The sequence below is a fragment of the Pedobacter sp. GW456-11-11-14-TSB4 genome (genome assembly GCF_059424425.1).
This window is the reverse complement of record NZ_JBWKZK010000001.1, coordinates 403699-519041: the sequence shown is the minus strand read 5'-3', so window position 1 is coordinate 519041 and position 115343 is coordinate 403699. Positions and strand designations below refer to the sequence as shown.

At 35.0% G+C, this 115343-nt stretch carries 104 protein-coding genes and 1 tRNA gene (2 of these 105 only partly in view); 49 read left to right on the top strand and 56 right to left on the bottom strand.

The window, feature by feature from the left end; all coding sequences use genetic code 11:
• The 6 genes from AC07XU_RS02430 to AC07XU_RS02405 all read left to right on the top strand — a co-directional run.
• Positions 1-50, top strand: partial view of a HEAT repeat domain-containing protein gene (locus AC07XU_RS02430; RefSeq protein WP_494942029.1) — the 3' end only. The gene continues 1084 nt to the left of window position 1, outside the view; the window shows 50 of its 1134 coding nt (coding positions 1085-1134); its start codon lies beyond the left edge, outside the window; the stop codon is at positions 48-50.
• Complete coding sequence (locus tag AC07XU_RS02425; RefSeq protein WP_494942028.1) at positions 50-1513, top strand: glycosyltransferase family 2 protein; 1464 nt, start codon at positions 50-52, stop codon at positions 1511-1513. Before AC07XU_RS02430 ends, AC07XU_RS02425 begins: the two co-directional genes overlap by 1 nt.
• Before the next feature lie 31 nt (positions 1514-1544).
• Entirely contained in the window at positions 1545-2552 is a 1008-nt protein-coding gene (locus AC07XU_RS02420; protein ID WP_494942027.1) for a YaiO family outer membrane beta-barrel protein, read from the top strand.
• Positions 2553-2560: 8 nt separating this feature from the next.
• Positions 2561-4813: a glycoside hydrolase family 20 protein gene (locus AC07XU_RS02415; protein ID WP_494942026.1), complete on the top strand. Its 2253-nt coding sequence runs from the start codon at positions 2561-2563 to the stop codon at positions 4811-4813.
• A 10-nt stretch (positions 4814-4823) separates the two neighbouring features.
• Positions 4824-6746 carry an LTA synthase family protein gene (locus AC07XU_RS02410; RefSeq protein ID WP_494942025.1) on the top strand — a complete coding sequence of 641 codons (1923 nt, stop codon included), beginning with the start codon at positions 4824-4826 and terminating at the stop codon, positions 6744-6746.
• Positions 6747-6840: 94 nt separating this feature from the next.
• Positions 6841-7065 carry a CDGSH iron-sulfur domain-containing protein gene (locus AC07XU_RS02405; protein WP_494942024.1) on the top strand — a complete coding sequence of 75 codons (225 nt, stop codon included), beginning with the start codon at positions 6841-6843 and terminating at the stop codon, positions 7063-7065.
• 33 nt (positions 7066-7098) lie between these two features.
• On the opposite strand, the gene AC07XU_RS02400 is transcribed toward AC07XU_RS02405, so the two are convergent.
• Positions 7099-7473, bottom strand: a complete 375-nt coding sequence (locus AC07XU_RS02400; RefSeq protein WP_494942023.1) for a hypothetical protein — start codon at positions 7471-7473, stop codon at positions 7099-7101.
• Between the two features lie 205 nt (positions 7474-7678).
• Between AC07XU_RS02400 and AC07XU_RS02395 the strand changes: the two genes are divergently transcribed.
• The 3 genes from AC07XU_RS02395 (at position 7679) to AC07XU_RS02385 (ending at position 12313) form a co-directional block, all read left to right on the top strand.
• Positions 7679-8980 (top strand): peptidoglycan DD-metalloendopeptidase family protein, encoded by a 1302-nt coding sequence (locus tag AC07XU_RS02395; RefSeq protein ID WP_494942022.1) that lies wholly within the window; start codon positions 7679-7681, stop codon positions 8978-8980.
• A gap of 92 nt (positions 8981-9072) precedes the next feature.
• Positions 9073-11034 carry a DUF1800 domain-containing protein gene (locus AC07XU_RS02390; protein ID WP_494942021.1) on the top strand — a complete coding sequence of 654 codons (1962 nt, stop codon included), beginning with the start codon at positions 9073-9075 and terminating at the stop codon, positions 11032-11034.
• Positions 11035-11041: 7 nt separating this feature from the next.
• The gene (locus AC07XU_RS02385; RefSeq protein WP_494942020.1) at positions 11042-12313 is read left to right on the top strand and encodes a DUF1501 domain-containing protein; all 1272 of its coding nucleotides are present in this window, start codon (positions 11042-11044) and stop codon (positions 12311-12313) included.
• Positions 12314-12560: 247 nt separating this feature from the next.
• Here the strand turns inward: AC07XU_RS02385 and AC07XU_RS02380 are convergent, their stop codons facing one another.
• From AC07XU_RS02380 to AC07XU_RS02340, 9 genes are all read right to left on the bottom strand, one after another.
• Positions 12561-13010 carry a GNAT family N-acetyltransferase gene (locus AC07XU_RS02380; protein ID WP_494942019.1) on the bottom strand — a complete coding sequence of 150 codons (450 nt, stop codon included), beginning with the start codon at positions 13008-13010 and terminating at the stop codon, positions 12561-12563.
• A 28-nt stretch (positions 13011-13038) separates the two neighbouring features.
• Entirely contained in the window at positions 13039-13467 is a 429-nt protein-coding gene (locus AC07XU_RS02375; protein WP_494942018.1) for a VOC family protein, read from the bottom strand.
• A gap of 199 nt (positions 13468-13666) precedes the next feature.
• On the bottom strand, positions 13667-14227 hold the full coding sequence (locus AC07XU_RS02370) for a hypothetical protein (protein ID WP_494942017.1): 561 nt from the start codon (positions 14225-14227) through the stop codon (positions 13667-13669).
• Between the two features lie 168 nt (positions 14228-14395).
• Positions 14396-14905, bottom strand: coding sequence for a hypothetical protein (locus tag AC07XU_RS02365; protein WP_494942016.1), 510 nt, complete (start codon positions 14903-14905; stop codon positions 14396-14398).
• Positions 14906-15064: 159 nt separating this feature from the next.
• Positions 15065-15400 (bottom strand): hypothetical protein, encoded by a 336-nt coding sequence (locus AC07XU_RS02360; RefSeq protein WP_494942015.1) that lies wholly within the window; start codon positions 15398-15400, stop codon positions 15065-15067.
• Between the two features lie 12 nt (positions 15401-15412).
• A complete protein-coding gene (locus tag AC07XU_RS02355; RefSeq protein ID WP_494942014.1) occupies positions 15413-15817 on the bottom strand; it encodes a hypothetical protein in 405 nt (134 codons plus the stop codon).
• A gap of 246 nt (positions 15818-16063) precedes the next feature.
• The gene (locus tag AC07XU_RS02350) at positions 16064-17026 is read right to left on the bottom strand and encodes an AAA family ATPase (RefSeq protein WP_494942013.1); all 963 of its coding nucleotides are present in this window, start codon (positions 17024-17026) and stop codon (positions 16064-16066) included.
• Positions 17027-18391: a peptidylprolyl isomerase gene (locus AC07XU_RS02345; RefSeq protein ID WP_494942012.1), complete on the bottom strand. Its 1365-nt coding sequence runs from the start codon at positions 18389-18391 to the stop codon at positions 17027-17029.
• A gap of 60 nt (positions 18392-18451) precedes the next feature.
• Positions 18452-18937, bottom strand: a complete 486-nt coding sequence (locus AC07XU_RS02340) for a hypothetical protein (protein ID WP_494942011.1) — start codon at positions 18935-18937, stop codon at positions 18452-18454.
• A 209-nt stretch (positions 18938-19146) separates the two neighbouring features.
• On the opposite strand from AC07XU_RS02340, the gene AC07XU_RS02335 reads away from it, so the two are divergent.
• Entirely contained in the window at positions 19147-19758 is a 612-nt protein-coding gene (locus AC07XU_RS02335) for a hypothetical protein (RefSeq protein ID WP_494942010.1), read from the top strand.
• Positions 19758-20336, top strand: a complete 579-nt coding sequence (gene rdgB / locus AC07XU_RS02330) for an RdgB/HAM1 family non-canonical purine NTP pyrophosphatase (RefSeq protein WP_494942009.1) — start codon at positions 19758-19760, stop codon at positions 20334-20336. The genes AC07XU_RS02335 and rdgB overlap by 1 nt, the downstream gene beginning before the upstream one ends.
• On the opposite strand, the gene AC07XU_RS02325 is transcribed toward rdgB, so the two are convergent.
• Positions 20333-22588, bottom strand: coding sequence for an OstA-like protein (locus tag AC07XU_RS02325; protein ID WP_494942008.1), 2256 nt, complete (start codon positions 22586-22588; stop codon positions 20333-20335). The two genes, rdgB and AC07XU_RS02325, sit on opposite strands and share 4 nt — an antisense overlap.
• Positions 22589-22639: 51 nt before the next feature.
• Here AC07XU_RS02325 and tilS point away from each other — a divergent pair, with 51 nt between their 5' ends.
• The 4 genes from tilS (at position 22640) to bshA (ending at position 26332) form a co-directional block, all read left to right on the top strand.
• Entirely contained in the window at positions 22640-23974 is a 1335-nt protein-coding gene (gene tilS, locus AC07XU_RS02320) for a tRNA lysidine(34) synthetase TilS (protein ID WP_494942007.1), read from the top strand.
• Positions 23974-24456: a hypothetical protein gene (locus AC07XU_RS02315; RefSeq protein ID WP_494942006.1), complete on the top strand. Its 483-nt coding sequence runs from the start codon at positions 23974-23976 to the stop codon at positions 24454-24456. Before tilS ends, AC07XU_RS02315 begins: the two co-directional genes overlap by 1 nt.
• Positions 24457-24594: 138 nt before the next feature.
• Positions 24595-25071, top strand: a complete 477-nt coding sequence (locus tag AC07XU_RS02310) for a hypothetical protein (RefSeq protein WP_494942005.1) — start codon at positions 24595-24597, stop codon at positions 25069-25071.
• Positions 25072-25192: 121 nt separating this feature from the next.
• Complete coding sequence (gene bshA / locus AC07XU_RS02305; protein WP_494942004.1) at positions 25193-26332, top strand: N-acetyl-alpha-D-glucosaminyl L-malate synthase BshA; 1140 nt, start codon at positions 25193-25195, stop codon at positions 26330-26332.
• Positions 26333-26685: 353 nt separating this feature from the next.
• Here bshA and AC07XU_RS02300 read toward each other — a convergent pair whose 3' ends face one another.
• The 3 genes from AC07XU_RS02300 to AC07XU_RS02290 all read right to left on the bottom strand — a co-directional run bounded on the left by AC07XU_RS02300 (position 26686) and on the right by AC07XU_RS02290 (position 30622).
• On the bottom strand, positions 26686-27780 hold the full coding sequence (locus tag AC07XU_RS02300; protein ID WP_494942003.1) for a lactonase family protein: 1095 nt from the start codon (positions 27778-27780) through the stop codon (positions 26686-26688).
• A 199-nt stretch (positions 27781-27979) separates the two neighbouring features.
• Entirely contained in the window at positions 27980-29077 is a 1098-nt protein-coding gene (locus AC07XU_RS02295) for a lactonase family protein (RefSeq protein WP_494942002.1), read from the bottom strand.
• Positions 29078-29182: 105 nt separating this feature from the next.
• Positions 29183-30622 carry a pseudouridine synthase gene (locus tag AC07XU_RS02290; protein WP_494942001.1) on the bottom strand — a complete coding sequence of 480 codons (1440 nt, stop codon included), beginning with the start codon at positions 30620-30622 and terminating at the stop codon, positions 29183-29185.
• Positions 30623-30841: 219 nt separating this feature from the next.
• Here AC07XU_RS02290 and AC07XU_RS02285 point away from each other — a divergent pair, with 219 nt between their 5' ends.
• Entirely contained in the window at positions 30842-31627 is a 786-nt protein-coding gene (locus AC07XU_RS02285; RefSeq protein WP_494942000.1) for a lytic transglycosylase domain-containing protein, read from the top strand.
• Between the two features lie 188 nt (positions 31628-31815).
• Positions 31816-32868 carry a 2Fe-2S iron-sulfur cluster-binding protein gene (locus tag AC07XU_RS02280; protein WP_494941999.1) on the top strand — a complete coding sequence of 351 codons (1053 nt, stop codon included), beginning with the start codon at positions 31816-31818 and terminating at the stop codon, positions 32866-32868.
• 347 nt (positions 32869-33215) lie between these two features.
• On the opposite strand, the gene AC07XU_RS02275 is transcribed toward AC07XU_RS02280, so the two are convergent.
• Positions 33216-34094 (bottom strand): pirin family protein, encoded by an 879-nt coding sequence (locus tag AC07XU_RS02275; protein WP_494941998.1) that lies wholly within the window; start codon positions 34092-34094, stop codon positions 33216-33218.
• 77 nt (positions 34095-34171) lie between these two features.
• Between AC07XU_RS02275 and AC07XU_RS02270 the strand changes: the two genes are divergently transcribed.
• From AC07XU_RS02270 to AC07XU_RS02250, 5 genes are all read left to right on the top strand, one after another.
• The gene (locus tag AC07XU_RS02270; protein ID WP_494941997.1) at positions 34172-34504 is read left to right on the top strand and encodes an ArsR/SmtB family transcription factor; all 333 of its coding nucleotides are present in this window, start codon (positions 34172-34174) and stop codon (positions 34502-34504) included.
• 17 nt (positions 34505-34521) lie between these two features.
• The gene (locus AC07XU_RS02265; RefSeq protein ID WP_494941996.1) at positions 34522-34989 is read left to right on the top strand and encodes a DUF6428 family protein; all 468 of its coding nucleotides are present in this window, start codon (positions 34522-34524) and stop codon (positions 34987-34989) included.
• A gap of 94 nt (positions 34990-35083) precedes the next feature.
• Complete coding sequence (locus AC07XU_RS02260; RefSeq protein ID WP_494941995.1) at positions 35084-35503, top strand: arsenate reductase ArsC; 420 nt, start codon at positions 35084-35086, stop codon at positions 35501-35503.
• A 1-nt stretch (position 35504) separates the two neighbouring features.
• Positions 35505-36575 (top strand): ACR3 family arsenite efflux transporter, encoded by a 1071-nt coding sequence (arsB, locus tag AC07XU_RS02255; protein WP_494941994.1) that lies wholly within the window; start codon positions 35505-35507, stop codon positions 36573-36575.
• 179 nt (positions 36576-36754) lie between these two features.
• Positions 36755-38287 (top strand): SulP family inorganic anion transporter, encoded by a 1533-nt coding sequence (locus AC07XU_RS02250; RefSeq protein WP_494941993.1) that lies wholly within the window; start codon positions 36755-36757, stop codon positions 38285-38287.
• 105 nt (positions 38288-38392) lie between these two features.
• On the opposite strand, the gene fabV is transcribed toward AC07XU_RS02250, so the two are convergent.
• Complete coding sequence (gene fabV / locus AC07XU_RS02245; RefSeq protein ID WP_494941992.1) at positions 38393-39595, bottom strand: enoyl-ACP reductase FabV; 1203 nt, start codon at positions 39593-39595, stop codon at positions 38393-38395.
• 945 nt (positions 39596-40540) lie between these two features.
• On the opposite strand from fabV, the gene uvrA reads away from it, so the two are divergent.
• Entirely contained in the window at positions 40541-43387 is a 2847-nt protein-coding gene (gene uvrA, locus AC07XU_RS02240) for an excinuclease ABC subunit UvrA (RefSeq protein WP_494941991.1), read from the top strand.
• A gap of 571 nt (positions 43388-43958) precedes the next feature.
• Here the strand turns inward: uvrA and AC07XU_RS02235 are convergent.
• From AC07XU_RS02235 to yiaA, 9 genes are all read right to left on the bottom strand, one after another.
• On the bottom strand, positions 43959-44405 hold the full coding sequence (locus AC07XU_RS02235) for a hypothetical protein (RefSeq protein ID WP_494941990.1): 447 nt from the start codon (positions 44403-44405) through the stop codon (positions 43959-43961).
• Positions 44406-44612: 207 nt separating this feature from the next.
• The gene (locus AC07XU_RS02230) at positions 44613-45167 is read right to left on the bottom strand and encodes a 4'-phosphopantetheinyl transferase family protein (RefSeq protein WP_494941989.1); all 555 of its coding nucleotides are present in this window, start codon (positions 45165-45167) and stop codon (positions 44613-44615) included.
• A complete protein-coding gene (locus AC07XU_RS02225; protein ID WP_494941988.1) occupies positions 45157-45417 on the bottom strand; it encodes an acyl carrier protein in 261 nt (86 codons plus the stop codon). Before AC07XU_RS02225 ends, AC07XU_RS02230 begins: the two co-directional genes overlap by 11 nt.
• Entirely contained in the window at positions 45410-46687 is a 1278-nt protein-coding gene (locus tag AC07XU_RS02220; protein ID WP_494941987.1) for a beta-ketoacyl-[acyl-carrier-protein] synthase family protein, read from the bottom strand. The genes AC07XU_RS02225 and AC07XU_RS02220 overlap by 8 nt, the downstream gene beginning before the upstream one ends.
• Positions 46677-47126 (bottom strand): 3-hydroxyacyl-ACP dehydratase FabZ family protein, encoded by a 450-nt coding sequence (locus tag AC07XU_RS02215; RefSeq protein WP_494941986.1) that lies wholly within the window; start codon positions 47124-47126, stop codon positions 46677-46679. The genes AC07XU_RS02220 and AC07XU_RS02215 overlap by 11 nt, the downstream gene beginning before the upstream one ends.
• Positions 47120-48172, bottom strand: a complete 1053-nt coding sequence (locus AC07XU_RS02210; RefSeq protein WP_494941985.1) for a type III polyketide synthase — start codon at positions 48170-48172, stop codon at positions 47120-47122. The genes AC07XU_RS02215 and AC07XU_RS02210 overlap by 7 nt, the downstream gene beginning before the upstream one ends.
• Positions 48169-48876 (bottom strand): methyltransferase domain-containing protein, encoded by a 708-nt coding sequence (locus AC07XU_RS02205; protein ID WP_494941984.1) that lies wholly within the window; start codon positions 48874-48876, stop codon positions 48169-48171. Before AC07XU_RS02205 ends, AC07XU_RS02210 begins: the two co-directional genes overlap by 4 nt.
• Positions 48877-50007 carry an NAD(P)/FAD-dependent oxidoreductase gene (locus AC07XU_RS02200; RefSeq protein WP_494941983.1) on the bottom strand — a complete coding sequence of 377 codons (1131 nt, stop codon included), beginning with the start codon at positions 50005-50007 and terminating at the stop codon, positions 48877-48879.
• A gap of 122 nt (positions 50008-50129) precedes the next feature.
• Positions 50130-50537, bottom strand: coding sequence for an inner membrane protein YiaA (gene yiaA / locus AC07XU_RS02195; protein WP_494941982.1), 408 nt, complete (start codon positions 50535-50537; stop codon positions 50130-50132).
• 147 nt (positions 50538-50684) lie between these two features.
• On the opposite strand from yiaA, the gene AC07XU_RS02190 reads away from it, so the two are divergent.
• Positions 50685-52178 (top strand): NAD(P)H-hydrate dehydratase, encoded by a 1494-nt coding sequence (locus AC07XU_RS02190; RefSeq protein WP_494941981.1) that lies wholly within the window; start codon positions 50685-50687, stop codon positions 52176-52178.
• Positions 52179-52357: 179 nt separating this feature from the next.
• Here the strand turns inward: AC07XU_RS02190 and AC07XU_RS02185 are convergent, their stop codons facing one another.
• The 4 genes from AC07XU_RS02185 to AC07XU_RS02170 form a co-directional block, all read right to left on the bottom strand.
• Positions 52358-53182: an anti-sigma factor gene (locus AC07XU_RS02185; protein WP_494941980.1), complete on the bottom strand. Its 825-nt coding sequence runs from the start codon at positions 53180-53182 to the stop codon at positions 52358-52360.
• Position 53183: 1 nt separating this feature from the next.
• A complete protein-coding gene (locus AC07XU_RS02180) occupies positions 53184-53735 on the bottom strand; it encodes an RNA polymerase sigma factor (RefSeq protein WP_494941979.1) in 552 nt (183 codons plus the stop codon).
• A 62-nt stretch (positions 53736-53797) separates the two neighbouring features.
• Positions 53798-54679 carry a lipoyl synthase gene (gene lipA, locus AC07XU_RS02175; RefSeq protein WP_494941978.1) on the bottom strand — a complete coding sequence of 294 codons (882 nt, stop codon included), beginning with the start codon at positions 54677-54679 and terminating at the stop codon, positions 53798-53800.
• Positions 54680-55000: 321 nt separating this feature from the next.
• Positions 55001-56305: a hypothetical protein gene (locus AC07XU_RS02170; RefSeq protein WP_494941977.1), complete on the bottom strand. Its 1305-nt coding sequence runs from the start codon at positions 56303-56305 to the stop codon at positions 55001-55003.
• Between the two features lie 144 nt (positions 56306-56449).
• Between AC07XU_RS02170 and AC07XU_RS02165 the strand changes: the two genes are divergently transcribed.
• Together AC07XU_RS02165 and AC07XU_RS02160 are read left to right on the top strand one after the other, a co-directional pair.
• Positions 56450-57739: a DUF389 domain-containing protein gene (locus tag AC07XU_RS02165; RefSeq protein ID WP_494941976.1), complete on the top strand. Its 1290-nt coding sequence runs from the start codon at positions 56450-56452 to the stop codon at positions 57737-57739.
• A gap of 132 nt (positions 57740-57871) precedes the next feature.
• Positions 57872-59389, top strand: coding sequence for a malate:quinone oxidoreductase (locus AC07XU_RS02160; RefSeq protein WP_494941975.1), 1518 nt, complete (start codon positions 57872-57874; stop codon positions 59387-59389).
• 358 nt (positions 59390-59747) lie between these two features.
• On the opposite strand, the gene AC07XU_RS02155 is transcribed toward AC07XU_RS02160, so the two are convergent.
• The 5 genes from AC07XU_RS02155 to AC07XU_RS02135 all read right to left on the bottom strand — a co-directional run bounded on the left by AC07XU_RS02155 (position 59748) and on the right by AC07XU_RS02135 (position 65422).
• Positions 59748-60485: a head GIN domain-containing protein gene (locus tag AC07XU_RS02155; RefSeq protein ID WP_494941974.1), complete on the bottom strand. Its 738-nt coding sequence runs from the start codon at positions 60483-60485 to the stop codon at positions 59748-59750.
• A gap of 59 nt (positions 60486-60544) precedes the next feature.
• Positions 60545-61390 (bottom strand): HAEPLYID family protein, encoded by an 846-nt coding sequence (locus tag AC07XU_RS02150; protein WP_494941973.1) that lies wholly within the window; start codon positions 61388-61390, stop codon positions 60545-60547.
• Positions 61391-61457: 67 nt separating this feature from the next.
• Complete coding sequence (locus AC07XU_RS02145; protein ID WP_494941972.1) at positions 61458-61850, bottom strand: hypothetical protein; 393 nt, start codon at positions 61848-61850, stop codon at positions 61458-61460.
• A 32-nt stretch (positions 61851-61882) separates the two neighbouring features.
• Positions 61883-63541 (bottom strand): M1 family metallopeptidase, encoded by a 1659-nt coding sequence (locus AC07XU_RS02140; protein ID WP_494941971.1) that lies wholly within the window; start codon positions 63539-63541, stop codon positions 61883-61885.
• A gap of 6 nt (positions 63542-63547) precedes the next feature.
• A complete protein-coding gene (locus AC07XU_RS02135; protein ID WP_494941970.1) occupies positions 63548-65422 on the bottom strand; it encodes a CocE/NonD family hydrolase in 1875 nt (624 codons plus the stop codon).
• Positions 65423-65950: 528 nt separating this feature from the next.
• Between AC07XU_RS02135 and lpdA the strand changes: the two genes are divergently transcribed.
• The 3 genes from lpdA (at position 65951) to AC07XU_RS02120 (ending at position 70203) form a co-directional block, all read left to right on the top strand.
• A complete protein-coding gene (gene lpdA, locus AC07XU_RS02130; protein ID WP_494941969.1) occupies positions 65951-67357 on the top strand; it encodes a dihydrolipoyl dehydrogenase in 1407 nt (468 codons plus the stop codon).
• Positions 67358-67768: 411 nt separating this feature from the next.
• Positions 67769-68956: a serine hydrolase domain-containing protein gene (locus AC07XU_RS02125; protein ID WP_494941968.1), complete on the top strand. Its 1188-nt coding sequence runs from the start codon at positions 67769-67771 to the stop codon at positions 68954-68956.
• 62 nt (positions 68957-69018) lie between these two features.
• On the top strand, positions 69019-70203 hold the full coding sequence (locus AC07XU_RS02120) for an MFS transporter (protein ID WP_494941967.1): 1185 nt from the start codon (positions 69019-69021) through the stop codon (positions 70201-70203).
• A gap of 284 nt (positions 70204-70487) precedes the next feature.
• Here the strand turns inward: AC07XU_RS02120 and AC07XU_RS02115 are convergent, their stop codons facing one another.
• The 7 genes from AC07XU_RS02115 to AC07XU_RS02085 form a co-directional block, all read right to left on the bottom strand.
• Positions 70488-71036, bottom strand: coding sequence for a hypothetical protein (locus AC07XU_RS02115; protein ID WP_494941966.1), 549 nt, complete (start codon positions 71034-71036; stop codon positions 70488-70490).
• Positions 71026-71505: an RNA polymerase sigma factor gene (locus tag AC07XU_RS02110; RefSeq protein ID WP_494941965.1), complete on the bottom strand. Its 480-nt coding sequence runs from the start codon at positions 71503-71505 to the stop codon at positions 71026-71028. Before AC07XU_RS02110 ends, AC07XU_RS02115 begins: the two co-directional genes overlap by 11 nt.
• Positions 71505-71717, bottom strand: coding sequence for a hypothetical protein (locus AC07XU_RS02105; protein WP_494941964.1), 213 nt, complete (start codon positions 71715-71717; stop codon positions 71505-71507). Before AC07XU_RS02105 ends, AC07XU_RS02110 begins: the two co-directional genes overlap by 1 nt.
• Before the next feature lie 402 nt (positions 71718-72119).
• Positions 72120-75545, bottom strand: coding sequence for an efflux RND transporter permease subunit (locus AC07XU_RS02100; RefSeq protein ID WP_494941963.1), 3426 nt, complete (start codon positions 75543-75545; stop codon positions 72120-72122).
• 38 nt (positions 75546-75583) lie between these two features.
• Positions 75584-76675, bottom strand: a complete 1092-nt coding sequence (locus AC07XU_RS02095) for an efflux RND transporter periplasmic adaptor subunit (protein WP_494941962.1) — start codon at positions 76673-76675, stop codon at positions 75584-75586.
• 20 nt (positions 76676-76695) lie between these two features.
• Complete coding sequence (locus AC07XU_RS02090; protein WP_494941961.1) at positions 76696-78033, bottom strand: TolC family protein; 1338 nt, start codon at positions 78031-78033, stop codon at positions 76696-76698.
• Between the two features lie 3 nt (positions 78034-78036).
• A complete protein-coding gene (locus AC07XU_RS02085; protein ID WP_494941960.1) occupies positions 78037-78657 on the bottom strand; it encodes a TetR/AcrR family transcriptional regulator in 621 nt (206 codons plus the stop codon).
• A 398-nt stretch (positions 78658-79055) separates the two neighbouring features.
• Here AC07XU_RS02085 and murB point away from each other — a divergent pair, with 398 nt between their 5' ends.
• The 4 genes from murB to AC07XU_RS02065 all read left to right on the top strand — a co-directional run bounded on the left by murB (position 79056) and on the right by AC07XU_RS02065 (position 81784).
• Entirely contained in the window at positions 79056-80072 is a 1017-nt protein-coding gene (murB, locus tag AC07XU_RS02080; protein WP_494941959.1) for a UDP-N-acetylmuramate dehydrogenase, read from the top strand.
• Between the two features lie 156 nt (positions 80073-80228).
• Positions 80229-80756: an RNA polymerase sigma factor gene (locus tag AC07XU_RS02075; protein WP_494941958.1), complete on the top strand. Its 528-nt coding sequence runs from the start codon at positions 80229-80231 to the stop codon at positions 80754-80756.
• Between the two features lie 105 nt (positions 80757-80861).
• Entirely contained in the window at positions 80862-81539 is a 678-nt protein-coding gene (locus AC07XU_RS02070; protein WP_494941957.1) for a lycopene cyclase domain-containing protein, read from the top strand.
• A complete protein-coding gene (locus AC07XU_RS02065) occupies positions 81539-81784 on the top strand; it encodes a cytochrome b5 domain-containing protein (protein WP_494941956.1) in 246 nt (81 codons plus the stop codon). Before AC07XU_RS02070 ends, AC07XU_RS02065 begins: the two co-directional genes overlap by 1 nt.
• Before the next feature lie 229 nt (positions 81785-82013).
• Here AC07XU_RS02065 and AC07XU_RS02060 read toward each other — a convergent pair whose 3' ends face one another.
• Positions 82014-82934 carry a PfkB family carbohydrate kinase gene (locus AC07XU_RS02060; protein ID WP_494941955.1) on the bottom strand — a complete coding sequence of 307 codons (921 nt, stop codon included), beginning with the start codon at positions 82932-82934 and terminating at the stop codon, positions 82014-82016.
• Between the two features lie 144 nt (positions 82935-83078).
• Here AC07XU_RS02060 and AC07XU_RS02055 point away from each other — a divergent pair.
• Positions 83079-83155 (top strand) — tRNA-Asn (locus tag AC07XU_RS02055).
• 141 nt (positions 83156-83296) lie between these two features.
• Positions 83297-83950 (top strand): GDSL-type esterase/lipase family protein, encoded by a 654-nt coding sequence (locus AC07XU_RS02050; RefSeq protein WP_494941954.1) that lies wholly within the window; start codon positions 83297-83299, stop codon positions 83948-83950.
• 26 nt (positions 83951-83976) lie between these two features.
• Here AC07XU_RS02050 and AC07XU_RS02045 read toward each other — a convergent pair whose 3' ends face one another.
• From AC07XU_RS02045 to AC07XU_RS02030, 4 genes are all read right to left on the bottom strand, one after another.
• Positions 83977-84723: a LytR/AlgR family response regulator transcription factor gene (locus AC07XU_RS02045; protein WP_494941953.1), complete on the bottom strand. Its 747-nt coding sequence runs from the start codon at positions 84721-84723 to the stop codon at positions 83977-83979.
• A 6-nt stretch (positions 84724-84729) separates the two neighbouring features.
• Entirely contained in the window at positions 84730-85794 is a 1065-nt protein-coding gene (locus AC07XU_RS02040; protein WP_494941952.1) for a sensor histidine kinase, read from the bottom strand.
• Between the two features lie 48 nt (positions 85795-85842).
• Complete coding sequence (locus tag AC07XU_RS02035; RefSeq protein ID WP_494941951.1) at positions 85843-86469, bottom strand: tetratricopeptide repeat protein; 627 nt, start codon at positions 86467-86469, stop codon at positions 85843-85845.
• A gap of 155 nt (positions 86470-86624) precedes the next feature.
• Positions 86625-87779, bottom strand: coding sequence for a fatty acid desaturase family protein (locus tag AC07XU_RS02030; protein ID WP_494941950.1), 1155 nt, complete (start codon positions 87777-87779; stop codon positions 86625-86627).
• A gap of 249 nt (positions 87780-88028) precedes the next feature.
• On the opposite strand from AC07XU_RS02030, the gene AC07XU_RS02025 reads away from it, so the two are divergent.
• The 6 genes from AC07XU_RS02025 (at position 88029) to AC07XU_RS02000 (ending at position 95793) form a co-directional block, all read left to right on the top strand.
• On the top strand, positions 88029-89936 hold the full coding sequence (locus tag AC07XU_RS02025) for an alpha-amylase family glycosyl hydrolase (protein WP_494941949.1): 1908 nt from the start codon (positions 88029-88031) through the stop codon (positions 89934-89936).
• A gap of 4 nt (positions 89937-89940) precedes the next feature.
• Positions 89941-91197 (top strand): alkaline phosphatase family protein, encoded by a 1257-nt coding sequence (locus AC07XU_RS02020; RefSeq protein WP_494941948.1) that lies wholly within the window; start codon positions 89941-89943, stop codon positions 91195-91197.
• A 206-nt stretch (positions 91198-91403) separates the two neighbouring features.
• Complete coding sequence (locus tag AC07XU_RS02015; RefSeq protein WP_494941947.1) at positions 91404-92984, top strand: S10 family peptidase; 1581 nt, start codon at positions 91404-91406, stop codon at positions 92982-92984.
• Between the two features lie 438 nt (positions 92985-93422).
• Positions 93423-93596, top strand: a complete 174-nt coding sequence (locus AC07XU_RS02010) for a hypothetical protein (protein ID WP_494941946.1) — start codon at positions 93423-93425, stop codon at positions 93594-93596.
• 5 nt (positions 93597-93601) lie between these two features.
• Complete coding sequence (locus AC07XU_RS02005; protein ID WP_494941945.1) at positions 93602-94465, top strand: SPFH domain-containing protein; 864 nt, start codon at positions 93602-93604, stop codon at positions 94463-94465.
• Between the two features lie 362 nt (positions 94466-94827).
• On the top strand, positions 94828-95793 hold the full coding sequence (locus AC07XU_RS02000) for an acetyl-CoA carboxylase carboxyltransferase subunit alpha (protein WP_494941944.1): 966 nt from the start codon (positions 94828-94830) through the stop codon (positions 95791-95793).
• Positions 95794-96113: 320 nt separating this feature from the next.
• Here the strand turns inward: AC07XU_RS02000 and AC07XU_RS01995 are convergent, their stop codons facing one another.
• Positions 96114-99206, bottom strand: a complete 3093-nt coding sequence (locus tag AC07XU_RS01995; RefSeq protein ID WP_494941943.1) for a glycosyltransferase family 117 protein — start codon at positions 99204-99206, stop codon at positions 96114-96116.
• Between the two features lie 373 nt (positions 99207-99579).
• Between AC07XU_RS01995 and AC07XU_RS01990 the strand changes: the two genes are divergently transcribed.
• The gene (locus AC07XU_RS01990; RefSeq protein ID WP_494941942.1) at positions 99580-100521 is read left to right on the top strand and encodes a ribose-phosphate pyrophosphokinase; all 942 of its coding nucleotides are present in this window, start codon (positions 99580-99582) and stop codon (positions 100519-100521) included.
• A gap of 100 nt (positions 100522-100621) precedes the next feature.
• The gene (locus tag AC07XU_RS01985; RefSeq protein WP_494941941.1) at positions 100622-101203 is read left to right on the top strand and encodes a 50S ribosomal protein L25/general stress protein Ctc; all 582 of its coding nucleotides are present in this window, start codon (positions 100622-100624) and stop codon (positions 101201-101203) included.
• 99 nt (positions 101204-101302) lie between these two features.
• Here the strand turns inward: AC07XU_RS01985 and AC07XU_RS01980 are convergent, their stop codons facing one another.
• From AC07XU_RS01980 to AC07XU_RS01970, 3 genes are read right to left on the bottom strand one after another with little or no spacing between them, the layout of a single operon-like run.
• Positions 101303-101737 (bottom strand): DUF1573 domain-containing protein, encoded by a 435-nt coding sequence (locus AC07XU_RS01980; RefSeq protein ID WP_494941940.1) that lies wholly within the window; start codon positions 101735-101737, stop codon positions 101303-101305.
• Between the two features lies 1 nt (position 101738).
• Positions 101739-102605, bottom strand: a complete 867-nt coding sequence (locus AC07XU_RS01975) for a hypothetical protein (RefSeq protein WP_494941939.1) — start codon at positions 102603-102605, stop codon at positions 101739-101741.
• Positions 102605-102925 (bottom strand): hypothetical protein, encoded by a 321-nt coding sequence (locus AC07XU_RS01970; RefSeq protein WP_494941938.1) that lies wholly within the window; start codon positions 102923-102925, stop codon positions 102605-102607. Before AC07XU_RS01970 ends, AC07XU_RS01975 begins: the two co-directional genes overlap by 1 nt.
• Positions 102926-103003: 78 nt before the next feature.
• On the opposite strand from AC07XU_RS01970, the gene pth reads away from it, so the two are divergent.
• The gene (gene pth / locus AC07XU_RS01965) at positions 103004-103564 is read left to right on the top strand and encodes an aminoacyl-tRNA hydrolase (RefSeq protein ID WP_494941937.1); all 561 of its coding nucleotides are present in this window, start codon (positions 103004-103006) and stop codon (positions 103562-103564) included.
• Between the two features lie 2 nt (positions 103565-103566).
• Here the strand turns inward: pth and AC07XU_RS01960 are convergent, their stop codons facing one another.
• Together AC07XU_RS01960 and AC07XU_RS01955 are read right to left on the bottom strand one after the other, a co-directional pair.
• Positions 103567-104262 (bottom strand): LytR/AlgR family response regulator transcription factor, encoded by a 696-nt coding sequence (locus AC07XU_RS01960; RefSeq protein WP_494941936.1) that lies wholly within the window; start codon positions 104260-104262, stop codon positions 103567-103569.
• A 32-nt stretch (positions 104263-104294) separates the two neighbouring features.
• A complete protein-coding gene (locus AC07XU_RS01955) occupies positions 104295-105797 on the bottom strand; it encodes a sensor histidine kinase (protein WP_494941935.1) in 1503 nt (500 codons plus the stop codon).
• A 204-nt stretch (positions 105798-106001) separates the two neighbouring features.
• Here AC07XU_RS01955 and AC07XU_RS01950 point away from each other — a divergent pair, with 204 nt between their 5' ends.
• The 3 genes from AC07XU_RS01950 (at position 106002) to AC07XU_RS01940 (ending at position 108126) form a co-directional block, all read left to right on the top strand.
• Positions 106002-106349: a Spx/MgsR family RNA polymerase-binding regulatory protein gene (locus tag AC07XU_RS01950; RefSeq protein ID WP_494941934.1), complete on the top strand. Its 348-nt coding sequence runs from the start codon at positions 106002-106004 to the stop codon at positions 106347-106349.
• Between the two features lie 69 nt (positions 106350-106418).
• Complete coding sequence (locus tag AC07XU_RS01945) at positions 106419-107576, top strand: zinc-dependent alcohol dehydrogenase (RefSeq protein ID WP_494941933.1); 1158 nt, start codon at positions 106419-106421, stop codon at positions 107574-107576.
• A gap of 79 nt (positions 107577-107655) precedes the next feature.
• Complete coding sequence (locus AC07XU_RS01940) at positions 107656-108126, top strand: ankyrin repeat domain-containing protein (protein ID WP_494941932.1); 471 nt, start codon at positions 107656-107658, stop codon at positions 108124-108126.
• Between the two features lie 98 nt (positions 108127-108224).
• Here AC07XU_RS01940 and AC07XU_RS01935 read toward each other — a convergent pair whose 3' ends face one another.
• Positions 108225-110387 carry a catalase gene (locus AC07XU_RS01935; RefSeq protein ID WP_494941931.1) on the bottom strand — a complete coding sequence of 721 codons (2163 nt, stop codon included), beginning with the start codon at positions 110385-110387 and terminating at the stop codon, positions 108225-108227.
• A 170-nt stretch (positions 110388-110557) separates the two neighbouring features.
• Here AC07XU_RS01935 and AC07XU_RS01930 point away from each other — a divergent pair, with 170 nt between their 5' ends.
• Both AC07XU_RS01930 and AC07XU_RS01925 read left to right on the top strand, forming a co-directional pair.
• Entirely contained in the window at positions 110558-111289 is a 732-nt protein-coding gene (locus AC07XU_RS01930; protein WP_494941930.1) for a hypothetical protein, read from the top strand.
• 105 nt (positions 111290-111394) lie between these two features.
• Positions 111395-113374, top strand: coding sequence for a M1 family metallopeptidase (locus AC07XU_RS01925; RefSeq protein WP_494941929.1), 1980 nt, complete (start codon positions 111395-111397; stop codon positions 113372-113374).
• 75 nt (positions 113375-113449) lie between these two features.
• On the opposite strand, the gene AC07XU_RS01920 is transcribed toward AC07XU_RS01925, so the two are convergent.
• The 3 genes in view from AC07XU_RS01920 to AC07XU_RS01910 are tightly spaced (at most 14 nt apart) and all read right to left on the bottom strand, a layout consistent with a single transcriptional unit that may run on beyond the window.
• Positions 113450-114043, bottom strand: a complete 594-nt coding sequence (locus AC07XU_RS01920; RefSeq protein WP_494941928.1) for a biliverdin-producing heme oxygenase — start codon at positions 114041-114043, stop codon at positions 113450-113452.
• 14 nt (positions 114044-114057) lie between these two features.
• The gene (locus tag AC07XU_RS01915; RefSeq protein ID WP_494941927.1) at positions 114058-114477 is read right to left on the bottom strand and encodes a response regulator; all 420 of its coding nucleotides are present in this window, start codon (positions 114475-114477) and stop codon (positions 114058-114060) included.
• A gap of 2 nt (positions 114478-114479) precedes the next feature.
• Positions 114480-115343 carry the 3' end of an ATP-binding protein gene (locus tag AC07XU_RS01910; RefSeq protein WP_494941926.1) on the bottom strand. The gene runs 1344 nt beyond the window's last position, so the window shows 864 of its 2208 coding nt (coding positions 1345-2208); its start codon lies off the right edge, out of view; it ends in the stop codon at positions 114480-114482.

The window sequence follows — 115343 nt, the reverse complement described above, 5'->3', positions numbered from 1 at the left end:
ATCAGGTTACTATTATGAACCACTGTACAAACGTATTAATTAGAAATTAATGTTCAACAAATTTTTCGATTACCTTACACAGTTCTATGAGGTTTTCATGTTTGATTATGCGACTGTACTCATGTTTTCTTATGCGCTTTTAGTTATCCTTTCGCTTATTGAAATAAGAATATACCTCAAAAGAAAAAGTTATATCGATTTAAGATCACTTTTAACTTCACCATATGCTCCTGGTATTACTGTTGTTGCCCCAGCATATAACGAAGGTCTTACCATCATCAACAGTGTTCACTCTTTGCTATCACTAAATTACCCAAAATTTGAAGTGGTGATTATTAATGATGGCAGTACCGATCATACCCTACAAAAAATGATTGATGAGTTTAAGCTGGTTGCTATAGATTATGCTTACAATGAGCAAATTATTACACAGCCAGTTAAGCAAATTTATCGTTCAGAAAATCCGGCATTCTTTAATCTTTTAGTAGTAGATAAAGTTAATGGAAAGAGCAAAGCCGATGCATCTAATGCCGGGATCAATGTATCTTCTTATCCATATTTTTTGTGCACAGATGTAGATTGCATTATCCATAAAGACACGCTCCTTAAATTAATTAAGCCATTTGTAGAAGAAAAGACAAAAGTTATTGCAACTGGTGCAGCAATTCGTATTTCGAACTCATGCGAAATTAAAAATGGTTTTTTAGTTAAAGTTAAAGTGCCAAAAAAATACCTTCCCCTGTTTCAAGAGTTAGAATATATTAGGGCGTTTTTATTAGGTAGAATGGCTTGGAGCAAAATAAATGCACTGATGCTGGTTTCTGGAGGTTTAGGGATGTTTGATAAAGAAATAGCCATCAATGCAGGCGGTTACGATCCAAAATCTTTTGGTGAGGATATGGAACTCATTACCAGAATGCGCATGTACATGCATAACCTTAAGCAAAAATATCTGGTTAAGTATATACCCGAATCGCTATGCTGGACAGAAGTGCCATCAACATTAAAAGTTTACGGAAACCAACGTACCAGATGGGCTAGAGGTTTGGCGCAAAATTTATGGGTGCACAAACGCATTATCTTCAACCCAAAATATGGAATTTTTGGAATGGTTTCTTTCCCATATTGGCTGTTATTCGAGTGGCTAGCTCCAATTATAGAGGCAACTGGTGTGGTTTATTATATCTACATGATTATTACCGGCCAAATTAATTGGGAGTATGCAATCATTTTACTGATATACGTGTATACTTTTTCGGTAATGATAACCGTATTTGCAGTGTTATGGGATGAGATAACGCATAAGCAATACGAATCTAAAATGGAAGTGTTTAAGCTATGTGTTGCCGCTATGCTCGAGCCATTTTTTTATCATCCTTTGGTAGTTTTTTATGCCATTAAGGGTAATTTTTATTCCTTAACAGGAAAACCTATGGCTTGGGGCAATATGCAAAGAGCCGGATTTAAAAAGAAATTTTCTAAAAAAAAGGAGATCATTGAGAATGAAAATTAAGCATATCATATTAATTGTGCTGCTGAATTGTATGGCATTTAATTTACATGCACAAAAGGTTGATGTAGATAAACTTTTAAAACAAGCTTTACATGAAACCAACGTAACAAAGAATTACCCAAAAGCTAAAACGTTAGCAAAAAAAGGGCTTAAAATTAGTCCTAATTATACAGACATTAGACTTCTATTGGGCAGATTGTACAAATTAACTAATCAACCAGACAGCGCCAGATTAGAGTTTGCGAAAGTTTTAGCAAAAGAGCCAACAAATGCTGATGCCTTAAATTATCTTAAGGGTTTAGAAAATGCTCAAGAAGTAGCTGAAATTGCTTCTCTTAAAAATAGAGTAAGTGTTACCTATAATCCAACTTTTTTTGAAAGAGAAGGAAAAGATAATTGGAATTTATTAAATGTGTATTATGCTAGATTAACCAAATACGGAACCATTTTAGGAAGAATAAATTATGCCAATAGATCATATGCAGATGGTTTACAGTATGAATTGGAAGCTTATCCGAAACACAAAAAAGCATATTCATTTATAAATTTTGCTTATTCAAATGCTGATATTTTTCAAAAATATAGAGCGTCCTATTCTTATATTAGAAGCTTTGAAAAGGGTTGGGAAGGAGAATTAGGATTAAGATATCAATACAATACCGTTGGTTTAATGAGCTATGGCGGATCTGTTGGAAAATACATTGGAAGCTATTGGTTAAACGCAAGAGCTTTTCTTACTCCATTTGATGGTGTTATGGCACAATCATACGCACTAACAGCTCGTTACTATACAAATACTGCCGATGACTATTTTACGGCAATTATAGGAACAGGTATTTCTCCTGATGACCGAGCAAGGAATTTTGAGTTAGAAGAAAGATTAAATACGAATGCATTTAGATTAAGTTTAGGTTATCAGCAGCTGATTTGGAAAAGAAATGTGATCAGCATTTTGGGCACCTTTAACAGAGAAGAATATGTAATTGGCAGAAAGGAAAACGAATTTGACATTGCAATAAATTTTCAACATCGATTTTAATATAAATAATGAACAGTCTATTTAAATATGGATTTATTTTAAGCTTGATAATAGTAAATACACCTTCCTTGGCTTTAGATTCTTTGAAGTTAGTAGATCACTCGAAATCTAGTTTTACAATTATTATACCTAGTGCAGCGTCAAAAACTGAATTAGAAGCGAGCAAAACATTACAGCAATACATCGAACGCGTTACTAATTTAAAACTTAAAATCCACAGTGATACATCTCCAAAAACTAAATTTGAAATCCTTTTAGGTAAAACTAACCGTTATAAAAAAAGCGGTTCGGTTAAACCTGAAGCTGATTTTTATTTAATTACAAACGCCAACCAAATTGTAATTGATGGAAGAGGTAACAAGGGACTATTTTACGGTGTTTATTATTTTATAGAAAATTACTTGGGGTGTAAAATGTATACCGATCAATTTTCCGTTATACCTTCAAAAGCAAATTTAAATATTCCCAATAATCTTAATGTACAAGCTAAAGCCGATTTCGATTACAGAGAAGTATATTATCCTTATGCTAAAAATCAAACCTATCTCGATTGGCATAAGTTACAAAAGTTAGATGATCATTGGGGTTTGTGGGTGCATACCTTTGATAAGTTAGTGCCAGCAAAGCAGTATTTCAAAACCCATCCAAATTATTTTGCGCTAGTTGATGGCAAAAGAAAAGATAGTCAGCTTTGCTTAAGTAACCCTGATGTCTTTAATATTTTAACGAAAAATTTGCGTGAAAGAATATTAGATGAGCCAACCATGAAATATTGGTCGGTTAGTCAGAATGATGATTTGGGTTATTGCGAATGTAATTTATGTAAAGCTGTAGATGAAAAAGAAGGAGGGCCGCAAGGTTCGATTTTAAAATTTGTAAATAAAGTTGCTGCACAATTTCCAGATAAAATTATTTCTACGCTAGCTTATAGCTATTCTCAAAGGGCTCCTCGCACTTTAAAGCCTGCAAAAAATGTTCAAATTATGCTTTGCAGTATAGATTGTAATAGGAGCTTGCCTATAGCAACCGATCCTCGATCTGCTGGTTTTAGACGAGACCTTAAAAACTGGAGCCAAATCACATCAAACCTTTTTGTATGGGATTATAATGTACAGTTTACCAATTATGTAAGTCCTTTCCCAAATTTAAGGGTATTGCAAGCTAACCTGCAGTTTTTTAAAAACAACGATGTAAAAGGAGTTTTTTTACAGGGAAGTGGAGATACACCTGCAGAGTTTTCGGCATTAAGAGCCTATATTTTGGCCAAGCTTAGCTGGAATGTTAATGAAGATGTGGAGCAACTAACTCAAACTTTTTTAAAAGATTATTATGGTAATGCAGCCCCATTTATTCAAAAATACATCAATTTATTGCATGATAGTTCTGAGAAATCTGGCAAGATATTAGACATTTATGGAAGCCCAGTTACAGCGCATCGTACTTATTTAACCCCAGAATTAATTGAAAAATACGGTAATTTATTCGAAGAAGGTGAGCAAGCGGTAAGAGCTAATTCAACATTTTTAGCTCATGTTAAAGCAGCGAGATTACCAATTGAATATGCAGTTTTGCAGCAATCAAAATTTTATGGTATAGAGAAGCACGGAGCATTTATTAAACAAGACAAAGGCTGGATCACTAAACCTACAATAAAAACAAAAGTAAACTCCTTTGTTGCAATGGCTAAACTAGCCAGCATAACCGAATTAGCCGAAGGTGGATTTAATCCTGATGAATATGCTAGAGATTGGGAAACTGTAATGGCTGATGGACCGAAAGATCATTTGGGTTTAGGAGCAAAAGTAAACTCAATTATTCCTTTTAGCGAAGAATATATAAACAAAAGTGCCAGAACACTAACAGATGGCAGTAGGGGTTATTTAGATTATGATTACAACTGGTTAGGATGGTACGGAGATGATATGGAAGTGGTAATTGATTTGGGCAAAATCATCGAAATCAATTCAGTTAATGCTAGCTTTTTAGAAGATCAAAGGCATTGGGCTTTTCCGCCGGCAATGGTAAACTACAGCTTTTCTTTAGATGGAGAAAATTTTTCAGGATCATATGAATTAAAGTCAAAGCATGATTTGTATGAGGAGTATATTAAAAGTGTAGTAGATTATCCATATAATTTAGCTGAACCGCTAAAGGCAAGGTATGTAAAAGTTAAGGCTAAAAATTTAAAACAATTGCCACAGTGGCGTTACTATAAAAATAAAAAAGCTTGGCTCTTTGCCGATGAAATCATGATAAAATAGCAATCCTGCCATGCTGCTTAAAAGAAAATTAAATCAAATCATTTTATCGTTTCGGCCATTAATTTTACCATTATTTGCTGCTTTTCTATTAATGAGAATTATCGAAATCGCATGCTTAAAAAATGGATTAATTGAGAATGAATCGTTAACTAAAATATTTTTGCTCGCTTTAAAAGTAGATTTAATATTTTACATCAAATTTTTGCCATTTCTGTTTATTATCCACTTAATCATCAAGTGCCTATTTTCTTCAGTTAAATATGTTCACTTGATAACTATCGGTTTAATACTTATCATCAGCAACGCCGCATTAATTATTTACGACATCACTGCCTTAGTGCCCTTAGGAGCCGATATGCTTGGCTATTCGGTAAGTACAGCATTCGGCATTGTTAAAGATAGCCTACAATTTAATTTTCAAAATGTTATTTTACTTGTTGTACCTATCTTGCTCTTTTTGGCTTTATTTTTTTGGTTTAACAAATATTGCATCTCACAACTTTATCTGAAAATTACATTGGCTTTGGGCATATTTTTATTAGTTTTTCAGGTTTCGAGTTTGCAAAAAATGGCTCATTTTAAAACTGAATATGCATTTAATTTGGCACAAAATAAGATGGCTTTTTTTACAATTAAGCTGTCTGATTATTATTACCATGATGAAGATTTAAAACCAAATTTTATCGCCAAGCCAATTTATATTGATCAAAATTATCCATTTTTAAAAGTTGATGAGGCGAATGATGTTTTAGGTCCGCTTTTGAACCTCGACACACTTAAACTTCCGGATGTTGTAATTATACAAGTAGAAGGTTTGGGCAGGGCTTTCAGCGGTGCAAATGCTTATTTAGGAAGCTTTACCCCATTTATTGATAGTTTAGGAAAGGAAAGTATTTATTTTGCTAATTTTTTAGCTGCTCAAGGCAGAACATTTGCTGCATTGCCTAGTATTTTGGGTTCTTTACCTTTTGCAGAAACTGGATTTAATGACTTAGAAAATCAAATGCCTAAGTTCAACTCGATTTTAAATATTGCTAAAGCCAATGGCTATAAAAGTATCTACTTTGGCGGTTTTGAGATGGATTTTGATAACCAAGGTTTCTTTATGCAAAAAGCTGGAGTTGATGAGATCGTAAGTTCCTCAGATTTTGATAAAAGTTTAAGAATGGCTTCTCCAATTGGATACAGTGATGGAGATTTATTTAATCGGGTTTTAAATCATAAAAATGTAAATGCACCAACTATAAAGTACATTCAAACTATAAGTATGCATAATCCATTTACTGTTCCGAACCAACAAAAATATAAGTTGATGTTCGAAAACAGAATGGATGATTTGAAATTTAAAGCAAGTCAAAAATCTCAGCACAGAACTTATAGTAGCGTTTATGAAAGTATTTTGTATACAGATGAATCGCTTAGGTTATTTTTCAATTCCTACTCAAAATTGAATAAGTTTAACAACACCATCTTTATCATTACCGGAGATCATCGCTTACCAGAAATTCCCTTGTCAACAAAAATTGATAGATATCATGTACCACTAATTATTTATTCTCCAATGTTAAAACAGGGCAAAATTATTCAATCTATTTCTTCTCATTTAGATATAGCACCATCACTTAATGCATTGTTTAAACATTCTTATCAAATGAAAACACCTTCAAATGTTACTTGGCTTGGTGATGGTTTAGATGTTTATGCTGGGTTTAGAAATGTTCATCAATATCCTTTAAAACAAGGTAAAACAACTTTGCATAATTTCCTATCGGGAACATTTTTTGTTGATGAAGGCAGTTTATATAAAATAGATCATAAAATGGATTTATCAACTGCGAAGGATAACAAGCAACTCCAAATCATCAATCGGCAATTCGATTTGTATAAATTTAAAAACAATGTTTTTTTAAAAAGCAAAAAGTTAATGCCTTAAACAGAATAAAGTTTAAAAGCACAGAATGTTTCTAAACTAAAATGAAATTATACAGTCTCGGTTCAATCGGCTAGCTTTGTTCAAAATAAAAATTATGTCTAAAACTAAACTTACAATAAACAACAACGGTTCAGTAAAAATCGAGGGCGATTTTGAAATTGTTGATAGATGTGGTAATGCTTATGGCTTACAAGGAAGAACAGTAGTTTCGGTATGTCGCTGCGGTTTATCTAAAAACAAACCTTTTTGTGATGGATCACATAACGGCCATTTTGAGCATGATGCAATAGCATTTGATTTGCCTCCAAAAAAAGTATAAAAGATTTTAAATTGCTGGTTCTACCGGCATTTTTTATGCGTTTGTAATTTTCCTCTTTATCTCGAATTTATACGGGAGTTTAGTGATGAAAAACAAAGCAGTTACCGTCATTACAATTTGCATAACAATTATAGAGATTGCAACAATCTCAGTAAATGATCCGGTAGGCATTACAAAAAGCTTGTAAATGTTTCTGGCAATTAGAATAAGCAACAAATATTTGGCAAGAGAAAAACGGCGTTTAATGAGGATAACCGAAAAATAGCGGATCACTAAAATTAAAATTGCAATTGCTAAATCTTCTAATTTAGTTAGATTACGTAAAAATAGATTAATAAAACCAATTACAAGACTACATAATACTAGATTAGAAGCAATGCTGTAATAATCTATATATTTAACTTTCATGAGGCGATAAAAGATTTTTTTGTAAATATCTAAAAATTAAAAATATTTTACAACATTTAAGTGTATTTCATTATCTAATTATTCAGTAGTTTAATTGTGGAGTCAATTAACTTATGAAATTTTATCCAAAAGCCATAACAGAACTGAGAACGGGTATTCAAAACATAGATGTCGATTTATTGTTTTAAATCAACAATATCTATCTATGAAAAAGCTAAAAAGTATAATTTTTCTCTTACTCCCTTGTTTAATTTTATTTTCTTGTAAAAGTGGTCCGTTTAATTTACTCAAACCAGCTACACCACATCAAGCTTACGAGAGAAAACTCGTAAGTGCTGGTTTAGACAAAACGGCAATAGGCACAAAGTGGATAAATAATGCACAGCAAAGTTTGCAAAAAGCAGTTGCAATCAAACTTCCTTATCAAGAAACAGGCTACTTCTCTGCCGAAAAAAATGAAGCTATTGCTTTTAAATTCCAACTTTTAAAAGGTCAGAAGCTGCAGGTTAATTTAAATAGAAAGCCGATAGAAAACTTCATGATTTATTCAGATTTGTTTGAGCTTGATGGTACAAATTATAAATTTTTAGCTTCCGCAGATACTCTGGGTTTTAATATCCAGCTTGATGCTGACCGAAGTGGAACTTACATTTTAAGGCTACAACCAGAATTATTGGGCAGTGGCGAATTTACTTTGGCAATTACTGTAGGTGCATCTTTAAATTTTCCTCTAAAATCGGCTAACAGAAGCTCAATTAAAAGCCTTTGGGGTGTAGACAGAGATAAAGGAGCTCGTAGACATGAAGGTATTGATATTTTTGCGCCATTAAGAACACCAGTTTTGGCTGTTGCCGATGGTACAGTAACCAGAGTAAATACCAATAATTTAGGCGGAAAAGTAGTTTGGTTTAGACCACAGAACAAAAGTTACACACTTTATTATGCGCATTTAGATGAACAAACCGTAAACGATGGACAAGCTGTTGTTTTAGGCGATACTTTAGGTTTAATGGGAACTACTGGTAATGCTCAAGGCGGTTTGCCACATTTGCATTTGGGAATTTATACTAATGGAGGCGCAGTAGATCCGCTGCCATATGTAGACCCTACTGTGCAAACCGCACCAAAAATAATAAGTTCAACATCGGCGTTAAATACAACAATGCGAACTAACGCAGCCGTAAAACTCTTGGTAGATTCGCAGTTGGTTAGTCTAAAGTCGGGTACAATTGTAAGAATAAATGCTGCTAGTCAAAATAATTACAGGGTAGAATTGCCCGATGGAAAGTTTAGCTACATTGCCAATACTAAACTTAATGAAGCTAAAAAACCCCTTCGTACAATTAAAGTTAGTTTAGCAGAACAAGCGTTATTCGATAGACCAGAGCCAGCTGCCGCAGTAAAATCATTGCTTAAAAATGGCGATGTGGTAAGTGTTATTGGTGGTTTTGAAAATTACCAACTTGTTGTAAATGATGATAATATAGTAGGTTGGATGCTCAAATAATTCAAATTATTCCTAATTTGTTTATAAGATTTTGAATTTTGATTAATCCTTATTCCCGTTCTCTTGTCATACGTGTGTAATCGCAGATTGTTATGAAAAAAATTCACAGTTTTTACATCAGTATTATAGCCTTTAGTTTGGCTTTAGTGCTTTCATCGTTTGTAAGAAATTCAAATGGAAAAGAAAAATTTAATTTGCCTTATAAGCAAGCCGGATTAACACAGCAACAAGCAGTTGCGCATTTGTTAAGTAGGTTTACTTACGGTGCCAAACCCGGAGATGTTGATGCGGTTTTAAAAATTGGTATCGAAAAATGGTTAAATCAACAATTTGAAGGAAATTTAAATGACAATGAGCTAGATGCTAAATTAAAAGTTTTTGATGCGATTAACTTAAGTAATACAGAAGTAGAAAATTTATATCCTCGTAATGCGCAACTAGTTCGTTTTGCTGTAAGAGATGGCGCTGTACATAAAGACTCGGTAAATGGCAAAGAATACAGAAATTTGTTAACGGCATATATGAAAGAAAAAGGTTACAGACCTCAGCAAGAATTGTATCGCCAATTTATCAACCAAAAAATATTAAGAGCTAGTTATTCTAACAATCAGTTTAGAGAATTGATGACAGATTTTTGGTTCAATCACTTTAATGTGGCTTTAAGCAAAAATCAATGCGCTTCTTATGTACCTGCTTATGAGAGAGATGTTATTCGCCCAAATGTTTTTGGTAGTTTCGAAAATTTAGTTTTAAGTACAGCTAAATCTCCAGCAATGCTGATGTATTTAGACAATTTTACAAGTTCTGGCACCAATGATCCTGCAAATCAACCTGCTGATATGATGATGGGGGATCAAATAAATTCAGCAAATCCTCAACAAAAAAAGAGAGCTGCTGCATTACAAAAATTACAGGCCAACAAAAAGAAAGCTGCCAAATCTGGCCTAAATGAAAACTATGCTCGCGAGGTTATGGAATTGCATACTATGGGTGTAGATGGTGGTTATACACAGAACGATGTTACGCAAGCCGCTCGTATTTTAACAGGTTGGACTTTAGCACCAATGGGCGATAATGGTTATGGTGCGCCAATTAAAAAGATGATTGATAACATTGGTGAAGCAAACTTAGCCAAAAGAGGTTTTGTACGTGAAGGCGATTTTATGTTTGTGCCTAACAGACATGATAATGGTGAGAAAACTGTTTTAGGAAAGAAATTTCCGGCAGGTGGCGGTTATGAAGAAGGTGTAGAATTACTGAAAATGTTAGCTCACCACAAGGCAACTGCTCAATTTATTTCGGGCAAAATTGCTACTCGTTTTGTAAGTGATAATCCGCCAAAAAGCTTGGTAGACAAGATGGCGAAAACTTTTACCAGCAGCAAAGGCGATATTGCAGCCGTTTTAACTACCATGGTAAATTCACCAGAATTTTGGTCGGTAAGTGCCTTAAGAGAAAAAACAAAATCTCCTTTTGAATTGGCAATTAGTGCAGTAAGAAGTTTAGATGCAAAAATTAATCAGCCTTACCAATTGTATACCTGGATTAATAAAATGGGTCAACAAATGTATTATTACCAAGCGCCAACTGGTTTTCCAGACCGCGGCCAATATTGGATTAATACTGGTTCATTGTTAAATAGAATGAACTTCGGTTTAGCTTTAGCCTCACAAAAAATACCTGGCGTAACCTTTAATTTGGCGGCAATGAATAACAACCACGAGCCAGAAAGTGCAGAGGCTGCATTAAAAATTTACAGCAAGTTGTTAATGCCTGAGCGTAAGCTCGACGAAACCATTGCCAGGTTAAAACCAATGCTAAACGATCCGAATTTGGAAAATAAAGTGATGCAGGCTGCAGAAAAAACTGCGCCACCTATGCAAATGAATACCATGGCAAATGAAGATGCTAATTTGATGGATGATGGTGAAAAGATGAAGAAAGGGAAAAAAGCATTGGCCAACGCAAATCCAATACAAAAGGCTGGCTCAATAACTATGCTCTCGCAGGTTGTTGGCGTAATTATAGGTTCACCAGAGTTTCAACGTAAATAATCAGATCATGACATCAAGAAGAGGATTTTTAAAAGCAGGCGGCTTAGCCCTATTTGGTATTGGTTTAAGTGGTGGTATGCCAGGTTTTTTAGCTGATGCAGTTGCAGGCACTACCACACCAGGTTTGTTCAAGAAAAGAAAAATCATGGTTTGTATTTTTCAACGCGGAGCGATGGACGGATTGATGGCCGTAACACCATTTACAGATCAGAATTTAAGAGCAGCCAGACCAGGTTTGTTTATGAGCGCCGCACAGGGTGGAAAAAATAAACCGCTCATAGATTTAGATGGTAAGTTTGGTTTACATCCATCAATGAGTGCATTTGAGCCTATGTTTAAAGAAAAACGCATGGCAATTGTACACGGCATTGGCTCACCAAATAATACCCGTTCACATTTTGATGCGCAAGATTTCATGGAATCGGGTACGCCATTTAAAAAAGGTACTGCTAGCGGTTGGTTAAATCGTGCGGTTGGTTTATTAGGTCATGATGCGGCTACACCTTTTCAAGGGGTTAGTTTAACTACCTCGTTACCTAGGTCATTTTATGGGGATAATCCTGCAGTTGCCATTAACAATTTGGCCGATTTTAATATTCAGTTGAAAGGTAACCAAGCAGGAGCAAATCTGGCTTCTAAAAGTTTCGAAGATTTGTATGATCAAACTTCATCTGGCTTGTTAAAAAATACAGGTAAAGAAAGCTTTGATGCCATTAAAATGCTTCAAAAAACCGATACTAAAAATTACAAACCAGAATACAATGCGGTTTATCCAAACACTGCTTTAGGTAATTCGCTAAAACAAATTGCCCAATTAATTAAAATGGATGTAGGTATGGAAGTTGCTTTTACCGAATCTGGCGGTTGGGATACACACTTTAACCAAGGTACAGATACTGGTATTTTTGCCCGTAATGTAAACGATTTAAGCAATAGCATTATGGCATTTTGGACAGATATGGGTAAATATCAAGACGAAGTAACTGTAATGACCATGACTGAATTTGGAAGAACAGTTGCGCAAAATGGAACAGGTGGAACAGATCACGGTCGTGCGTCTTGTAATTTTATTTTAGGTAATTCGGTTAACGGTGGTTTAGTGCATGGTGTGGTTAATCCATTGGTGAAAGAAAACTTAGAAGATGGTAGAGATTTAGCCGTAACTACGGATTTTAGAGCTGTATTTAGCGAAGTAGCCGATAAACATTTGGGCATTAATAACGATCAAGTGCTTTTTCCAGATTGGCAAGGCAAGCAAATAGGAGTAATGAAGGGATAATCCTATCCCAGCCTCTTCAAAGGGGAGGAGTAATGCCAATCTACATGTTTTATTTTGAGTTTAGGATGAGTTTTGAAAGAGGTTGTCAGAATTATTTTAAGATTAATTGACTAAATAATATTTTGTGCGGTCGTCATTCCCGTGAAAACGGGAATCGTAATGCTATAAAATATTGATTGTCGATCCCCATAAAAAGCATTATCGTGACAGTAAGCAAATAAATGATATTGAAGATCAACTTTTTATATTATCGATGAAGTTTTAAGCGTTGCCAAGTTTCGTGTTTCATTTCGAATTTGGTTTCATTTGCGCCATGTTTTCCAATTACCGTCCAACCTGCTTTGTAGTAAAATTGTTCTGCTCTGGTATTAAAAGCTGTTCCGAGCCAAATACTTTTTTGGCTTTGTGTAAAATACCAGTCTAACATTTCATTGTGCAGCAATTGTCCGATCCCTTTTCTTTCGAAGTTAGGATCAATAAATAATGCCCATACATTATTATCCTGCAAATCAACAATTGCAAAACCTACAATTTGATGGTCTATTTCACATACCCAACCTTTTCCTCTTTTCGTAATGAAGTTAATGCAATCCTCATCTGTAACTAAACTAGGATGAGAGAGCGTGTTTTCTTTTACTGCATTTCTTACAATTTGAATTTGTTTTACATCATCAATTTGTGCTGTTCTGATTAGCATATGGTTTGTTAATTTGCTAAAACTTTTCTTATTTATCGTTTGGGTCGAAATTAATCATCCATTCAATTCCGTACTTGTCTCTAAACATTCCGAAATAGCTATCTGCGCCAATAGCATCAAAGGGCATTTCAATTGTACCACTAGCAGAAAGTCCGTTAAACAATTTTTCGGCTTCTTCTTTGCTTTCGGCGATTACAGAAATTTTACTTCTGTTTTCATTTTCGTTGGTTCGCCCCATAATCTCGGGAACATCATTAGCTAAAAGGAAGTTTTTACCAATGGGTAGAGCAATGTGCATTAGCTTATCAGCTTCATGTGCTGCTACCGGAAATTCATCACTAGCAATATCTTTGAAACGAATGATCTTGGTAAACTCTCCACCAAATACTGATTTATAAAAGTTAAATGCTTCTTCGGCATTGCCATTAAAGTTAATGTGTGGATTGATAAGTGCCATAGTTTGTTTTGGTTGATGTGGTTTTATTAAGGAATTTTAAAACTGAGGTGCATTTTTTTAAATTTTTAGCTATAGACTAAGAATAAAGTTTCGGCCGGTGAGGACACCAGTCGATAGGGCAAATTTTCAGCTAGCACTGCCCCCGCTTTCATAAATACCAAACGCTGGTTACCATTTGGGCTTTCGGTTCGTTGTTCTTTCATCTTAGTTTTATTCCTTGTATTTCAAGTTTTTCTGCGCCTGATAAAACTCCAAAACTTCCTATTTTTCTTGTCGCAAGTTTGTTATGGATCTGATATTTTAATTTTCTCGAAGTTATTTGAATTTCTTTCCAGTCCCAAGAACTAACAAGTCCATTTATATTATTAGTGCCTTCCCACTTTAGGGCTCCGCTTTCGTTAAAGTGTCCTATATGAGAATGTTTGAGTTCATTGTTTTTCAGTCCTCCGAAATATAATTGAATAAGTCCCCAACCTTCGGTCGCATAACGAAACGTATGTCCATTGCAGTGTTTTGGATCAAGGTCAACTTTTCTAAAAATTGGTTTACCTTTATGTCTTGGTGTCCAAAGTTGAAAAGTCGTTCCGAATTCGTCTATTCCAAGATCAAACTTCGAGGATATTTCGTCACTTAATTTGTATTGGCAAATCTCTTGTCCGTATTGTGAACCTAAGTCGTAAACGTGCAGGTCTGTTTCCTTGAAAATGAATTCAAGAATTTTCAATTTGTCTGCTTTGTCTGCGAAAAAGTCGTAATTCATTAGCTATGTTTTCTGGTGTTTAGGCTTGTTAGTAACGTTTAGCAGGTTTAAGTTGAGCCTTAATTATTTACACAATAGAACCTATAGCACTAATCTAAATAAAAAGCTTCAAATTTTCGTGTTAGCACTTCGCCAGAGGCTTAACTTAAACCTGTTGTTATACGTAGTTTATTTTTTAATTACCTCAAACATTTGAGGGTTTTCGGTCGAAACCAAGATGTTTAGTTTTTGATTGTACTTGTATATGCCATCAAAGTATTCCACTCGTTGTAAAATCTGTTGGCCTTTGCATTCATATCTTAACTGAGCATAACTTCTAGGCTTCCTTCCACTGTTATCTGTTTCAAAGCCAACTACGGTAGCGATTGTTCGCACACCATTTTGATTTAATTCTCTTGTCAAATAGTTTTGTCTTAAAACCATTGTCCCAATAATAATTGCTATTCCAATAATAACTAAGAAAGCAATTTGAAGTTTATTCGAAAATTTTGCCACATCTAACCACATCATTTGAATAGTTGCGATAGAAATAATCATCATTACACCTCCATATGTTTGATTTTTAGAACCATACTCGAATGAGTTATATACTGATAAGTAATAACCGATGAAAATTAATAATATTCCAATAATGGTAATTACTTTTTTCTTTTTGTTTGAGATGTCTATGAGTGTCATTTAGTTCTGTCTGAAATTACGTATAACGTTTTGGGGCTTTGCGTTCGGGCGGGAAATCGAAGCACAAAAGTTGATATTATTACTAAAGTTTATTTAAAAAACTACTGTTGAATTTTGCACTTCAGCCCGCCTGACGCAAAACCCTTGTTGGCGGTAGTTTTATATTTTGGTTACTTGCCCACTAAATGTTCCTAAACTTAAATCAATATCTTCCTTTACTCGGCGATTAAAAATAAAAGGCTGTTTTTGTTCTTCCGGTGTCCAACCATTTGCTAAACCTAATAAAATTATTTGTCTTACTACATAACCTGTAATTATAAGAAATCCTTGATTTTGAGTTAATATATTTATGCTAGCTGACAGTATTTGTCCTTTTCGTTCTGATAAGGATACCGTAACGTAAAAGTGTCCATCGTCTTTGTCCGATTTCTTAAGCCAAACGTATTGTTGGTTGTCGACCATTATTTTCTTTAGTCCTTTTTTGGGTATTGCCATTGTTTCTACTTGTTATAACATTTTACTAAACTCAGTCAATAACGTTTTAATTAAATTGTCATCGATAGTATGGATTGGAAGTTCAGCAATTAAATAAGTTTGGTAGCCAAATCCATTTTCATCTTTAACAATGTCAAGCATTTTTGTTGACCTATTTCTAAGTCGTAACAAAAAAATTTCGTCGTTATTACAACAATAAAAATCTAATTCGTTCTGTTCTGATAATGTCTTTGGTATTTGATGGATGTCTATAATTTTCCATTCATCAATTTCTCTGTCAAAACCTCCGTTTAAGTCAATACGATGATTAAATTCTTTTACTGTCATTCTTTCTGTTTCGTTTGGTCGAAAAATTACCGCCAACTTCTTTATTGGCGCAACTGCACCATAATTAAACGTGTATAAACGAATATACACGTTTAATTCCCGATTATTAAATTTTAAAGTGCTATGAAAGAGAAGTTTTTTGTACAAGCTTTTGTTAAATAAACCCTATAGCAGCGTATGCCGTGTGAGTTAAAATATACGGCAAATTTGTAGGTAAAAAGAAGATACACGGCAGCAGCGAATAGAGGGACTGTAGCTGAAATGAAATACTGCCACTGTTTTACTAATTATTAAGATAAATATTTGAGGATTTTAACCTTTCAGTAAGAAAAACGACTAAAACAAATCCTTAATGATTTGCTCGATGCTTAAACCTTCGGCTTCTGCCCGGTAATTGCGAACAATACGGTGGCGCAAAATAGGTTCAGCAACAGCTTGTACATCTTCAATATCTGGAGCGTATTTACCAGAAATGGCGGCGTGGCATTTGGCGCCTAAAACCAAAAACTGCGAAGCTCTTGGACCAGCACCCCATGAAACGTAATTGTTAATTGCTGTAGAAGCATGCTCGGTGTTTGGGCGGGTTTTAGAAGCTAGCTTTACTGCATATTCTAACACATGATCTGTTACTGGAATGTTTCTAATCAGCTTTTGAAAATATTGGATTTCATCTGCATTGATAATTTTCTGCAGATTTACTGCCACGTTACTTGTAGTGTTTTTTACAATGGTTAATTCATCGGCAAATGCCGGATAATTTAACTGAATATTGAACATGAAACGGTCTAATTGCGCTTCGGGCAAAGGATAAGTTCCTTCTTGCTCAATAGGGTTTTGGGTTGCCAATACAAAAAATGGCTGTGGCAATTGATGGGTGTAACCAGCTGCGGTAACCGCTTTTTCTTGCATAGCCTCTAACAAAGCGGCTTGCGTTTTTGGCGGTGTACGGTTAATCTCATCGGCCAAAATAATATTAGAAAAAATTGGGCCTTTGATGAATTTAAAGTGACGGTCTTCGCCTAAAATTTCGGCACCGATAATATCACTAGGCATTAAATCTGGTGTAAACTGTATGCGGTTAAAGTTTAAATCTAACACGTTTGCAACAGTTTGCACCAAAAGGGTTTTTGCCAAACCAGGTACGCCAACCAATAAACAATGCCCGTTGCTAAAAATAGCAATCAGTACAGATTTTATAATTTCATCCTGCCCAATAACCACTTTGCCTATTTCGGCTTTAATGTTTTTAAAAGATTGGTGCAGTGCGTTTACGGCTTCTACCTCGTTTGTAAATTGCATTTATTTTTTATTGTCTTTACTGGCCCAAAGTTTAAGCTCATCGCAAGTTAAAAATTCATCGTCAACTCTAATGTAAGTAGTTTCTTTACGTTTTTCAAACCACTCGCTAATTACTTTAGCTTCTTTTTCTTTTAAAGCTCTATCTTTAAATTTAGGATAATCTTGATCTAAATTACCTTTATGTGGCGGTATTTTAGATTTTAGTAAGAAAATCTTGTAACCTTCTTTACCATCTTGTTGGTTATTAAAAGCTACTGGTTTAGAAATATTACCAACTTTCATGGTATCGATAACCACAAATACTGATGGATCTAATTTCTCTACAGGAATGAAAGTCGTTCTGGCAGTTTGGTTATCTGCATACAACATCATGCCACCATTGTATTGGGTTTCTTTATTATCTGAATAGGTTGCGGCAGCAGTAAAAAATGGTAATTTTTTGCTTGCGATGTCATTATAAATACTATCTGCCTTTAGCTTAACTCTTTCTAAACTTGCAGGTGTAGTAACCGGCCTTACTAATATATGGCGGGCATGAACTTGCTCTCCACGGCGCTCAATTACTTGTAAAATATGGTAGCCGAAGTCTGTTTCGAATACTGGAGACATCTCGCCAGCTTTTAATTTAAATGCCCAAGCTGTAAATTCTTTTGCCATTTGTCCTCTATCGAAAAAGCCTAAATCGCCACCTTCTGAAGCAGAACCCGGATCTTCTGAATAAGTTTTGGCTAAAAACCCGAAGTCTTCACCACTTTTAACACGTAACCTAATGGCATCTAACTTATCGTAAAAACGTTGTTTTTCTGCTTTGGTAAGTTTTGGATATAAAGCAATTTCTCCAACTTCTACTTCTGTACCGATATCTGGTAAGCTATCTTTTTTATAAGTTTCGAAGTATTTTTTAACGTCTAATGGTGTAACACTAGTGTTCTCGTTAATTTTAGCCTGCATTTTTTGAGCAATTAAACCTTCTTTAATATCGGGTCTCATCTCATCTTTATATTGCAGTACAGATTTTTGCAAAAATTGCTCTAAACGTTCTTGTCCGCCCATACGCTGAATTTGATAACGCATTTTTTTATCCAATTCGTCGTCTACTTGGTTTTCTTCAACAACAATTGAATCGATTTCCGCTTGCTGTTTTAACAACTTCTGTATCAACATTTGTTGTAAAAAGTAGCATTTGGCATTCTCATCTGCCGGATTACCTTGGTTAAGGTAAATAGCATACTGCTGATTTAAATCTGATAACAATATGATGTTGCTACCTACAACGGCAACAACTTTATCTAGATTAGGTTTTTGTGCATTTACATTTACAAACAAGCAGATTAAAGCGCCTGTTAATAATAAAAATTTCTTCATTCTATTTTTGTTCAATTGTATTTCTATTGCAAAGTTAATATTATTCGCTTAACAAAACCTTTAGAGCTTTGCAAGCTTCTGTAGCTCGTCGGCATTTATTTTAACGTTGTATTTTGCTCTCAAAGTTTTAATCCATTCGGTTTCTAAGTATTGTTGATAATCATTAATTACCAAACCTCTTACTTCGTAAAAACTTTTCCCAGCGTAAACGGCTGCATTTTTATTGTAAAATTCTAACAGTTTAGCTTCGTCGTTTTGTACTTTACTCCAAATCTTTTTTTCAGAAATGTTAAACATCAAAACGCCTTCTCTGTACTCATTCATAATAAAATCGTACGCTTCGTTTTTAGGCGATTTCTTTTTCTGAACCTTTAAGGCGTTTTCGTAGCCATTAATTTCTTTTTTATAAGCCGTATCTGCATCTAAATTGCTTGCTTTTGCATCCAGAACTTTCAATTTAAAATTGATATACATTTCTAGGTAATCAGCAAGTTCTTGTTGGCTTGCATTGGTATTACCTGCATGGTTTTTTTTATAAACCCACATAAACTCTTTGCTGCTTATAGATTTGCCATTTACAGTGGCAACATTTTGCGCAAATGAGTTATAGTAAAAAAAACAAAAAGTAAAAATGCAACAGACTTTTCTCACAAAAGACAACAGCTATATAATTTTAAAGGATAAAAGTAACAATTTAAGGTGCTATAATAAGATATTTAACTAATTTTAACAGAAAATAATTTCAATAAAAATTTATGAGCAGCCAACTTACAAGTAACGCTAAAGCTTTACGTTTATTTTTTACCGATGATGTTTATTTGGTAAAAGGTGAAATGCAAAATACTTTTGCTGAGCTAGTTAAGTTAAGCGAGCCAATTGCACAACCACCGGTTGTTGTAAAGACAATGGTGGCAAATGAAACATCACAACCTGTAGTTTTACCAACAGTTGTAGATGAGCCTAAAACAGCATTTAAAAAAGCAATAGAATTTAAGTTTTTAGGTAAAAATGAAAAGCAGATTTTAATTTTGGTAAACGACCAACATAATGAAGTAAGTACCGAACAGGGTAGAGAATTGCTTCGCAAACTGGTAAACGCAATTGGTTTAACGGCTAAAGATTTCGCTTTGGTAAATTATGCCAACTATACTACCGCAACTTTTGATGATTTACATCAATTTTTTGCCTGCAAAATAGTGTTGTCTTTTGGTGTAATGCCAAATCATTTGGGATTAAGTGAACAGCCCTTTAACCAATTTGTGCCGCACCTAAATTCGAAATTAATTTTCACTAAAAATTTACACGATTTAGAAACCGACCAAGCCAGTAAAAAAGTGCTTTGGGCAAGCTTACAGCAAATTAAATAATGGAGAACCAATTAGTTTTTGCCACCAATAATGCTCATAAAACCCACGAAGTAAGTGAAATTTTAGCCCCTGAGTATAAAGTTTTAAATCTAAAAGATATTGGTTGCGATGTTGATATACCAGAAACTGGAAATACCTTTGCAGAAAACGCGACTTTAAAAAGCATTTATGTGGTTCAGCATTTTAATTTAGATTGTTTTGCTGATGACAGCGGTTTAGAAGTAGAAGCCTTAAACAACGAACCTGGTATTTATTCGGCAAGATATAGCGGCAAAAGGGGCGACGTAGAAAATATGCAATACCTGTTGCAAAAAATGGAAGGAATTACCAACAGAAATGCAAGGTTTAAAACGGTTATCTCATTAATTAAAGATGATGCCAACTACTTGTTTGAAGGTGTAATTTATGGCAAACTTAGAACAGAACCTACTGGCGACAAGGGTTTTGGATATGACCCGATATTTGAACCGATTGGATACGATATCACCTTCGCCCAGATGGACATGGAACTGAAAAATGAAATCAGTCATAGAGCATTAGCCATGCAAAAACTAATTGAGTTTTTAAAAACGACTTAATTTTTTGCGCCAGTTGTAACCTTCTTGGTGGTATCTGCATTTATTAAAATCGGATTTAATGATTTAGTATTCATAGTGGTAGTATCAGGTTTTTTAATAATCGAAGCTGGTTTTTTGCCCGGTAATACTGGTTTAATGCCACTTGGGTCGGTACCGACCGATTTTGGATTTAAAACTTTTGGTGTAGCTGTTTTACTTTTTGGCGCCACTTTTGGCTTTGCAGGTACACCTTTTATAATATCAGCTTTGCTGGTTGGCCTTAATTCGGGCTTCCAAATAAAACCAGTTAACAAAGTGTTTTTAGGTAGTTTTTCAACAGGATCTGTTCTGCCCTCAATTTCCCTAAACATGGTAACATTGGTTAACTCTTTATCCTTAAAGCTAAATTTTATTCGGCTACTTACCGTTTGGTTCATGTTTTTGAACACGTTTTTTTCGTCCTTATCAAAATAAATACTTTCGGCATTGCCGTCTATAAACATATTTTGTAATTCACCATCTTTAAAAAAACCAGTCGTTATTCTTCCTTTTGCTTGGTTAAATTTGGTAGTATCGGTTTCCATATTGGCCGCAAAAGAATTTTGTAAAACCTGAAAACTGTGAATTTTATCGCTCTTAAAAAATACGTGTATCGTATCTCCAGTCTGTTGCGAACCCTGCGACCACAAAATCGGGTTATTGTACCATCTTAGCGTAGAGTCTGCAGCAGTGTAAAAGAGCGAATCTGAAACTGCTTGCAAGTTAGATTTAAAAACCCTCACATTGTGAAAAGCCTTTATAACTCTTGTTCTTATCGTATCAGCAGGATTAAAAGCGGTGGTGTCTTTAGCTTTTGCACTTAAAGCTATTTTGGTTTTATTGCTAACAATTGCCTTTGGATCTTTGTTATTTACGATCGCTTTTGCTTTAGTATCAAGCTTTGTTGTGTCTTTTTTAGCAATGCTAATGTTTATTTTTTTTGCTAAATCGGTAGCTTTTTTAACACTATCCAATCGCAAACTGTCTGCTTTAACTTTTAAGTTTTCGGTAATAAGCTTTACACTATCTATTGCAACTTTTGGTGGCGGATTTTTCTTCAATTCAGCAGCCAAAGCATCAGCAGCTTTTTGCTCCTTTTTACTTAATTTTTTCTTCGGCTGTTGAGGTACAACCTGTTTTTTATCTAATAATGCATTAGCAGCGGCCTCTTTTCGTGCTTCTGCCTTTTCTTTTTCTTTAGCTTCCTTCTCTTTTTCGCTTTCGGCACCAATCTCACTATCTTTTAATACAACAGGCTTTTTAAGTAGTTTTAAATTCTTCTGTAAAGCCATTTGTGCTTCAAGGGTATCTGCACTTAACCATAATGAGTCTAATTTTTTGGTGCCGCCAACAGTAACAGTGTCTTTTGTGCCCATACCAAAATAGGCGTTTTTGGTTACTACAACTCGTTCATCAGCTTTATAGTACTCACCTAACTGCCCATATAAAACAGTTTTATCTGTAGTGTCTTTAAACACAATGTTTTTGATGGCTTTTCCATACCCTGTTTTGCCATTGTAAACCAAACTATCTCCTTTTAAAGATTTAGTGCCTTGGGTATACAAGTTCTTTTTACCGAAATAAGCATTCTCAGTTCTGGTATTGTATGAGCCATCTTCGGTATACAAATTATCGTCTTTACCTTTAATGTTTGTAGGGCCATAAAAGTAAGTCCAGTTGGTAAAAGTATTGTAGCGTAATGTATCTGATTTTATGGTAGTTTGAGGGGTTACTGCAACAACATTATATCTAAAATAAGCATCTTTAGAATTGGCAAAATAGTAACCTCTTTTACTGGTAAGTGTTACATCTTTGTTTACAATTTTTCCGCCATTTATATAAGTTCCAATTTTAAGGCCCATATCATAGTCAAGTACATTGGTTGTTAGCACAGAAGTACGATCTTCCATTCGTACATTTGTATTTAAATGCGCTAACTTTTTATTGCCATCGTAATTTAAAAAATCGCTGTAAATATTAACAGTATCACCTTGGTTAATGTGTACATTTTTATAGGCTTCAAAATAATTTCGTTCTTTGTAAAAAACAGCGCTATCACAAGTTAAAGTTGCATTATCTTGCCTAAATACCGGGTTTTTAACATAGTTGATATTAGTTTTGGTATCAACAGTTAATTTGGTAGATCGTTCCAAAATAATTTTTGTTCGCTGTTCTTGCGCAAACAAAATACTCGGAAACAGTAATAAAAGAAAGAAAAAGCGTAATTTCTGCACTTTACAAAGTTATGTTTTTGTGTAAGAATTTAAATTAAATATTTTTGATCCATGTTACCGCTACAGCAGTTTAAAGATTATATCAAAAAAAATGCCCTTTTTACACCGCAGCAAAAAATACTGTTGGCCGTAAGTGGAGGTAAAGATTCTGTATTAATGGCTCAGCTATTTAAACTCTGTAACTATAACTTTAGTATTGCGCACTGTAATTTTAATTTGCGTGCCGATGAAGCCCAACGTGATGAAAGTTTTGTTCGTTTGTTGGCTAATTCTTTAAACGTTCAATTTTACGTTACTCATTTTGATACAAAAGGTTACGCGGTTGAGCATCAGATTTCTACTCAAATGGCTGCCAGAGATTTGCGATACCAATGGTTTGAGCAAGTTAGGGTGCAGGGTAATTACGATTATACAGCAGTTGCCCATCATCAAAACGATTCGATAGAAACTTTGTTGCTTAACTTAACACGTGGTACCGGGATAAGTGGTATGCATGGCATTTTACCTAAAAGGGATAAAATTATCAGACCAATTTTATTTTTATCCAGGTTACAAATTGATGAATTGGTTGAACAAAATGACATCAACTTTGTTGAAGACAGCTCTAACGAAAGCAGCAAATATGCCCGTAATAAAATTAGGTTAAATGTAATTCCGCAACTGCGGGATATTAACCCTAATTTAGAAGAAACCTTTGCGCAAAATATCATCCGCTTTGCCGAAACAGAAGAGGTTGTAGCTGCTTTTATTGCGCAAAAGAGGTTAGAGGTACAAAATGAAATTAACGGCGACATTTGTTTAGAGATCAGTAAGATTAAAGAGCTTAAGCCACAAAAATTAATCGTTTTTGAGCTTTTAAAAACTTACCATTTTAGCAGTAAAGTTGTAGATGAATTGATAAATTCTTTAGATAAGCAAACAGGAACCTCATTTTATAGCAACACACATAGCGCAACAATCAATAGAGATCATGTCTTGATTTCCGCTTTGCGGGATAAAAATGAAAGCACAGTACAATTTTTGCACTCTAATGATGATTGCATACAGGTTGATGGGCTAAAGATTTCGCTGTTTTATTCAGAATCTATCTTGGTAGAAAATAATGCGACTAAAGCTTTTGTAGATTCAGACAAGTTGATATTTCCCTTAATTGTTCGTTTTTGGCAAGATGGAGATAAGTTTATGCCATTAGGTATGCGAAATTTTAAAAAGTTAAGTGATTTTTTTATCGACCAAAAAGTGCCTCTGCCACAAAAAGATAAAATTCCGCTCTTGGTTAATGGAAATGGCGAAATTATTTGGGTAGCAGGATTTAGAACAGACAATAGATACAAAGTAAATGCAACAACAAAAAAAGTTGCTATATTCGAACTGTCAAACTTATAATGGATCAGAAGCATACTTTTATCGAAAAACAGTACATCGGGCGAGATTATATCCGCATTGCGATTAGGCTAATTATGGCTGCATTCTGTTTTGCTGCCTATGTTTATGAGCGTGATAGAGATAATACGGTTGATTTATTTTTGGTTGTAGGTTTTGGCATCATCGGGGTTTCTATCATTTTATTGTTCTTAATCCAGTATAAAACCATTATTGAAAACAAAAAAGTAATTATCGATGGTTTATGGACAGCTAAAAAAGTGGTAATCGAATTAAAAGACATTGTTAAGGTTCGCAAAGCTACTTATAGCAATTACCTTTTTAATAACCCAGTTTACAATTTACATAAAAAAGGCAGCGTTCGTTTTTATTCTTCTGGTAAAGATGCCGTTGTTTTAACAGATAGAGATGGCTTAGAATATTTTATCGGTACGCAACGGCCAAATGAAATGTATCTGGTTATACAAGCCGAAATGAAAGGATAATTCCGCTATCAATTGGGATAAAATTCCCCAAAAATCAATAGCTTAATTTTTCGTAAAATTTAAAATCAGCCTCTAGGGCATTATTTTAAGTATCTCAGCTAAAGGCACCGAAATTGTTTTCATCATTGAAACAACATAATGATGAAATTTCAAGTCAAAATTTATTTTATTATAGCTGTGGCAAGCATATGTACTACGGCAGTTAAGGCGCAAACCTATTCGCCAAAAGTTTCAAAAGATTCTACAGCGATATTAAAAGCAAGATTAGAGTCTCTAAAAGCTAGCGCCAAAGTTCAGGAATTAAAAATTAAAGAGGCAGAAGAAGAAGAAGAGGTAGAAAAACTAAGAATAAAGCTTTTAGAAGCTAATGGTAACGCAAAGGCATCAGCATCTCAAAACAATGAGGTTTCAGAAAAAACTAAAACTGCAACAGTTGATGCAAAGGCATTAGACAAAGCAGCCAAAAAAGCTAAAAGTGATACTGCTGATGCTCAAAAAGCACTTGAGCGTTTTAATAAACAAATAGCAAAAGTAGAAGATATTAGAACCCAAATACAGGGTGAGGAGCGAAAGCTAACCTACAAGAAACCACTCATAATTTACGATTATAAATAGCAAAGCGGCCGTCTGAAAAGATGGCCGTTTTTGTTTTCATGAGCTATCAATTTTATTACCGAGAGATAACACAAAATACATCTAATATCGGTTAATTTGCTTTTATAAATAACAGTATTAAATGAAAATAGGAATTGTTTGTTATCCTACCTTTGGTGGTAGTGGTGTTGTGGCAACAGAATTGGGTAAAGCACTAGCCAACCAAGGTCATCAAGTTCATTTTATTACTTATAGTCAGCCAGCTCGTTTAGATTTTTTCTCGGCAAACCTGTTTTATCACGAAGTTTCGGTAAGAGATTATCCTTTATTTGATTATGCTCCATACGAATCTGCTCTTGCCAGTAAGCTGGTAGATGTTGTTCGTTTTGAGAAATTAGATATTTTGCATGTACATTACGCAATTCCGCATGCATCGGCAGCATTTATGGCCAAACAAATTTTGGCAACTTATGGTATTAATATTCCGTTTGTAACTACTTTGCACGGTACCGATATAACTTTGGTTGGTAAAGATGCAACTTACAAACCAGTAGTTACATTTTCAATCAATCAAAGCGATGGCATTACCACAGTGTCGCAAGATTTAAAAGAAGATACCTACAACCATTTCGAGATCACAAAAGAAATTAAGGTAATTCCAAATTTTATAGATTTTAATCGCTTTAGTTTACAACCTAAAGATCATTTTAAAAAGGCAATTGCACCCAATAACGAACGTATTTTAATCCATACCTCCAATTTTAGAAAGGTAAAACGTACGCATGATGTAATAGCAATGTTTGAGAAAGTGCAGGCTAAAATTCCATCTAAATTATTAATGGTTGGCGACGGACCAGAACGTAACGCCAACGAGCAATTGTGTAGGGAGCTTGGCATTAGTGAGCATGTTAGGTTTTTGGGCAAGCAAGATGCTGTAGAAGAAATTTTATCAGTTTCTGATTTGTTTATTATGCCATCAGAATCTGAAAGTTTTGGTTTAGCAGCACTTGAAGCTATGGCTTGTAAGGTTCCTGTTATTACCTCAAATGCTGGTGGTTTACCCGAGTTAAACATCGACGATTTTTGCGGATATATGTGCAACGTTGGCGATATTGAGGATATGGCGAATAAAGCAATCACCATTTTAAGCAACGAAGAAACTTTAAGTTACTTTAAAGAAAACGCTTTAAAAAGAGCCCAGGATTTCGATTTGAAAAAGATCTTACCGATGTATATCGATTATTACAAAGAGGTTTTAGAAAAGTCTAAAGCTAGGGTATAAATAGATTTGAAAAGCAAAAACAGTATTTCATTTTAATGCTCGTCCTGCTTTTTGTTCCAATACTTTTTTCAGGTAGTTCTATTCACGAATGTCATCCTGACCCTGTCGAAGGAATATTTTAGGAAAAGCGCTTCGACAAGCTCAGCGTGACAATAGAACAAAAAAGTATTTTCACTTCAATCAGGTTTAGATTACGCAGGTTTTTGCTACTATGAGAGGTTTAATAGCATAGCCCCAAGTTAACTCTCGGCAAACTCTAATCATTTCACTTAAATTGTACCTGAACATTAAAGAAGTATGTTGTATAAATAACTTTGTCAATCTGCGGAAGATTTACAAAGTAGGTAAAGACTTTACTTGGTAAAAACCAAACACACTGGCGTGCCAACATTAATGCGTTTACCACTATCGGTCAATTTTCCTGTTTTGTTATTTCTATTAAAAATCACCACATCATTCGTGTATTGATGTGCTACCAACACATATTTCCCGCTGGGGTCTATAGTAAAAAAACGTGGGCCTTTACCTAATGTACTTACTGTTTCAGTTAACTTTAAACTTCCGTTCTTAGCAATACTGAATATAGAAATCGTATTTGCATCTCCACGATTGGTTTGATAAAGAAACCTCCCATCGACAGAGATTTGAATAGCTGCGCCATCAATTTTGCCTTCAAAATTTGGTGCTGTAGTTGCTATTTGTTGCTGTAAAGTTAAATTTCCATCATGGTATTTAAATACGCTTATCTTGCCTGTAAATTCGTGCACCAAATACACATATTTGCCATTCGGGCTAAATGTTAGATGGCGTGGCCCTGAACCAGCATCTGTACTTAAACTGGTTTTAAACACTAATGGTTTTTCAGCGGTTGCATCATATTGGTAAGTGTAAATTTTATCTTCCCCTAAATCTACAGCCAAAATATTTTTTTTGTCTGGCGTAAACATCACTTGGTGCGCATGTGCACTTGCTTGTCGTGGGTCTGGTCCGCTGCCAGTATGTTGTATCAGTTGTTTTTCTGTACCAAAAGAACCATCAGTTTTGAGGCCGAAAATATTAATGCTACCGCCACCATAGTTAGCGGTAATTACATTTGTACCATCAGTAATAATATAACAAGGGTTTTGCCCTGCCGGCAATTGATTAAGCAATTTAGCTTCTGCAATATTATTTTTAAAAGCATAAGCGGTTACGGCACTCTTATCTTTCAACATGTATGTGCTGTAAATAAATTTATTATCGTTGCTTAATGCTAAATAACCTTGATCTGCTGGGCTTTTGATAATGTTTAAAGCTTTACTTTCACCATTTTTTGTGTTAAAATCGTAAATGTAAATGCCTTCGCTGTTGTTGGCTCTGGTAAAAGTGCCTACAATTAATTTGTGGGTTTGTGCAATTACATTAATGGTAAATAAAAGCGTTGTAAAGAAAAAGAAAAGCTTTTTCATAAGAAATTTTGTTAAGATAAAAACTGTCTTGTTAATATTAAGGTTTGGGTCGTGGAGACACGAACAAAGGCTGTATTTGCCTAATCTTTGCTATGAAAATCTTTTTTTAGACCCGATACTTTTCGGATGTCAAAGTGTGAAGTTGCTTATTTACTTTTTCAAACTTTGTCAATCTGTTGAAGATTTACAAAGTACTGGTCTACTTGCTAAAAACCAAACAAACTGGAGTGCCTACATTAATGCGTTTACCACTGTCGGTGAGTTTTCCTGTTTTGCCATCTCTATTAAAAATTACCACATCATTGGTATACTGGTGCGCCACCAATAAGTGTTTGCCACTTGGATCAATCGAAAAATTACGTGGGCCTTTTCCTAAAGTACTTATTGTCTCTACGTGTTTCAAAGTTCCGTTTGCTGCTATTGCAAACAAGGAAATCGTATTTAAGTCACCACGATTGGTTTGATATAAAAATTTGCCATTGGCAGATACATGAATATCTGCAGCATCAATTTTTCCTTTAAAATCTTTGGCAACGGTTTCAATTTGCTGTAGTTCTGCTAAGTTGCCATCAATGTATTTATAAGCAGTTACAGTTCCGGTAAATTCATGCGTTAAGTAAGCAAATTTTCCATTAGCACTAAAAGCTAAATGTCTAGGGCCAGAGCCTGGAGTAGTTTTAATTGCCGATTTTAAGGTCAATTCTTTTTTACCAGTTTTTGCGATTTGATAAATGTAAATCTTATCCTCGCCTAAATCATTTACAATTGCATATTTTTTATCTGGCGTAAGCAGTACTTGATGCACATGAGCACTTTGTTGCCTTGCTGCGTTAACACTTTTGCCTGTATGTTGTACAACTTGCTTATCAGCTGCAAATTTTCCATCAGGAGCGGTTGTAAATGAAACCACACTTCCGCCAGAATAATTAGCCACTAAAATTTGGTTTCCGTTAGTCGTAATAAAACATGGATCTGCACCTTCTGAAGATACTTTATCAATAAAGTTCAAACTTCCACTTTGTGTATTAAAACCGAACGAACTTACTGTACTGTTTTTACCATCCTCATTAACTGCGTAAATAAACTTTTGGTCTTTACTTACAGTCAAATAACTTGGGTTTGTACTCTTAGTACTGCTTTTTAATTGCGTTGCTGCGGTTTGGCTATCATAGTTGTACACATATATGCCCTCGCTATTGCCTTTATTGGTGTATGTGCCAATAATGAGGCTGTAATTTTGAGCTTCAGCTTGTAGCATTATAAATAGGGTAGTTAATAGCAAAAAGTATTTTTTCATCATCAATTTATTTAAGCGCAAAGTACGCAAAGAATGTTTCTGAAAGAAACTTAAGGCTTTAGAATCAAAAAAGTCGCTTTTTTATGAGCGACTTTCTTAATTTATTTATTTGATTAAATGCTTAATCTGGATCAGTTCATGTTCTTCCAAAAATCTCCATCTACCGCGTGGTAAATCTTTTTTGGTTAGGTTTCCATAAACAACTCTATCTAATTTAACCACATCGTAACCTAAATGCTCAAAAATTCTGCGTACAATTCTGTTTTTTCCACTGTGAATTTGTATGCCGATTTCTTTTTTACTTGCTCCAGCTACGTAAGAAATATTATCAGGTTTAATCAAGCCATCTTCTAATTCTAAACCAAACTGTATTTTGTTAAAATCACCCTGTGATAAATTTTTGTTTAACTCTACATGGTAAATTTTTGTAATGCCATTTTTTGGATGCGATAATTTATCGGCTAACTCACCATCATTAGTCATTAAAATTAAACCAGTTGTATTTCTATCTAAACGGCCAACAGGGTAAATGCGTTCGCGACTAGCTTTTTCTACCAATTGCATTACGGTTTTACGCTCCTGCGGATCATCAGTAGTAGTGATGTAATCTTTTGGTTTGTTCAATAAAACGTAAACTTTTTTCTCACGTTTTAACAACTCGCCATTGTAGCGTACTTCATCTTTGTAAGGATCTACTTTGTGACCCAATTCGGTAACAGGAACATTGTTTACAGAAACTACACCAGCTTCAATCAATTCATCCGCCTTGCGACGAGAACAAATACCCGAATTTGCGATGTAACGGTTTAAACGAATTAACCCATCATCTTTTGTTTCTGCAACTTTTCTTGATCTTGTAGCAGGTGAAACGCGTTCCCCACGATCTTCTTTTCCTTTATAGCCACCTTCTTCGCGTTTTCTGTATGGGCGACTATCTGTACTTCTAGAAGCGCCACCTTTTTTGTCAGCAAATTTAGATTTATCGCCGTCGGTAATGTAATTGTCTTTTTTAACGTAACTGCGTTTTTCTGAAGAATCGTCTCTTGAGCTACCTTCTTTAAATGCTCTTGGTTTGTAATCAGAATTACCGCTTTCTTTTTTCTCCCAAGGCTTAAAACCACCTTTGCTATCGGTTTTTGGCTTGTAAGTTCTTGGCTCATCGCCTTCGGTACGAGGTTTAAAATCTCTTGCACCTGCTGATTTAGCACCATATGGTTTGCTATCGCCGTCTCTTACTGTTCTTGGTTTGTAATCTCTTGATGAATTGTCTCTATCGGTGCGAGGTTTAAAATCTTTACCTGCTGACGTTCTTGGAGTGTATGGCTTAGAGTCGCCATCGCGAGTTGTTCTCGGTTTGTAAGCTGGTTTATCACCTGTTGCAAAACTTGTTTTGCGCTTATCTTTGTCATCTTTATCCGAAAAATCCTTTCCGTCTTTGTCACTATATCTTCCTTTGGGTTTATCGGTTCCTGCAGTTCTTCTGCTTTTGCCGTCGCCCGCCTTGGACTTGTCATCGCGACTGTTCCTGTTATTGTTTTTTATCATGATACGCTTTTACTCGCATAAAATATGCGGATGCAAATTTAGGTAAATTCTATCAATCTATTTAGTAAAATTTAGGCTAAAATGATGTTTTAAAAATCTTAGTTTAAAGTAGTTTAAACCTTGATTTTGCAACAAAATTTCGCAACTACTTGATAATTAGATAAATGAATTGTATCTTTGCCGCACCAAAAATATTTGTTCACAAAAAAAAGGAGGAAGATGCTAAAGAAACACATCATTCCATGCACAGTAATTTTATCATTACTGGTTATGGCGCAAGTGTTTGCTTACACACTACCAGAAGTAAAAAAAACAACAACAGCCCCTACAAAAAGTACCAATCCCACCCCTATAGTTACTAAAGCCGAAGAGCCGGAATTTACAATAGCTCAACTAGCGTTTGCAAATGAAACATTGCCAATAGGCGATGCCCGAGTAAGCACCAAAATGAAGCGAGTTTTAGCCTCATTTTCGTACCGGAATGTGCAAACCAATCGTTTACACCGTAAAGCGGCAGAATGGTTTCCTATTATAGAACCAATTTTGGCAGCTCATGGCATACCAAACGATTTTAAATACATGCCCTTAGTTGAGTCTGGATTAAGAGGCGGAACCTCACCAAAAGGTGCGGCTGGTTATTGGCAATTTATGCCAGGTACAGCTCGCATGTATGGTTTAAAGGTAAACAGCAAAGTAGATGAGCGTAAAAACTTAAGAAAATCTACCATCGCGGCAGCCAAATACATTAAAGAACTGTATAGTATTTTCGATAATTGGGCATTAGTTGCTGCAGCTTACAATGTTGGCGATGGCCACATGAAAAAGCAAATCAACAGACAAAATCAGGATAATTATTTCAAAATGAAATTGAACCGCGAAACAGGGGGATATGTTTACAAGCTCATTTCGATGAAAGAAATTATGGAAAATCCTGTGCGTAATGGTTATAAAACTCAGAAAGCGTTAATTGCTTATACTGAAAATCAGACCAGCACAGTAGAATAAAGTTGTTTTTAAATTAGTAAGCATAAGCCATTCGCATCTAGCGGATGGCTTTTTTTGTTGAGTCGTCATCCAGATCCGCCGTGGTGGAAAAGAATCCCTCTAAATAATCCTCTGTGAAAGATTCTTCGTTGGACTCAGAATGACAAATTTTAGTTAGGAATAATACTTCATTTCCTTATTTTAGCCAAATGTCATTGCAAAAACTAAAAGTAAAAGCGGTAATTAAGCAGCCGGCAGAAGTTATCAAAATTGAATTCGAAACCTTAAACGGTGCAAAATTTCATTATAAAGCTGGGCAGTTTATTACATTGGTATTTAAAGTAAATGATAAGGAATTGAGACGTTCTTACTCTTTTTGCAGTTCGCCACATGTTGATGAACCGATTGCTATTGCCGTTAAGCTGGTAGAAAATGGGGAAATATCTCGATTTATGCACCATCAGTTAGCTATTGGAGATATAGTTGAAATTGCAGAACCCAACGGCTTGTTTATCTATGATGATGAGCAGGAAATTGAAAGAACACTATTTCTTTTTGGCGCAGGAGTGGGTATTACCCCGCTATTTTCTATTTTAAAATCTGCTCTAGTATCAGAAGCAAATTCCAAAATTGTACTGATTTATAGCAGTCGCTCGGCTGATGATACTTTATTTTTAGCTGAAATTGCAGAATGGCAAACAACACATCCCGATAGGTTAAAAGTAATACACTTGTTTAGCAATTCTAAAAATTTAATGCGGGCTAGGTTAAATGGCTTTTTGATTAATCAATTAGTAAAAGAAAATTTGCAATTTGGTAAAGAAAAATCGCTTTTTTACATCTGTGGGCCATATGATTATATGGATGTATGTCGCATAACTTTATTAGGTGCAGGTTTTAAGCCAGATCAAGTTAAAAAAGAAGTTTTTGTTGCTGTAGAAGATGAAGTTGACGAAGATGATGCCACAGAAAAAGTAGTGGATAAAAATACCTACTCGGTTGTGTTGCATTTTAAAGGCAACGTACATCATTTATCTGTGCCTTGGCCTAAAAGGATTTTAGAGGTTGCTTTAGCTAATAAAATTGATTTGCCTTATAGTTGCAGTGGCGGCGTTTGCAGTACTTGTACAGCAACTTGCATTAGTGGTGGTGTGAGAATGGATTACAATGAAGTTTTAACTGATGACGAGGTTGCCAATGGTAGGGTTTTGGTTTGTACTGGGCATCCAACGGAGAATGGTACAACGATCACGTGGGGATAAATTTTGATTACTTCAAAGGTATAAATCATGCATGTCCCCCTTTGGAGGGGGTAAGGGGGAGGATTTCTAGGCCCCTAAGCTTCAGCCTAGCCTCGGCTCACCGCCGCCTAGGGGCTCTTACCTTTTTCTTGATAAAAAGGTAACCAAAAATCAAGGCTGCATCGAATTCGCTAAAAATCAAATCTCCGGATTGGAAATAAAAGAACTCGCTGCGCTCAAACAGCTTTTATTTCTAGCAATCCTACAAATTGATTTTTCACGCTAATTCAATGAGGCCAATTTCTGGATGCTTAACCTATAATGTTTTACAAAAATAATAGGCAATACTATGTGCCTATGTGGTAATACTAAATCCTTCTCTCCGGCAATGGCACAAAGTCGATTTCTCCTGGCACAGGTTTAAATTCTTGCTTTAACCATCTTTCTTTAGCTTCTTCAATTAATTCTTTGCTGCTGGCTACAAAATTCCAATAAATAAAACGCTCTTCTGGAAAAGCCTCGCCGCCAAAAATATAGATTGTGGTGTTTGCTTGCATGGTAAATTCACAAAGTGAACTGTCTTTTGCAACGAGTAGCTGTTTGGGCTCGAATGTATTTCCGTCGTTTTCAATAGCGCCTTCTAAAATATAAATGCCACTTTCTCCAAAAAGGTGTTCCCCAATTTTTACACTTGCTTGCGCTGTGCTTTTAAGTTCCAATAAATACATCGGACTGTAAACTGGAATTGGAGATTTTTTTCCAAAAGCTTCACCGGCTATTAATTTAAATTGTATTCCGTTTTCGTTCCAAATTGGTAAATCATCCGAATCTGCGTGATAAAATTCTGGTGCCATTTGCTCTAAATCTTTAGGCAAAGCAACCCAAATTTGTAAACCGTGTAACAACTTATTCGATTGCCTTAAATACTCAGGTGTTCGTTCTGAATGAACGATGCCACTTCCGGCTGTCATCCAATTTACTTGGCCGGGTTTAATTTCTATTTCTGTGCCCAAACTATCTTTGTGCATTATACTGCCCTCAAATAAATAGGTTAGGGTAGATAAGCCTATGTGTGGATGTGGAGGAACATCTAAATTCTCATGGTCGCTTAGCAAAGCTGGACCCATGTGATCAATAAAAGAAAACGGGCCAACCATTCTTTTTTCTCGGAATGGTAAGAGCCTGCCAACCATAAAATTGCCAATATTGCTTGGCCTTTCTTCAATAATGAGCTTAATATTCGACATCGGGATTTTTCTTTTAAAGATAATAATTTGATTTGTATAAATCTTTATCGTAATATTGCAATATTAAAATATACCAAATGGGAGCATCCAAAACTGAACATTTTACAACTAAGCAAAATGAAATTGCTGCAATTATGAAAGCCCTTGGTCATCCCGCTAGAATAGCCATAATTGATTACTTGTTAAAAGTAGACACTTGCATTTGTGGCGATATTGTAAATGAATTGCCATTGGCACAACCAACTGTATCACAACACTTAAAAGAACTTAAAAACGCTGGGTTAATTAAGGGAAATATAGAAGGCAATGCTATTTGTTATTGTATTAATGAAGAAACCTTCAACAAGTTTCAAAATTTCTTGTCAGATGTTTTTGGGAAAATAAACGCTCAAAAAAATAATTGTTGTTAAATCTAAACTATAAAGAAATGATTTTATCAGAAGTTAAAAACGTTTTAAACACAGTAGAAACTGTGAATTTTAAATTAGAAGATGGTACAATTGTGCCAGCACATTTTCATGTAACAGAAGTTGGCGCAGTGAGCAAACATTTTATTGATTGTGGTGGGGTAGAGCGAACAGAAAAAAGGGTGAACTTTCAATTATGGGATGCGAATGATTTTGAGCATCGTTTAAAGCCAACAAAGCTTTTAAATATTATTGCTTTATCAGAAAAGGTTTTAGGTTTAGAAGATTTAGAAATTGAAGTAGAATATCAAATTACAACAATAGGCAAATACAGTTTAAGTTTTGATGGCAAAGATTTCATTTTGGTAGATATGCAAACCGCTTGTTTAGCGACGGATTCTTGCGGTATTCCGCCAGAAAAACAAAAGATTAAATTGACCCAATTACCAACTGCAAATGCTTGCACTCCGGGCGGAGGTTGTTGTTAACAAGATATATCTAAAATTTATTTGTAATCTTTTATAGCATTACGATACCCAATCGAGTTGGGTATAACGAAAACTCCAAACAAAAAATATAACAATGAAAAAAGTATTGGTATTATGTACGGGCAACAGTTGCCGTAGTCAAATTGCAGAAGGTTATTTAAAACATTTTGCGAATGGAAATGCAGAAATTTATAGTGCAGGAATTGAAACGCATGGTGTAAATCCGAGAGCGATTGAAACCATGGCTGCTGATGGAATAGATATTTCAAATCATACCTCAAACAATATCGATGAATATACTGGTATCGATTTTGATTACGTAATCACAGTGTGCGACAATGCCAAAGAAAACTGTCCATATTTCCCTACCAGAGCAGTAAAACTACATTACAATTTCCCCGATCCTGCAAAAGCAAAAGGAACTGAAGAAGAGATTAAAGCAGAATTTGCCGAGGTAAGAAACATGATTAAAGCTTACACTTCTGATTTTGTAAATGAGTATTTAAATAAATAGCATGTCTGCAAATAATTGTGCTCCCGTAGTTGAACGAAAAAAACTTAGCTTTTTAGATCGATTTTTAACGCTATGGATTTTTTTAGCTATGGCAATTGGTGTTGGTATTGGTTTCATTTTTCCAGCATCGGCAGCATTTATCAATTCATTTTCTAGTGGTTCAACAAATATTCCATTAGCAATTGGTTTAATTTTGATGATGTATCCGCCTTTGGCAAAAGTGAAATACGAAAACTTAGGACAAGTATTTAAAGACACAAAAGTTTTAACCACTTCTTTAGTTGTAAATTGGATTATTGGCCCCACATTAATGTTCTTTTTGGCCATTTTTTTCTTGAAAGATTATCCAGAATACATGGTTGGTTTGATTTTAATAGGCTTAGCTCGTTGTATTGCAATGGTAGTAGTTTGGAACGAACTGGCAGAAGGAAACAGAGAATACGCAGCCGGCTTAATTGCCTTAAATAGTATTTTTCAAGTTTTATTTTACAGTGTGTTTGCCTATATTTTTATTACAATTTTACCGCCATTTTTTGGTTTAGAAGGATTAGCTGTAGACATTTCAATGGGTCAAATTGCAGAAAGTGTAGGCATTTATTTAGGTATACCTTTTGCCATGGGATTAGTTAGTCGTTTTGTGCTTATAAAATTAAAAGGCGAGGAGTGGTTTAACACTAAATTTGTGCCTCTTATTTCTCCAATTACCTTAATAGCTTTGCTTTTTACCATTGTAATTATGTTTAGTTTAAAAGGAGAGTTAATTGTTCAAATACCGATGGATGTGGTAAGAATTGCTATTCCTTTAGTCATATATTTCGCCATAATGTTCGTATTTAGCTTTTTCGCAGGGCGATATTTTGGCGCAGATTACTCAAAAAGTACGGCGATTGCATTTACTGCTACTGGTAATAATTTTGAATTGGCCATAGCAGTTGCCATTGGTGTGTTTGGTATTAACTCCGGACAAGCATTTGCTGGTGTAATTGGTCCTTTAGTAGAAGTACCGGCTTTAATTGCATTGGTAAATGTAGCTTTTTGGTTCAGAAAAAAATATTTTGAAGCAAAAAGTTAACCGCTCTCGTTAATAATTTTTTGTACTTTTGCCATGTAATGCAAATCATCAATTGTTCATCTTCTCCGGTTACACCACCTTGATTAAATTTTAAGGCATTTTTTAAAACCAATTTACTTGGTTAATTCTTAGTATAGCGATGTTTCGCTTTCATTCCTTAATTTTTTAATATTTAGAAGATGAAATTAACTTTCAACTTATTCGATTTTACTCAAAAAGTAGATTATAAAAAAGAGATTCTGGCTGGTTTAACTGTAGCCATGACCATGATTCCCGAATCACTATCGTTCGCAATTTTAGCCGGATTTTCTCCCTTAACTGGTTTATATGCCGCGTTTATTATGGGCTTGGTAACTGCCATATTAGGTGGCAGACCGGGTATGGTTTCTGGTGGTGCTGGTGCAACGGTGGTAGTTTTAATTGCCTTAATGCAATCAAACGGTATAGAATATGTTTTTGCCGCGGTAGCCTTGGCAGGCTTAATTCAAATATTGGTTGGTATTTTTAAGTTCGGTAAATTTATCCGGCTGGTGCCGCAACCTGTAATGTTTGGCTTTGTAAACGGGTTAGCGGTTATCATTTTCATGTCGCAGTTATCGCAGTTTAAAGTTCAGGGAACAGAAACTTGGCTCTCTGGCTCCCCATTGTACATCATGTTAGGTTTGGTTGCTTTAACCATTTTAATTGTTATTGGTTTCCCGAAAATTACAAAAGCAGTTCCTGCATCGTTGGTTGCCATTATTGTAGTTTTTGCTATTGTTGCAGGTTTTGGTATCCACACTAAAACAGTAAGTGATATTGCTTCAGTTGCCGGCGGATTTCCTCCTTTTCATGTACCAGATATACCCTTCACATTTAATGCTTTAAAAATTATTTTTCCTTATGCTCTAATTATGGCTTGCGTTGGTTTAACCGAAGGTTTACTTACCTTGAACTTGGTTGATGAAATTACAGCAACCAAAGGGAACGGCAATAGAGAATGTATTGCACAAGGTGGAGCCAATATTTTAAATGGTTTCTTTTTTGGTATGGGCGGTTGCCCGATGATTGCTCAAACTTTAGTTAATCTGTCAGCAGGTTCAAGAGCTCGTTTATCGGGTATTATTGCAGCATTAACCATATTGCTTATTATTTTGTACGGAGCACCAATTATTGGAAAGTTACCTATGGCGGCACTGGTAGGTGTTATGATGATGGTTGCCATCGGTACATTTGAATGGGCTAGTTTTAAAATCATCAACAAAATGCCAAAACACGATATTTTTGTTGGGATTTTAGTCGCCGTAATTACTGTTTTACTTCACAATTTAGCCTTGGCCGTCTTAATCGGAGTAATTGTCTCAGCATTGGTTTTTGCTTGGGAAAGTGCCAAAAGAATTCGTGCAAAAAAATACATTGATGAAAATGGCGTTAAACATTATAAAATTTTTGGTCCCTTATTTTTTGGTTCAACTACTGCTTTTGCAGAAAAGTTTGATGTGGTTAATGACCCTTCAGAAATTATAATCGACTTTAAAGAGAGTAGAATTAACGACATGAGTGCAATTGATGCGGTACATAAAATTACCGAGCGATATGCCAAAGTTGGTAAAACTGTACGTTTGCGTCACTTAAGCGCAGATTGCAAAGCGCTGTTAAAAAACGCCGAAGGAATTATTGAGGTGAATATTATTGATGATCCGACTTATAGGGTTGCAACTTCACCCCGTTAATATAACCGTCATTTCGAACGAGTTCTTCACGAGGAGAAATCTGTAAGTTCATAGCTATTAACAACAGATTTCTCCTTTTACGTCGTTCGAAATGACGGAAAAGAGTTAAGCCTTTGGCTCCACCAAACCAGGTACTTCAACCATTTCGTTTACATCTGCTTGGTAATCTACACCATCAACATCAAAACCAAATAAGTTTAAGAAATCTTTTTTGTAGCCAGCTAAATCGCCAGTTTCTGGTAAAGTTTCAGTTGTGGCGTTTTTCCAAAGTTCTGCAACTTTAGCTTGTACATCAGGTTTCATTTCCCAATCATCAATTCTAATTCTGCCTTTTTCATCAACAGGTACAACATCACTTACGTATAATCTATCGGCAAATAAACGTTGAATTTGCTCAATACAACCTTCATGTATGCCATCTTCTTTCATAATTTTGTATAAGAAAGAAATATATAATGGAATAACCGGAATTGCCGAACTTGCTTGCGTAACCAATGCTTTATTAACCGAAACATAAGCTTTACCATTTACTTCGGTTAATTTATCGGTAATGGTAAAAGCAGTGGCTTCTAAATGATCTTTTGCTCTGCCAATTGTACCTTTACGGTAAACAGCTTCTGTTACAGCAGGGCCGATATATGAATAAGCAACAGTAGTAAAACCATCTGCTAACAGATTTTCTGCTTTTAAAGCGTCAATCCACATTTCCCAATCTTCGCCACCCATTACGGCAACTGTATTTTCAATTTCTTCTTCGTTAGCAGGCTCAATAGATACTTCAGAAACAATTCCGGTATGAAAATCAACCGTTTTGTCGCTAAAAGAACCACCTATAGGTTTTAAAACTGAACGATGGGTTACGCCAGTTTTTGGGTTAGTTCTTACAGGAGATGCTAAACTGTAAATTACCAAATCAACCTGCCCTAAATCAGCTTTAATTAAATCGATAGTTTGTTGTTTTACTTCGTTAGAAAACGCATCGCCGTTAATACTTTTAGCATATAAACCGGCTTTTGTAGCTTCAGTTTCAAAAGCAGCGGTATTGTACCAACCCGGAGAAGCTGTTTTGCCTTCTTTTGGTGGTTTTTCGAAATAAACACCAATTGTTGCAGCTTCAGAACCAAACGCACTTGTAATTCTCGATGCCAAACCAAACCCAGTTGATGCACCAATTACTAAAACTTTCTTTGGTCCGTCAATTGGTCCTTTTGCCTGTATATAGTTAATTTGATTAATTATGTTTTGCTCACAACCTTTCGGATGCGACGTTAAACATATAAATCCTCTCATTCTAGGTTCAATAATCATAATACGCTTAAAGTAATTTAATTTATAACCTCAAAACTATTCTTAATTTCCTTGCATTCCAAATTTTGTTGGTTTATTGATGGCATTAGTTTCCCGATAAATCGGGATTTCGCTTCGCTCAACATTTGTATCATTAGTTCAGTTGTTCATTGGTATTTATCCAATCGGTTAGCGACTCACCGACAGACGATTTTAAGGTTAGAAAAGCAAAATCCGTTTTCATAGCAAATGGTAGTCCCGCCCTCGCTTCAATCTTTTTGTTTTAATAAAACTTACGAAGTCTCTTGAAAGCGCTTTAAAGACTTCGTAAGTTTAAAACAAAAAGTATATTCGCTAAGTCGGGTTTAGTTAACAAAAGCTTTTGCAACTATTTAAGGTTGCAGTTTGGCTGTGGATTGCAAATCCACCGATATTCATTCGAGATTACAAATCTCGAATAGCGGAATAGCAAAATAGCAAAGCAAAACAGCTAATTACAAATCTCGAATAGCAAAAATAGCAAACTCGAATACCAAATATGTAAGCTTGAAATCATTGCCGTTGGCTTTAGCCAACGGAATTAAAAGAAACAAAATCGGCTTTAGCCAAATAGCTTGTTGAAAGGTTTTTCCCAATTTGCAAATGCTTTGTATAATAAACCGGATGGAAGCGGAAATACTTTTACCAAGTCTCCGCCGAGGCGGAGACTTGGTAAAAGATTGGAGCAAACAGCCGGGCTGTATTTGCCGAAAAGCACTGAAGCACCTTTTCTTATCAAATAATTACACCCAAGCTTTGACAATTTTTGGCAACTTGTATAGAACTTTGTCAAAGCTTTAAACCATTTTTAAAGGTTGTTAAGAATGACAAGAAAACAACATTTTAACTATTGAACATCAATAGCTTTTGTGCTTTAAATTCGTTATTTTTGCAGGCTGTTTTTTAATACCGAGAACCCCGAAATTTATGAGCGAAAAGAACATTGACCTAGGCGAACAAAAAGATGTAGAAGTGTATGGTGCCAGGGTGCATAATCTTAAAAATATTGATGTTAGTTTCCCTCGAAACAAGCTTGTTGTTATAACGGGTTTAAGTGGCAGTGGCAAATCTTCTTTGGCTTTTGATACCATTTACGCCGAAGGGCAACGCCGTTACATGGAAACATTTAGCGCCTACTCTCGTCAATTTATGGGTGGTATGGAGCGTCCTGATGTGGATAAAGTTTCAGGGCTAAGTCCGGTAATTGCCATTGAGCAAAAAACTACCAGTAAAAACCCACGCTCAACGGTGGGTACCATTACCGAAATTTACGATTTTATGCGTTTGCTTTACGCACGTGTTGCCGATGCTTTCTCATACAATACGGGTGAGAAAATGGAGCGCATGAGCGAAGACCAAATCCTTAAAAACATTTACAATAAGTTTGATGCCATGCCGGTAAATATTTTGGCACCGGTTGTTAAAGGTAGAAAAGGACATTATCGAGAGTTGTTTGAACAGATCCGCAAGCAAGGTTATGTTAAGGTAAGGGTAGATGGAGAGATTAAAGATATTACTGCGAAAATGCAGGTCGATAGATACAAGATACATGATATAGAAATTGTTGTTGATCGTTTAATTATAGACGATAAAGACCATAAACGTTTATTAGACAGCATACAAACTGCCATGCGTTTGGGTAAAGGCATTATTAAAATTAGCGATAAGGATAATAATGTAGCTCACTTTAGCAAGTTTTTAATGTGCCCAACAACGGGTATTTCTTATGATGAACCACAGCCAAACAGTTTCTCGTTTAACTCGCCATATGGTGCTTGTGAGCGTTGCGATGGTTTGGGTTATATTTTTGTGGTTGATAAAGAATCGGTAATGCCGAATATGAAACTGAGCATTATTAACGGTGGTTTAGCGCCGCTTGGCGAGTACCGCGATGTTTGGATGTTTCAGGTGTTAAAAGCCTTGGCTAAAAAATATAATTTCTCGCTTTCTACACCGCTAGAAAAGTTGGGAGATGATAACATTAACATTATTTTAAATGGATCTGCAGAATTATTAAGTGTTGCAGTAGAATATAATAAGTGGAACGTTCAAAACTATCAAATTACTTTTGATGGTATTATTAAACTTCTAGAAGAGCAACAAGATAAAAGAAGCGATACAGAGAACGCCAATGACATGGATTCTTTCCGCAAGTTACACACTTGTCCGGTGTGCAATGGCGCTCGTTTAAAGAAAGAAAGTTTGCATTTTAAGGTTGATGGGAAAAATATTTTCGAATTGGCAGAAATGGATATTCTTTCGCTTAAAACTTGGTTTACCGATGTTGAGGAAAGATTAAATGAACGTCAAAATACCATTGCTAAAGAAATTTTAAAAGAGATTAGAGCTCGTATTGGGTTTTTAACCGATGTGGGTTTAACTTATTTGGCTTTAGACCGAACTGCTCGTACACTTTCTGGTGGCGAGGCACAACGTATTCGTTTGGCAACGCAAATTGGCTCGCAATTGATGAATGTAATGTACATTTTAGACGAGCCAAGTATCGGTTTGCACCAAAGGGATAATGAGCGATTAATTGGCGCTTTAAAAAATCTTCGCGATTTGGGTAACACCGTTTTAGTGGTAGAACACGATAAAGATATGATTTTAGAGGCCGACCACGTTATAGATGTTGGTCCGGCGGCGGGTGTACACGGCGGACAAATTGTTGCCCAAGGTACACCAGCAGAGATTTTAAAATCGGGTACTTTAACTGCATCTTACTTAAATGGAGTAAAAGGCATTGAAGTTCCGAAAAAACGCAGAAAAGGAAACGGGCATAAATTATCAATCATAAAGGCAACCGGACATAATTTAAAAGAGGTTTCGGTAGATTTCCCTTTAGGCAAATTTATTGCCGTAACGGGTGTTTCTGGTAGTGGCAAATCGAGTTTAATCACCGAAACTTTATATCCTATATTAAACCATCATTTTTTTAGAGCGAAAAAACATCCGCTTCCTTATGGTAAAATTAATGGATTAAAAGAAATTGATAAGGTAATTGAAATTGACCAAGCGCCAATTGGCAGAACGCCAAGGTCTAATCCTTCTACTTACACTGGTGTTTTTTCTGATATCAGAAACTTGTTTGTAATGTTACCAGAGGCGAAAATCAGAGGTTACAAACCTGGTCGTTTCTCATTTAACGTAAAAGGCGGTAGGTGCGAAACTTGCCAAGGTGCGGGTATGAAGGTAATTGAAATGAATTTCTTGCCAGATGTTTCGGTGCCATGCGAAGAATGTGGGGGTAGAAGATACAATCGTGAAACTTTAGAAGTTCGTTACCGCGGCAAATCTATTAGTGATGTTTTGGACATGAGCATTGAAGAAGCTTGTGCTTTTTTTGATCAAATGCCTGCAATTTACCGTAAAATTAAAACATTAAACGATGTTGGCTTAGGTTACATTCGTTTGGGGCAATCGTCTACCACTTTATCTGGAGGCGAAGCACAACGCGTAAAATTAGCCACCGAACTTAGTAAAAAAGATACTGGGAAAACCTTCTATATTTTAGATGAACCTACCACAGGTTTGCATTTTGAAGATATTAATGTGTTGTTAGGTGTATTAAACGAGTTGGTAGAAAAAGGAAATACCGTTTTGGTGATTGAGCATAACTTAGATGTGGTTAAAGTAGCCGACTGGGTAATTGATTTGGGCGAAGAAGGTGGCGCAGGTGGTGGTAGAATTATTTTCGAAGGTACACCAGAGGGATTAATCCAAAATCCGATTAGTTTAACAGGTAAGTTTTTGAAAAAGGAGATGGAGGGGTAGTTTATGTGCGTCATTGCGATCCGCCGCGGCGGAGAAGCAATCTTAAAGCGGTAGTCTGTAAATTAAATAAATATTAGAAAAGCAAACACAGAAGCCCGATTAATGTTAGTCGGGCTTTTTGCTACAATCTTTTTACCCTTAAATCCCTTAAAGGGGACTTGTAAAAAGGATTTTCGCGACAATCCCGTTTAAGTTAACTCAGTCTCGTGCTACTAACTTCCAAAAATCGCCTATGCTAATTTTGGATTAAGAATGCAATGATAATAATTTCGAGATTGCAAATCTCGAAGAGCAAAAGATGGAAGGATAGATCTTGTACGTTATTGCCAGCTAGACTGGAAATCGTAATGCATTTGTTTTACTTATAATTGGTACGAGTTAAAAACTCGAACCAGTTGGGTCGTATTTTCGCGTCATTGCCAGCTCAACTTGCAATCGTAATGCATTTTTGTATAGGTATGAGTCAAAAAACTCGCACCAGCAATGAGAATTGATAAAGTGGATTTGAAATCCACTATTATTTTAAGTCCGAGATACACTTCGCTTAACATCTCGAACAGCATTAATCTACTTAATTATCTTCTAATTTAAGAAAGTATAATTTGGCCGCTTCAGTAAGTTCATCATCTAAATTCGAGTCAATAGAGAAAGAATACAAAATCCATTTGCTATCTGGTTTATAAAACTTGAAGATAAATCTCATTGGCTGCCTGTCGTATTTCACCATATAAGAGTGTAGTACAAAACTTTCAGATAGTGTTTTTTTTGTTATGAGTTCATAACCATAATATTTTCCTACATAATCAACAGTATAACTACTCACTTCTTTTTTAATGTTTTCAATTCCATCTCTTATCCTTGTCGTCCAAGGGTTAGTGGCATAAAGGTCGTCTATTGCCTTGCCTGAGTTTTCGGTATAGCCTTTAAAAAAGGTCTTAACTAGTTCATCAGGGCTAGTTTGAGCGTAAGTGGTTACTGAAAAAACAGAAAATAAAAGGAGAAGTAAAAATTTGTTCATGTTTATTTTGATTTTTTAAATCTAATATATGATAATTTTATATTTTTCCTTTTAAAAATTGTATTACCAATTTTCGCTCTTCGAAATGTTCTGAAAGGCATCTCGAAGAATTGATAAAGTGGATTTGAAATCCACTATTATTTTAAGTTCGAGATGCGCTTCGCTTAACATCTCGAAAAGCATTAAGTAGAAAATTGCAGTCTCTACTTAAACTGGCTCAAATTGACTTGGATGTACAATTGAAACATACCTTCCGTGGTGGCTTACAGATGCTGGACAAAATTCCTCAGTAAGCAAATCTTGTACAGTTGGAAGATTAGCTTCATTTTTTAGGAGCATAAAATGATGTGAAAGTTTGTTGAAATCTTCGATATAAGCAGCAGAGCTATGAAATAGATATGACTCAATTTTGCGCTTGTGTTCAGATATTGCAGTTGTATTAATATAATCTTCAGTTATTTCGCTCACTGTTTCAACATTAAATTCTTCAAAAACAACTTTTCCTTTACACGAAGATTGTTGTAAATCAAATGAGCATTTAAAACTTTTAGGTCGGTAAAATCTTTCTCCAATCAGAGGGCTCACAACTTTATAAGCGGCCTCTTTCATGCTCCATAAAAGCCAAACCATTTGATCTTGGTTTGTAGCATTTAAAATTAGCTCTTGCTCCTGCGAAGTAAAGATTTTTTGCAAATACCCTTTCCTCCGCCAATTGCCTTGTTTGGCAGCTAATTGCAAATCAACAATGTCATTACCCAGCATTAGCAGCTAATTTTTCTTCAATAATGGCAATGGTGGCTTTAACATTGAGCATTTTAGCCATCGAATCGTTATCAATTTCAATGTTAAATTTTTCCTCAACGTCTAAAATAATATCAACCAAATTGGCAGAATTGATTTTCAGATCAACTAAAAAATCGGTATCCTCATTAATACTGGTTAGCGCATCTTTGTTTTCGGTATATGGCGTAATGATTTCTTTCAAATCATCGATCATTTGTTCCTTATTCATTATCGTATCTTTTTAAAATCACACAAGCATTTACATCACCAAAACCAAAATTTGCTTTCGCTACAACAGAAACGCGTTGATTGATCAATTGAGTTGGCACGCAACTTTTATCAATTATCTTTTCAATATCAGGATTTAAATCTTCACAATTTACATTCGGGAAGATAAAATTTTCATGTAATTGCATAACAGCAGCTACACATTCGATACTTCCAGCAGCGCTTAAAGTATGGCCGATCATTCCTTTTATACCATTGATATACGGAAATTCTTTACCATCACGATTTAAAGCTTTTGCCCAATTTTCAATTTCTAAAGCGTCCTTCGCAGTAGCAGTTAAATGGCCACTTATCAAATCAATTTCATTTGCGTTAATCTGAGCATTTTTAAGCGCATTTTTTATGCAATGTTGTACCGCAGTTGGGTTTGGAGCAGTCATGGTACCTAAACCGCGTTGGCCGCCAGAGTTTACATTGCCACCCAAAATTTCAGCATAAATTTTAGCGCCTCTTTTCAAAGCATGGCTTAATGATTCTACAACCAAAGCACCAGCGCCACTACTCGGTACAAAGCCGCTGGCATTGGCACTCAACGGCCTGCTACCTTTTTCTGGCTCGTTATTATGTTTGTAAGTACAAACTTTCATGGCATCAAAACCACCCCAAATATATGGCCCGCTATCGCTAGTACTACCAGCAAGCATACAAGTTGCCTGGCCTGATTTTATTCTTTCGTAAGCCATCAATAAACTTTCAGTTCCCGTAGCACAGGCCGATGAATTAGTGGTTACTTGATTACCCAAACCAATCTTTCCACTTAAATAAGCTGTAACTCCACTCGCCATAGTTTGCGAAACTACCGTGCTGCCTAATCTTTTAACTTGCAGTTCATCAATTTTGTAAATTGCTTTTCTAAATTTATCAATACCTGAGGTACCCGTGCCGAAAATAGCGCCATAATCGTAAAACGGTTCATCACTTTCATTTAAAGCTAGTTCGGCATCTTTCCAAGCATCCATGCCAGCAATTACGCCATACAAAATGCCTGTACTATCTAAATTTTTAAGTTCGAGTTCTGTAAAGTAGTTTTGAATTCTTTCTGCAGAAAGAACAGGTTTTCCAGAAATCTGGCAAGAGAAATTAAGCGCTGCCAGTTCTTCATCAAATTTAATACCTGATAAGCCGCTTTTTATGGCATTTGTAAAGTCGGGTAGGTTATTCCCATTGGGAGCAACTACACCTAAACCCGTAATTACAACTCTATTGTCCATTACTTTTTTCGATTATCATTCCTGCTATTTCGCCCTTGCAAACAATCTCTCCAGCTTCGTTTTCCATCCTCACTTCACATTTTAATTTATTGAATCTAAAATACTTTTTCTCGCTAAAAACAGTTACTTTTTCTGAAGGATAAACTGGTTTTAAAAATTCAATATTGGTTGAAGTCATGGCGATGGTTAAGTTTTTTACCATATCTCTTAAAAGAAAAATGCCTAAGCAAGCTAAACCTATTTGTGCCATGGTTTCGGTTAAAATCACCCCTGGTGTTACCGGAAAATCTTTAAAATGTCCTTTGTAAAAATCTAAATTTTTATCATATGTAAAGCAACCTATTGCTCCATTTTCATCAATTTCAATAATCTCATCTACAAAGAGAAATGGCTTTGTGTAGGGTAGGAGTGCTAATATTTCTGGATGATTTTTTACCATTTCAATAACACACGTTGAGCAGAAAACCCTGGTCCGAAACTCAGCATTAAACCATAATCGCCTTGCGTAATTGCTGTATCCATAAACCTTTCTAACACATACAAAACTGTGGCGCTAGACATGTTTCCATACAGCCTTAAAATCTCTTTGGTATCATTAATGTTTTTGCCCAAATCGCTAAACAGGCTTTCTACCAATTGCACAATTTTTTTTCCCCCTGGATGAAAAATAAGGTGATTAATATCTGCAATTGTTAAAGAGTTTTTTGCCAAAAATGGATGGATGATTGCTGGGAAATTATCAGAAATTGTTTCTGGTACAGCAACCTCTAAAACCATTTGCAAACCTGTGTTGGTCATTTTAAAACCCATCATCTGCTCTGCATCATAAAAGTGGTACATTTCTTCAGCTACAATTTCTGGGCCTTGTTCATCTTCATAAGAACTAAGCAAAACACAGGCGGCGCCATCTCCAAAAATGGCAGCACTCACAATGTTGGCCATGCTAAAATCATTCAATTGAAATGTTGCGGTTGGCGATTCTACAGCGATAACAGCAGCTCTTTTATTTGGATTAGCCTTCAAAAAATTCTTCGCATAAATAATTCCAGAAATACCTGCGGCACAGCCCATTTCGGTTACGGGTAAACGAACAACATCTTGTTTTAACTTGAGTTTGTTAATCAGGTAGGCATCTAATGAAGGGATCATGATACCGGTACAACTTACCGTGATGATGTAATCTAAATCAGTAGGTAACCAGTTCGCTTTTTCAAGAGCAGACCGCAATGCAGCTTCACCCAATTTTATGCCTTCCCTGATGTAAATATCATTTCGTTCTTCGAAACTTAAATCGCTAAAAACCTCTTCGGGCGACATGAAGGAGTAGCGTCTGTCTACCGATGCACCTTCGAAAATTTTCTTCACTTTTTTAATGAAACGCCCATCCTGATCTTTTAACCAAATATCTAAAAACGGCATAATTTCGGCAGTCGCTCTAGAATATTCTGGTAAGGCTTTGCTCACTGCTTTTATTTTTACACTCATTCGGTTTTAATTATCCATTGGTAACGAAATGCCCATTTCCATTTAATAGAACAGTTTTTTAGCTGCAGTTGTTTACTATATAATTGCAAATCGGCTTTTTTAAATCCCCTTAATATCGAAACTAAACCATCTTCTTTAGACATGTGGTTTAAACCGAAAACAAAACATAATCCGATAAATAAATAATAAGCCAAAGCGCTTCTTTGCAAATCGTTAATTACTATACCTAGGCTTGCTGCTTTTTTAAATCTATTAAGCAAATCTATAATTTCCTGGTCTTTAAAATGATGTAATGTTAAGGTACATAAAATGATATCACAATTTACAATTTCATCTTTAAAAATATCTTCACATTGATAACTGATGTTTTGATAATTAACCGAGAGCTGCTTTGCATGATTAATGGTGAATTGATTGGCATCCACACCAATCAGCTCAAAATTTAATTGTTTTTGTTTAGCGAAATCTGCTAAAATTCGCAACATATCGCCATTTCCACAGCCAATATCTACAATTCTTATCCTTCGGTTTTTATCAATGCCGCTGAGCAATTTTTTCACCCCATCAATCGTTACCGAATTGCCGCCCAAAAGTTTGTTAATACTGGCCAATTTATCCAAAGCATCTCTTAAAATCTCACCTTCCATGGCAAAATCATCCATCATTTCTGGGGCTTCACTTCTTTTACTGGTATCTATGGGCATTTAATTAGGGATTGAAATTTGATCACCATGTGTTTTTTTTATGATTTGATTGAGCAAAAACGGAGCTTTGGTTACAGCAGAAATTAAAAAATTTGTTGTTTTTTGGTTTCTAAACAGCGTTGATAAAATGTTACCCATTTTTAATCTGCTATTAAAACTTTGTCCCCATAATTTCTCATAGTTGCTTTCCATTTCGGATCTGGTTATTTCTCCATGTGCAAATTGAACCATTAATTCTGATGCAATTTTTGCTCCATGTATGGCCATGGCCATTCCATTTCCACAAAGTGGATGAATTAATCCTGCACTATCACCAATCATTAACATATGATTTTCGATTTTGCTTTTTTTAGCAAAAGAAACCTGACTAATTGTTAATGGTGTTTCGAATAAAGCTTCACTTTGCTCAAAAATCTGTTTTAGATTTTGATTTTTATAAAGCACTTCTTTCTGGTAGGCATCGATATTTTTATACTTTTTAAATGAGTTGTAATCTGCCAAATAACAGATGTTTAATTTTTGATTTTCTACCATAGAAACACCACAATATCCGCCGTTAAAATGATGCAAAGCCACTACATCTTTTGGAAAATTGCCTTTGTAATGCGCTTTAACAGCTAAATAGTAAGATTTTTTTTTGATGAAAGGACGGTCTAGCTTCACGTCTAAACTTGATCGTTTACCATAAGCGCCAAAAACTTCCTTTGCTGTATGCTGCTTTCCTGATAAGGTAGAAATTTCAAATACTTCATCTTTAAAAAACACATCAGTTACAGTATCGATCATTACCTTAACTCCACTTTTGATCAGTTGTTGGTATAGAAAATAATCTAACTCATACCTGCTAATGCCAAAACCACCCAAAGGCAATTCGGTAAAAATGCTTTTGCCATAAACCGTGCTTAACTGTAATTTGTTGATAGCAGTGGCAGATAGGCTACTCATATCCAAACCCAACCAGTTTAAATAAGGCAAAACTTCGTTAGATATATATTCTCCACAAACTTTGTGGTGAGGATATGTTTCTTTTTCGATAAGAGTTACGCTCAATCCGGCTTTATTTAGATTTAAAGCAGCGGTTAAACCCGCCAAGCCGCCACCAATAATTAAGATATCTACATCGTAAAGCATAATTACTAAATGTAAATTAAATTAATTGTAACGTAATATTGTTTTAATCAGATTGCAAATGTTTTACAAAACAAAAAGCCATCCCGATTTTATCAGAATGGCTTTCTTAACTTAAAATTGCTTTAATTTAAATTTTGATCATTTGTTGCCAATTTACTGTCGCGGGTATTTTTTTGCACAGTTATAGCACCAAAAAGTGCGAGTAAAAATGCGAAGGCATAAAAACCTTTCTCACTGGGCAAAAGTTCTGCATTCCACAAACCAATTACCAATAAAGTAATGGTTAAAAGTGTGCTAAACCAACTAATACCGTAGTAAATTTCGGTTACGGGTATACCTTCTAATTTATCTCTTACTGCTTTTTGTAAAGATATTACGGCAAAAAGCCCAAACATCAATACGGTAAAATAATAACCTTTTTCGTTCAATTCCATATCAGAGCGCCAAAGCCCAATAATATAGCCAATCATGCCAATTCCTAAAGCTATCCATGCGGCTGCTATGAATGCGTTTGATGGTTTTTGAATCATCGTTTTAAAATTTGGTTTTAGATCTATTAATTAAAAATGAGACTTAAAGCATGCCCAATTGTTACGTTCATATCAAATAACTACGTTTAAGCGAAACAAAAATTAGCTTGTTTACATTTAATGAAGAGTTTAACTTAACTTAGCTTTATGCAAAAAATACTTACTGCTGCACAAATGCAAAATGTTGATGCTTATACCATTAAACAAGAAAATATTAATTCGATTGATTTAATGGAGCAGGCAGCAGGTGCATTTGTAAACGCTTTTGAAGCTGAATGTAAAGAGCTAAATACAAGCATAGTTATTTTCTGTGGGCAGGGTAATAATGGCGGAGATGGACTAGCGATAGCTAGATTGTTATTGGCTAAAAACTATAAAAATATATCAGTTTTTCTAACTCGTTTTGGTGGTAAGCAAAGCGATGATAATGTGGTTAATTTAAAACGTTTGCAGGAGACGGGATTACCTGTTGAAGAAATAAATGAGGTTAATGAAATAGAAATTATCGAACCTGATCTCATAATCGATGCCATATTAGGCTCTGGATTAAACAAGCCATTAACAGGTAAATATGCGGCTTTAGCCAAGCTGATAAATGATTTTCATGTTAGAGTTATTGCTGTAGATGTACCAACTGGTTTCAACAGCGAGGGCGAAATACCGCTAAATTATATTGGAGTGAAAGCCGATTTAGCAATCTCCTTTGAGCTTCCTAAAATTAACTTTTTCTTTCCAGAATCTACTGTTGCTTTAGAACGATTTCAGGTTGTTGATATTGGTTTAGATAAAGATTTTATCAATTTACAGTCGACTGATTTTAAATTAGTTGAGCATTTTGATGCAGTCAAATCTATTAAACCAAGAGCAAACTTTACGCACAAGGGCACTTATGGGCATGCATTAATTATTGCTGGTAACACCAATACCATGGGTGCAGCTTTGCTATCTGCAAGTGCTTGCTTACATAGCGGTGCCGGTCTAACAACAGTTTGTTTGCCACAAAGTGGATTAACTGCATTAAACATGATGTTACCAGAAGCGATGGCTTTGCCTCGTGAAAAATATTTTGAGGCAAAGAATTTTGATAAGTATTGTGCCGTAGCTATAGGATCAGGATTAGGAACTGAACGTGAGCAAATGGCGCTTTTAGAAATTGCTATTGATGCTAATAAGCCTTTAGTAATTGATGCAGATGCTTTAAACTTGCTGAGCAACAGAAAGGATTTATTGACCAAATTGAGGCCAAATGCAATTTTAACTCCGCATATAAAAGAGTTTGATCGATTGTTTGGAGAGCATAAGAATTGGTGGCAAAGAGTAGAAACCGCAAAAGCAAAGGCCAAAGATTTAGCTCTGATTATCATTCTAAAAAACCAATATACTTTTATTTGTATGCCAACTGGCGAGGTATACATTAACCAAACTGGCAACCCAGCAATGGCAAGTGGTGGTATGGGAGATGTATTAACTGGGCTTTTGGTTTCTTTATTAGCACAAGGTTACGATGCACAGGAAGCCGCAATTTTAGGGGTTTACTTGCATGGAAAAGGTGGAGATGACTTAGCTGAAGAAAGTTATTTCATCACCGCATCACAAGTTGCTTTACAATTACCTAAAACGATAAAAACGTTAATGGATTAATTTTTTGCACCTGCACAGAAAACTTTGTGATGTGCAATGTTTTAAGTTAACTAGACCTGATAGGAGCGGCATCTCCCGAATCTTTATCGGGAATATAGCGTATAGCAGGACTACCATTAATAGTTGCAAAAATTTGCTTTTCAGAAGATTAGGATTAAAGCACCTCAAGGGGTTTGGGGTTAGATAGAAACACCACCCATTACCACCATTTTTTCCATGGTTGGGTTAACGCTACCGCCAACTGGCTCAATAGTAACTGCAAAAGCTTGTGCTTTCTCAATGGTTACCATTTGTTGTACAGCTTCTTTGGCATTTTCGCCAAATACACCTAAACTAACGGGTTTTCCATCTACCAATGCCCAAAGTTGGTACTCGTGGGTTTTATCAGTTTTTGGCAAATCCATCGCAGCGTGATTAATGAGGATGTTTTTATTGTTTTTATTCCAATAAACTAACATTTTAGCTTTTGGCGATGCTGCAACTCCAGCAAGTTTTATTGTAGTCCACTCATCGGTTTCAGTCATGTCTACACGGTTTTGTAAACCCGAATTATCAAACTCCAATTTATTAACAGTTCTGGCAAACTGCTCATTATTTGTGCTTAACGTAGCAATTTGCTCATTAGCAACACTTAATTTATTGTAAACATTATATAAGGCAACCACACTAACTACCAATAAAGCAATGCAAGCAACTAAGGCAAAACGTAAAGCCCTAACCTTACTATCATTTGCTTGTTGGTATAAAGGAAGTATTTTAGGCTCTTTTTCTGTTGAATTAATTTCAATTTCAGCTAAAATTTTAGCCTCCACATTTGCAGATGGTGCAATGGCATTTTCAAAAGCATAACTTTCCATAGCAAGCTCAATTGCAGTAATTTCTGCCTTTACTTCTGGGTGTTTTGCTGCCATAGCTTCAACTTCATTACATTCTTGTGCAGTTAACTGCCCTAAAACGTAAAGTTCAAGTATGCCTGATTCGATATATGCTTTAACTTCTTCCACCTCAATTAAATTTTTTCCTTAACTCTAAAATCGCCATTCTAACGCGTGTTTTAACGGTGCCTAATGGTAGGTTCAATTCTTCTGCAGCCTCTACATGCGTATATCCTTTAAAATATACCATGTCTAAAACGTCTTTAAAGTCTGGTTTTAAATTAACAACCAGTTCTTTTAAGCCCAAAGTATCCGCATTAAAACTTACCTTCTTTTGCTCGTCAATGAAACTTACGTTATTTTCTATGTCTTGGTTTTTGTTAGCGTTCTTAAAATCTTTAGACCTTAATTTATCAATAGACAAATTTCGGGCAATGTTCATCATCCATGTAAATAAACGGCCTTTAGATGGATCGTAACTGCCAGCAGAATTCCAGATTTTTAAAAAAGTTTCTTGTAATAGATCCTCTGCAACTTCGGTTTGAAGTACTATGCGAGAAATAACACCCATTAAAGCTCCAGAATACATATCGTACAATGCTTTGATTGCCACGGTGTCCTGACCTTTTAAGGCGCTAACCAGTTCTTCTTCAGATAGGGATATTTTTTTTGTTGTTGCCAAGTTTACGAATATACATAACTAAAACGCGTAAAAACAAATTTTGTTTGTTACAACGTAAAGTTTTAAAAATCAAATAAATGTTTTTCTGCATGGTAAGAAGATCTTACCAATGGACCGCTCTCTACATATCTTAATCCCTTAGCTAAGCCAATTTCTTTATATTTTGCAAATTGATCTGGATGTATCCAATCTACAACAGGGTGATGGTTACGAGTTGGCTGTAAATACTGTCCTAATGTTAAAATATGAACGCCGTTTGCAACTAAATCATCCATCGCTTCTAAAACATCATCTTCAGTTTCGCCAAGGCCTAACATAATACCAGTTTTAGTACGTAAGCCAAATTCAGAAATTCGTTTCAAAGCTTCCAAGCTTCTATCGTATTTAGCCTGTATGCGAACTTGTTTGGTTAAACGCCTAACGGTTTCAACATTATGGCTCATTACCTCTGGGCGCTCTTCTAAAACGCGGTACAAATTATCCCATTGACCTTTAAAATCTGGTATCAAAGTTTCTAAAGTTGTTTCTGGGCTTTCTCTGCGAATGGCCTGTAAAGTTTCTGCCCAAATAATTGAGCCACCGTCTTTTAAATCATCACGATCTACAGATGTAATAACGCAATGTTTTACATTCATCAGTTTTACTGAATTAGCAATTCTGTTTGGCTCATCAGTATCAACCGCTAAAGGCCTACCCGTTGCAACCGCACAAAAAGAGCACGAACGTGTACAAATGTTTCCTAAAATCATGAATGTAGCGGTACCTGCACCCCAACACTCGCCCATATTTGGGCAATTACCACTTTCGCAAATGGTGTGTAATTTATGGGTATCAACCAGACTTCGCACTTGGGCATATTCTTTACCAACTGGCAATTTAACCCTTAACCAATCTGGTTTGCGAGGTTTGTCTGTAACAGCAGCTACTACAGGAAGTTCAATCATGCTACAAAGTTACATATTAGGATTGAAATCTTACAACGTTGAAATGTTTAAAGGTTGTAATGTTTTTGCGCCAAAATAATGATTTGAAAAGCAGTTGTTGTTGCTAGTTTTAAAGTTAGTCCTTCTTTTCGTTACAATTTTTTGAAGCTGCGCAACAAAAAGATTTCCACTTCAATAAGGTTTAGAATTAAAAGATCTTGCTTTTAATTATGGTTGCAGGATGGGCTTAATGCTTGTGCTTAGGGTTTAAAAAAATCAAATGCTAGGTTACTGATTGAACAATCCGAGCTGCAAGCTCGAACTAACAAATAGGCGAAAAAGCTATTTTAATAAATCTTTAGCACCATTTAAAAGCTCACTACCTTGTTTTTTTAATTCTGTTTTACCTTTTTCAATAGTGTTGGCGTTAGTATAAGAACTTACCGAATTAGAAATGTTTTGCACTTTATGAATTGTAGCAAAAATTTCATCAATATGGGGTACATTATTTTGCTTGAGTACTTTCTCCCAATCTACTTTTGCCATTACGGCAATTACATATCTTGTGGCAATCTTACCTAAAAAAACTTTATCATAAACACCATTCAAAGCTTTATCTGCTTCGCGATCATTTACATAGGCAATTGTTTTTGCTAACGCATCATGTTCATTATCAGAAAGTAGTGGACTTTTGTTAAGTTTGGTTAAAGCGGCAACAGCTTTCTCTTTATCCTCTCTTTTTAAATATAGGTAACACTCTATCGCTAATGTTAATTCTGTTTCTAAACCCAACTTTTTGGTGTCTACAATAAATTTTTCAAAATCATTTAAAGCCCTTTCTTCATCTATTTGGCGCTCCATGCTAAGTCTGTCTAATCCTCTAAACAAATAATTCATGCTATGAAATGCTGTATGCGTTTGGCTATCACTTAAATTTCCCCAACCAAAAAATGCTTTGGTGTATGGCAAAGCAATGTTTTCATGTTTATCTAACCAATTGATATTTCTTGTAAGCCCATCTTCCGATAGGTAATATAAATTATTGCTGAAAAATAAAAAACCTCTAACAAATTCTAATAATGTTTTAATTTCATGATCGGGTAATTTTTCTGGTTGTGTTTTCGAACATTCATAAAGGGCATAAGGTTGGCCAAAACTTCTGGTGGCTAAAACAATAGTGCTTAATATCGCATGTTCTATATTTTGAGACTTGGTTTTTTCATTTCCATTTAAAAGTTCGAAGGTATTTCCAGAAGCACTTAAGTTATTAATTCCTTCAATTAGGGTCGGAAAAATATCCTCATCAGTTTCTTTTAAAAAGCTTTTTACAGCACGATAATCTTTATAAATCAGTAGGGCATCAATCGCAGAAATCTGCTCATTCGATTTAGTATCCACTTTGTGAAGTTTTCGCAGCAAATGATTACTATGAATTCTGAATTGTTGAAATGATTTGTCGGTGGTGTCTTTTACAGCAGCAGATCTTATGGCTATTTTAGCAAATTTGTAAAAAGTGATTTTATCATAATCTAAATTTTCTACTAATTTTTTCTGATCTAACTTTAAAAGTTCGGCGTCGGTTTCTGGTTTTGTGCAACCCAAAAAAAGAGATAATAAAAGAATTAAAAATGTCCCTTTGTAAGTCATATTGTATTATTTACAGCTTAAAAATCAGGGACGATTTAATGGTTTTAAAGGTATAAAATTTAATTAAATTTTAGCTCACAAATTGGGAAGCAGATCAAAACAATAAATAGACCATAATTGTATGTTTAAAGTATGATCAGATATATGAACTACCTGTTTAATCTTCATCGCGGAGAAGATAGCAAAGAGAAAACCTTACAAAATGTTAGAAATAACATCTCTTTTGCCGGAGCCAACTTGTGGATTTTAGCCTGTGCAATTTTAATCGCTTCGGTGGGTTTAAATGTAAATTCTACCGCCGTAATTATCGGTGCAATGTTAATATCGCCATTAATGGGGCCAATTGTAGGTTCAGGCTTTGCCTTAGGTACGTTCGATTTTGACTTGTTAAAAAAGGCGCTAAAAAATTTGTTGATAGCCACTTTAGCAAGTTTATTTGTGTCTACTGTTTATTTTTATGTAAGTCCATTTAAAGATGTGCAATCCGAATTATTGGCCAGAACTTCGCCAAATATTTATGATATTTTAATTGCTTTTTTTGGTGGTTTGGTAGGCGTCATTGCAGTTACCAGAGTAGAAAAGGGAAACCCAATACCAGGTGTGGCCATTGCAACAGCTTTAATGCCGCCACTTTGTACAGCAGGTTACGGAATTGCAACCGGACAACTTAATTTTTTTCTCGGAGCCTTCTTTCTTTATAGTATTAATTGTGTTTTTATCTGTATTGCTACTTACGTAATTGTTAAGTTTTTAAAGTATCCACCAAAAAAATTGGTAGATAAAAAGCATCAATTACAAGTAAAATATGCGATAACCATTTTAACAATCATAATGTTAGTACCTAGCACTTACTTTGCTTACTCGCTTTATAAAGAACAAAAATATATTCAGGCGGTAAATAATTTTATAAATGATGAATTGGTAGCTTCTGGAAATACCATCGTTTATAAAAAAACAGATTACAAAAGTAAAGTGCTTGAACTCGCTTTTTTAGATCACCGATTTACAGCGAAAGAAATAAAAGAATTGAATGAGAAAATGAAATTTTATGGCTTAAATCAAACTAAAATTGTGATTAAACAAGATTCAACAGATAACATCCAAGTTTTAAGAAATAGCATATTAAATGAAATTAAGGGAAAAGATGAAATGCTTGATGTAAACGAATCAAGAATAAAATTATTGGAAGCAGAGTTGGCAAAAAATAATTACAACAATGCGCAGATGCTAAATGAAGCAAAGATTATATTCCCAAGTATTTCCTCGATATCTATCGCTAATCACACATTTAATTATACAAAAGACAGCTCAGCTACTTTTCCTATTGCAGTTTATAAATCTAAAACTTCCTTAAAAAAACCTGATAAAGACAAATTTGAAAGTTGGTTAAGAGAACGTTTAGCGGTTCCAAAAGTATTAGTGCTAAGCGAATAGTAGTTCACAATTTAATAGTTACAACCTATTTTTAAAACCAATTATTTATATTTGCCCTATCTTCCCAAATATTAAATTTTGTAGCTCTGGTTTTTGAAAACAACCTTTTAAACAAAGGATAAGGAATGTTTTATGAGCAGAAATAAAAAGACGGTTGTAGAAACCGACGCTGATGTTATTTTAATAGGTGCAGGTATAATGAGCGCCACCCTTGGTTTAATTTTAAAAGAATTAGAACCAGACTTGAGTATAGAAATTTACGAACGTTTAGACATTGCAGCTGCAGAAAGTTCTGACGCTTGGAACAATGCAGGCACTGGCCACTCTGCATTTTGCGAGTTAAATTATACCCCGCAAAAAAAAGACGGTTCTGTTGATATCAATAAAGCAGTAAAAATTGCCGAAGCTTTTGAAGTTTCTAAACAATTTTGGGCTTATTTAGTGCAAAAACAAATTGTTTCAGATCCATATTTGTTCATTAAAAATATTCCTCACTTAAGCTTTGTTTGGGGCAAAAGGAATGTAGATTTTTTGAGAACTCGTTACAATTCGTTAATTAGTAGTAACCTTTTTGCCGACATGCAGTTTACTGAAGATCCAGAGTTGATAAAACAATGGACACCTTTGGTTATGGAAGGCCGTTCTAAAAAGGAAAAAGTTGCTGCTACCAAAATGGATTTAGGTACCGATGTAAACTTTGGCTCATTGACCAGAGAGATGTTTAGTTATTTAAGTAAGCAAGATAAAGTAAGTTTAAATTTCCATCACGAAATTCGTGAGCTCGATAAATTGCCTAATGGCGAGTGGAGTGTAAAGGTTAAAAACTTAGAAACTGGTAAAAAAACTAAACGTACCGCAAAATTTGTATTTATTGGTGCTGGAGGTGGCTCATTGCCGTTGTTAGAAAAATCTGATATTCCAGAAGGAAAAGGTTTTGGGGGCTTCCCAGTTAGCGGACAATGGTTGAAATGTACCAATGAAGAGGTAATTGCAAAACACCATGCAAAGGTTTATGGTAAAGCTGCAGTTGGTGCGCCACCTATGTCTGTGCCACATCTAGATACCAGAATTATTAATGGTAAACAAGCTTTACTTTTTGGTCCTTATGCTGGTTTTTCAACTAAATTTTTAAAAAATGGTTCGTTTTTAGATTTGCCTTTATCTATAAAGTTCAATAATATTCGTCCGATGATTTCTGCCGGATTGAAAAACATAGACCTAACAAAATACTTGATTGAGCAAGTTCGTCAATCGCCTGAAGATCGTTTTAAAGCTTTAAAAGAGTACCTGCCCGATGCAAAATTTGAAGATTGGGAATTAGAGTACGCTGGTCAGCGTGTGCAAGTAATTAAAAAGAAAGCAAGTGGTGGTGGTATTTTAGAATTTGGTACTGAAGTGGTGAGCGCTGCAGACGGCTCAATTGCAGCTTTGTTGGGGGCTTCTCCCGGAGCTTCGACAGCTGTTTCTATTATGTTAGATTTGCTGGATCGTTGTTTTAAAAATAAGCTGCAAACCGCTGAGTGGCAAACTAAAATTAGAACTATGATACCAACTTATGGGGAAAATTTGGCAGATAATGATGCGCTTTGCAAAGAAACAAGGGCAAAAACATCAGCTGTGCTAAAATTGAATAGTTTGGTGGAAGGATAGGGGTTTTCCATTCGCCATCAACAACCCGTTATTTGGTTCATTGCCTTTTCTTTTATATTAATGTTTTCGATCTTAAAGGGTTTGTTTTATGTGTTTTGCAATGTCTTTTGTTTAATAGACCTGATAGCATGGAAATACTTTTTGTAGTAGATCCGAACAAGTTTTAGCAGCTACATTGGCAAAAAGATTGGAACAATAGCAGGACTTGCTTTAATTGAAAAATTGAATTTTCTCTTCAAAAAGCTAGATGGTAGTTTGGAGGCTAGAGATTCCTCGCCAGCTCGGAATGACAGAACTGCATAAAAAAAGCTCCCCGAAATATCGGAGAGCTTAAGCTTTTTGTGTGTGTTAAAAGCGTTTATATTTTTCTCACTCTGCCAGAACCAACAACGCGTTGTTCAATTTCTGGGTTGCCACTGTAATTAATTGTACCAGACCCACTAATTACTGCACTAATGTTGTTTTCGGCATTTACATAAATAGAACCAGAACCACTTACAACTGCGGTCATGCTATCTACTGAGAATTCTTTTTTAGTTAAGGAACCAGAGCCGCTAATGGTAACTGATGCTGCATCCGCATTGCCTGAAAAATTTAATTTACCAGAACCGCTGATGGTTCCAACAAAACTATTTAAATCAACAGTTGCGGTTATACTGCCCGAACCACTTAAAGTAGCCGCTAGAGAGTTTTCTTGAATTTTGCCTTTTACCAACATAGCTCCGTTGCCACTCATTGTTAAACTTTTAAGTGTTTTTGCAGAAACGTAGGCTGTTATTTTTTTATTCTCGTATTTTTTGGCCCAGCTTGTCCAACTGTTTTTTGGTCTAATAATTAATTTATTGCTTACCACCTCTGTAATTAAAGTAGAAATTGCTTCGGCATCACCTTCAAATCTTAAACCTTCTGTATTGCCTAATGTAATGATTACATCAATTGGTCCGCCAGAGGCAACGCCGTTAAAGTTTTTTACATCTCTATCTTCTTTTTTAAATTTAGATAGACCAATATTAATTGGATCAGTGGCAAAAACTGGCTGAAAACTAGTTACTGCTAGTGCAAAAATTAAGCTAAATGATAGGAATATTTTCTTCATGGTTTTATCGTTTTTTTATAAGACGTTAAAAGGTTGCAAATAGTTGCATGGATTTTATTTTATTTATGTTTTGGTTCAAAAATTAAACGCAAAAAAGTGCTAAATCTTTCATTCTCTCTTTTAATTGGCACACCGGTTACAATACCAATTAGCAAACTTTCACTAACTTCTACACGCATTTGAGGGCGAATGGTCATGTCGAAATCGCGTTTATGCACTTCTTTGTTCAATTCAATACCTATAAAATTACGCGTTTTGGGTATCATATAATGAAAATTTGAATTGATTTGCCAACTGGTATGAAAAGATTTAGTGCTAAAATGCTGACTAATAGCAGGCCCAGTGTATAATAAAGTATGAAAATTATTGCCCCAGCGTTTTGCTGCTACAAAAAATGGATTGTAAACATTGCCAATAAATACACTTTCGCTGCCGAATTTATTAAGCTCATTTAACTCAAACTCATTAATGTAACCTACAGCCATTGACGTTTTGTTTTTTTGCGAAACGTAAAATGAGTACTGACCGGCAATTTTTAAACTATTGAGTTTGCTTTTTGGAGCAGTAGCATCGGCGCTGTTTTTGTAATATAACGAAAACGGCAATTCTACTTCTAAACCCAGTCTATCCATCGGTGCCCATTCGTATTCTACTAGGGCCAAATATTCATCATATTTATTGTTGTCTGTTAAGCCGAACCCCACGTTCCATTCTCGTTCGCCTTTTCTGGCGCCTAAATCTCTAATTAAATCGATGTATAATGGTTCGGCATGTAATACCTTTTCAGGATATTTAGAATCTTCTACCTCTTTTACGTATAAGCTATCTTTTTTATTTTGCGCTAAAATGGAGTTGCTTGCTAATAGGAAAAACCCAAAAGCAATGATGTTTTTGTATGTAAACATTAGCTATTTTTAATTTATTAAAACTTAATTATTTATCCCAAAGGGGATGAATGGTGAGTTGAATAAATTAAACTTCTGGCGGGGGAGATGGGATTTTAAAATGAAATTTATCCCACTGGTTATCGCCCTTAACTATTTGGAATTTTTTATTTAGTGGAGTGATAGAAGCATTAGCCGATGAATAGTTTGGAAGAATAAAAATATCAATCACTTTAGCCTTTTTTAAATTGGCTTTTTGATCCATATCATCATCAAAATTTTCTGGAATTAAATTATCGAAACCTAAAAATTGCTCAACTACAATCTCGATGATACTTTCTTGGTCGTTTGCAATAATTCTTTTGGTTTCAATAGGATCGGCAAATAAACCTGTGGTATCTACACTACAGTTAAGCAATAATAAAGCCATTAAAATCCAGAAGAACTTTAATGGCTTTATGTTATTTATTTTACTGATCACACAGCAAATTTAGGTAAAATAATTCACTGGTGTTACTCCGCTTTTTTAACCTTTACGTAAAAATTAGGTTCAGTTTTAAAATTATCCATATTTACAGAGGCGTCAATTTTACTTGTTTTCCAATCGTTGGTAGGTTTAATTAATGTATAATGATCTGCTTTTAGCGAAACCTTTACAGGCATATCAAAACCTGATACGTCAGTTATCCAGCGATAAGATAACTGCCCATTATTGATCTTATATTCTAAAACCGGAATTTTGCTATGGCGTAAATACTGGTCGAAAACTTTATCCAATTTTAATCCACTTTTATTGGCAATGTATTTCTCTACTTCTGCCGAGGTTGTGGTAATGTGATAAAACTCTTTATTTAGGCCTCTTAGCATTTGCCTAAATTTTTCATCATTATTCATGAGCTGGCGGATGGTATGAATTAAGTTTGCGCCTTTAGGATACATATCTCCACTACCTTCGTGGTTTACGTTATACTCGCCAATTACTGGACTTCTGTTGGCAATGCCTCTACGTAAGCCAATTGCATATTCATCTCCGGCTTTTTTACCTAATGTAGATTCTGTGAAAAGAGCTTCGGAATAACTTGTAAAACCCTCGTGCACCCACATATCGGCAATATCTTTTGTGGTAATGTTGTTCGCAAACCATTCGTGGCCACTTTCATGCACCGTGATATAATCCCATTTTAAACCATGGCCTGTGCCAGATAAATCTTGACCTAAATAACCTTTTTTAAATTGATTACCATAAGCAACCGCACTTTGATGCTCCATGCCCAAATGCGGGGCTTGAACTAATTTGTACCCATCTTTATACCAAGGATATGGGCCAAACCAATATTCGAAAGATTTTAACATTGGTTTTACATCAGCATCCCAATGCGGACGAGCCTTTGCGCTATCTTCTTTTAATGACCAATAATCAATGGTTAATGGTCCGTTTTCACCTGCATAAGTGTCAGTCCAGTGAGCATATTTACCAATGTAAAAAGTAACATTGTAATTGTTGATTGGGTTGGATACAAACCAATTATGTTGGCGGTAACCATCTTTTAAATCAACTATGTTGCGTAAGCGGCCGTTAGAAACTTCATCTAAATCTTTTGGTACAGCAATGCTGATGAGCATACTATCAACCTCATCACTTTGATGATCTTTAGTTGGCCACCAAACACTTGCTCCTAAACCTTGGCAAGCTACAGACACGAGTGGGTTACCAGATTTGTCTTTTTTAAAGATAAAACCACCATCCCAAGGTGCATTTTTAGCCACTCGAGGATTACCATTGTACCAAACCGTAAAGCTGTCTTTACTGCCCTTTTTTATTGTGGAAGGGAAGGTTACAAATACAGCCCCAAATTCTCGGGTAAAGGGAACTTCGGCACCTTTGTAAACAATTTTATCAATTTTTAAATTCTCAAATAAATCGAATTGAAGTTTGGTAAAATCTTGTGTCGCGGTAAATTTAAACTCATTGCTGCCACTTACCGATTGTTTTTCAAGATCAATTTTAACATCTAAATGGTAATAATTAATGTCGTAACAAGTTCGCAAAGGAGTGAGCATTCCTCGCAAAGTATCAGCTCTGCTAAATTCTTTTTTGTTGGTCATGAGCTGTGCGTTTACATTTTTGCAAAACACTGCTGCCATTAAAAAAGGAATAATCAATTTCTTCATCGGTGTTTATGGTTTTAGCACATTTACGGTTATAAATGAACTGTTATTGGTATCGTGGTAAATTTTATGTGTAGCTTTTTGAAAATCGCTAGGCTCTGCCTGATAAATATCCATAAATTTTTGTGGATTTCTATCTGCCAATGGGAACCATGAGTTTTGAATTTGGATCATGATTTTGTGGCCTTTTTTAAAAGTATGAGCAACATCAGGTAGAGGATAATTTACTTTGGTTATAGCACCAGGTACAAAAGCTTCTGGTTTTTCGAAACTATTGCGGTACTTGCCACGCATAATTTCGCCACGAATTAACATTTGGTAACCACCCATCATTACACTGTTCGGATTTGGGACAGGATCTGGTTCATTTTCTGGAAAAACATCAATCAGTTTTACTACATAATCGGCATCAGTACCAGTGGTAGAAACAATTAAGTTAGCTAAAACTGGTCCGGTTAAGGTAATGTCTTCTGTTAAAACATCAGTTTGATAAACTTTTACATCTGGTCTACGAGCAGCAAAACGCTGATCATCTACCATATATTCTCTTGTTCTTTTCGCTTGTACGCCATCCTGATAAGGTACTGGATTATTAGGATCGCTTACATATTCATCCCAGCTATCTGTTCTACCCACTTTTTCGAAAGACAATTTACCGTTAGGATGTAAATACAAGTTTCTACTTTCGGTAGCTGCAGGCGGCCAAGTATCAAATTTTTTCCATTGGTTGCTCCCTGTTACAAAAATATTTGCTTCGGCAGGGTTAAAGTTTCCTTCTCCTTTTAAATAATATTTAAAGAAAGGAAGCTCAAAATTTTCTTGATAATAAGTACTTGTGGGCTGATTGAATTTCATGTCGCCAAAAGTTGAACCATCGCCACGTACCCATCCACCATGAAACCACGGGCCTGCAACTAAAATATTATTGGTATTTGGGTTTTGCTTTTCTATTGCTTTGTAGGTTGCGAACGTGCCGTAAGCATCTTCTGCATCAAAAAAGCCGCCAACTACCATAACTGCAGGTTTTACATTGGTTAAGTGAGGTAAAATTGTTCTTGCTCTCCAAAAGGTATCCAAGTTGGGATGTTTAAATAAATCGTTCCAAAATTGAATACTGTCGCCCATGTATTTATCCTTCAAATTTTTTACAGAACCAGCCTCTAAATAAAAACGATAATTATCTTTTATGGGAAATTGAAAAGGTTTTGGTCCTTTATCTGGCGTTGTTGGTTTAGGACGAGGAACGCCGAAAGAGGTCATGAAACTAAAAGCATCCATTAAAAATAAAGCGCCACGATGGTGAAAATCATCGCCAATAAACCAATCGGTTACTGGCGCTTGTGGCGAAACCGCTTTTAAAGCTGGATGCGAATTTGGTAAAGAGGTGGTTGAGTAAAAACCTGGGTAAGAAATGCCAGAAATGCCGGCTTTGCCATTATTGTTTTTAATATTTTTTACCAACCAATCGATAGTATCGTAAGTGTCTGTACTTTCGTCGATTGCATTTTTGCCTTTTTGCGTAGTTTGAGGTCTAATATCTTCAAACTTTCCTTCACTCATCCAACGTCCACGAACATCTTGATAAACAAAAATAAAACCATCCTTCATTAATGCTGGGAAAGTGCCTAAACTCAATTTGTATTTATCTTCGCCATAGGGCGAAACTGTGTAAGGCGTACGCGTAATTAAAAATGGATATTTTTTAGATTGATCTTTTGGTAAGTAGATAGAGGTGAACAATTTCACTCCATCACGCATGGTAATTAAGCGTTCTATTTTTGTGTAGTTGTTGCGTACGTAAGCCGAATCGGTTTCTTGGGCTGATAAGTTTGTGAATAACAGACTACAGCAAAAGAAGAGCAGGAAAAATCTCAATTTTTTCATGAAAATTTGAATAGGTTTTGAAAGCTAAATATAGATAAATGCAGTTCAGGTATCAAATGTTTGCATTTAAGTATCAAGAGTGTGACTTGGTGAGGGGAGGCGGAAGATGAAAAATCTTGTAAGTTCGAGATATTGCAAATCTCGAACTTACAATCTATGCATTTACAATCCATAATTAGCACTTACGATATCTGGAAGTTCATAGCACAATCCTTAGTTAACTAAACGGGATTGAAGCGAAAATCCTTTTTGTTTGTCACGCTGAGCTTTTCGAAGCGTTTTGCCAACATCATCCTTCGACAAGCTCAGGATGACAGGTGTGAATAGCAGTGGCATAAACAAAAAGATTGCAGCAAAAAGCCCGACTTTCGTAACCGATGAAATGCAGTCATTGCTTTACAGATTTTTTTTACAACTAAAATTGGATAACTTATTAATCATTTAGGCCAAACATTACAACTTTCAAACATTACAACTTTCCAACAATAAAACTAATCCGTAACTTAGCCACACAAAAATTTATAAGATATGCAATACGATGTAGTTGTTATAGGCTCGGGCCCGGGCGGATATGTAGGTGCCATTCGCTGTGCACAGTTAGGATTAAAAACAGCAGTGGTAGAAAAATATAAAACTTATGGTGGTACTTGTCTAAATGTAGGCTGTATTCCATCAAAAGCTTTGTTAGATTCTTCTGAGCATTTCCATAACGCGGCTCATACTTTTACAACACACGGTATTAAGCTTAAAGATTTAAAGGTTGATATGCCCCAAATGATTGCCCGTAAAGACGATGTTGTTTCGCAAAATACAGCGGGTATAACCTATCTTTTTAAGAAAAATAAAATTGACACTTTTGAGGGAGTTGGTTCTTTTGAAGATAAAAATACCATCATCGTTACCAAAGCAGATGGAAGTACAGAAAAATTAACCGCTAAAAATGTAATTATTGCTACAGGTTCTAAACCTACTGCTTTACCATTTTTGCCAATCGATAAAAAGCGCATTATTACTTCTACAGAAGCTTTAAACATTAAAGAAGTACCAAAAACAATGGTTGTAATTGGTGGCGGTGTAATTGGTTTAGAGTTAGGTTCGGTTTATGCTCGTTTAGGAACAAAAGTTTCGGTAATTGAGTTTATGCCATCTATAATTGCTACTATGGACGCCAGTTTAGGTAAAGAATTACAACGTGTGCTAAAGAAAAATTTAGGCATGGAATTTTACATGGGGCACAAAGTTACGGGTGCAACTACAAAAGGTAAAACAGTTACGATAACTGCAGATAACGCCAAAGGCGAAGCTGTTTCTTTTGAAGCTGATTATTGCATTGTGGCTGTTGGTAGAACGGCTTACAGTGAAGGTTTAGGCTTAGATAAAATTGGTATTACAGTTGAAGAAAGAGGAAAGAAAATTCCGGTGAATGAGCATTTAGAAACATCTGCTAAAGGTGTTTATGCCATAGGCGATGTAATTACTGGTGCGATGTTAGCACACAAAGCTGAAGATGAAGGTATTTATGTTGCAGAAACTATCGCCGGACAAAAACCACACATCAATTACAACTTAATACCAGGTGTAGTTTACACTTGGCCAGAGGTTGCTTCTGTTGGTCAAACTGAGGAGCAATTAAAAACAGCAGGTGTTAAATACAAAGCTGGTTCTTTCCCGTTTAAAGCGAGTGGTAGGGCAAAAGCAAGTATGGATACCGATGGTTTTGTAAAAGTTTTGGCTGATGAGAAAACGGATGAAATTTTAGGTATACACATGATTGGGCCACGTGCGGCAGATATGATAGCGGAAGCTGTTGTAGCCATGGAGTTCCGTGCATCGGCAGAAGATATTGCAAGAATTTGCCATGCTCATCCAACTTATACCGAGGCTTTAAAAGAAGCGGCTATGGCGGCAACTGAAAATAGAGCGATACATATTTAACCCCCAACCCCTAAAGGAGAGTCGGAAAAGACCGAAAGTTGGGAAAGTCTGAAAAATATGAATAACACAAAAAGCCAGCAAGCAATTGCTGGCTTTTTTGATTTTACCATATAAGCCATTTAAGAAAATATAAGTTATGCCTTAAATGAACTTATATTTCTTAAATGGTTAAAAAAAAATTGATTAGCAGTTAATACTTAGAGATATAATTACCATAAAAGGCGTTAGTGCTATCAATAGGTGTCTCACCTACCGAAATAGATCTGACAAGTTGTGAAGGCTAGGGTAAGTTAGATTAGCTGATCAATTTCTCTCTGCCGTGGCGGAGAGAAATGGCGGTCAGAGTTCTTCAAAATTATTACAAAACTTTAAAGGTGTTATTTGTTAATTTAACTTAGCAAAAGCCGATACATGAAGAAAGCCATTTTTACTCTTACATTAATTTCTATCCTTTACACTGCTTGCATTCCGCTAAGGTCTATTAAATATCTAGTTCCAGATTCACGAGATAGTGCAATTTTTAAAAACCAAACTATCCAAAAATCAGCAAATCCGTTTTACTTTAAGCCTTATCAGCAAAATCCGGTATACGCATCATTAAAAGAAAAGTTAGATACTTCGCTTATTGATACCAAAACAAGTGCATTTATTGTCATCAAAAATGATAGTATCATCTATCAATACCTCTCAGACGATACAAATTTACAAGCTAAGCAACCCAGTTTTTCTATTTCCAAATCTTTTGTAGGTACTTTAATAGGCATTGCTGTAGATCGTGGTCAGATAAAATCGACTAATGATTTGGTGATTAAATACCTACCCGAGTTGGCGAAAAACGACGAACGTTTCAATCGATTAACTATTCAACATGTATTGGATATGAGAAGTGGTTTTGATTTTAACGAACGTTCATTAAATCCGTTTTCTAAAATTGTAAGGAGCTATTACGGTGCCGATTTAAAGAAAATGGTAAGTAAGCTTAAAATGAAAAATGAGCCTAATGCTGTGTTCGAGTATCAAAGTTTAAATACGCAAATTTTGGGTATGATATTAGAAAAAGTAACGGGAAAAACTTTAGATATTTTGTTGCAAGAAAACCTTTGGCAGCCTTTGGGTGCAGAAAGCGATGCCTTATGGAGTGTAGATAAAGAAGGGAATATTAAATCTTTTTGTTGTATAAATGCCACCGCTTTAGATTATGCCAAATTGGGGCGATTATACCTAAACAATGGCAATTGGCAAGGCAAACAAATTATCTCTAAAAAATGGATAGATGCTACAACTCATCCAGATACACTGGCTAACAAACGCTACAAAAATCAATTTTGGGCTACAAGAGATTTTAAATTTTTTCCAGATTCGCTAAGTGCAATTAAACAGTTAGAAAAAGAACATTTGGGTTATCCTGTAGAGCGTAACAACGATGGCAGATATTTCTACGCTAAAAAAGTTTACGATTATAAAGCTCAGGGCATGTTTCATCAATCTGTTTACGTAAATCCACAAAACAAGGTAATTATTGTTAGGTTGGGTGGCCGACAAGAGAAACTCAATTTTCATGGCTTTGTGCAAGAAATAGGAAGATCTATACGCAAATAGTAAAAAATTAAAATCATTTCATTTCAAATGCCGAAATTTGCAAAATATCTATCAATTCTTAAATGTCAGAAGCTATAACTCAGATCAGTTCCGATCAACCAATCACTCCTTACAGTAGAGAACGAGTGCGTTTTGCCATCTCCCTTTTCTACTTTGGCCAAGGTGTGGTTTTTGCATCGTGGGCTAGTCGTATACCCGATTTAAAATCTACCTTACAGCTTTCTGATGCAGCATTAGGAAGTATTCTATTAGCCTTGCCGCTTGGTCAGCTGCTAACAATGCCTATATCTGGTAGGTTAACCACTATTTTTGGCAGCAGAAGAATGTTAACAATCGGAGCGCCATTGTATGCTTTATCGTTAATATTATTAGGTTTAGCAACGGTGGGTTGGCAACTGGCAATATTTTTATTCCTTTTAGGTATAAGTGGTAATATTTGTAACATAGCCTTAAATACACAAGGCGTTGCCGGCGAAACATATTATGGCAAACCCATCATGACATCCTTTCATGGCGCCTGGAGTGTTGGTGGTTTTACAGGTGCATTACTTGGTTTAGTCATGATGAACTTTCACCTCACACCATTTATTCATTTTTGTATTATTGCGGCAATAGTTTGGCTGCACATCATTATCAATTACCGCTTTTTATTGCCAGGTCAAAAATCTAGCTCTACCAATAAACCTAAATTATTTACCAAGCCGCAAGGTGTTTTGGTGCAGTTGGGTATCATCGGGTTTTGCAGCATGGCAACAGAAGGCGCTATGTTTGATTGGAGTGGTGTTTACTTTAAAGAGATTGTTAAAGCACCGCAATCACTCGTAATTTTAGGTTATACCTCATTTATGATCATGATGGCAACTGGTAGGTTTTTGGGCGACAAAATAATAACGAAGTATGGCAGAAAAAGGTCTTTGCAAGTAAGTGGTATAATTATTACTACAGGAATGTTTACTGCTGTTCTTTTTCCTTACTTAATCCCTTCTGTGATAGGTTTTATGTTGGTCGGTATTGGCGTTTCGGGTATAGTACCAATGGTTTACAGCATTGCAGGTACAAACACCAAAGTTTCGCCGGGTATAGCTTTGGCTATGGTTTCTGGTGTTAGTTACTTTGGTTTTTTAATGGGCCCACCGTTAATTGGTTACATTTCCGAATTATCTAGTCTGCGCTATTCATATGCTTTTATTGGCTGTTTTGGTTTGCTCATTACGTTTATTGTAGCGAAGATTAGTGCGATAAGATAGCATCGGGTACTTAGCATGAAGTATCAAGAAAGATCGATTTAATTGAAAAAGAGTGGTAGTGGTTTTTGGCTAATGCAGTCCCGTTTTTCTTTACAATATTTTTGTTTACCGTCATTTCGAGCGCAGAGAGAAATCTGCAAGTTCAGTTGTTGATTGAAACAGATATCTCATTCGTTCCTCATTTCGATATGACGGCAAAACGAGAAAAAAAAATATTTTCACTTCAACCGGGTTTATATTACAAAGGCTGTGGTGCTTGGCTCATCAAAATAAATGCCCCAAACTTACTTGTTCTCAAAGTCTCTGATAATTAGCTTTAATCTGTTAATTCTTTTTTGCCAAATACCATTAAGAGATAAAAGCTGTAAGCAGAAAATAGTTATTATTAACACCAAAGGCATCCACTCATTTTCAGTAATTTCTAAACCATAGGTAAAAAAGATGATGATACTTATTCCGAAAAATGTTTTACAGATTAAATTCTCTAACCGGTAGCTTTTTAGTTTATTAATTAGATTAAGCAGGTCATTATAGAGATTAATGCTACTTCTAAATTTGGCTTGAATGAGATAACCTCTATATCCATTTATAAGCTGAATTATGATAGCTATAATAATCATCAGGTTTACAGCAATGGGCTTATTTGCACCATCAAACATGCTGAAATAGCAAAACAAAAATGCACTAAACCCAAAAAATTCAATGATGAGTTGCTTTTTTATAGCGCTTAGAATTGGATTACTTGACTTTTTTAAGAGTTGATTAAGTTCTTGCTTGCTTTTTGCGGTATTTGGTAATGCTCTCCATAAACTTTTTAAATCATCATTTTCCATTGCTTAATATTTTATGTAGTTTGTTTTTAATTCGGTTAAGTTTTACAGCAATATTGTTTTCGCTAATGCCAATTATTGATGCAATTTCAGCATAGCTTAAATCTTCTAAATAGAGTGTAATGATGGCTCTCTCGCCCTCATTTAATTGCTTAATGGCATAAATTAAATGCTGCTTTTGGTTGTGCTGTTCTTCATTACTAAATACCTTTTCGTCTGGTAGTTCGGCAACAAAATTGATTTGAGGTTTTTTCTTTCTAAAAGAACTTATGGCTGTATTTAATGCAATTCGATAGAGCCAAGTACTAAATTTAGCTTCGCCCCTAAAAGAAGGGTAACCTTTATAGGCGTGATAAGTAATCTCTTGAAATAGATCTTCGTAATCTTCTTTAAAATCACAATATATGCTACAAACCTTGCCAATAATACCTTGATTAGCATTTAGTAATTGTAAAAATGTGGCTTCACTCATTAATTTTGCTTTGCATTTTTTAATGTTTCGATTTTTTGATCTAAAACTTTTAAGCTATCTAAAATTACGATTTGCTTCTTGTTCAGTAGCTCAATCTTTTCGGCAAGTTCACTATCTCGTAGTTGTGCTCTTCCATCTGGCGATGACTTTTTGTTGCAGCCAAACATCAAAGTAACTAATGCTAATGCTAAAATTGTGATTTTAATTTTCATAATTATAATTGTTTTAAAGCATTAGTAGCATTCTGTAATAAAAACTTACACTTGCTCATAAAAAACTTTGATAGCTGCAAAAGCCGAGGTTAACTAAACGGGATTGTATCGAAAATACTTTTTGAGTGTCACGCTGAGCCTGTCGAAGCTTTTTGCAAAAATGCTCCTTCGACAAGCTCGGGATTGATGAGTGAATAGTAGTACCGATAACAAAAAGATTGCAGCAGAAAGCCCGACTATTTTTGACAGGAGCGAATGAATTTGCTTTTCGAAAAATATTTTGTTAATTATTAAAGCATTACGATTGCCAGTGGAGCTGGAAATGACGCAAAAAATAACGCTCAAAAAAAATCCCGATAGTTTTTAGCTATCGGGATTGGTTTTCATTATTTCGTGTGTAAATTATTCTGATTTTTTCGATTGTTCAGCAAAAACATCAACTGGTTCTGGTTTTTTCTTGAACCAACCTTTAATTAATTTAGAATTTACATCGCCTAATAAATACATACAAGGCACTAAAATTAAAGTAAGGAAAGTTGCAAAAGCCAAACCGAAAATCATTGTCCATGATAAAGGCCCCCAAAAAGCAACGTTATCGCCACCAAAATATAAATGCGGATTAAACTCTGTAAATAGAGTGGTAAAATCCATATTTAAGCCGACTGCTAACGGAATTAAACCTAGCATTGTTGCGGTTGCGGTTAATAATACTGGTGTCATACGCGTACGGCCGGCTTCAATTACAGCTTCTTTAACTGGCATGCCTTCTTCAATTAGTAAATCGGTAAACTCTACCAATAAAATACCATTTCTAACCACAATACCTGCTAATGCCACAATACCAATACCACTCATTACAACAGACATTTCCATTCTAAAAATGGTAATCCCTAAAATAACTCCGATAATACTGAATAAGATTTCACTTAAAATAATCATCGGTTTACTGATAGAGTTAAATTGCGTAACTAAAATGATCAAAATTAAACCTAAAGCGATTAACATTGCTTTACCTAAAAATGCTGCGGTTTCTAACTGCTCTTCTTGCTCACCAGCCATTTTCACTTCAACACCGGTTGGCACTTTAAACTCATTAATTTCACTCTGTATTTTGCCAACAACTTCATTAGGGTTAGCATCGGCTAATACGTTAGAAGATAAAATGATAATGCGTTTCTCTTGTTTACGTTTAATACCGCCATAAGTGTTCACATAATCTACCGTACCGAAAGAAGATAAAGGAACTTGACGAATAATCCCGCCCATACCCATATCGCGGTAAGTCATTTTCATATTTCTTAACGCATCAAGGTTATTTCTTTGGTTTTCTTGAGACCTTAAAGTGATATCATAATCTTCATCAACGTCTCTAAATTTAGAAATCTCTTTACCAAAAATAGCAGTACGTAAATCGCCACCAATTTGACCAGAAGAAATGCCTTCTCTATTGGCACGCTCTCTATCTAGGTTAAAAACAATCTCTGGCTTATTATTTAAAAAGTCAGATTTTAACTCTTCAATACCATAAATTCGTTTGCTTACGATAAATTTCTTCAATTTTTCTGAAGTTTTAACCAAAGAATCTAAGTTGTCGCCAGTAATTTCTATACTAATTGGCTTAGCAGTTGGTGGGCCACCTTGTTCTTTAGCCACAGTAATTTCTGCACCTGGTATCCCTTTTACTGCTTCTCTAATTTTACTTAAATAAGTTGAAGTTTCTGGTCCGGTTCTTTTGCCAAACTCTACAAAAGCTACCGTAATCTTTCCTTTGTTAGGATATTCACCTTGATCCTCATCTTGTGGATCAGTAACACCAACAGTTACGTTAGAAATGATAGAAGACACATCTTTATTGTCTTTTCCACCAACAACTTCAGTTACTTTTTTCTCTAATTTTTTAACAACCTCATTGGTATAAGCTTGGTCGGTACCAATTGGTAAGTTTAAATAAACATAAATAAAGTTAGGATCTCCTTCTGGGAAGAAAACAACCTTTGGAGGAACTACGTACATCAATCCAAAAGAAAAGAATAACAAACCTAAAGTTCCAAAAAGCATCGCCCTTGGCCAATTTAAAGCCTTAGTTAATAACCTTGCATAACTAGCCTGAAAACGTGGCCATAAATTATTTTGGAAATTTTTAACTGCATTTTCTAGGTAAAAATGATTTAATAAATAAAGTAAAATTAATAGTACTACAAAGTTTCCTAAACCAAATGACATCAGGTAAGCTAGTAGTGCTATACCCGCCATAATTAATACCGTTTTCTTAACTTTTCTATCAAACTTAGGCTTATGCGTTTCATGGTCTTCAATTTCCATAAAATCTACCGCAAAAACTGGGTTGATGATATAAGCTACCACTAAAGACGCTAATAAAGTGATAATTAGTGTTACAGGCAAAAAGAACATAAACTCACCAATAATACCTGGCCAAAAAAGCAAAGGAACAAAAGGAGCGAGGGTAGTTAAAGTACCAGAAAGTACTGGCATGAACACTTCGCCAGCTGCCGCTTTAGCTGCTTTCACAATTGGCACTTTACCATTGTTAAATATACGGTGCGTGTTTTCAATTACCACGATGGCATCATCAACCACAATACCCAAACCTAAAAGGAAAGAGAAGAGTACGATCATGTTCATGGTAAAACTAAAGCCAAATAAACTGCCTAAAGCTGGCATGGTTATAAAGGCAATAAACATTGATAATGGTACAGAGAGGGCCACAAACAATGCATTTTTAACGCCCATAAAAAACATTAAAATGATGGTTACCAAAATAAAACCAATAATAATAGTGTTAATTAAATCGTGTAATGTAACACGTGTTTGGTCAGATTGATCTCCAGTAACCTTTATTTCTAAGTTTTTTGGTAAAGACGAGCCTTTCATCTCTTTAATTAAAGCATTGATTTTATCAGATGCTTCAATTAAGTTTTCGCCACTACGTTTTTTAACATTTAGCGTAATTACGTTTTTGCCATATAAACTGGCGTAACTGTTTTGTTCCTTAAAACTATCTTTAACCTCTGCAATATCTCTCAAATAAACTGAAGAGCCAGTAGGGGTTTTGATAATTAAATCTGCAATTTGCTGCGCATTGGTAAATTCTTTTTTAACATTTAAAGTTCTTTTTATGCCATCCATTGCTACATCACCGCCAGAAATCGTCATATTTTCATACTTAACAGAATTTTGAATGTCTGTAAATGAAATTTTTGCGGCTTCCATTTTATTCAAATCAACATTAATCTGAATTTCTTGTTCTAATGCACCAACAATATCAACCCCAGAAATTTCCTTAAAGCTCTCAATTCTATCCTGTAAATCTTCGGCATATTTTTTTAAGCTTTTAAGATCGTAATCTCCCGATAAGTTAATGTACATAATTGGCAAATCGGCCAAATTGATGTCAGAAACTTTTGGATCATTAGGTAAATCATTAGGTAAATCGCCTTTAGCCTCATCTACTGCATCTTTTACCCTTTGTTTAGCTTCTGCTATTTCAATATTGGTATTAAATTCGGCAACAATTACCGAAAAGTTTTGGTAAGAGTTTGAAGTAACCTTTTTTAAACCTTTGGTAGATTTTAATTTTTTCTCAATCTGTTTGGTAACTAAGGTTTCCATATTAGCCGGCGAGGTGCCCGGATAAGCGGTTTGCACAAATATTTTTGGTACCAAAACCTCCGGAAAATTTTCTTTTGGTAAGCCTTGGTAGCCCAAGTAACCCATAATGGTAATGATAACAGTAAGCACATAAATTGCCGTTTTGTTATCAATAGCCCAACTCGAGGGTGCAAATTCTTTTTTAAAATCGTCTTTCATCTATTTTAAGATTAAGCGTGTATGTAAATGGTTATATTTTAGAATTTAACAGCGTCATCTGCGTTTAAATTCTGTGCACCTGCGGTAATTAGTTTATCACCAACTTTTAATCCTGATAAAACTTCTACTTTACCTTCGTAAGATTTACCAGTTTTAATATCAACTTTTTTAGCAATACCGTTTGTAGCTATGTAAACAAAATCTCCACTTTCAGATTTTTGCACAGCCGATATAGGGATAACTAGAGCTTTTGGGTTTTGATAATCAACAATTTTTAATACCGCTAACATATTTGGGCGATATTTTTTGTTAGATGGCAAGTTAATTTGTACTTCGAAACTTCTAGATGCTGGATCGATAGTTTTTGATGCGAAATTGATTTTAGTTGTCAAGCTATCTGGAACATCAGGAAAAACAACATTTACCTGATCACCTTGGTTTACTCTGCCTGCATAAGTTTCTGCAACTTGTGCTTTCGCTTTTAAATTACTAGCATTCACAATTCTAATTCCTGAAGTTCCAGGAGCAACCGATTGACCAACTTTTAAGTCCATCGCATCTATAGTTCCGCTGATTGGTGCTTTAATTTTATACATTGCAATTTGAGAACGTAAAGTTGCTATTCTATTTTCTGCAGCTTCTTTTTGAGTTTTTGCATTGATAAATTGCACTTCGGTACCAATTTTTTGATCCCAAAGATTTTTTTGTCTGTTGTATAAACTTGTAGCTAGAGTTAATTGTGTTTGCAATTCGGCTATGTTTTGTCTCAAAACTTTATCATCTATTTGAGCTAAAACTTGACCTTTACCAACATTCTGACCAATTTTTGCATACACAGCAGTCACTACGCCTTGTGCTTCTGGATTAACTTGAATATTTTCTTCTGCGTCAATTTTACCTTGAACTTCTAAGTAATTTTTAAAATTAGATTCAGCTACATCTATCACATCAACATCTTTGGCAACAGCTTTTGTAGTATCACTTGCACCTACTTTAGTTTCTAAGTCTGCAATTTTCGCATCTAATTCAGTGCGTTGTTTTTTAAGATCTGCTAATTCTGCTTTAGGATCTTTTTTATTGCCACATGCTGCTAAAAATGCAATGGCCATGATGAATAATATTCTTTTCATTATATGTTGTTTTTTTGAGGTTAGTAAGTAATGTTTCCTAAAGCTTGATCTAGATTTACTTTGTTAATCAGCATATCATATAAAGCGGTGATATAATTGTTTTGAGCTTCTTTCAACGAAGTTTCTGCAGTGGTTACTTCCAAACTAGAACCCACACCTTGGTCGTACTTAATTTTGGTAACTCTTAACACTTCTTTAGCCAAATCCATATTTCTTTGTTGGTTTTCTAAAGATTTTTGTCCGTTTAAATAAATAGTTTGAGCCTGAGAAACTTCAAGGTTAATTGCATTCTCTAAGTTTACAATCACATTATCAGTTTTAAGCGATTCTAATTTCGCATTGCGAAGATCATATAATTTTTGTCCGCCAGAAATTATTGGTACTGAAAGCCTTAAGCCAACAACTGTAGTTGGGAAACGTCTATCGTATAAGTTTCTAAAATTATCATTCTGAAAATTTGCAGAAGTACTACCAAAAGCAGCTAAACTAGGTAAAAACAAGCTTTTATAACGTTTTACATCTAGCTCATTTAATTTCTTTTGCGTTTGTAAAAGGGAATATTCAATACGCTTATTAAACACGTCACCATTAGCTAATATTTGGGTTTGATCAATTTTAACATCGCTGATTTTGTCTTTTAAAGTTAGCATGCTACCAACTGTCATTCCCATCTGAAATTTCAATAGATTAACATTTAATGCCAATAACCTAATTACATTTTCACGTTCGGTAGTTAAGTTGTTATTTAGTACAGTTAAACGATCAACGTCAATTTTTTCTACAAAACCGTTTTTAAACATTTGTTCTGTATCATTTAATGATTTTTTTAAGCGTTCTAAGTTGGCATCTATTAAAGCAAGTTGCTCATTACTAACCAATACCGAATAATAAGCTTTAGTTACCGCAACTGTAGTTTCAATTCTGTTTCTTCCTGTATTTTTTACAGATAGCTCTTTATAAGTTCTTGATGCCTTTAAGCCAACTAAATAACTGCCATCAAACAAAAGCTGACTAGCTTCTAAACCAACAGCTGAGTTGTACTTAACGCCAAATTTAACAGGTACAAATGTGCCAGGTGCGCCAAAAAAATCTCCGGGCAATAAACTGGTTGGAACCGTTAAAAAATCTTGAAAGCTAGCATTTGCACTAACTTGTGGTAAGCCGATGCCAATTGTTTTTTTAACAGTATTAATAGCAATTTGCTCATCAATTTTTGCATTTAAAATGCTTACCTGATGATTTTGTGCATAAGCAATAGCCTCTTGCAGGCTAAAGTTTGCAGTGGTGTCTTTTTGTTGCGCTATTGCCGGAAAAGCCGAGCTCAATACAAAAAGTAAGAGGTAAAGTTTATGTTTCATATATTAGGGTTGCGTAATTTGCTGTTGTTTGTATTTTGCAATTAAATCTAAACCATTGTGGTTACAAATGCCATATAAAAAGTGTTCTGTAATTTCTGCCATCACCTGCGCTAAGTTGTACTTGTTCATGTTGTATTGGCCATGCTGATTGAAAATTAAGTCTACTTGATCTAATCTCATTTGGGTAATGATTTCTGTATTTAACTCTGCTCTGTAAACACCTTCGCTAATTCCTCGCTCTAGGTTTACCATAATGCATTTGCCCAAGTTTTGCTCTTTAAATTCTTTAAAGGTTAGCCAAGCTTTTGGATGATATTTTTGCAAATCGTAAAAAAGTATCGCATTCATGCTCGATAACATTTCATGAATATTTACAATTACAAAAAAGATTTCCTGCACTGCATTTTCAGCATTTTTAGCGCAAAAATCCATTGTGCATTCTTGGTTGTTCAGTTTCTCATTAATTAAAATAGTAACCAACTCATCCTTATCACTAAAATGTTGATAGATCGTTTTCTTAGACATGCCCAAATGTTTGGCAATGTCATCCATGGTTACACTTTTAAAGCCATATTGGCAAAAAAGTTTATCCGCCTCTTCAACAATGTATTCTTTTACTTCCAATTTTGCTCCTTAAATAAAATGAGAAGAACTAGCTCCAAAGTTTTTTAATCAAAACTTTAATTTCTTCGGCCACCGTTGCTTCTGTGTTAAATATTTTCATGCGAGATAATTTAGAAGCGCAAAACTATGGAAACTTTTTTTAATTCCAAAGTTTCCTAATTAAAATTTTTATTTCTTCAGCAATGCTGATTTCTTGTGTATGTTGTATTTCCATGTTACAAAAAGAAGGTTTAAACAAGTAATTATGAAGATATTGTCGGTGAATGGCGTATTTATTTAGGTGAACTTAATTTTTAGAGCGATGTATTAATTACACGTCATTTACAAAAGCCAATTTAAACATCAGATAGTCGGGGTTTAAATTTACATTTTTATACATTTGTGCTTTATATTTAGCCATGCCTACACTACAAGAAAATATCTCCTTAAAGCCCTACAATACTTTTGGCGTTGAAGCTAAAGCCAAATACTTTGTTGAAGCGAAATGCGAAAATGATTTGCTAGAGATTTTTAAAACCGATGCTGCAAAAGCAGAAAAATTATTAGTGCTTGGCGGTGGGAGTAATATGCTGTTTACCGAAAATTTTAATGGTTTAGTTTTAAAGGTTAGTATAGGTGGCATAACTTACACAACACAGGGCGATGATGTTTTATTGACTGCCGGAGCCGGCGTTATTTGGAATGATTTGGTAAATTATTGCGTAGCACACGGATTTGCAGGAATGGAAAATCTTTCGCTTATACCAGGCACAGTTGGTGCATCGCCTATACAAAACATTGGCGCTTACGGTGTAGAGCTTAAAGATATATTTACATCATGCACAGCTTTTGAGATTGCTACAGGTAATATAAAAACATTTAATTATGATGAATGTAAGTTTGGTTATAGAGATAGTATTTTTAAGAATAAGCAGAAAGGCAAGTATATTATAACCAGCGTTACTTTTCATTTAAGTAAAACTGCCAATTTAAAAACTCATTACGGTGCAATTACAACCGAGCTTATAGCAAGAGGAATTGACAAACCAACAATTGAGGATATCTCTAAAGTTGTATCGGCTATTAGGGTAAGCAAATTGCCAGACCCAAAAACGATTGGTAACGCTGGTAGTTTTTTTAAAAACCCTATTATTTCGCAAAGCGATTTCAATACATTGTCTGCAAATTATCCTGATGTAGTAAATTTTCCTGTTGGCAATAACGAAGTAAAACTAGCCGCTGGTTGGCTTATTGAACAATGCGGCTTTAAAGGAATTGTGGTTGGTGAAACAGGCACTTGGAAAAATCAGGCCTTAGTTTTAGTTAATCATGGTAACGCTACTGGACACGAAGTGTATAATTTTTCAGAACAGATTATAAAAACAGTGCGTGCCAAATTTAACGTAACCTTAGAACGAGAGGTAAACATTTTGTAACAATGCCCTTTTTGCTTAATATGCTAAGGTTTTTCGTTTAAATAAAATTCAAAATTACTTTTGGTATCATAGTTGTATGTGTTGTAACAAATAAACGAACAGTTTGCTTGAACCATTAACAGCGCTGTTTCCTTTTTAAAACTTAAACTAAAAATTATGACACAGCTACAATTTAACCACCAATTGCATGATTATTCTGGCTCATTACAGTCATTCGCTTTAAATTTTACTAAAGATGTTGAAGATGCTAATGATTTGGTACAAGACACCATGCTAAAAGCGGTTACTTATTACAGCAAGTTTAAAGAAGGTACAAACTTAAAAGGATGGTTATTTACCATTATGCGCAATACGTTTATCAACAACTATCGTCGTATGGTAAAAACAAATACATTAATTACGCAAAGCGAAGATATTTCATCGGCCAACTTACACTATAGCGCAACTAGAAACGATGTAGAAAGTAAATTTGTAATGGGCGATATTCACAAAGCATTGGCAACGTTGCAACCTGAATATTATGTACCGTTTATGAAATATTTCGAAGGATTTAAATATCACGAAATTGCTGAAGAATTAAATATACCGATTGGAACCGTTAAAACACGTATACATGTTGCACGTGGTATACTAAAAAAATATTTGAGAACCTATTCTAAAGACCTTACATCTACCGAGTCTTAAAAATTCAATACTCAACATATATCTATCAAAACCCTTCGATTATTATCGAGGGGTTTTTTTGTTGTAATGCAATGTCAAAACCCTATTTTTGACAAAATTAATTAAATGAATAATACCTTTTTATATCTAGATTTATTTTTGCTCTTCATTCCATTACTACTTTCTTTAGATCGCAAAGCAAAGGTTTTGAATAGTTTAAAGTCGATGTTAATAGCCTCATTATTGGTAATGCTAGTGTTTTCTGAAGTGGCCATTTTTTTAACTGGTGTTAAGGCTTGGAATTTTAATGAGTCATGTATTATTGGTGTTGATTATAGGGGTTTGCCATTAGAAGCCTACTTGTTTTTGTTTTTATTCAGCTTTGCTGGATTAGGAATTTATAATTATCTTAATTCAAGATTTCCAAAAAACGAGCTTCAGAAATACGCACTGGCTGTTAGTCATGCTTTAATGGGTGTTTGCATAGCGATGTTATTTTTTGCCTACACTAAATGGTTTCCGCTGATCACTTTTGCTTTTTTAATGATGTTGCTAATTGGTGTAGAATACATTAATACGCTGAGGTTTATGTATAAATTTTATAGGGCTTATGTATTTGCTTTAATCCCATTTTTTGTTTGTTACGTGGTGATTTGCAGCTTCCCAATCATAACCTATGATGCTAAAGAAAGCCTAGACTTTAGTTTGGCTACTATCCCTTTTGAAAATTATTTTTTAATGATGGGAACTTTGTTATTGGGAGTTTATTTTATGGAAGTGCTGAATAGAAAATTTGCTAAATAATGGATTTGCCTTTATATACCAAACAACAACTGGCGCTTAGAAACGGACAAGATAAGCCGCAAATTTGGGTAGCCTATAAGGGATTAATTTATGATGTATCTGAAAGCAGGCTTTGGAAAAATGGCAAACATTATGAGCATTGGGCCGGACAAGATTTAACTGATGAATTGCCAGATGCGCCACATACCGAGACTGTTTTTGAGAAGTTTGAAAAAGTGGGTGTTTTGCAGGTAGCAATTATTTAACCACATAGACACATGGTTGATAGCCAGTTCTAAGTCGTGGTCTGTGGCACAAAGAACACAAACTTAGCATTTATAAGTTTGCTGTTGATGATTAAGCCATCTGCACTATGCTGTGTTTGTTAATTGCAAAGGCTTAACAAAAATAGCCCCGGTTGCAGCGGCACCGTAGGTACAGCGGAAAACGGGACTATCTTTAAATAGTAGCACTATAATTGCGCTTTTAAAAAAATTATTGCTTAATCTCGAAGCTACTTAAACTTACAAATTGTTGTAAACGAGCGGCAATCGCTTCTTTGTCTAATTCTAATAAACGTTCGGTGCCAAATTTCTCTACACAGAATGATGCCAATGCAGAGCCATAAATTAACGCGTTTTTCATATTGTTAAAGTTTATGGTACCCACTTGTGCCAAGTAACCAATAAAACCGCCTGCAAATGTGTCGCCTGCGCCAGTTGGGTCAAATACATCTGCTAATGGTAGGGCAGGAGCTGAGAAAATTTTATCTTCATGGAATAACAAGGCGCCGTGTTCTCCTTTTTTAATGATTAAATATTTTGGACCCATGGTTAAGATTTTGTTTGCCGCTTTTACCAAAGAATACTCACCAGATAACTGACGAGCCTCTGAATCGTTAATGGTTAATACATCAACTAGTTTAATGGTTTCTAGGAGGTCGTCCATCATAATATCCATCCAAAAGTTCATGGTATCTAAAACGATTAGTTTTGGGCGATTTTTAAGCCTCTCTATAACCGTACGCTGAATTTGAGGGGTAAGGTTACCTAACATCAAATACTCGCAATCTTGGTAGCTTTCTGGTATAATAGGGTCAAAATGCTCTAGTACATTTAATTCAGTTACCAATGTATCACGACTATTCATGTCGTTATGATATTTACCGCTCCAAAAAAATGATTTTTCGCCTTGTTTAATTTGTAAACCTTCGGTATCTACTCCATGGTTTTCGAGCAGAGCGATGTCTTCTTTTTTAAAATCATCACCAACAACAGCAACAATTTTTGTCTTATTGTAGAAGTAAGAAGCAGCTAAACTAGCGTAAGTTGCGGCCCCACCCACTATTTTATCGGTTTTTCCGAAGGGAGTTTCAATAGCATCGAATGCTACAGTACCTATGATTATCAGGCTCATATGAATTAAGTTGAATTTTTTTTAAAATATTTTGCTACAAATATTGCATAAATAATTTAAAAGCCCTAATATTGCATTCCCAAAACGAACAAGGGTTTATGTTTAAAACATAACATCTAGAAGCGTTTTAGGAATAACCAGTACTCCTTCTTAGCTCAGCTGGTTAGAGCATCTGACTGTTAATCAGAGGGTCGCTGGTTCGAGCCCAGCAGAGGGAGCCAATTTCAAGAACAAGCCTTACCATGCCCGGTAAGGCTTTCTTGTTTTTAAAGGGTTCCATTATTAATTTAAACGAAAGTTATATCAAGTCTAAACACTAAAACTTGTTGGTTGTTAAAACAATTACCTAACTTTAAATCGATATGAAAAAAATAAAATTGCTAGTTCTATTCTTAGTTGTATTTATTAATGTAAATGCACAAACTAAAGGTGCTTTTTACAACGATATTCAAAGGTTTAAAAAGCAAGATAGCATTCAGTTTCCACCCAAAAACGCAGTGTTATTTATCGGAAGTTCAACATTTACAAATTGGAAAGATGCGCAAAATTATTTCCCAAATCATGTAATTCTTAATCGTGGTTTTGGTGGTTCATCGCTGCCAAATGTAATTAACTATGTTGGAGATATCGTTTACCCATATCAGCCAAAGCAAATAGTTATCTATTGCGGTGAAAATGATTTTATGACTGATGGAACTACAGCAGATATGGTGGTGGTAAGAGCTAAAAAATTAATTGACACCATTAGATTTAAATACCCGAAAGTTCCCATTGCCTATATTTCAATTAAGCCAAGTCCATCTAGAGAAAAATATTGGCCATTAATGATTGAAGCCAATGCTGAAATTAAGGAAATGCTGAAAGGAATTAGACGAACAAAATTTATAAATACTTACGACGCTATGTTTAATGCTGATGGTACAATTATGAAAGAAATTTTTCTCTCAGATAATTTACACATGAATGCAAAGGGGTACACCATTTGGCAAAAAATTATGGAGCCTTACTTAAAATAATGCTAATTTTTTATTTACAGCTAAACTTAAATATCAAACTTAATTCTTAAGGTCTCGCTGTTTGATCTGCTTGAAGTAACTCTCGTTTCTGTAGCGTTATTGAGCACAAAAATTAAAGCTCCGTTAAAACCTTTTCTAATTTCCTTAATGTATTCTGTATTAATGATATCGCTGCGATGAATTCTTAAAAATTCTTCTGGCAGTTTTTCTTCTAATGTAGTAAGGGTGAAATCGGTTAGGTGTTTTTTGCCATCCACTGTGTGTAAAAAAACATATTTATCTTCTGCCTGAATATGTACAATATCTACAAGTTTAATGAGTAAGATTTTATCGCCAATTTTAACTGTTAAGGTTTTGATGTGTTTTTTACCGTTTATTTGGCGTATTAATTCTTCTAAAGGTACCTGAGTAGTTGTAGCTAAATTTGTTTCCTTTAATTTTTTAATGGTTTTATCTAGTCTTTCAAGCTCAATAGGTTTTAACAAATAATCAATTGATCCTTCTTCAAAAGCTTTAATGGCATATTGATCATAAGCTGTAGTAAACACAACTTTTGGTTGATGTTTCAATTTTGCTAACATCTCAAAACCGTTTAAAATTGGCATTTCGATGTCTAAAAAAATTAAATGAGGTTGTAGCTGCTCAATCAAAGTTAAACCCTCAGCGCCATTCTCTGCCTCACCAATAATTTCAATTTCATCATATTCTTTTAGTAAGCGCTTAATTCGTTGTCTTGCTAATTGTTCATCGTCTATTACAATGGTTTTCCACATAGTGATTTAAATAAAAGGGAGTGTTATTTTAATGTGCTTTACAGGGTTATTGTTGAGTTGTAAGTCGTAATTTTCTTTATAAAGCAGCTGAAGTTTATCATAAGTACTTTGTAAACCATAGCCAGCAATCAATTCTTCGGGAAAAGGATAGCCATTGTCAAACATTAAAATTTCAATATTTTGATCATTACTGGCAATAGACAATTTTAGCAAGCCATTTTCTACGCTATCTTTTAGTCCGTGTTTAAGTGCATTTTCTACCAAAGGTTGCAATAAAAATCTTGGTATTTTATCAGCTAGTAGTTTTGCATCTACATCTATTTCAAAATTAATCCTATTGCCAAATCTTACCTTTTCTATATCTAAATAGGCATTAAGTATTTCTAGCTCTTCCTTAATGGTCGATAGGTTTTCTGCCAATGTATTAATGCTATATCTAAAAAGTTTAGAAAGTTTAAGGGTCATATCTTCTGCCTTATTAGCATCTTCATGTATTAAACTTGCTATAGAATTTAGTGCATTATATAAAAAATGAGGGTTTATTTTAGCCTGCAACGCCTGTAATTCAGCCTCCGTTTTAAGTTGATTTAGCTTAACCAAATCCATCTCTTTAGCCTTTAGCGTGGTTTCTGCATTTACACGCTGAAAATTGTAAAGTAATATTAGTGTGCCAATAATCAATGAAATGAAGGTAGAAAACTTATAATCGTTAATGTGGTTTAGCAAGCTGTATTTAAAATCAAACAGAAAAGAAACAATAAGATAAGAAAGTTCTATACCTATAAACAAACCGATTAAAGTGCAGAGGTAGTAAAGTAAAATAAACTTCCAAAAGCTAATTTTTGCAGTATTAAAATACTTTTGAGTTAATGCCACAATATTTGCAATACTAATGGTAATAAAAAAGCTAAAAAGTATGTTAAGTAACGCGTTTTTGAGTTGAAAACCGCTGGGATTAAGTAAGCTAAAAAAAGAACTCAAAACCATGCCCACAATAATTCCTACTGTGCCATACTTTATATTAGTGCGTAATAATCCGCCTTCTTTAAATAATAGTTTTTCTGCCTTCATCGTAATATAAGCTCAATTTACCAAAATTTATTATTCAGCAAAGCTGATTTATAATTGCTTTAACAATTCTTCAACTTTATTTTTGCCCCAGTTTGGTTGTAAGTTTTTGGCAGTGTATTTTTCAAATTTTGATTTTGCAGTTTCAAGCACCACTTTTGCTTGCTCTTTATCTCCGCCAAACATAGCTGGAACGTAAAATAAACTAACACCTTTTAATAAATACGAACGAGGGTTTTCTGGGTTTAAGGCAATGGCTTTTTCAAATAAAGAATTGGCTTCAGGAATCATGTTCATAGCTCTTTGCTGAGGATAAACCGACATCTGCATAAATATAATGTAACCCTTTAAAGTAGTTATTTCGCTGTTGTTAATGTTTAATGAGTCAGCTTTTTTAATAAACATTAGCGCTTTGTTAAACAATTCGTCTTTTTCTTCTTGATCTTTTTTACCAATACCCAATAACAAATTACTGTAAGCTGCATAATATTGAGCTTCCCAATTGGTAGATTTTACAGCTATTTTTTCAAAGTGAGCAACTACTTGTTGATTAGTTTTTTCGGTTTTCATGGTATCTAAAATGTTAATACCATTTTTTATATCACTTGTGAAGTCTGATTGTGCCCTTACAAATGCTACTGAAAATAGAAGTGCTGCAATAAATGTTAATGTTTTCATCTTTTTAAATATTTAGGTTGTTTGTTTAATTGATTAATCAAATTTGCAAACACATACCTAGCTTTAGAAGCAAAACAAGATGAGTTGTATTAAAATTAAGATGAATGGTAGTAAATTCAGTTTGGGCTTTTAGTGTCCAAATAATTTGCCTGTAGTTAAGTGGTAGTTTGAGGAATTTTTATGCCTGTTAAGATACAGGTTGTTGTAACGGATGTTTTATTTTTGGTGATATATGCCTCTTTACCCAATTTGCGAAGCATACGATAATGAGATGCCAATGCTGTAAAAAATGTTGGGCTTTCGATATAAGGTAAATTGAATTCTAATGCCGTTTCTTTAACTATTTTACCGATTGCGGGATAATGAATATGACAAATTTTAGGAAACAGATGGTGCTCAACTTGTCGATTTAAACCTCCGCATAAAAAAGCTGCAATTTTACTGTTTACGGCAAAGTTTGCGGTGGTCATCATTTGATGTGCAGCCCAAGCTTCTTCAATATTTCCTTCCTCATTTAATTCTGGGAAACTTGTTCCTTCTACAACATGGGCCAATTGAAATACCAATCCTAAAACTAAACCTTGCGCAAATTGCATGGCTAAAAAGCCAATTATAAATTGCCACCATGTTACATCAATTACTATTAGTGGTAAAATGATAAACAAAAAGTAATAAAGAAATTTAAAAAAGAACAGGTTAAAATATTCAATTTTAGGGTGATTGGCAACTTGAGAGCCAATTTTAGTCTGAAAAAACTTCTTGTAATCTTTCCTAAAAACCCATGATAACATGGCCAAACTATATAATCCAAACGCATAAATATGTTGATAGCGCTGTACTTTATTTACAGGTTCATCTTCAGAAAATCTTATTAAACCCGGAGCTACATCAATATCTTCATCATGCCCAGAAATATTGGTATAAGTGTGGTGTACGATGTTATGGCAAATGCTCCAAACATAAGCGCTTGCGCCAATTAGGCTAAATAAAAAACTAAATACTTTATTTACTTTTTGATTGGCTGAAAATGCTTTGTGTATGGCGTCATGGCAAATGTTAAACCCTACAAAAGCCCCAAACATGCCTAATACAATTGCCATGGCCAGCTTTAAATAAACATTTAAATCGCCAAGTAAAATGCTTAAATACAAAGCAATAAATGTTCCTAAAAAGAAAACAGCTTTAAACCACATCGCATTATTTGCATGTACACTTAATTGCTTTTCTTCAAAATATCCATCAACACGTTTGCGAAGTGTGGCGTAAAATGTAGATTTATTTAGGTTTGTAAACTTTACTTTTTTAGACATATATTGCTTTAGAGATAGGTAGGGCAGTTTAATTATATTAGCTAATGTAGGTTAATTAAAATAGTAATTACTACAATTGTCATTTTAATTTCACAACCATAATAAAACCTACGCAAATTTTATCTCTGTAGATGTTTTGGAATATCACCATAATGGTAAAAGTTCAAAATTAGCGGCAAAAAAAAATATTATTTTTTATATTTTAAATAGCAGATATTGAGTATTTTTGAGAACCAAATATATTTCCAAATGAAAAAGATATCCTATTTTTTTGTTTTTATCACATTGCTTTCACTTTTTTCTTGTAAAAAATCGGGAACGTTCCCGAAAGAAGAGCCAGCCCCTGTTCCGCCTACTACACCAACAGTCCCTACTTATCCTCTGCCAACTGGAGCTAAAGATGGAGTTACTTTTATTAACGGAGGCACGTCTGCAATAGTTACGCTATTTGCACCATCTAAAAACTCTGTTTATTTGTTAGGCGATTTTAATAATTGGCAGTCTATGCCAGCTTATCAAATGAAATTAGCTCCTGATGGAAATACATGGTGGGTTCAAATTGATAATTTAAATCCCAATACCGAATATGCTTATCAATTTTTGGTAAATGATGTGCTAAAAGTTGCTGACCCTTATTGCGAAAAAGTTTTAGATCCTGATAATGATAGTTATATCACTGCAGCTGTATATCCTAATTTAAAAGCTTATCCAACTGGTAAAACAACAGGTAATGTGAGCGTAATGCAAGCCAATCAGCCAATTTACTCATGGAGAAATAACAGTTTCTCCAGACCAGGCAAAGATAATTTAGTGATTTACGAATTGCTTATCCGTGATTTTACTACTGAACATACTTATGCATCCACCTTACAAAAGCTAGATTATTTGATAAGCTTGGGCATTAACGCCATCGAATTAATGCCAGTAACCGAATTTGAAGGAAATTTAAGTTGGGGGTATAATGTTTCGTATTATTTTGCTCCTGACAAATATTACGGAACCAAAAACGCCTTGCAAAACTTTATCGATGAGTGTCATGGTAAAGGAATAGCGGTTATCATGGATATGGTTTTTAACCATTCATTTGGGCAATCGCCAATGGTGCAATTATATTGGGATGGAAATAAACCAACTTCTAATAGTCCGTGGTATAACGTAGATGCAAAACACCCTTATAATGTAGGTTTCGATTTTAATCACGAAAGCCCAGCAACCAAATACTTTGTAAAAGCGGCCATTAAACATTGGATGCAACAATATAAAATAGATGGTTTTAGGTTCGATTTATCAAAAGGGTTTACACAAAATTTTACCACTGGCGATGGGCCTTTTGCGGCTTACGATGCAAGTAGAGTTGCCATTTGGAAAGATTATAACAATTTCATCAAGAGCATCGACCCTAATTTTTATGTTATTTTAGAGCACTTTGCTGATGCGAGTGAGGAGAAGGTTTTGGCTGATGATGGTATGATGTTTTGGGCAAATATAAATCACAACATGAATGAGGCTACTATGGGTTGGCTTTCTGACTCTGATTTTTCATGGGGATTTTTTAACAAACATAATTTCGCCAAATCAGAAAATCTAATTGCTTATATCGAAAGTCATGACGAAGAACGTTTAACTTATAAAAACATCAACTTTGGTAACGCATTTGGCGGATATAATGTTAAAGATTTAACAACTGCATTAAAAAGAAACGAAATGGCTGCTGCGTTTATGTTTGCCATTCCTGGGCCTAAAATGATTTGGCAGTTTGGAGAGGTTGGCTACGATTACAGCATTAATTTTAATGGCAGAACTGGCGATAAGCCAATCAAATGGGATTATTATAATGATGCGAAGCGTAAGGCTTTATATGATGCTTATGCGAAATTTATCAATTTAAAAAAGAAAAACCCGATTTTTTCTAGTCCAACTTTCACCTACAGTACAACAGGTGCAATAAAGCATATCAAATTAACAAATGGTACAAACACGGTAATTGTTGTTGGTAATTTCGATGTGGTTAATCAAACTGCAAATATAGATTTTGGTTCAAACGGTACTTGGATAAATGCTAGCGGAGGTACTAATATTAATTTAGGAAGTACTACTTTTACAGCTACGCTTGCACCAGGAGAATACCATATTTATAGCAAGCAGGCGCTAAATTAAACTCATGCAAAAAACCATATTAATTTCGGTAATTTTCTTACTCATATTTTCAAAGTTAAGCGCTCAAGATACCACTCAACTGGTTATAAAAAATAGGCTTAATAGTATTGAACAGCAAGAAAAACCTTATGTAATCCTAATATCTTTAGATGGTTTTAGATGGGATTTAGCAGACAAGTTTAATGCAAAAAACTTAATTAAATTAAGAGAAGTGGGAGTGAAGGCTGATTATTTAAAACCTTCATTTCCATCTTTAACTTTTCCTAACCATTACAGCATTGTAACTGGTTTGTATCCTTCGCATCATGGAGTAGTAAACAACATTTTTTACGATAAAACCCGTGATGTTGTTTTTAAAAGGTCAGATCGAAAAATGGCAGTGGATAGCTCTTGGTACAACGGAAAACCACTGTGGGTTTTAGCCGAAGAGCAAAAAATGTTAAGTGCTATATTTTATTGGCCTGGATCAGAAATATCGATGAATGGTATTAAACCAACGTATTTATTTAATTATAGCGAAATTATCCCGCTAGAAAGAAGAATAAATGTGGTTAAAGATTGGCTTAATTTACCCTCAGAGAAAAGACCACATTTTATCGCACTTTATTTTCCGCAAGTTGATAAGGCTGCTCACGCAAACAACCCAGATTCTGAAGAAACGAGATCAGCTGTAAAAGTTTTAGATGATGCTATTGGTAAATTGGTAGAAGTTGCAGATCGAAGCAAATTGGCCATCAATTTTATTGTTTTATCAGATCACGGCATGACAACAGTGGATAGAGAAAATACCATTTCATTGCCCAAAGCTATTGATGTAAATAAGTTTATAGTGCCGCCCGGCAATGCACTTTTAAATGTATATGCCAAAGATCCAAAAGATGTAAAACCAACTTACAAGGCATTAAAGTCTGAAGCAAAAGATTACAACGTTTACTTGAGTAAAAATATTCCAAAAGCTTGGCATTACAACAAAAAGAATGATACCTACGATCGAGTTGGCGATATTATCTTGGTGCCACAGTTGCCTAAAGTTTTTAATATCAATAACAACAAGCCCGAAGCTGGGCAACATGGCTTTGATCCATCTATTAATGATATGCATGCCACCTTTTATGCTTGGGGTCCAAACTTTAAATCAGGATTGAAAATACCAGCATTCGAAAACGTAAATGTTTATCCGTTAATAGCTAAAATTTTAGGTTTAAATTTTACACATCAAATTGATGGTAAAGAGAAGGTTTTGAAGCAAGTTTTAAGGTAATATCACCCTTTTGGTGTCAAAGCTTATCAATCATTTGAAGTAAAATTTAGATAAACGCTCTTAATTGATTTGCAGATTATGTTTTCTTTTCGTATAGCTTAACATCAATCCACACTAACAGAACCAACCCCCTAGTAACATTTTCGTGTTCCTTATCAAATATGAAATTCTATTTGGATATTTAGCCAACCAAACAAATATTCGAAATGAAGAAAATATTTACCTCAACATTAATTGCTTTAAGTTTTGTAAGCATCACATTTGCACAACAACGTTCGCAAAGTGGCCAAGCTCAAAATAGTCAACGTTCAACAGCACAACCAACTGCTACTCCAGTAAAAGAAGAAACAAAAATAAATTCCAATATTGCATCAAGAACTATCGTTCCAGAAAGTTCGGTCATCACTAATCATACCGTAACCATTAGAGGTAAAGCGGTGCCATACAAAGCAACAACAGGTACTTTGCCAGTTTGGGATGAAGAAGGAAAGCCTATTGCAGGCCTTTTCTACACCTATTACGAAAGAACAGATGTAAGCAACAAAGAAAGCAGACCATTGGTAATTTCCTTTAACGGCGGCCCAGGTTCTGCTTCAGTTTGGATGCATATTGCCTATACAGGCCCAGTAGTTTTAAATATTGATGACGAAGGTTACCCAATACAGCCTTATGGTTATAAAGACAACAACACTTCAATTTTAGATGTGGCCGATATCGTTTACATTGATCCTGTAAATACAGGTTACTCTCGTGCTACCAGTAAAGATGTACCAACCAATAAATTTTTCGGTGTACGTGCAGATATTAGGTATCTGGCAGAGTGGATTAATACTTTCGTAACTCGCAACAATCGTTGGGCATCTCCAAAATATTTAATAGGCGAAAGTTATGGAACCACACGTGTGTCTGGCTTGGCTTTAGAGCTCCAAAGTAACCATTGGATGTACCTAAATGGCGTAATTTTAGTTTCGCCGACGGAATTAGGTATAGAAAGAGGAACTGTGATGGATGCGGCCTTGCGTTTGCCTTATTTTGCAGCTACAGCATGGTATCATAAAATGCTGCCTGCTGATTTGCAGAGTAAAAAACTAACAGATATGTTGCCAGAGGTAGAGAAATTTACGGTTGATGAATTGATACCTGCAATTGCAAAAGGCGGCTTTTTGCCAATGGCCGATAAGCAGAAAATTGCCGCTCGAATGGCAAAATATTCGGGGATTTCAGAAAAGGTAATTTTACAAAATAATTTAGATGTTTCTACAAACCTATTTTGGAAAGAATTATTGAGAGATAAAGGTTTTACAGTTGGCAGGTTAGATAGTAGATATAAAGGTATTGATAGATCTGCATCCGGCAGTAGTCCAGATTATAATGCAGAATTAACCTCGTGGTTGCACTCGTTTACGCCAGCCATAAACATGTACTTGCGCAACGCCTTAAACTACAAAACAGATTTAAAGTATAACATGTTTGGCCCGGTAAACCCGTGGGATAGAACTGGCGACAATAGCGGTGAAAATTTAAGAGCAGCCATGGCGCAAAATCCATATTTGCATGTTTTAGTGCAGTCTGGTTATTACGATGGTGCTTGCGATTATTTTAACGCCAAATATAACATGTGGCAAATGGATCCGAGTGGTAAGTTGCAAGATAGAATGAGTTGGGAAGGCTATGAAAGTGGTCATATGATGTATTTACGTAAGCCAGATTTGAAATTAGGGAACGATCACATCAGAGATTTTATTGAAAAATCACTACCAAAAGCAGGTGTGCCGGCAAAGTTTTAGGAAGCTAATATACTTTGACAAACTTAATTAGCAACTGCAAAACTTAGTTTGTAATAGTTAAAGAAGACACCATCAAAATATATAAGGGCGATTAGAATTTTCTAGTCGCTTTTTTTGTAGCGCAAAGGTTTTGCTATGGTTAAAGTTTGCACCTGCTTTTTGCTGCAATTCCCGATGAAAAAATCGGGATATTTCCGCGTCAATCAGGGCTAAATAACTTAGGTCGGTGCAAATTAAACCTCTCATAGTAGCCAATGCCGTTGTAAAATAAACCTGATAGTAGTGAGCATGTAGTCCCGACCTTTAGGTTGGGACGAAATAAAACGAATAGCAGGACTAAATTTTCAATTGAAAAAACTGCCGCTGCTTTTCAAATAAAATGCTCAATTTGATAATTACTGCGAATTTATTATCTTTCGTGAATAGATTAACGTAACAATGAAACAGCTTATTATTCTTATTAGGGTAATTGCGGCCATCGTGATTATAACATTAGGAGTAAACAACTTAAGTGAACCTAGCAATGTAGAGGTAGCCATTGGCATTGCCGAAATTGTTTTGGGTTTTGCTTTGGTATTTGGCCCAATTAGCTTATTATTTAAAAAACTTTAACGCTCATGGAATTTCAAGAAACGCAGAAAAAATCGCTGATAAAAAAACTAATTAAAGGACTAGTTATATTTGTGGTGGTGATTATTATTTATGCAATACAACCTTTTACTTACGAAAATATTGATGCTGGTAATGTTGGTATAAAAATAAACCTTTATGGTTCGGATAGAGGTGTTGATAATATTACCATTGTTACAGGTAGGGTTTGGTACAATTCGTGGACAACTAAAATCGTCGAATTTCCGACATATACACAATCTGTAGATTATGAACCATTTGTGGTAACTACAAAAGATGCTGCGGAATTTAAGGTAGATCCTAAATTAAACTATCATGTAAATCCTATAATGGTGCCACAAATTTACAGGCAATACCGTAAACCATTAAACGAAATTGAGCAACAGTTTATGCGAAACACCATTTACGATGCTTACCGTATTGTGGCTAACTCTTTTAGTTCAGATTCGGTAATGAGTAACAGAGAGCGTTTTGAGGATAGAATACAGACTATTTTAACCAAAAATTTAAGTAAAGATGGTTTTGTTTACGATCAGTTAACTTCGGCCATTACACCGCCAGAAAGTTTACGCCAAATGATTGATGAAAAAAATGCATCGATACAAGCAAGGCTCAAAGCAGAAAACCAAGCCAAACAAGCAGATGCAGAAGCTAAGGTGAAAGTAGCAACCGCACAAGGTGAAGCACAGGCTTTATTGGTTAGGGCAAAATCTGAAGCAGAAGCTAACCGCTTAAGACAAGCATCTTTAACACCAATGCTAATACAACAAGAATGGATTAAAAAATGGGATGGTAAATTGCCAACCACACAAGCTGGTGGTGGTATGAACTTGATGATGCCAATTAAGTGATAAAAAACGAGGGAATAGACTTCTTAGCAGTATTTCTTTGTTGCGCTTCAGCAATGTTATATTACTGGAAGAACTCGAGAGATAAAAAATTGCTTATGGCAGCTCAAGATAAATTAACTAATGCCAATAAAATTGAAATTATTTTTAATTGGATCCGGATTGTTGTATTTTCTGTAGCCGCAATTTATTTTATTACACGTTAAAAGAAAAGAAAAGTTTTTAATGGTTTGTCACTTGGCAAACCATTCCTATTTAACACATTTTATTTACCTATTAAAACCTAATAAATACTCACCTAAAATTACTAATCTTTTAAATCTATGTAATCATTTAGAATAATTACTTATTTTTGCAGTCCGCTTATGGAACAGATTAAAACATCATTCGATTTCGAAAAACCTTTAGCTGATTTATTGCAGCAAATTGAAAAGGTAAAGCAAGTTGCCGACAAAACTAAAGTAGACATGTCTGCAACATTAGCAGAACTAGACGAAAAGGTAGCTGCAACTAGTCAGAACTTATATACCAACTTAACAGGATGGCAAAAAGTTCAAATGTCTCGTCATGCAGAAAGACCGCAAACTTTAGATTATATCAACATGATTTGCGATGATTTCATCGAGATGCATGGCGATAGAACAGTGAAGGACGATAAAGCTATTGTTGGTGGTTTCGCTACAATCAATGGTCAAACGGTAATGATTATCGGTCACCAAAAAGGTAAAAACACTAAAGAGCGTCAGTTCCGTAATTTTGGTATGGCAAACCCAGAAGGTTACCGTAAAGCTTTACGTTTAATGAAACTTGCTGAAAAGTTTAACAAACCTGTTATTTCATTTATTGATACAATGGGTGCTTATCCAGGTTTAGAAGCAGAAGAACGCGGACAAGGTGAAGCAATTGCTCGTAACTTATTAGAAATGTCAGTATTACGAGTGCCAATCTTGTGCTTTATAGTAGGAGAGGGTGCTTCTGGTGGTGCTTTAGGTATTGGTATTGGCGATAAAGTTTACATGTTAGAGCACACTTGGTATTCGGTTATCTCTCCAGAATCATGTTCATCTATTTTATGGAGAAGCTGGGATTTTAAAGAAAAAGCAGCTGAATGTTTAAAATTAACTTCAGATGATATGTTTGCCAACGGGTTAATTGATGGAGTAGTAAAAGAACCGCTTGGTGGCGCACACCAAAATCCAGAATTAATGGGTTTAACTTTAAAAGAAACAATTATAAAAGATTTACAAGAGTTGGGTAAACAAAATACAGACAAACTAATTGCGACTAGAATTGATAAATTCTGTGCGATGGGTGTAGTGGTAGAAGGTTAATTCTAAACTTTAATCATATGGAAACTCTCGGCTTTTAGTTGGGAGTTTTTTTTGTGGCTTAATTTTCTATTTTTTCGCGAGTTTCAAAATTAGGTTGGCGAAGAGTTTTTTAGGTTGGTGCGATCCCAGCCTATAGGATAATGCTAACACTTATCGTCATGCTGAATTTATTTGAACATCTTTTTTGCATAAAAGACCATGAAATAAATTCAGGGTGACGACCGCTCCCATTGGCCCTGTTAATTCTTTGCGCCTATGTGGTTTAAACAAAAAATGCTTCTCAATTTGAGAAGCATTTATATATTTAATTAAGGATGAAATTATTCTCCACCACTCATTTGATCTTGCATTTGTTGTTGTCTTGAACGGCTAAAGAGATTGTCAAATCTACTATCTAAAGCCTCATATTGGGCAATTAGTTGTTGCGCTAATGCAGGTTGTTTATATTGCGAAGCAACCTGTGCCATTGGCAATAAAGACCAGTTTAAGCCAAGTTGAGCATTTTGCCCGCCAATAATTTCACCCTTGCTTTTAGTTAAATCTGCAAGGTAGCTTAACTCTTTTTGTATATAAGCAGCAGATTTTTTAAGTAAATCATTTGCTTTTTGAGTTTCGCCTAAAATATAAAGGTTTTGGGCTCTTGTAGGCACCCCCATCATCATACGAAGACTATAAATTTTAGTCGGCATTACCTCATCGTACTTTTTAAACGCTTTCTTAGCATCTTCAATTCTGCCTTCTTTAATCAAACCTGAAATTAAGCTGTTAAACATATTACTAAAAATCGAAATATCATCAACCGATTGAGCATCTAAATAAGAAGCATTTTTAATATTTCCCCACTTAAATTTATTCATGATATGGTTATACATTGGCTCCAAATTAATTGGAGTTTCACCATCGTTTGATAAGCTATCAGTTTTTAATGGAAGTAGGCGTAAAGCCAAACCTTCACTATACAAATATTTATCTAGTCCATTAAATTGCTCAGAAGGTACAGTACTACAGAAATAAATTGGTCTTTTCCAATTGTTGTGAGCCAAAATATCAAACATAGCCAATGTACCTTTGGTAATGTAAGGTTTATTAAATCTCCATTCTAAAGCAGGTGTAATCTGATTAGCTTTGCTGGCTGGTAAAGTACCTGTACTAATTACGTCCTGCGGATTAACTGTTAACTTCAAGTTTTTAGTTGGTAGGTCATTATTAGCCTGCAATAAATAATCTACAACTTCTTTAAGTTCTACATTGCCTTGTATATTGGCATCTGTAAATCTCATGTAATCTCTAACACCCGAAACGTATTGAGACTCTTTCATCGTAATTGGTAAAGGTTCTGATTCATGAACTTTACGGCGCATACCATTAATATACCAATCTGTATCAAATAAACTTAAGTTTACCAATCTAATATCTGGTCTAACGCCCTCTACCTCTTGTATATACCAAAGTGGGTAGGTGTCATTATCGCCGTAAGTAAATAAAATTGCATTTGGTGCGCAAGATTCCATGTAACTCACTGCAATATCATGCGCAACCATTTTATCAGAACGGTCATGATCATCCCAGCCTTGGCTAGCCATGATTACTGGTGCCATACCTAAAGCAATAACTGTTGCGCCAACAGCTGCGGTTTGTGGCGTTAGTTTCTTAAATACCCACTCTTTAATAGCAAGCACTCCGAGCCCAATCCAAATGGCAAAAGCATAAAACGAGCCTACATACGCATAATCACGTTCTCTTGGTTCTAGTGGTTTTTGGTTAAGGTAAAGCACAATAGCTATGCCGGTACAAAAGAACAGTAAACCAATAATGCCACCATCTTTAGGGTTTCTCTGGAAATGCCATAAAGCACCTAAAAGACCTAATATAAATGGTAAAGCAAAGAAACGGTTGTATGAATTACTTTCTGTTATAGAAGGAGGTAGGTTCGTTTGATCGCCCAGAGCTAAAGCGTCTACAGGCTTAATTCCACTTAATGCCCGTCCTTCATAAATACTACCTTGTCCTTGGTCTTCATTTTGGCGACCAATGAAATTCCATCCAAAATAACGCAAATACATAAAGCCAACCTGGTACCTGGCAAAGAAACCTACGTTATCAAAAACGTTTGGCACATCTTGGTCAGATAGACCCATAAAATCTTTATAATAATTAGCATGTCGTTCATCGTCACTATACATCCTTGGGAACAAGGTTGTTTTTTGTAAACGTTGTAAACTATCAGGAAATCTCTCTGTTATGCCATAAACTTGTTCTGTTTTAACCCCAGCAACTTCATATTTTTCGGCCCCTTTTCTGTAAATCTTACCACCTGTATCAACTACCGGATAACCTTCGTCAGTATATTTTGGAATAGTATTATAGTTAGGTCCTGTTACTAAAGGTCTATCGCCATATTGCTCACGGTTTAGGTAACTTAAAAATGAGAAAGCATTATCAGGATCGCTGTTATTTAAGTTTGGTTTTGCCTGAGCTCTGATAATAATCATGGCGAAAGAAGCATACCCAAAAATGATTAATACAGTTGATAGCAATGCTAAGTTTAGAATTTTCTTTTGGCGTTGGATAGAGTATCTAATTGCCCAAACTAAGCCACCGATTAATAAAATAGCAAAGAAAAGAACACCCATGCCAAAGCCTGTACCCAAAGTATTTACAAAGAATAAATCGAAATAAGCACCAATTTTAACTAAATATTGGATGATACCGTATTGGATAACTGCTAAAATTAACACCCCAATTCCAAAGGTTTTAAAAATGCCTGATGTTGTTGGTGATTTTGTTTTCTTGAAATAATATACAAACGCGATAGCCGGTATAGTTAATAAGTTTAATAAGTGAATACCTATTGATAGCCCCATGATATAAGCAATAAACAATAACCATCTATCGGCTCTTGGTTCGTCTGCAATAGCTTCCCATTTTAAAATGGCCCAAAAAACTATAGCAGTAAATAATGATGATAAGGCATAAACCTCAGCTTCAACTGCCGAAAACCAAAAACTATCTGAAAAAGTATAAGCTAAAGCGCCAACTGCTCCGGCACCCATAATGCTAATTAAAGTAGCGTTGCTGATAGCCTCATTACCCTTCACTAAAATCTTTTTAGCTAAAGCAGTAATGGTCCAGAAAAGGAATAATATAGTTGCGGCACTTGCAATAGCAGAGCCCATATTCATAAAATAAGCAATCATCATTTTGTCGCCAAAGGCGAATAAAGAGAAGAAACGTTCAATCATTAAAAACAATGGTGCACCAGGTTGGTGTACAACTTGCATTTTTAAAGCAGAGGCGATAAACTCACCACAATCCCAAAAACTAACAGATGGTTCTAAAGTTAAAGTGTAGGTTATAGCGGCGATAAAGAAACAAAGCCAGCCTACGATGTTGTTTATTTTAGAATAATTCATTGTACAAATGAGTAAAATTTAATTTATGAGCACACAAAATGCAGCCGAAAATAAAGAAATAGATTGAGATATGCCGAAATATTTAACCTCTTTTAACAATTATTAACGGTTTAATGTGCTTAAAAACCAACTTTGAAAAATATTTTAATTTTTTTTGCTTTGGCACTTGCAGATATAAAAAATGTGCGTAAATTTGCATTCCATTTCAGAACAACAGTTGTGGTGGAAAATTGTCCGATAGTATAAGGGTAGTACAACGGTTTTTGGTACCGTTTGTCTTGGTTCGAATCCAGGTCGGACAACAAATTTTTTTCGGATTGTGAATAAAACCGCAATCCGATTTTTTTTAACCCAGCATTGATACCCGCAAATCATGCCATTGCAATTTAACCCAGTTAAAATTTTTGCCGGAAGCGGTACAAAAGATTTAGCGAAACAAATTGCCGAAGCTTACGGCAAACCACTAGGAAGCGTTACTTTAAGTCGGTTTAGCGATGGCGAGTTCCAGCCTTCTTTTGATGAATCGATAAGAGGAAGTGACGTATTTTTGGTGCAATCTACCTATCAGCCTAGCGATAATTTAATGGAACTTTTGTTAATGGTTGATGCCGCTAAAAGAGCATCAGCACATTACATTACAGCAGTTGTTCCTTATTACGGATTATCTCGCCAAGATAGAAAAGACAAACCACGTGTAGCAATTGGGGCAAAACTGGTAGCTAACTTATTAAAAACAGCAGGCATCCATCGCATCATGACAATGGATTTGCATGCTGCACAAATACAAGGTTTTTTTGATATTCCTGTAGATCACTTAGATGGATCGGTTATTTTTGTGCCTTACATTAAAAGCTTAGGTTTAAAAAACTTAACCATTGCTTCGCCAGATATGGGTGGCTCGTACAGAGCTCGTACTTTTGCTAAGTTTTTTAATGCAGAAGTTGTAATTTGTGATAAACGTCGTTTACGTGCTAATGAAATCGAATCTATGTCGATTATTGGAGATGTAACCGGACAAGATATTGTGTTGATGGATGATATTTGCGATACCGCAGGTACCTTAGCTAAAGCAGCAGCTTTAATTATGGAAAACGGTGCAAATAGTGTGAGAGCGGTTTGTACGCATGCAGTTTTATCAGGCAAAGCGTATGAAACAATTGAGAACTCAATGTTAGAGGAATTGATTGTAACTGATACTATACCTTTAAAACAGGCAAGCCCTAAAATTAAGGTGCTAAGTACAGCTAAGTTATTTGCAAAGGCAATTGCCAATGTAAATGAGCATGGATCGATAAGTGATCTTTTTAAGGTTTAGGGATAAGCGTATTGCGTAAAGCTTTTTGAGCGCCCCACGCTAATCGCCCCACGCCAAACAATGAAGTAAGAATTTAAGTAAACAATTAAATATAACAAAAATGAAAACAATCGCTATTAGCGGTTCTCCAAGAGAGAACGTAGGGAAACGCGATGCTAAAGAGCTTCGCTATGAAGGTAAAGTTCCTGCAGTATTGTATGGTGGTAAAGAGCAAGTACACTTTGCTGTATTAAGCACTGATTTAAACGAGGCTATTTACACTCCAGAAGCTAACTTTTTAGAAATCACTATTGGTGGTGCTAAAACTAAAGCTATCATTAAAGAAGCTCAGTTTCACCCATTAACAGACAAATTAATCCACGTAGATTTTCTTCAATTATTTGATGATAAAGAAATCTTAATGGAAATCCCAGTTAAATTAACCGGAACTTCTCCAGGTGTTAAAATGGGTGGTAAATTGGTACAGAAATTACGTAAACTACGTGTTAAGTCATTGCCTAAAAACATGCCTCAAGTAGTAGAAGTTAGCATTGCTAAATTAGAAGTTGGAAACTTGTTCCGCGTTCGTGATTTGCAAAAAGCTGATTACGTGGTAACAAACACTCCAGAAGATACAATCGTTTCTGTAGGTATGTCTAGAGCATTAAAACAAGCAGAAACTGAAGCAGCTAAAGGTAAATAATTTAATGATTACACCGATTTAGGTGATTTCACAGATTTTTGAAGCGGTAGAGAAGAAATTCTTTACCGCTTCTTTATTATGAGCTAATTTCAATCGTCTTCATAATTTGTAACCTTCAATCCTAATTAATCTAGTATGAGGAAAAAATGATCCTTTAATATTGATGGTTTTGTTAAACCACCCCTTTTCTTCACTTAAATCAATTTTATAATAAACAGTAGAAATCCCACCTTTTGATAAGTCCTTTTTGTTGAATTTTATATCCGTACAGCTACAGTCTCCAGAAACTTCAAGTTTACTCAAATTAAATTCTCCAATATTTTTTACTTCAAAAACACCTTCAATTGAATTATGTTTTATTTTACCCTTATCTATTAGAAGAGGAGAACTAATTCTAGTTAAGTTTTCTTGTTTGGCTTTTTTTTGACTTGATTGTTTGGTTGCATTTTTTTTGGAATCATAATATGTTCTTATAACATATTGTCCAACTGCAAAACATATTAAAAAAAGAATTATATATTTTATTATTTTCATTTTATTTAATAATTTCTAAAGCTAACATTGCTGGAGTAAAAATGCTCGGGCGCCAACCTTTCTCAGCATTGAAAAAAAAAGTTTGATGAAATTCAGCATTCTCACGTGAGACAACTCCTAATTTGGGCCCAAAAAAGCTGTAATTTTTTTTGTTTCTAATGTTTTTATAATGATATTTTTCAGGATTGAAAACCCATCTTACACCATAGTAAATTATTTCATTTTTTTGTGCCAAATCTGGCAATAGGATTTTGTTCCAACCAATGGAGTAGTTATTTACTAAAATCTTGTGAAATGGTTCTTTGTCAGGTAACTTGCTTGAATTTTCATTGAAAAAGACAATTTCTATTGGACCTATATCCTTTGATTTCGCATAATTTTCATCTTTGGCTATATAAAACAATATAGCCTCAATATGTTCATGGTTATTATGAAATCTATTTACAACAGTAAAATTAATGTCTTTATCAGTTCTACTATTTACAAATACATTTTTTGTTTTTTTTTCAAAATTACCAATAACAGTTATGTTTTTTGCTGTATTCCTTATTTCCACTTCTCCTAAGCGTATGATGTTTTCAGCTAGTAGTATGGTGGTATCATTGGTAGGAAAAGTAAATGATAGGGGTTTATAACCAAAATAATTTATGATTATAATTCTTTGTTTATAAGCATTTTCAATTTTAATGACCCCAAGGTCACTTGTAATTATCTTATCATTAGTAGCTTTTAAATTAAAATTTGAAAGATTGATTTTAGTTGTAGAGTCTAAAACTTTTAAAATTTGAGCTTGGCCAGGTTGAATAAAAAAAATACCCATAATAGTAATTACAGGTATCATTCTTTTAAGCATTTTTAATTTATGCATTATTGAGGGTTGTCTTGAACTACTTCTTCTATTGGGCCATAATAATTTTTGCAAGAATGGCTTACCCAAAAAGTGTGTTTGCAAATCTTAAAATTACCGTCTGCATCAATACACAACGTTTCGCCAAACATTGCTGAGGGTGTGTCGCAGTTAACTTCTTCAGGCGTCACAGCATATGCAGTTAAAAAAGAGCAAGCAGCTATAATAGCTGTTAATAAAGGGTTTTTAATTTTTTCATAATGTATAGTTATTGGTTTAACCTCAAAAGAAAAAAAAAACATTTGATTATCGCAAGGGAAAAGTGAAATATTTTTTATCAAAGGTAATTTTTAAAGACAATGAATTTTAACATACAAGCAATCCTTCCTCACGTTCCGACTTTTTTCTAACTTAGCCAAATGAAATTTCTCATCGTTGGGCTAGGAAATATTGGCCCGGAATATGCACATACACGCCATAATATTGGTTTTGATATTGCCGATCAGTTGGTAAAAGATTTAGACGGAAGTTTTGAACTATTGCGTTTGGCTTATTATGCCGAGGTAAGTCATAAAGGCAAAAAATTGCATGTAATTAAACCTACTACTTTTATGAATTTGAGTGGTAAGGCTGTAAATTATTGGATGAAAGAGTTGAAAATAGCGCCAGAAAATGTTTTGGTTTTAGTTGATGATTTAGCGCTTCCGTTAGGTAAATTACGAATGAAATTGCAAGGTAGCAGTGCCGGCCATAACGGTTTAAAAAGTATTGAAGAAGTTTGCGGCGGACAAAATTATGCTCGTTTACGTTTCGGGATTAGTGATAATTTTAGAAAGGGCCAACAAGCTGAATATGTATTAGGTCTGTTTGATAAAGATGAGCAGAAAGAGCTGCCAACATTAATTAATAGGGGAGTTACCATGATTAAAAGTTTTGTAACCATCGGCCCTGCCCAAACCATGACACTTTTTAACAAGTAAAGCTAAAGCCCCTTTAGGGGTTTGGGGTTTAAACAATCGCTATAAGTTGTACCTATCGGGATAAGTTGTTCTCCAATCCAAACTTGAGACCGATCAAACTTGCTGATTTTATCTTTTGCAATAATAAATGCCCTATGTGTTCGTACGAATAATTTATGAGGCAACAAATCAACCAATTCGTTAATGGTGATGCGAGAGCTTAGTAATTTTCCATTTGTGAGATGAAATTGGGTGTAATTACCTGAGGCTTCAATATAAGATATTTCATTGTAAAGCACTTTCACTTGCTCATAACCATCTTTTATGAAAATAAAATCTGCTTTGCTATCTGGCGCCTGATTACGTAAATCAAATAATTCTTTAGCCTTGTTACAGGCTTTTAAAAATCTAGATAGTGAAAACGGTTTTAGCAAATAGTCAACAGCATCTAGCTCAAAACTTTGAACTGCATGTTCGCTGTAAGCTGTAGTAAAAATAACCATGGGCGGCTTGCTTAAAGCTTTTAGAAAGTCGATGCCGCTAATGTCTGGCATTTTAATATCTAAAAAAATTAAATCTACTTTGTATTGTTGCAGGTAAGCGATGGCCTCAAAAGCATTCGTAAATGTTTGCGTTAGCTCAATAAAAGGAACCTTGCTAGCGTGGGCAGCAACTATGTCTAAAGCTATGGGTTCGTCATCAATGGCTATGGCAATCATCTTTTTTAATTGGGCTCAACAAAACTAAGGGTTTACAGTTGTAAAGTTAAATGTATAAAAAACTCTTTTGCGCTTTCGCGGATAATTAATTCGTGTTTATTTGGATACAATAAAGCCAGTCGTTGTTTCACATTAGCTAAACCTATACCGCTTTTCAATTTCTCAGGATCGTTATCTGGTTTGATATGAATGCTGTTATGTACATCAAAATACAAGGTATTTTCTTTGGTTTGTAAAGTAACTTTAATGTGCGATGGTTGCTGCAAGCTAATGCCATGTTTAAATGCATTTTCTACAAAAGGAATTAAAAGCATTGGTGTGATTTGCAAATTATTTAGCTGCTCATCAATTTGTGTATCTATTGCAATATCGGCAGAGCGAGAAGTTCTAAGTTTTTGCAAAGCGATGTAATTCTCTAAATAATCTACATCACGTGTTAGCGAAATTTTATCCTGTACGTTTTCATGCAACATAAAACGCATCATATCGCCTAGTTTCTGTATGCCTTCTCCTGTTCTTTCAGCGTTTTCTTGTAAAGCTGTTCCGTATAAAGTATTAAGCGCATTAAATAGAAAGTGCGGATTAATTTGCGACTGTAAGAAACTTAAACTAGCATCAGATTTGCCCAACTCTGTTTTTAAGGTGAAAAGCTGATTACTATTGTCTAGCCTGTTTTTATATAAATACCAAGCTAAAGGCAAAGTAATTACAATTTGAGTAGGAAAATGAAAACAAAGTACAACGGCTGCCAACTCTGGCTCACCTGTCATTAAAGCGGTAATTAACGAAACTGGAATTGCAATTAAAATGCTTACCAACAACATTTGCCCAAAATACCGCTTAAATTTTTTGTTGTTGGTGTAATGGTGTGGCAAATAAAAATAAATGGCATAAATGGTAATAGCTATCGCTGCTAATATTACTAATGTCCATAAAATGATGATTTGAAATGGAGCGCTTGCAGTAACCCATAATAACAATCCAACAAACCAAAAGGCCAATCCAAAACCGATATCAATTTTAATTTGTTCTTGAATTGTCCCAGCTTTTTTATGATCGGCAATTAAATAGATAATAAATTCTTTCAAGAGAACATATCCAGAAATAGCTATTATTGTCCATAAGGATGATGAAAATCCTTTGAAAAATATCCTATTGTAAGCATCTTGAATATCATCATATTGTACTAACATAAAAGCTTCGCTGTAGGTTTTAGCAATGCTGATGACTAAACCCATCATTAAAAATAGCCCGAAAAGCAAAATAGCGTTTAGTGAGCTTTGCTGTTTTTTGATGATGGCCGGTATAATTAAAAAATTAATGGATAAAAAGCTGAAGTAGATAACGGAATATTGGAAAAGTTTGGGTGCGAAATAGTTAGAGAAGTAAGAGAATGAAATGTTATTCTCTCTGAAATAATAAAATTCATGAGGATTTCTTCTATCTCCGGTATTTGATATCAATACGATAATTGCAATACAATAAAGTATGGTTGATACCCAAAACTCTACTTTTTGTAAATCTTTTTGTTTCATATAATTGATTTTAGCACTGCAATTTTACCAACAGCAAAGCTATCAAAAATTAAAATGTGATAAACACCTTTAAAAATGTGATGAATTTGTAATAATTAGATTTTATTCAAAAAATTTGATCTATTAACCTTTCGTTATTGATAAGGAAAAATTAGGTTTGCATCAATAAAATCGTAATTCATAAATCTAAAATCTAAAATTAATATGGTTGTATACGGCATTCCTAATTGTAATACAGTAAAAAAGGCGCTCGATTGGCTTAAGGCAAATCAAATAGACTTTGAATTTCATGATTTTAAGAAAAAGGGAATTACTGCTGAAAAATTAACCGAATGGTTTGATGTTTTTGGTTGGGAAAAAGTGATCAACAAAAATGGCTTAACATTTAAAAAGCTAACTAAGGATGAACAAGCAGAAATAAATTCTCCTGATAAGGTTATAAGCTATTTAATACAAAATACGAGTGCTATAAAAAGGCCAATCATCGAAAAAAATGGCAAAGCAGTATTACTTAGCTTTAATGAAGAGCAATACCAAGAAGTATTAAAATAGATTGCAGAAAAACGAAACATTAAAAAATATAGGGTGTTCAAGGTTTATCAATCTTAAAAATCCTATACTATGAAAGCAGCAGTATTTCACAAACCAGGCGATATCCGAGTAGATACCGTACCAGATCCAACAATTTTAGACCCCAGAGATGTAATTTTAAAAGTTACCTCAACAGCTATTTGTGGCTCAGATTTACATATTTTAAGTGGTGCAGTTCCACAAAAAGATCCGTTAATTATGGGTCATGAGTTTATGGGTATTGTAGAAGAGGTAGGATCTGCAATTACCAACTTAAAAAGGGGTGATCGCGTTGTAGTTCCATTTCCAATTGCTTGTGGAGAATGTTTTTTCTGTAACCACGAAGCATCGCCAGCATGCGAAAATTCTAATTATAAAAATTATGGTCCAAACGGAAACATGATGGACCAAAAAGGTGCAGCATTGTTTGGCTATACCGATTTATACGGTGGTTACTCTGGCGGCCAAGCACAGTACGTTCGGGTACCTTATGCAGATATTAGCCCCAGAATTGTACCAGAAAATTTAACCGATGAGCAAGCGTTATTCTTAACAGATATTTTTCCGACGGGATGGTCGGCTATAGACTGGGCACAGCTTAAAGGAGGCGAAGTTGTAGCTATTTTTGGTTCTGGGCCGGTTGGTTTAATGGCGCAAAAGGCAGCTTGGATAAACGGTGCAAGTAGAGTTATTGCTATCGATCCGTTAGATTATAGATTAGCAAAAGCAAAAGCTGTAAATAATGTAGATACCTTAAATCCACACAAAGTGGATGTAGTTGAAGCGATTAGAGAAATGACAGGTGGCAGAGGCGCTGATGTTTGTGTTGAAGCATGTGGATTTGAGCCTGAAAGAAATTTTGTAGACAAACTTAAAGCAACCATCAACTTCGAAAAAGGATCGATGAAAGTTTTAGACATGTGTTTTGAAGCTGTAAGAAGAATGGGAACAGTTTCCATTGTTGGGGTTTATGGCTCAACTTATGATAATTTTCCTCTGCATAGAATATTTGATAAAGGAATAACCATTAAACAAGGTCAAGCGCCAGTTTTAAACTACATCGATAAATTAATTGATTTAGTTAAGGAAGATAAAGTGGTTCTTGATGACATTATTACGCATACTTTGCCATTAGAAGATGCCGTACATGGATATAAAATCTTTGATGATAAAGAAGATGACTGTGTTAAAGTTGTTTTAAAACCTTAATTAAAGTTTTTTGTTATCAATAAAAGCCATTGCCGGTTAGGCAATGGCTTTTCAATGAAATCAATAAATCAACATTGTTATGTTAGAAAAAGAATTAATGCATCATGGTGCCAGAACAGGAGATCTAGATGTGCTTAAGGAGTTGCTAAAAGGCAATCCAGATGTTAACGTTAAAGATGAAAAAGGATTTACTCCATTAATTATTGCTTGTTACAATAATCGCTATGATGCGGCTAAACTTTTAATAGCAAACAATGCAGATGTTAATGCTCGTGATTTGGGAGGTAACACTGCTTTAATGGGTGTTGCATTTAAAGGATACCCAGAAATTGCAGAGCTTTTGATAGAAAACGGTGCCGATTTAAATTTACAGCATGGCAACGGAGGCACAGCTTTAATGTTTGCCGCAATGTTTGGGAGAAATAACTTGGTTAAGCTTTTATTGCTACATGGCGCAGATACCACAATTTGTGATGCGAGGGGATTAACGGCTGCAGATTTAGCTGCACAGCAGGGAAATGAAGAAGCCCTGGAATTGCTAGAAGCTTAAAAATAAATCATTTAAATCTGGGTAAATTGAAATCTATTTAATTTGCAAAGATGTTAAAACAAAAAAACCTCACGATATTCGTGAGGTTTTTTTATGCTTTATGCAGGAACTTTTCTCGCTTTTTCTCTATCCCAAAAACGGTGTTTGGCTATTGCCTTGATAAAATTGGAAGCTAAATCTTTAGCTTTATTGGAAATTACAATCCCTTCTTCATCCGCAATATCAGCAAAATATGTTTTGCCAATTATCGGATTTGCATCTTCATCTGCTGCAATTGCTTTACAATGCTTAAAGGCTTCGTTTAAAAAGTGAATTGCATCTGGTTCGGTTGCTAATGCAGCAACGCTTTGTTTGCCTCCAGGTACATAAACTGCATCATACAAAACTGATGCCGCTGTTAACAAACTTTCATCAACGGTTATATCGGTTCCATCCTGAGACTGAATACTTCCTAAATTAGGGGCGATGATTTCCACAGCGGCTCCTTCGGCTAATAATGCTTTCTTTACTTCATTTAACGATTTTTCATTAACACCGTTAGATGCTAAAATCGCGATTTTTCTAGTTTTTATACTGTCTTTAATTGTGTTTTGCATACTTAGTGCCTCAGAAGTTTTTAGTTTCGTTTTAACTTCTATTGGTTGATAATCTGCTGGGTTTCCATCTGCAGGAATACTATGATTAACAGGTTCGGTTACCTGTGAAGGAACTTTTAGCCCCAACGCTGTAGCCACTTTTTGTGCTAAATCACCGTCAACCTGTGTTAATCTTTCTATCATTTTCTCTCTGATAGCTATCGTTTTTACTTTGCCTAATTCAAAACGCAAAGCATCCACAATGTGATTTTTTTCTGCCTGCGATTGGCTATTGTAAAATAATTTAGCTTGGCTAAAATGATCGAAGAAACTTTTGCTTCTCGCCCTTACTTTTCTAGCGTCAATTCGCTCATTGTAACTTGTAAAACCTCCATCAGCAGCTTTAACTTGTGCAGGATCGTTATTACCGGTAGTATTCGGATTGTAACTTGCCTTTCCTCGGTTAATAGTTTGCCTCATTAAACCATCGCGTTGGTTATTATGTACTGGCACAATTGGTCTGTTGATAGGAATTTCATGAAAATTTGGTCCACCTAAACGCAATAGCTGAGTATCAGTATAAGAAAATAATCTGCCTTGCATTAGAGGGTCATTCGTAAAATCTATACCTGGTACAACATGGCCAACATGGAAAGCAACTTGTTCTGTTTCTGCAAAAAAGTTATCTGTATTTCTGTTTAAAGTTAATTTACCGATGCGTTGTACGGGTACCAACTCTTCTGGTATCAACTTCGTTGGATCTAATAAATCAAAATCAAACTTATGTTCATCAGCCTCTGGTACAACCTGCACGCCAAATTCCCACTCAGGGAAATCGCCGTTTTGTATGGCTTCCCATAAATCCCTACGGTGAAAATCAGGATCTTTACCAGAAATATTCTGTGCTTCATCCCAAGCTACCGAATGTACACCTAGTAATGGCTTCCAATGGAATTTTACGAAATTAGATTCTCCCTTTTCATTGATAAATCTAAAAGTGTGTACGCCAAAACCTTCCATCATACGCAAACTTCTAGGCAAAGCTCTATCGCTCATCGCCCACATAATCATGTGCGTAGATTCTGGCATCAGTGAAATAAAATCCCAAAAAGTATCATGAGCACTTGCAGCCTGAGGCATTTCGTTATCTGGCTCTGGTTTAACGGCATGTATTAAATCAGGGAACTTCAAGGCATCTTGAATAAAAAATACTGGCATGTTATTGCCTACTAAATCAAAATTTCCTTCTTGTGTATAAAATTTAACAGCAAACCCTCTAACATCTCTTGCCAAATCTGAAGATCCTTTTGAACCTGCAACTGTAGAAAAACGGACAAAAACAGGAGTTTCAATTGCTGTATCATTTAAAAATTGCGCTTTTGTTAATTCTGGTATTGGCTTATAAAGTTTAAAAACTCCATGAGCTCCAGATCCTCGAGCATGTACAACACGTTCAGGAATTCTCTCATGATCGAAATGGGTTATTTTTTCTCGAAGAATAAAATCTTCTAATAAAGTTGCACCTCTGTCGCCTGCTTTTAACGAATTCTGATCATCATTTATGCCAACGCCATGGTTGGTTGTCATTTGCTGATTGCTTGCATCAGCATAATGTGCTGCTAATTTATTAACTTTTGCATTGTCATTAACAGAATTATCTTTTGGATTGAGTGGTTTTTTTGCCATAGGTTTTTACATCGCTTAAGAACAGTTGTAACACTCAAAAAATTTTAATGTTTAGATTAAATTTTTAAATAATTTTAGTGAAGTATGATTAATAGTGAATTGTTTCTTCACGCTTTTGTTAAATTTTGTTAAATAGCACGAGCAAAGCTAAAAGACCATTAAATTTGAATATGAACAAGAAGTTATTTGTCTTTTTATTTTTATTGTTTCCATTGTTTTCATTAGGACAAGGCATACTTACTGGCGATATCTTCGATTATGATAATAGAGCACTTAAAATTCAAGGGGCGACTATAAAAAATTTAGCAACAAATGCATTTACACTATCAGATAAGGATGGTCATTTTGCAATTGCAGCTAAAATTGGAGATTTGGTTACATTTGGTATGTCTGGCTATCAAACAGATACGGTTTACCTTACAAAACTTTTCCCAAAAAATGTTTACTTAAGAGCTGCTGTTAACAACCTAAAAGCGGTAGATATCAATGGAGTTAAAATTTCTCCATTGTTAGGCAATTTAGGTAATCCTGATAATAAGCAACCTACCAAAGCTGTAGATTATAGCAAGGAAAGGGGAGGTTTAAGACTAAATTTGGGCTACGGAAAATACAGACGCGACCAAGCTAAAGTACAGAAGCTCGAAGAAAATGAGATGTATCAAAATGAAATTACAAACAATTTCAATGAAGAATATGTTAAGTCTTTGGTAAAATTTGAAGGGCCTGGCATTAAGGATTTTTTAATAATGTATAGGCCCACTGTAGAACAGATCAAAGCCGAACGTCCGTTTAACTATGCCTATCATACTGCAAAAGCCTATCAAGCCTGGTTAAATTTACCGCCCGATCAAAGAAAATTACCACCTTTGGTTAAACCCAAACCTGTAAATCAACAACCATAATAGATTATTCTACTTATAAACTTAAACATTGAGTTATAGTAACATTATTAAGGATGTATTTTGGAAATATTTTCCAAGCCATTAACTTTAGCAAAAAATCTATATATGCATAAACCTACAACTAAAAAAATTTTAGGAGTTATTGCACTGTGTGCAATTTCTTTTACAAGTTTTGCTCAAACACCAGCTGCAGCAACCAATTATGTGCCATCAGATGCATTTGGGCCATTATTTTATACTCAAAATGGTAACGAGTATCGCTCTGCAAGCGGTGCGCCAGGCGTTAAATATTGGCAAAACAGAGTTGATTACAATATCACCTCTAGTTTAGATGAAACCAAAAATATGGTAAGTGGTTCAATAACCATTACCTATAAAAATAATAGTCCAGATAAACTTCCATTTCTGTGGTTGCAGTTAGACCAAAATACTTTTAAAGAGACGTCTCGTGGTTACATGATTACACCGGCTAGAAGTAGATATGGTGCGCATGGCGAGAAGTTTGATGCAGGTTACAAAATAAGCAATATCAGCGTGGCTAAAAAAGCTGGAGCTGTTAAATTTACATCAGTAGTTGAAGATACTAGAATGCAAATTCGCTTAGATCAACCTATGGCTCCTGCAGGTGATGTAATTACGATAAAAATGGATTATTCGTATATTTTGCCTAAAGAAGGTTCGGATAGAACTGGCCATTTAACCACTAAAAATGGAGAAATCTTTGCGATTGCACAATGGTTTCCTCGCATGTCTGTTTATGATGATGTTATTGGATGGAATACTTTGCCTTATTGGGGTGGAGGAGAGTTTTATTGCGAATTTGGCGATATCACCTATTCGGTTACAGCACCTGCAAGTCACATTGTAATGGGTTCTGGAGAATTACTAAATCCGCAAGAAGTGTTTACCGCAGAACAATTGAAGAGATGGAATGCTGCGAAATCTAGCGATGCAACAATTCATATTCGTACCGAGGCAGAAGTTCTTGATCCAAAATCTCGTCCTTCGGGAGATAAATTAACTTGGAAATTCAAAATCTTAAATGCTCGTGATGCTGCTTGGGCGTCATCTAAAGCATTTGTTTTGGATGCAGCCCGTATCAATTTACCTAGCGGGAAAAAATCTTTGGCTGTTTCTGCTCATCCAGTTGAAAGCAACGGGATGGACTCTTATGGACGAGGTGTAGAATATGTAAAAGCTTCTATTGAACATTACTCAAAAAAATGGTTCGAGTATCCTTATCCAATGGCTATTAATGTAGCTACAAATATTGGCGGAATGGAATATCCTGGTATTGTTTTTTGTGGTTGGACCGCTAAAAAAGGAAGTGCTTGGGGAGTTATCGATCATGAGTTTGGTCACACCTGGTTTCCGATGATTGTTGGCTCTAACGAACGTAAATTCGGATGGATGGATGAAGGTTTTAATACTTTTATCAATGGGTTATCATCAGAAGAGTTTAACAATGGAGAATACAAGGAGCGCCCGATGAATATGAATGCAATTGGTAAAGCTGTAATCGGTAATCCACGTTATGAAAACATTATGCAAATGCCTGATGGAATGGCTGAAGCAAATATTGGTGTAAACTTATACAGCAAACCAGGTTGGGGATTAGATATTTTAAGAAATCAAATTTTAGGTGCAGATCGCTTTGATTATGCATTTAAAGAATACATTAAAAATTGGGCTTACAAGCACCCAACTCCACATGATTTCTTTAGATCTATGGAAAATGCTGCCGGCGAAGACTTAGCATGGTTTTGGAGAAGCTGGTTTTTAAATAGTTGGAAAAACGATCAAGCTATAGGTGATGTTAAAGAGGTTAAAGTTGATGGTAAATTAGCGGGTTATACTATTCAGGTTAAAAATCTTGAAAAAATGCCAATGCCAATTATTTTAGAAGTTAAAACCAAAAGCGGTAAAACAGAAATTGTAAAAGTTCCTGTAGATGTTTGGATGAAAAATACAACTTGGTTAGTGCGCTATCCATCTACAGAAGAAGTTGTTGAAGTAAATATAGATCCTGAGAAAGTGCTTCCAGATGGAAATCCGGATAATAATACTTGGAAAGCTAATAATTAGAAATAGAGGTTAAAAATTAAAATGCCTCACTAATATTAAATTTAGTGAGGCATTTATTTTTGATTAAAAACTCAATTAGTTCAATTCTATTGTATTAAGCTTTTTTGAAATCTTTATAATTTCTTTAAACATATTTTCGGCACCTGCAATAACCTGATTATGATAAGCTTCAGGTATTTCATTAAGCTGCGATAAAAATTGTTGCCAATTTACGATGAGTTCTTTACCGTAAATGGTATAATAATTAAAGTTGAATGATTGGTTGAAATTTTCGTTAAGACGAAGTTGTTTAATAATTACACTTCCGCCTAAAGTGGCACCTTCTAAAACATACAATGCTCCTAAAGCATCATATTCATTTAAAAATTTAATGGTGCTAATGTTTAGTTGTTCTAATGATTGTTTTTTTAGGTTAGCATCATTTAAATCTAGTATTAATGAAGTTAGCTTTTCCCTCTTTTCAATATCAATGTTTACCGCTATATCCGATGTAAGCTTGTTGAAAATTTCTACTTCATAAAACCAGTGCACCAAATAATTACAAGCCAAAAGCTTATTGTACTGTGCTATATTTAATGTTTTTTGCATAATATGCTGAACAAACATTTGTTGTTCAAGATCATTATGCAGGTTTTCGGTATTGGCTTTTAACTTTTGTTGTAGTGTCAATTAAAAAGAATTTATTAATTAAGGCCTCTATTTTGCATAAACCAAAACTCATGCATTGTTTTTAAACAAGTTAGCAAATTATTATAGCCGTCTGGTTTAGTAACATATGCATTAGCACCAAATTCGTAAGATGCCTTCACATCTTTAGGGTTATCTGATGTAGAAAAAAGTATAACAGGAATGTATTTTAAATGAGGCATTTCTTTTATAGTCTTTAAAATATCTAAACCTGATAATCCTGGTAAATTTAAATCGAGTAATATAAGTTTAGGAAGGTTTTTTCCATCAGAGAAGGTGCGTAATTGTTCAATTGCATCTCTTCCATCTTCAACGATACTTAGTTTAAGTTCTTGTTTTATCTCACTAATAGCTGTTTGTAAGATAAACGCATAATCTGGATCATCTTCAACATAAAATATGTCCGGGTTGTTCATCTTTATAATTTTTTAAATGATAGATAAAATGTTGTTCCTTTATTCAACTCGCTTTCGAACCATATTCTGCCGTTGTGTCTTTCAACAATTCTTTTAACAATCGCCAAACCAACACCAGTACCTTCAAAATCTCTCACATTTTCCATTCTCCTAAAAAGTTCAAATACCTTATCATGGTTGTCTACTTCAATTCCTATGCCATTATCTATTATTTTGTAAATAATTTCTCCACTAACTTCCTCGCCTTCAATAGTTACAACAGGATTTTTTGATTTTGATGAGTATTTAACTGCATTAGAAATTACATTAGTAAATACTTGATTGATCAGGGTGCTATCGCCATCAATTGAAGGGCAATTTCCAATTTTAATAATAACATTATCTGCTTTAAAGGCTGAAACAACCAAAAGGCAAATATCATTAATTGTTTCCTTCATATCGATACTTACAAGATCAATATCGGCTCTGCCAACACGTGCGAGTTTTAAGATTTCATCAATCAAAAAGCGCATTTTATCTGCACCAACTAGTACTCTATCCAACAGCTGGATGCTTTTATCATCTACATTTTTGTTTTTAGCTAAAAACAGCTCAGTGTAGCTTTTAATGGCAGTTAATGGTGTCCTTAAATCGTGCGAAATCGTATAACTAAAAGTGTCTAACTCTTCGTAGGCGAGTTTTAAACGCTCATTTAATATACGTATTTCATCAGCCCGTTTATTAATAATATTGATGATCTTTTCTCTTAATTTTAATGCGCCGTTTATTTCAGAGGTTGACCACTTTGGGGCGGTATTTTTTACGATTTCTGTAAAAGTCTCAAAAGAATTTCGAGGAGATAAATTGAGCATTCCATCCTCACTTTT

Coding starts and splice junctions, on each gene's coding strand:
- AC07XU_RS02425 (WP_494942028.1), top strand. CDS start 50: ATGTTCAACAAATTTTTCGATTACCTTACACAGTTCTATGAGGTTTTC.
- AC07XU_RS02420 (WP_494942027.1), top strand. CDS start 1,545: ATGGCATTTAATTTACATGCACAAAAGGTTGATGTAGATAAACTTTTA.
- AC07XU_RS02415 (WP_494942026.1), top strand. CDS start 2,561: ATGAACAGTCTATTTAAATATGGATTTATTTTAAGCTTGATAATAGTA.
- AC07XU_RS02410 (WP_494942025.1), top strand. CDS start 4,824: ATGCTGCTTAAAAGAAAATTAAATCAAATCATTTTATCGTTTCGGCCA.
- AC07XU_RS02405 (WP_494942024.1), top strand. CDS start 6,841: ATGTCTAAAACTAAACTTACAATAAACAACAACGGTTCAGTAAAAATC.
- AC07XU_RS02400 (WP_494942023.1), bottom strand. CDS start 7,473: ATGAAAGTTAAATATATAGATTATTACAGCATTGCTTCTAATCTAGTA.
- AC07XU_RS02395 (WP_494942022.1), top strand. CDS start 7,679: ATGAAAAAGCTAAAAAGTATAATTTTTCTCTTACTCCCTTGTTTAATT.
- AC07XU_RS02390 (WP_494942021.1), top strand. CDS start 9,073: ATGAAAAAAATTCACAGTTTTTACATCAGTATTATAGCCTTTAGTTTG.
- AC07XU_RS02385 (WP_494942020.1), top strand. CDS start 11,042: ATGACATCAAGAAGAGGATTTTTAAAAGCAGGCGGCTTAGCCCTATTT.
- AC07XU_RS02380 (WP_494942019.1), bottom strand. CDS start 13,010: ATGCTAATCAGAACAGCACAAATTGATGATGTAAAACAAATTCAAATT.
- AC07XU_RS02375 (WP_494942018.1), bottom strand. CDS start 13,467: ATGGCACTTATCAATCCACACATTAACTTTAATGGCAATGCCGAAGAA.
- AC07XU_RS02370 (WP_494942017.1), bottom strand. CDS start 14,227: ATGAATTACGACTTTTTCGCAGACAAAGCAGACAAATTGAAAATTCTT.
- AC07XU_RS02365 (WP_494942016.1), bottom strand. CDS start 14,905: ATGACACTCATAGACATCTCAAACAAAAAGAAAAAAGTAATTACCATT.
- AC07XU_RS02360 (WP_494942015.1), bottom strand. CDS start 15,400: ATGGCAATACCCAAAAAAGGACTAAAGAAAATAATGGTCGACAACCAA.
- AC07XU_RS02350 (WP_494942013.1), bottom strand. CDS start 17,026: ATGCAATTTACAAACGAGGTAGAAGCCGTAAACGCACTGCACCAATCT.
- AC07XU_RS02345 (WP_494942012.1), bottom strand. CDS start 18,391: ATGAAGAAATTTTTATTATTAACAGGCGCTTTAATCTGCTTGTTTGTA.
- AC07XU_RS02340 (WP_494942011.1), bottom strand. CDS start 18,937: ATGTGGGTTTATAAAAAAAACCATGCAGGTAATACCAATGCAAGCCAA.
- AC07XU_RS02335 (WP_494942010.1), top strand. CDS start 19,147: ATGAGCAGCCAACTTACAAGTAACGCTAAAGCTTTACGTTTATTTTTT.
- rdgB (WP_494942009.1), top strand. CDS start 19,758: ATGGAGAACCAATTAGTTTTTGCCACCAATAATGCTCATAAAACCCAC.
- tilS (WP_494942007.1), top strand. CDS start 22,640: ATGTTACCGCTACAGCAGTTTAAAGATTATATCAAAAAAAATGCCCTT.
- AC07XU_RS02315 (WP_494942006.1), top strand. CDS start 23,974: ATGGATCAGAAGCATACTTTTATCGAAAAACAGTACATCGGGCGAGAT.
- AC07XU_RS02310 (WP_494942005.1), top strand. CDS start 24,595: ATGATGAAATTTCAAGTCAAAATTTATTTTATTATAGCTGTGGCAAGC.
- bshA (WP_494942004.1), top strand. CDS start 25,193: ATGAAAATAGGAATTGTTTGTTATCCTACCTTTGGTGGTAGTGGTGTT.
- AC07XU_RS02300 (WP_494942003.1), bottom strand. CDS start 27,780: ATGAAAAAGCTTTTCTTTTTCTTTACAACGCTTTTATTTACCATTAAT.
- AC07XU_RS02295 (WP_494942002.1), bottom strand. CDS start 29,077: ATGAAAAAATACTTTTTGCTATTAACTACCCTATTTATAATGCTACAA.
- AC07XU_RS02290 (WP_494942001.1), bottom strand. CDS start 30,622: ATGATAAAAAACAATAACAGGAACAGTCGCGATGACAAGTCCAAGGCG.
- AC07XU_RS02285 (WP_494942000.1), top strand. CDS start 30,842: ATGCTAAAGAAACACATCATTCCATGCACAGTAATTTTATCATTACTG.
- AC07XU_RS02280 (WP_494941999.1), top strand. CDS start 31,816: ATGTCATTGCAAAAACTAAAAGTAAAAGCGGTAATTAAGCAGCCGGCA.
- AC07XU_RS02275 (WP_494941998.1), bottom strand. CDS start 34,094: ATGTCGAATATTAAGCTCATTATTGAAGAAAGGCCAAGCAATATTGGC.
- AC07XU_RS02270 (WP_494941997.1), top strand. CDS start 34,172: ATGGGAGCATCCAAAACTGAACATTTTACAACTAAGCAAAATGAAATT.
- AC07XU_RS02265 (WP_494941996.1), top strand. CDS start 34,522: ATGATTTTATCAGAAGTTAAAAACGTTTTAAACACAGTAGAAACTGTG.
- AC07XU_RS02260 (WP_494941995.1), top strand. CDS start 35,084: ATGAAAAAAGTATTGGTATTATGTACGGGCAACAGTTGCCGTAGTCAA.
- arsB (WP_494941994.1), top strand. CDS start 35,505: ATGTCTGCAAATAATTGTGCTCCCGTAGTTGAACGAAAAAAACTTAGC.
- AC07XU_RS02250 (WP_494941993.1), top strand. CDS start 36,755: ATGAAATTAACTTTCAACTTATTCGATTTTACTCAAAAAGTAGATTAT.
- fabV (WP_494941992.1), bottom strand. CDS start 39,595: ATGATTATTGAACCTAGAATGAGAGGATTTATATGTTTAACGTCGCAT.
- uvrA (WP_494941991.1), top strand. CDS start 40,541: ATGAGCGAAAAGAACATTGACCTAGGCGAACAAAAAGATGTAGAAGTG.
- AC07XU_RS02235 (WP_494941990.1), bottom strand. CDS start 44,405: ATGAACAAATTTTTACTTCTCCTTTTATTTTCTGTTTTTTCAGTAACC.
- AC07XU_RS02230 (WP_494941989.1), bottom strand. CDS start 45,167: ATGCTGGGTAATGACATTGTTGATTTGCAATTAGCTGCCAAACAAGGC.
- AC07XU_RS02225 (WP_494941988.1), bottom strand. CDS start 45,417: ATGAATAAGGAACAAATGATCGATGATTTGAAAGAAATCATTACGCCA.
- AC07XU_RS02220 (WP_494941987.1), bottom strand. CDS start 46,687: ATGGACAATAGAGTTGTAATTACGGGTTTAGGTGTAGTTGCTCCCAAT.
- AC07XU_RS02215 (WP_494941986.1), bottom strand. CDS start 47,126: ATGGTAAAAAATCATCCAGAAATATTAGCACTCCTACCCTACACAAAG.
- AC07XU_RS02210 (WP_494941985.1), bottom strand. CDS start 48,172: ATGAGTGTAAAAATAAAAGCAGTGAGCAAAGCCTTACCAGAATATTCT.
- AC07XU_RS02205 (WP_494941984.1), bottom strand. CDS start 48,876: ATGCCCATAGATACCAGTAAAAGAAGTGAAGCCCCAGAAATGATGGAT.
- AC07XU_RS02200 (WP_494941983.1), bottom strand. CDS start 50,007: ATGCTTTACGATGTAGATATCTTAATTATTGGTGGCGGCTTGGCGGGT.
- yiaA (WP_494941982.1), bottom strand. CDS start 50,537: ATGATTCAAAAACCATCAAACGCATTCATAGCAGCCGCATGGATAGCT.
- AC07XU_RS02190 (WP_494941981.1), top strand. CDS start 50,685: ATGCAAAAAATACTTACTGCTGCACAAATGCAAAATGTTGATGCTTAT.
- lipA (WP_494941978.1), bottom strand. CDS start 54,679: ATGATTGAACTTCCTGTAGTAGCTGCTGTTACAGACAAACCTCGCAAA.
- AC07XU_RS02170 (WP_494941977.1), bottom strand. CDS start 56,305: ATGACTTACAAAGGGACATTTTTAATTCTTTTATTATCTCTTTTTTTG.
- AC07XU_RS02165 (WP_494941976.1), top strand. CDS start 56,450: ATGAACTACCTGTTTAATCTTCATCGCGGAGAAGATAGCAAAGAGAAA.
- AC07XU_RS02160 (WP_494941975.1), top strand. CDS start 57,872: ATGAGCAGAAATAAAAAGACGGTTGTAGAAACCGACGCTGATGTTATT.
- AC07XU_RS02155 (WP_494941974.1), bottom strand. CDS start 60,485: ATGAAGAAAATATTCCTATCATTTAGCTTAATTTTTGCACTAGCAGTA.
- AC07XU_RS02150 (WP_494941973.1), bottom strand. CDS start 61,390: ATGTTTACATACAAAAACATCATTGCTTTTGGGTTTTTCCTATTAGCA.
- AC07XU_RS02140 (WP_494941971.1), bottom strand. CDS start 63,541: ATGAAGAAATTGATTATTCCTTTTTTAATGGCAGCAGTGTTTTGCAAA.
- AC07XU_RS02135 (WP_494941970.1), bottom strand. CDS start 65,422: ATGAAAAAATTGAGATTTTTCCTGCTCTTCTTTTGCTGTAGTCTGTTA.
- lpdA (WP_494941969.1), top strand. CDS start 65,951: ATGCAATACGATGTAGTTGTTATAGGCTCGGGCCCGGGCGGATATGTA.
- AC07XU_RS02125 (WP_494941968.1), top strand. CDS start 67,769: ATGAAGAAAGCCATTTTTACTCTTACATTAATTTCTATCCTTTACACT.
- AC07XU_RS02120 (WP_494941967.1), top strand. CDS start 69,019: ATGTCAGAAGCTATAACTCAGATCAGTTCCGATCAACCAATCACTCCT.
- AC07XU_RS02115 (WP_494941966.1), bottom strand. CDS start 71,036: ATGGAAAATGATGATTTAAAAAGTTTATGGAGAGCATTACCAAATACC.
- AC07XU_RS02110 (WP_494941965.1), bottom strand. CDS start 71,505: ATGAGTGAAGCCACATTTTTACAATTACTAAATGCTAATCAAGGTATT.
- AC07XU_RS02105 (WP_494941964.1), bottom strand. CDS start 71,717: ATGAAAATTAAAATCACAATTTTAGCATTAGCATTAGTTACTTTGATG.
- AC07XU_RS02100 (WP_494941963.1), bottom strand. CDS start 75,545: ATGAAAGACGATTTTAAAAAAGAATTTGCACCCTCGAGTTGGGCTATT.
- AC07XU_RS02095 (WP_494941962.1), bottom strand. CDS start 76,675: ATGAAAAGAATATTATTCATCATGGCCATTGCATTTTTAGCAGCATGT.
- AC07XU_RS02090 (WP_494941961.1), bottom strand. CDS start 78,033: ATGAAACATAAACTTTACCTCTTACTTTTTGTATTGAGCTCGGCTTTT.
- murB (WP_494941959.1), top strand. CDS start 79,056: ATGCCTACACTACAAGAAAATATCTCCTTAAAGCCCTACAATACTTTT.
- AC07XU_RS02075 (WP_494941958.1), top strand. CDS start 80,229: ATGACACAGCTACAATTTAACCACCAATTGCATGATTATTCTGGCTCA.
- AC07XU_RS02070 (WP_494941957.1), top strand. CDS start 80,862: ATGAATAATACCTTTTTATATCTAGATTTATTTTTGCTCTTCATTCCA.
- AC07XU_RS02065 (WP_494941956.1), top strand. CDS start 81,539: ATGGATTTGCCTTTATATACCAAACAACAACTGGCGCTTAGAAACGGA.
- AC07XU_RS02060 (WP_494941955.1), bottom strand. CDS start 82,934: ATGAGCCTGATAATCATAGGTACTGTAGCATTCGATGCTATTGAAACT.
- AC07XU_RS02050 (WP_494941954.1), top strand. CDS start 83,297: ATGAAAAAAATAAAATTGCTAGTTCTATTCTTAGTTGTATTTATTAAT.
- AC07XU_RS02045 (WP_494941953.1), bottom strand. CDS start 84,723: ATGTGGAAAACCATTGTAATAGACGATGAACAATTAGCAAGACAACGA.
- AC07XU_RS02040 (WP_494941952.1), bottom strand. CDS start 85,794: ATGAAGGCAGAAAAACTATTATTTAAAGAAGGCGGATTATTACGCACT.
- AC07XU_RS02035 (WP_494941951.1), bottom strand. CDS start 86,469: ATGAAAACATTAACATTTATTGCAGCACTTCTATTTTCAGTAGCATTT.
- AC07XU_RS02030 (WP_494941950.1), bottom strand. CDS start 87,779: ATGTCTAAAAAAGTAAAGTTTACAAACCTAAATAAATCTACATTTTAC.
- AC07XU_RS02025 (WP_494941949.1), top strand. CDS start 88,029: ATGAAAAAGATATCCTATTTTTTTGTTTTTATCACATTGCTTTCACTT.
- AC07XU_RS02020 (WP_494941948.1), top strand. CDS start 89,941: ATGCAAAAAACCATATTAATTTCGGTAATTTTCTTACTCATATTTTCA.
- AC07XU_RS02015 (WP_494941947.1), top strand. CDS start 91,404: ATGAAGAAAATATTTACCTCAACATTAATTGCTTTAAGTTTTGTAAGC.
- AC07XU_RS02010 (WP_494941946.1), top strand. CDS start 93,423: ATGAAACAGCTTATTATTCTTATTAGGGTAATTGCGGCCATCGTGATT.
- AC07XU_RS02005 (WP_494941945.1), top strand. CDS start 93,602: ATGGAATTTCAAGAAACGCAGAAAAAATCGCTGATAAAAAAACTAATT.
- AC07XU_RS02000 (WP_494941944.1), top strand. CDS start 94,828: ATGGAACAGATTAAAACATCATTCGATTTCGAAAAACCTTTAGCTGAT.
- AC07XU_RS01995 (WP_494941943.1), bottom strand. CDS start 99,206: ATGAATTATTCTAAAATAAACAACATCGTAGGCTGGCTTTGTTTCTTT.
- AC07XU_RS01990 (WP_494941942.1), top strand. CDS start 99,580: ATGCCATTGCAATTTAACCCAGTTAAAATTTTTGCCGGAAGCGGTACA.
- AC07XU_RS01985 (WP_494941941.1), top strand. CDS start 100,622: ATGAAAACAATCGCTATTAGCGGTTCTCCAAGAGAGAACGTAGGGAAA.
- AC07XU_RS01980 (WP_494941940.1), bottom strand. CDS start 101,737: ATGAAAATAATAAAATATATAATTCTTTTTTTAATATGTTTTGCAGTT.
- AC07XU_RS01975 (WP_494941939.1), bottom strand. CDS start 102,605: ATGCATAAATTAAAAATGCTTAAAAGAATGATACCTGTAATTACTATT.
- pth (WP_494941937.1), top strand. CDS start 103,004: ATGAAATTTCTCATCGTTGGGCTAGGAAATATTGGCCCGGAATATGCA.
- AC07XU_RS01960 (WP_494941936.1), bottom strand. CDS start 104,262: ATGATTGCCATAGCCATTGATGACGAACCCATAGCTTTAGACATAGTT.
- AC07XU_RS01955 (WP_494941935.1), bottom strand. CDS start 105,797: ATGAAACAAAAAGATTTACAAAAAGTAGAGTTTTGGGTATCAACCATA.
- AC07XU_RS01950 (WP_494941934.1), top strand. CDS start 106,002: ATGGTTGTATACGGCATTCCTAATTGTAATACAGTAAAAAAGGCGCTC.
- AC07XU_RS01945 (WP_494941933.1), top strand. CDS start 106,419: ATGAAAGCAGCAGTATTTCACAAACCAGGCGATATCCGAGTAGATACC.
- AC07XU_RS01940 (WP_494941932.1), top strand. CDS start 107,656: ATGTTAGAAAAAGAATTAATGCATCATGGTGCCAGAACAGGAGATCTA.
- AC07XU_RS01935 (WP_494941931.1), bottom strand. CDS start 110,387: ATGGCAAAAAAACCACTCAATCCAAAAGATAATTCTGTTAATGACAAT.
- AC07XU_RS01930 (WP_494941930.1), top strand. CDS start 110,558: ATGAACAAGAAGTTATTTGTCTTTTTATTTTTATTGTTTCCATTGTTT.
- AC07XU_RS01925 (WP_494941929.1), top strand. CDS start 111,395: ATGCATAAACCTACAACTAAAAAAATTTTAGGAGTTATTGCACTGTGT.
- AC07XU_RS01915 (WP_494941927.1), bottom strand. CDS start 114,477: ATGAACAACCCGGACATATTTTATGTTGAAGATGATCCAGATTATGCG.